This window comes from Cedecea sp., from assembly GCF_036500665.1.
In the GTDB taxonomy this organism is placed as follows: Bacteria; Pseudomonadota; Gammaproteobacteria; order Enterobacterales; family Enterobacteriaceae; genus Cedecea.
In genome coordinates this window covers 1-81663 of sequence record NZ_DASYBS010000165.1, presented here as the reverse complement: position 1 = coordinate 81663, position 81663 = coordinate 1, and the positions used below count along the sequence as shown (strand labels likewise).

The following is an 81663-nucleotide window of genomic DNA, read 5'->3' as shown; positions in this document are numbered from 1 at the left end:
CGTATCACGGAAGAAATTCTGACATACTTGGCGAGCAGGCATAGAGGTGATCCCATTGAATTGGTTGCACAAATCAGTAGATCACAAAACTCTATGCCTGTCTTTTTTTACCCGCTCATTACTGGGGATTCCTCAGCACTCAGGTGGCCTTTTCATTTGGCGCATACATGGCGTCTGTATGTCTTGCGCTAAAACTTCGCTCATGTGTGTGACCTCATGAGTCATATGGCGCAAAAAATTAGCGCAAAAAACTCAAAACCACGAATGGCGTCGACTTATCTTGCTTTAATGCTCTGTTTTGATGGTGTTTTACTAGAGGGTGGCAGGGGCACTATGGGGGCATTTATATGCTTGGGGGCATGATTGGGGACACAAAAAAGGCTCTATTTGTCCTTGTTTGTCTTAAAGAGGATTTTTCTAACTTATTGTTCTGCTTCTAAGTACCTGTTTTTAGCCTTTTCGAGCTGCCAATCACATAAATAGTTATTTTCGATACATCTTTTCCCTTGCCGGCTTCAGGCGCTTTTCTTCTTTGATATTTCCTTTTACGCCAGTGGCTTAAACAGCTCTTTTCGCCATCTGCAAGAGTTTACTGAAGGTCTATCCTTAGTGAAGACGCCCAAAAAAACAGCATTTCGCGAATACCCCTGTTTTCATAACGTTGTATTGATAATTGTTATCATTAACATAAGGGTATCGGCCTTCGGGCGCAGAGAATAATGAGGTGAAGAATGGATGTGCAAACCGGTTCCTTTGATCCCAATGATTTTGCCTGGCAGGGACTGACCCTGACTCCGGCCGCCAGCGCGCATATTCGCGACCTGGCTGCAAAACAACCCGAGCTACAGGGAATACGCCTGAGCATCAAACAGACGGGGTGCGCAGGTTTTGGCTACGTACTGGACACGGTCACCGAGCCAAAGCCGGACGACCTGGTTTATGAGTTCGACGGCGCGCGCCTGTGGGTGCCGCTCTCCGCCATGCCTTTTATTGACGGCACCGAAGTGGATTACGTGCGCGAAGGCCTGAATCAGATCTTTAAATTTAATAACCCGAAAGCGCAGCACGAGTGCGGCTGCGGCGAAAGCTTTGGGGTATAGGCGGTACTATGTCTCGTAATACTGAAGCAACTGACGATGTCAAAACCTGGACCGGAAACCTCAATTATAAAGAGGGCTTTTTCACCCAGCTGCAAACCGAGCAGCTGGCGAAGGGCATAAACGAAGAGGTGGTTCGGGCAATTTCTGCCCGTCGTAACGAGCCGGACTGGATGCTGGAGTTTCGCCTGAACGCGTTCCATGCGTGGCTGAAAATGGAAGAGCCGCACTGGCTGAAGGCCAATTACGACAAGCTGAACTATCAGGATTACAGCTACTACTCCGCGCCGTCCTGCGGCAGCTGTGACGATACCTGTGCCTCGCAGCCTGGCGCGGTTCAGCAGCCGCCTAATGCCTTCCTGACTAACGAAGTGGAAGAGGCGTTTAAACAACTGGGCGTCCCGGTGCGGGAAGGCAGTGAAGTGGCGGTCGACGCCATTTTTGACTCCGTTTCCGTGGCGACGACCTACCGCGAAAAACTCTCCGGGCAGGGGATTATCTTCTGCTCCTTCGGCGAGGCCATTCACGATTACCCGGAGCTGGTGAAAAAATACCTGGGTACCGTGGTGCCGTCAAACGACAACTTCTTCGCCGCGCTTAACGCCGCAGTCGCTTCCGACGGCACCTTTATCTACATCCCGAAAGGCGTGCGCTGCCCGATGGAACTGTCCACCTACTTCCGCATTAACGCGGAAAAAACCGGCCAGTTCGAACGCACGATTTTAGTGGCAGATGAAGGCAGCTACGTGAGCTACATCGAAGGCTGTTCCGCGCCGGTTCGTGACAGCTATCAGCTGCACGCCGCGGTGGTGGAAGTCATTATTCACCGCGATGCCGAAGTGAAGTACTCCACGGTGCAAAACTGGTTCCCGGGCGATAACAACACCGGCGGCATCCTGAACTTCGTCACCAAGCGCGCCCTGTGCGAAGGTGAGAACAGCAAGATGTCCTGGACGCAGTCGGAAACCGGCTCCGCCATCACCTGGAAATACCCGAGCGTGATCCTGCGTGGCGACAACTCCATCGGCGAGTTCTTCTCCGTGGCGCTGACCTCCGGCCATCAGCAGGCGGATACCGGCACCAAAATGATCCACATCGGCAAGAACACCAAATCGACGATCATTTCGAAAGGGATCTCCGCCGGTCGTAGCCAGAACAGCTACCGTGGCCTGGTGAAAATTATGCCAACGGCCACCAACGCCCGTAACTTCACCCAGTGCGACTCAATGTTGATCGGGCCAGACAGCGGGGCGCATACCTTCCCGTACGTGGAGTGCCGCAACAACACGGCACAGCTGGAGCACGAAGCCACCACGTCGCGTATTGGTGAAGACCAGCTGTTCTACTGCCTGCAGCGTGGGATCAGTGAAGATGACGCCATCTCCATGATAGTCAATGGGTTCTGCAAAGACGTGTTCTCAGAGTTACCGCTCGAATTCGCGGTGGAAGCACAAAAATTATTAGCCATCAGCCTCGAACACAGCGTCGGTTAAGGATTAAGGGAAAACTATGTTAAGCATTAAAGATTTACAGGTCAGCGTTGAGGACAAAGAGATCCTGCGCGGTTTAAACCTCGAAGTGAAGCCGGGCGAAGTCCACGCCATCATGGGGCCGAACGGCTCCGGCAAAAGTACCCTGTCCGCCACGCTTGCCGGGCGTGAAGACTACGAGGTGACCGGCGGCTCGGTTCAGTTCAAGGGCAAAGATTTGCTGGAGCTGTCGCCGGAAGACCGTTCCGGTGAAGGCATCTTTATGGCCTTCCAGTATCCGGTGGAAATTCCCGGCGTCAGCAACCAGTTCTTCCTGCAAACCGCTCTGAATGCGGTGCGTGAATACCGTGGCCTGGAGTCGCTGGACCGCTTCGACTTCCAGGATTTGATGGAAGAGAAAATCAAGCTGCTGCAAATGCCGGAAGACTTGCTGACGCGTTCTGTGAACGTCGGCTTCTCCGGCGGCGAGAAAAAGCGCAACGACATTCTGCAAATGGCGGTGCTGGAGCCGGAGCTGTGCATCCTTGATGAAACGGACTCCGGGCTGGATATCGATGCCCTGAAGATTGTGGCCGAGGGCGTTAACTCGCTGCGCGACGGCAAACGCTCATTCATCGTGGTCACCCACTACCAGCGCATTCTGGACTACATCAAGCCTGACTTTGTTCACGTGCTGTATCAGGGGCGCATCGTTAAATCTGGCGATTTCAGCCTGGTGAAACAACTGGAGGAGCAGGGTTATGGCTGGCTTACCGAACAGCAGTAACGGCAACGCCCTCCAGCAGTGGCATCATCTGTTTGAGGCACAGGGGACCGGGCGCTCGCAGGTAGCCCAGCAGCATATGCAGCAGCTGCTGCGTCTGGGGCTGCCGACGCGCAAGCATGAAAACTGGAAATACACGCCGCTCGACGGCCTGCTGAACAACCAGTTTGTGCTCGCGCCACAGTCGCCATTGAGCGCGCAGCAGCGTGATGACCTGGCTTTGCCTGTAGATGCGCTGCGGCTGGTGTTTGTTGACGGGCATTTCAGCGCTGAGCTTAGCGATAACGCGGCAGACAGCGGCTTTGCGATTAGCATCGACGATGACAGGCAAACGCTGCCGGCGCCGGTACAGGGTGAAGTTTTCCTGCATCTTACGGAAAGCCTGGCGGAGACGGTGACGCATATCCGCGTGGCGCGTAACACCCAACCTGCTAAAACGCTGCTGCTGATGCACGTTACTCGCGGTAGCGCAGGGCAGGAGATGGCGACGGCGCATTATCGTCACCATCTGGTGCTTGAGCAGGGGGCTCAAGCCACGGTGATAGAGCACTTTGTCAGCCTTGACGATGCGGCACATTTTACCGGCTCGCGATTTACCGTCGAAGTGGCCGCCAACGCGCAGCTCAACCACTATAAGCTGGCGTTTGAAAATGCGGCCAGCTACCACTTTGCCCACAACGATCTGCTGATTGAGCAGGACTCGACGGTTCACAGTAACAGCTTCTTGTTGGGGGCGGCGGTACTGCGCCACAACACCAGCACGCAGCTTAACGGCGAGAACAACCAGCTGCACATCAACAGCCTTGCGCTGCCGGTGAATAACGAAGTGTGCGATACCCGAACCTGGCTTGAGCACAACAAGGGCTACTGCAACAGCCGTCAGCTGCATAAAACTATCGTGCGTGACAAAGGGCGCGCGGTGTTTAACGGTATGATCAAAGTGGCGCAGCACGCGATTAAAACCGACGGGCAGATGACCAACAACAACCTGCTGCTTGGCCGTCTTGCGGAAGTGGACACCAAGCCGCAGCTGGAGATCTACGCCGATGACGTGAAATGCAGCCACGGCGCAACTATCGGGCGTATCGACGACGAGCAGATGTTCTACCTGCGTTCGCGCGGCATCAGTGAGCAGGCTGCGCAGCAGATGATTATCTTCGCCTTTGCCGCAGAGCTTACCGAAAGTATTCGCGACGAGGCCTTAAAACAGCAGGTGCTGGCGCGTATCGCGCAGCGCTTTGCAGGGGGCGAGGCATGAGTTTTTCTATTGAACAGGTCAGGGCAGATTTTCCGATCCTGAGCCGCGAGGTCAACGGGCAGCCGTTGGCCTACCTCGACAGCGCCGCCAGCGCGCAGAAACCGCAGGCGGTGATTGACGCCGAGCTTGAGTTCTACCGTAACGGTTACGCGGCGGTGCATCGCGGCATTCACACGCTGAGTGCAGAAGCCACCACGCTGATGGAAAACGTGCGTAGCCAGGCGGCACGCTTTATCAACGCGCTCAAGCCTGAAGAGATTGTTTTCGTTCGTGGCACCACCGAAGGGATAAATCTCGTTGCCAATAGCTGGGGCAACGCCAATGTGGTTGCTGGCGATAACATTATCATCAGCGCTATGGAGCATCACGCTAACATCGTGCCGTGGCAGATGCTGTGTGAGCGGACCGGCGCGAAGCTGCGCGTTATCCCTCTCAATCAGGACGGCACGCTGCAGCTTGATGTCTTCCCAACGCTTATCGACGAGCGCACAAAGTTGCTGGCCATTACGCACGTTTCTAACGTGCTCGGCACCGAAAACCCGGTGAAGGAGATGATCGCCACGGCTCATCAGGCCGGCGTCAAAGTGCTGGTGGACGGCGCGCAGGCCGTGATGCATCACACGACCGACGTGGCTGCGCTGGACTGTGATTTCTATCTCTTCTCAGGGCACAAGATCTACGGGCCAACGGGGATTGGCGTGCTGTATGTGAGGGAAAGCATCCTGCAGGATATGCCGCCGTGGGAAGGGGGTGGGTCGATGATTGCTAACGTCAGCCTGACGGAAGGGACCACGTATGCCGCAGCCCCCTGGCGCTTTGAGGCGGGTACGCCGAACACGGCAGGTATCATTGGTCTTGGTGCCGCGCTGAGCTACGTTGAAGGGCTCGGTATGGACGCGATTGGCGAGTATGAGCGCTCATTGATGCGCTACGCTCAACACGCGCTCAAGGCCGTTCCTGACCTGGTCATTTATGGCCCTGACGAACGCCGTGGCGTGCTCGCGTTTAATCTCGGTAAACACCATGCCTATGACGTCGGCAGCTTCCTCGATAACTACGGCATTGCGGTACGCACCGGGCACCACTGCGCGATGCCGCTGATGGCGTTTTACAGCGTGCCTGCCATGTGCCGTGCTGCTTTTGCCATGTACAATACCGAGCAAGAAGTGGATCGCCTGGTCGCTGGCCTGCAGCGTATCCACAAGCTGTTAGGATAACGGAGACGCTCATGGCAATGCTGCCGGATAAAGACAAACTGCTGAAAAATTTCAGCCGCTGCGCAAACTGGGAAGAGAAGTATCTTTACATTATTGAACTGGGCAGTCGCCTGCCGGCACTGGCGGCGGAACAGCACAAGCCTGAGAATATTATTCAGGGCTGCCAGAGCCAGGTGTGGATAGTGATGCACCAGCAGCCCGACGGCGTGATTACGCTTGAGGGCGATAGCGATGCCGCGATCGTTAAAGGGCTGATCGCCATCGTGTTTATTCTCTACCAACAGATGATGCCGCAGGATATTGTGGCGTTTGACGTGCGCCCCTGGTTTGAAAAAATGGCGCTCGCTCAGCACCTTACGCCGTCCCGCTCCCAGGGGCTGGAAGCGATGATCCGCGCTATTCGCAACAAAGCCACCAACCTCAGCTAAGTTAGCTAAACTTATTTATACCTATGGTCCTGTTTTGCGAGGCGGTTTTCTGCCTCGCTTGTCTTTCAGCCTGCTGGCGCTCGCCAGCGCGACTACAGGAATAAAAAGTATGAAATACGCGTCTTTACTCACACTGGCTATTATCGGCGCCCTCGGCGCTATTCATCCTGCTTTCGCTTTGGATTACCCGCTGCCGCCAGCAGGCAGTCGTTTGATTGGTCAAAACCAGACTTACACGGTGCAGGAAAGCGATCGTAATCTCCAGGCTATCGCCCGGCGTTTCGACACCGGGGCAATGCTGCTGCTTGAGGCCAATAACACCATTGCTCCGGTACCAAAACCAGGCACGGTGCTGACCATCCCCAGCCAGCTTCTGCTGCCTGATGTCCCGCGTGAAGGCATCGTGGTGAATCTGGCCGAACTGCGGCTCTATTACTTCCCGCCGGGCCAAAACATTGTGCAGGCCTACCCGATTGGCATTGGTTTACAGGGGCTGGAAACGCCGCTGATGACGACGAAGATCGGGCAAAAGATCCCTAATCCAAGCTGGACGCCAACGGCAGGTATTCGTCAGCGTTCGCTTGAAAAAGGGGTCAAGTTACCTCCGGTTGTTCCCGCAGGACCAAATAACCCGCTCGGGCGCTTTGCTATGCGCCTGGCGTACGGCAATGGGGAATACCTGATTCATGGGACGAGTGCGCCAGATAGCGTTGGGTTACGGGTAAGTTCAGGCTGTATCAGAATGAACGCGCCGGACATCAAGGCTTTGTTCGAGCAAACAAGAACCGGTACGCCGGTACGGGTGATTAACGATCCGGTTAAATTTTCCGTGGAGCCAAACGGTGTGCGTTACGTCGAGGTGCATCGGCCGCTCTCTCAGGACGAACAGCAAAATACCCAAACCATGCCTTATGTGCTGCCGGTCGGATTTACCGAGTTTCGTAACGGCGATGGGGTAGACAAAGCGGTGATTGAGAAAACGCTGTATCGACGTGCGGGCTATCCGGTCGTTGTGTCTGCGGGGCAAACGCCAGCGACGACACATGCCGTACAATCGGCACAGAATGGCGTGGTGAATGCAGAAGAGGCGACGAGCGTCATGCAATAGCGGGAAGGGCTAAACGACAGGCAAAAAAAATGGCGCACGGTGTGCGCCATTTTATACCAGTGACTCTTACTTACGGTAAGAGTGAGCCTGGTTGTCCAGACGCTGGTTAGCGCGAGCGGCGTCGTCTTTAGCAGCCTGAACGTCAGAACGCACTGCGTTCACGTCGTTGCTCAGCTGATCAACTTTAGCGTTCAGAGTCTGAACGTCAGAAGACAGTTGATCGATTTTAGCGTTAGAAGAACAACCTGCCAGCATAGTAGAAGCCAGGATTACCGCGCCCAGTACCAGTTTAGTACGATTCATTATTAATACCCTCTAGATTGAGTTAATCTCCATGTAGCGTTACAAGTATTACACAAACTTTTTTGTGATGAGAATAAATTTTTGTTGGGAATACCCTTAAATTTGATCGTTCGCTCAAAGAAGCACCGAACCGAGCCGGAAAGTTAAAAAAAACAGAGAAAACAGGGGAGTTTCATCGGATTCATCTTAATAAAAAGAAAGCTTAAATAGTAAAATTCGATTTGCTTTTTTATTAAGATCTGTTTGCTACGGATATAAAAAAAGCGCCCGAAGGCGCTTTTTGGCAATTAAACTTGTTAACAAGTCAATTACAGAACATGTACCGAGGCGGTGTTGGTGGTGCCGCTTGGGACCAGTGCGCCAGAAACCATCACCACGATGTCGCCTTTGCGGGCCAGGCCGCTTTCCAGCGCCACTTCTTTACCCAGGCGGTAGAAGTCGTCGGTAGAGGCAATTTCTTTCACCATCTGCGTCACAACGCCTTTGCTCAGCACCAGCTGACGCGCGGTCACTTCGTTGGTGGTCAGCGCCAGGATGGTCGCGTTAGGGAAGTATTTACGCACGGCCTTCGCGGATTTACCGCCCTGGGTGGCAACCACGATCAGCGGCGCTTCCAGCTTCTCTGCGGTTTCAACAGCGCCACGGCAAACGGCTTCGGTGATGCGCAGTTTACGGCTGTCGTTGTTGTTGTCCAGACGGCTGGTCATCACGCGGTCGGTACGTTCGCAGATGGTCGCCATGATGGTCACAGCTTCCAGCGGGTATTTACCTTTTGCAGACTCACCGGACAGCATAACTGCGTCGGTGCCGTCGATGATGGCATTAGCAACGTCACCGGCTTCCGCACGGGTAGGGCGTGGGTTTTTGATCATAGAGTCGAGCATCTGGGTCGCGGTGATAACCACTTTACGTGCACGAACACATTTCTCGATCATCATCTTCTGCGCGAAGATAACTTCTTCAACCGGGATTTCAACGCCCAGGTCGCCACGAGCAACCATGATGCCGTCAGACGCTTCGAGGATTTCGTCGAAGTTGTTAAGGCCTTCCTGGTTTTCAATTTTGGAGATGATCTGGATCTTCTCGCCGCCGTGCGCCTTCAGGTGCTCACGAATTTCTACCACGTCAGAACGCTTACGGATGAAGGAAGCGGCAACGAAGTCAACGCCCTGTTCGCAGCCGAAGATCAGATCTTGTTTGTCTTTCTCAGCCAGCGCTGGCAGCGCGATGGACACGCCCGGCAGGTTAACGCCTTTGTTTTCGCCCAGGTCGCCGTTGTTCAGCACTTTACAGATTACTTTGTTACCAACGATTGCGGTAACTTCCATGCCAATCAGGCCATCATCGACCAGTACGGTGTTGCCAACGGACAGATCGTTGGTGAAACCTTCGTAGGTTACCGCAACGATTTCACTGTTACCGACTACGGATTTGTCGGTGGTGAAGGTAAAGGTTTGACCGGCTTTCAGCGCAACGTCGTTACCGCCTTCCAGCTTGATGGTACGGATTTCTGGGCCTTTGGTGTCCAGCAGGATAGCGGCTTTTTTACCGGTTTTAGCGACTACATTGCGCAGGTTTTTGATGCGCTGACCGTGTTCTTCATAGTCACCGTGGGAGAAGTTCAGACGCATTACGTTCATGCCCGCGTCGAGCATTTTGGTCAGCATCTCTTCAGATTCGGTTTTTGGACCGATGGTGCAAACGATTTTAGTCTTTTTCATGACAGTCTTATCTATAAGTTGAGGAGGATTGTTAAAACTCGGTTCCGGAAGACAGAGCTGCCGGAGCTTAAAAGAATACTGTGGTGTTGAACGTGGCACCTGGTAAGGATAGGTGACAGAAATAAAGCGTGCAGAGGAAAGTGTGCTTGTGGTTCAGTCGGGGAAAGCGTCAGACAATGTTGTTGTATAAAAAAGGAGTCCAATGAGCTGAAACCATTCAAGTTAAGAACGCGCGTAGTATAGAGAAATCTGACCGGAAAAGGAACCAAAACCGCTGATTCAGCGATGGAGTGCACAGTTTTACAGCGAGTTGTTATCGGGGTGTTGCCAGGGATTTATAGACTATTGGAAGTAATGAAACAATATTAGGGAAGGAATGGTGCGTTCAATTGGACTCGAACCAACGACCCCCACCATGTCAAGGTGGTGCTCTAACCAACTGAGCTATGAACGCACAAGGTATTGCTGATAAAACAATAACTAACAAACTGAATTTGTTAATGTTTTAGCTTCCACGGCGGGAAGTGACGTTATTATGACTGGCGATTCGGGCGTTGACAAGCCCTGTTTTCGCTGTCTGATGAATGTTTGAGCTTTTTACTTATTGTTCTGGCTGGCTTTTTAATGGCGTGGCGGCTAAAAATGCGCATCGGGTAACTTTTGAGTACAAACGCTGTTTCGGAATGGCGCAGCGCTCGAGTAATCAGCAGTATCTGGCTTTCGCTCAATCTAACGAATGCTCCACTTACCGGCGCACGCCCAAGCGTGCCGTTTAATTATTGGGAGAGATGTACGTGTCTGACAGAGAAATTATTATGCCTGCTTCCATGCAGGCGTTGGCAGAGCGAGCGGGTTACGCCCCGGCCGTGGTGGTTGGCAATACGGTTTACTGCGCAGGGCAGGTAGGGAGAACGCCCGATTTACAGGTAATTACCGATCCGGAAGCGCAGTTCATCGCCTGTTGGGAAAACGTGCGTATTGTGCTGGCCGAAGCTGGCTGCAATTTTGAAGATGTGGTGGAAATGACGACTTACCATGTTGAGATGAAGCAGCATATGGACGTGTTTCGACGCGTGAAGGACGCGGTTTTCCCCCGCGGGCATTGCGCATGGACATGTATTGGCGTGAGTGAGTTGGCAAGGCCGGGGCTGCTGGTTGAAGTGAAGTGTATTGCAGTGAGAAGATCTGCCTGAACGGTTCGGGCATAAAAAAACCGGCTGAATAAGCCGGTTTCAACAATCAGATTTTGCAGGCGTCGCCGCAATCATCATCGGCAACAACGGCCTGAGCTTTTTTATCAGCATCTTCCTGACGCTCGGCGTTGCGCGCTTCGGCTTCATCTAATCCGGAAAAAACCAGATTCTCAAGATCGATTTCCATAGGTCACCTGTTGCAATTTAGTTTTTGGCTTTCTGAATGATATTCAACATTTCGCCGTCCTGCATCCCGCAATTCCCCGGAACGCTCAAAACGCTAAAAATGGTGCTTTCTTGCGCCACGCTCAGAAGCAGGCGTTTTGATTAATACGTTTGCCTACCGCATAAACTTTGTTGGTTTTAGGATCGATATTAAACACCACGTACCTGCGCTGCGGGCAGAACAGCTCCAGTGATTTCTTGCCGCACTGCAATACCGTGGAACGGCGTATCACATTTCCGATTTGCACCCGGACATCGGTATCAACGTAGTCATCGCACTCAAACCCGTCATGCTCGGCCTTAACTCGTGCTTCATCCATTGTCAGGCCAACGGCGTTTAATTCACGCACGTCTTCGGCATGACTTGCATCCGAAACACGGGTTAACGCGCAGCCGCTAAACATCATAGATGCTATCAGAAGCAGGGGAAGACGAAGCATGTTTGTCCTTCGGATAAGCCCGTTGATGAGGCGCGCAAAAACTTAACGGAGAATTTAAGCATGTTAAATCATAGCCTGGCAGAAGGGTAAATGGCTTGGTTTAATCAATCGAATGAAAGGTGAATGGATAAGGAAGGAACGGCGTTAACAAATATGGTGCGTCCGAGTGGACTCGAACCACCGACCCCCACCATGTCAAGGTGGTGCTCTAACCAACTGAGCTACGGACGCACTGAATATCTGAAAATGGTGCGTTCAATTGGACTCGAACCAACGACCCCCACCATGTCAAGGTGGTGCTCTAACCAACTGAGCTATGAACGCATTGTTGTCTTGGCGACAGCGGGGACGAATATTAGCGGCACACTTCGGGGCTTGCAAGGGGAATAACGCAATTTTATTCCAGATTTCACGCGATTGCCGAGCATCTGCACAGAGTGTTGATAAAGTAGCCGCCAGAGGGGCGGCTACTGGCTAATTAACGCGCAGCGCGTTGCAGGATAGTGACGGAAGGCTGACGTTGTAGCCAGCGCATGCGCAGCATCATCAGGATGGCGGCGGAGGTCAGGCCGATGATAAAGCCAATCCAGAACCCTGCCGGCCCCATCGGTTCAACTACCCAGTCGGTCAGCCCAAGGACATAGCCGCTCGGCAGACCCAGCACCCAATAAGCGATAAAGGTAATGAAGAATATCGACCGCGTATCTTTATAACCACGCAGCACGCCGCTGCCGATAACCTGAATGGAGTCGGAGATTTGGTAAATCGCCGCCAGCAGCATCAGGTGCGCGGCCAGCGCCACAACCGCCGGATTGTCGTTATACAGCAGCGCGATGTGTTCCCGGAAGGTCACGGTGAATAGCGCGGTGCACATCGCCAGACAAATCGCCACGCCAACGCCGGTGCGGGCGGCGACCTGCGCATCGAGGGTTGATCCCTGGCCAAGTCGGAAACCAACCCGAATGGTCACAGCGGCGCCTAACGAAAGCGGCAACACAAACATCAGTGAACTGAAGTTCAGCGCAATCTGGTGCCCGGCAACGTCAGTAATCCCCAGGGGAGAAACCAGCAGGGCGACCACGGCAAACAGCGTCACTTCGAAAAACAGCGCCAGTGCAATCGGTAGCCCGAGCTGGCTCAGACGTTTAACCACCGCCCAGTCAGGTTTGTTGAAGCCTTCAGGGTTTTTGATGTCGCGCATCGAACGAGCTTTCTTGATGTAAGAAAGCATGCTGAAGAACATCACCCAGTACACCGCTGCCGTCGCGACACCACAGCCCACGCCGCCTAGCTCCGGCATGCCGAAGTGGCCGTAAATAAAGACATAGTTAACCGGAATGTTTACCAGCAGGCCGATAAAGCCCATCACCATACCCGGCTTGGTTTTTGCCAGGCCTTCGCACTGGTTACGTCCTACCTGGAAGAACAGATAACCCGGCGCGCCCCACAGCAGCGCACGCAGATAACGCACGGCTTTATCCGCCAGTTCAGGATCGATGTTGTGCATAGCATGAATGATATGACCCGCGTTCCACAGCACCACCATTACGAGCACCGAGACCATGCCAGCCAGCCAGAATCCCTGGCGCACCTGGTGGGCAATGCGGTCGCGACGCGCGGAGCCGTTCAACTGGGCGACGGTTGGCGTTAAAGCTAATAGTAACCCGTGGCCGAACAGAATGGCGGGCAACCAGATAGACGTGCCAATGGCGACTGCCGCCATGTCGGTGGCGCTGTAGCCGCCGGCCATGACGGTGTCGACGAATCCCATTGCAGTTTGTGCTACCTGCGCGATGATGACAGGTATCGCCAGGGCAAGGAGCTGGCGAGCTTCGGTGAGGTACTTCTGCATGTTTACACCTGATTATTTTTATATGTATGAGAGACTAAAAAAGCCGCCAAAATAGGCAGCAAGAAGATGAACAGGGGAAATAGCCAGTCTATTGTAGCGAGAGATTATTTATACGCCAGTCAAAAATATAGCGTCTGTGTGAGGATAGCTGGCAAGCTTATTTTCCAACTGCTAAAGTGCGGAAATGTCCGTTAACGGCGGTAGTGTTACCGCTGGTGAATTGCCAGGAGTTTTGAGATGTTTACAGGTATTGTGCAGGGCACTGCGACCCTGGTTTCCATCGATGAGAAACCAAACTTCCGTACCCACATTATTGATATGCCAACTGAAATGCTGTCAGACCTTGAAACAGGTGCCTCGGTAGCGCACAACGGCTGTTGCCTGACGGTGACCGAAATCGACGGTAATCGCGTCAGTTTTGATCTGATGAAAGAGACGCTGCGTATTACCAATCTCGGTGAACTAAGCGTTGGCGATAGCGTGAACGTTGAGCGTGCAGCAAAATTTAACGATGAAATCGGCGGCCATTTAATGTCAGGTCATATTATGACCACGGCTGAAATTTCTAAAATTCTGACCTCGGAAAATAACCGCCAGATCTGGTTTAAAATTCAGGACAAGGCGTTGATGAAATATATCCTCTATAAGGGGTATGTTGGCATCGACGGTATTAGCCTGACGGTAGGGGAGGTGACGGCCACACGTTTTTGCGTGCACCTGATCCCCGAGACGCTTGAGCGTACTACCCTTGGGGCGAAAAAGTTAGGGCAGCGTGTGAACATTGAAATTGACCCGCAGACGCAGGCCATTGTTGATACCGTCGAGCGCGTACTGGCAAGCCGTGAAGCTGCGCTGGTGGCGGCCATTCCTGCCGGCGAATAAGCGTTATCAGTAATAAAAAATGGGGCCATTGGCCCCATTTTTGTTTGCTAGTCTTGCTCGTTAAAACCGTTTTCTGCGGCGGTTTTCATAAACCACTCGCCGCTTTTCTTGATGGTACGCTGCTGGGTATTGAGATCCAGTGACACAAAGCCATAGCGGTTTTTGTAGGCATTACACCATGACCAGTTATCAATAAAGGTCCACATATGGTAGCCAAGGCAGTTACTGCCTTCACTGATGCCTTTATGCAGCCACTTCAGGTGGTCGCGGACGAAGTCGATGCGGTAATCATCGTTGATCTGTCCGTTGCTGATAAAGCGCTGCTCATTCTCAACGCCCATGCCGTTTTCCGAAATGTAGCAGGCCGGGTTGCCGTAGTTTTCACGCAGGTTGGTAAGGATATCGTAGATCCCACGTTCATAAATCTCCCAGCCGCGGTAAGGGTTCATTTTGCGTCCCGGCATTTCGTAAGACTCAAAGAACCACTCCGGCATAAACGGACTTTCCGGGTTTACCAACGTATCGCGGCATTTGATACGGCGCGGCTGGTAGTAGTTAATGCCGAGCAGATCCACTACGCCTGCTGCCAGCAGGGCTTTATCTTCAGGCTGGCAGGCCGGCAGTTTATCGTGTTCTTTCAGGAACGCGACCAGCTCTTCAGGATATTCGCCGCGCAGCGCCGGGTCGAGGAAGCTGCGGTTAAACATCAGGTCGGCCAGATTCGCGGCCTTCACGTCCGCCGGGTTTTGCGAGCGTGGATAAGACGGCGTTAAATTAAGGATGATGCCAATCTGCCCGTCATCGTTGCGGGCATGGTAAGCCTTGACCGCTTTAGCATGGGCAAGCATGGTGTGGTAAGCGACGGTCACCGCACGGTTGAAATCCACCACGTTAGGATAGTGGTAGTCATAGAGATAACCACACTCAACCGGCACAACCGGTTCGTTAAAGGTAAACCAGTGCTTCACACGGTCGCCAAACAGTTCAAAACAGGTATTCGCGTAGCTGGCATAAGCTTCAACGACTTCACGACTTTCCCAGCCGCCTTTTTCCTGCATCACCATGGGCATATCAAAGTGGTACAGGTTAATAAACGGCTTAATGCCCTGGGCCAAAAGCTCGTCAATCACCTGGTTGTAGAATTCCACCGCCAGCGGGTTTATCTCACCGGTGCCGTCCGGGATCAGGCGTGCCCACGAAATTGATGTGCGGAAAGTATTGTGGTTGAGTTTTTTAAGCAGAGCGATGTCCTGCTTCCAGCGCTGGTAAAAGGTTGAGGTATTTTGCGGACCTACGCCGTGGTGGAAACGGTTAGGCTGCTCGGCAAACCATCGGTCCCAGATGGTTTCAGACTTACCAAAGTTCAGCGCTTCACCTTCAGTTTGTGGGCCGGAAGCGGCGCTGCCCCACCAGAAATGCTCAGGAAATGCGTATTTCATCGTTATCCTCACGGTCTGACCTGCCATCTCCGACAGGCAATCATTTAAACAGTCAATGCCCCGATTGTCTGTGATTGATGAAACCGGTTTCTATGACGGGAAACGATATCTGTTAAGCAGATCAAGCCGCCACGCGCAGGCAGGTTTAAACCTGTGAGGTAAATCACATTGGTGCGCAAGGAGAGACAATTGGAAATGAAAAAACCCGGCGGATGCCGGGTTATTTTTAACGAGAAACGCGCAGACCGTGCTCAATACCGCGGCTGAAGACCACCTGCCAGAGTTGAATATCGCGTGCCCGGAAAGCACCAGCACAGGCGTTAAGGTAGTAGCTAAACATCCTTTTAAAGCGCTCCGGGTAGTTATCCGCGATTTCAGACCAGCAGGCAAGGAAACGCTCGTGCCACGCCATCAGCGTTTTATCATAATCAGCACCGAAGTTGTGCCAGTCTTCCATTACAAAATGCGGTTCGCTGGCGTCAGCAATCTGGCGCACTGACGGCAGGCAGCCGTTAGGGAAGATGTACTTGTTGATCCACGGATCGACGTTGTTATCGGTCTTTTTTGAACCGATGGTGTGCAGCAGGAAAATACCGTCCGGTTTGAGATTACGGTCGGCAACCTCGAAGTAGGTGGCATAATTTTTCGGACCAACGTGTTCAAACATGCCTACGGAGACAATACGGTCAAACTGTTCGTTCAGGTCGCGGTAGTCCTGCAAAAGAATAGTGACATCCAGTCCTTTGCAGCGCTCCTGCGCCATTTTTTGTTGTTCCGCAGAGATGGTGACGCCGAAGACTGAAGCGCCGTAGTTGCGTGCTGCATACTCGGCAAGACCGCCCCAGCCACAACCGATATCCAGCAGCTTCATACCGGGTGCCAGCTGCAGTTTTTCGCAGATCATTTTGAGCTTGGCATCCTGGGCTTCACTGAGATTGGTGGCTTCTTTCCAGTAACCGCAGGAATACTGCATGTGCTTGTCGAGCATCCGGCTGAACAGATCGTTTCCTAGATCGTAGTGTTCTTTGCCGACTATCCAGGCACGTTTCTTCGATTGCAGGTTAACCAGTTTTGCCGCGGCGATGCGCAGGGTGTCCTTAAAGTGGTGGGGAAGCTGATTTTCCAGCCCGGCGCGCAGTACTTTAGTAAAAAAGATATCCAGCCGTTCGCATTCCCACCAGCCGTCCATATAGCTTTCGCCGAGGCCAAGGGAACCTTCCTGAAGAACGCGTTTAAAAAAGTCCGGGTTTTTAACCTGAATATCAAAAGGGTTGGGACCGTTGAGTGTAATACCTGCCCGACCCAGCATTTCATTTGCGATACGATACCATTCGTTATCTCGTACGCTCACTTCTTCTATACACGATGAACTCATAGCTTCTCCATCACCTTGTTGTGATCAGAACCTTAAAACAGCGTAGACGCTATTCACGGCTTGTGAGAACTCTCACGGAAAAATCCGCGTGCCTGATATCCGACGTAGAACAGAGAAAGGGTGACTCTCCCTTACTGAAAGGCCGTCCATGGAAAAACGGAAGCGCTCCGACTCCCGTAAAAATTGATGAGGCTTATAATAGAACCGCAATAACTATAAGCCTGTTTTATTGATGGTTCAATGGAATATTGTTAGCAAGCTAATCACATAATATTCACATTATCATTCATGTTACTGTGCGCGAGAAAACTCGCTGCGGCTGTTACTTTTAATCTCACGCCTGGCGGAGTGCTGTAGGGCATAACCCAGAACGGCAAGCAGGATAGTGGACAACATCACGCTGGTGGTGGTGATAAGCGGGGTGGTGACCAGCCAGGAGACCATCAGGCTTGCCAGGAAGCAAAGCCCAAGCTGCAGGGTGTTTTGCAGCGCGGCGGCTTTCCCGGTGGCCTGCGGGAACGGCAGCAGGGCCGAGGCGACAACGACAGGATAGATTGCGCCGTTTGCCGCAGCCATGACGCAGAACGGGATCAACAACAACGTTAGGTCAGCATAGCCGCTCATCGCCACGCCCCAGGTTGCCACAACGCTCAGGGCATAAAGTGCCAACAGCCAGAGCAGCAGCTGTTTACCCTGCCATTTTTGCAGCGCGCTGCGACAGCCGTAGCCACCAATCAGGAAGGCAATGGTCTGCGGCATATAGCTCAGGCCAATAGCCGCCGGGCTGTAGCCCATTTCGTTCAGGATAAACGGCGAGCCGGTGAGCCAGGCGAAGAAGCTGGCGGAGCAGGCGGCGTAAATCAGCACGTTGCCGCCGTAAACGCGGGAGCGTAATAAAGAGAAGAAGCTGACTTTATTGTCTTCGGTTTGCTGGTGGTGTTGGGTGCGAGGCTTGAGACGTAGGGTAGGGATCATCAGCAGCAAAGCGATAGCGAACAGTACGGCAAAAATGGCTTGCCATTCAAAATGGTTCAGCAGCCAGCTTCCCAGCAGCGGGGCCAGCGCCGGGGACAGCCCAACCAGCGGCATGATGGTGGCGAAGATGCGGCCAGCACGATTAGCAGGATAATAGTCGGTCACCAGCGCCTGCCAGCTGACCGCTGCAGAGCAAACGCCGACGGCCTGAATGAAACGCAGTACCAGAAGGGTTGTGGCGTCTTTTACCCAAAGCATGCCTATGCAGCCTGCGGCAAACATGGCAAGACCAATCAGCAGAACGGGTTTACGCCCGAAGCGATCGGAAAGCGGCCCCCACATTAGCTGGGCAAAAGCGAAGCCTGCCAGAAACAGGCTCAGGCTGGCGCTAACCGCTGACGCATTTGTCCCCAGGTCTTGCTGAATGGCGGCAAAGGCAGGCAGGTACATGTCGGTGGCGAGGAAGCCCAACACGCTCAGCCCCGCAAGCCAGATAAGAAATCCCTTTGATGGTTGCATATTTCACTCTTGATTTTTGATAGCAGGTTAACGGGGCAGGAGTCTACGGAGTGCAAAACCGCTTGTGAAACGCTAATATTTGCACATTGCATTCAAATTTTTTGCAGGCAAAAACATGTGGTCTGAATATTCTCTGGAAGTTGTGGATGCCGTGGCCCGCAATGGAAGCTTCAGCGGTGCCGCCCAGGAGCTACACCGCGTGCCTTCTGCCATAAGCTATACGGTACGCCAGCTCGAAGAGTGGTTAGCTGTGCCGCTCTTCGAACGGCGGCACCGTGATGTTGAACTCACCGCAGCCGGGGCTTTTTTTTTGAAGGAGGGTCGCTCTGTTATCAAAAAAATGATGGCTACCCGACAGCAATGCCAGCAGATAGCAAACGGCTGGCGCGGGCACCTGTCCATTGCGGTAGACAATATTGTGAAGCCAGAGCGTACCCGCCAGCTGGTGCTGGATTTTTATCGCCACTTTCCGGATATCGAGCTACGGGTATTTCAGGAGGTCTTCAACGGCGTGTGGGACGCACTGGCTGACGGACGAGTAGAGGCGGCGATAGGGGCGACGCAGGCTATCCCCGTGGGAGGACGTTATGCGTTTCGGGATATGGGGGCGCTTAGCTGGCGCTGTGTCGTTTCGACCGATCATCCGCTCGCGCAACATGAGGGTGTTATTCCGGACGATATGCTCAGGGCCTGGCCATCTTTGGTTCTGGAGGATACATCGCGTTCGCTGCCCAAGCGTATCACCTGGCTTCTTGATAACCAGCGCCGCGTGGTGGTGCCGGACTGGGCTTCAGGGGCGGACTGCCTTAGCGCAGGCCTGTGCATTGGCATGGTGCCTACGCACATCGCTAAGCCGTGGCTGGACGGCGGAGAGTGGCAGGAGCTGACGCTGGAAAATCCGTTCCCGGATGCAGCTTGCTGCCTGACGTGGAGGCAGGATGACGCATCGCCTGCGTTAAGCTGGCTGCTGGAATACCTGGGGGACAGTGAGACGATGAATCAGGAGTGGCTTCAGGAGCCAGGCAACACATTCCCGGCTCCTGACAAGACTTAGCGGCGGTAATCGCGGAACGGGCCGTCGGCTACCGAGCGGCGTTCGATGAGGCGCGGATGGACTTCAATCGTCTGCGACTCTTCACGTTTGTTGATTATACGGTCGAGCAGCATATTAAAGGCCGTTTCGCCCAGACGTTCTTTTGGCTGGTGGATAGTGGTCAACGCCGGAGAGAAATAGCGGGCGTTGCGCACATTATCATAGCCGATGATAGAGATATCCTGCGGCACGCGCAGCCCCATCTCATCCGCTGCGCAGATCGCGCCCATCGCCATGATATCGCCACCGCAGAATACCGCTGTAGGGCGATGTGGCTGGTTGAGTAATTGCTGCATGGCCCGGTAGCCGGACTCTGGCTCGAAGTCGCCCTGAACTACCCAATTATCCGGTACTTTAATATTGGCTTCATCAAGCGCCTTCAGGAAGCCTGCATGGCGACCGCCGCCGGTATTACGTTCCAGCTGACCCGGGATCGCACCGATGTCGCGATGGCCGCGTTCAATCAGGTAACGGCCTGCGAGATAACCGCCGTGAAAAGCATTGTCGACAACGGAGTCGGTAAAGTCGGCGCGGGCTTCGCCCCAGTCCATCACCACCATGGGAATATGACGGTACTCTTCCAGCGTAGAGAGCAGGCTTTCCGGGTACTCGGAGCACATCACCAGCAAGCCATCAACGCGCTTTTGCGCCATCATCGACAGGTAGGCGCGCTGTTTCTCAAAGTTGTTGTGCGCATTGCCAAGGATCAAGGTGTAGCCTTTCGCGAAACAGCTGTTCTCGACCGATTCGATAATTTCAGCAAAATAGGGGGCTTCGCTTGAGGTAGCAAGCAGACCGATGGATTTGGTGTGGTTGACCTTCAGGCTGCGTGCAACGGCACTCGGTGAGTAGTGCAGCTCTTTAATTGCTGCCCAGACGGCGTTGCGCGTCTCTTCCGCCACAAAACGGGTCTTGTTAATGACATGTGACACAGTGGTAGTGGAAACGTTTGCGCGCTTCGCTACGTCCTTAATTGTTGCCATTAGATGTCACTCCAGACCATATCGTAAACTCCTGATAACTCATATGTTAAACGTTTGCCTTCGCTAACTCCTGGGGCAACACGTTGGTTGCAGGCCTGTCGGGAATGCGACATACAGCGGGAGGAGGGCGTTGCCGGGCGATACGCGGTAAATTAGCGAAGGATTTTGGCTTATCCCGGGGCAAAGTGGAAGAGGGAAAACCGAGATCTGTGCAAAACCAGCAGGATTTTTCTCGCCAATTGTGGGAAAATCATCCTGCTTACACTTTGTAGGGAAATAAAAGGAGCTTACGATGAGTACCGATCTGAAGTTTTCCATGGTGACCACGGTTATCGTACTGGGCCTGATTGTTGCCGGTGCGCTGACCGCCGTACTGCACTGATTTAATAAGGGCCGCTAATAGCGGCCCTTAGGCCGTAGACAAAGAGGGAAAAGTATGGCTTTTCCCTCTTTGTGGTTATCAGTCGAAAATCAATGAATTGATTTTCCCCGTTTATTTCCAAAAAACCTCAGGTAATCCTTCCATTCTCTGATGAAAAGCGGCTGCAAATCAGCCCGCCAGGTTTTGCGCAACAAATGTCCAGTTAACCAGCGCCCAGAAGTGGTCCAGATATGTCGGGCGCGCATTACGGTAATCAATATAGTAAGCGTGTTCCCAGACATCTACGGTCAGCAGCGGTTTTGCATCGGTAGTGAGCGGGGTTCCGGCGTTTGAGGTGGAAACTATTGCCAGGCTGCCGTCGCTGTTTTTGACAAGCCAGGTCCAGCCGGAACCGAAGTTTTTGATGGCGGCTTCGGTGAACTGTTTTTTAAATGCTTCTACGCTGCCAAAGGCGTTAGTAATGGCTGCCAGCACTTCCCCGGCTGGCTCTCCTCCTGCGTTTGGCGCCAGGCAGTGCCAGTAGAACGTATGGTTCCAGACCTGTGCGGCGTTATTGAAAATCCCACCGTCAGCGTGCTTAACGATCTCCTCCAGCGTCTTCCCTTCAAACGGACTGCCTTTTACAAGGTTATTCAGGTTAGTGACGTAGGTTTGATGGTGTTTACCGTAGTGGTATTCGAGGGTTTCGGCTGAGATGTGCGGTGCCAAAGCGTCTTTTGCATAGGGCAGGGCGGGTAGTTCGAACGACATTGCTTCACTCCTTGTTATTTTGATTCACAATATAACTACATTTTGTGTGGTTATAAGGTTAGCAAATTACGGGAGTGCAAAAAAGCGAAATGAAACAGCCCGTTGTCGGGCTGTTCAGACGGCAGACAAACTACCTGCAATGAATAGATACCAGATGGCGTTTTAAAATAAACAAGGAAAATCAATTTATTGATTTTCGACTGATAACCACAAAGAGGGAAAAACCACGCTTTTTCCCTCTTTGTCAGCAACAATTAACAGCCCGTTGCCGGGCCGTTAACATTTTAATCAGAATAAAACCGCCCGATGGGGCGCAGATAAGATTAGCGAATTGTCTTTGGCGTCATGACCCGGCGGGCACCGACGTAGTGGCGCTGCCAGTAATCCTCGCTCAGGGAGGTTATCTGGATATCACGGCCGCTGCGGGGAGACTGAATAAACTTGCCGTTGCCGACGTAAACGCCAACGTGGTCAGCGGTTCCGCGCCCTTGAGTGCGGAAGAAGACCAGGTCGCCGCTTTCCAGTTCGCTGCGATCAACGGAAGAGGCATCACGCAGGTGATACATTTCGTTGGCGGTGCGTGGAATACGGATGTTCACCAGATCTTTATAAGCGTAATAAATCAGCCCGCTGCAGTCGAAACCGGTGCGTGGAGAGGTGCCACCCCAGCGGTACGGTTTACCAATTTGCCCCATCAGCTTGTTCATGGCGGTTTTTTGCGCCTTCTGTACTCGCACTTTGTGCGCCTGAGCAATAGTCAGATTTTTTTCTGACTTCACCTTCACGCACTGTTTTTTATGCCCTTTACGATGGGTGCATTTTTCAGTGTAGGCGAGAGTGGCTGCGGCTGGCTGTACGGCTAACTTCTGGGAGGATTTTTTACTGCTGTTTTTAGCGAGGGTTTTGCTTTTGCCTGAGACGTTGTGTTTTACAACTTTGGCTTTTGCCGGTGAGGTCTCTTTTTTACCGGACTTCTTTGTGGAGGCTGTGCTGGCCTTCTGTTTTGCCTTTGCTTTCTCTTTACCCTGGTTGCTTTTACTGGTGGTTTTTGCCGGATGGTTTTTTTGTGCAACAGGATGGCGGACGTGCTCGGACGCCTGCGTCAAAGGTGTATAGGGCAAAGCAAATAGCAGAGCACAGAGCGTGATAGAAATTTTATTTATCCGCGCCACTCGTCAATCCCCTGATAAATGAAAGCACGATGCTAACCATCATGCCTGCGTATGATTTTTGCGAAACCCGACGATTCTAATGCATAAAAGCCGATGATGTTAATAGGCAATTACTATTTAACGGTCAAAAGTGGAAGCTATAGCTAAAAAATTAACCATTACCGCGAGTTATCCGCTGTTTTATTGATCGCCAATGGGGCAAATTGCTAATTTTCGCGCGCCATAAAAGTGTTATTCTTAAAGCATGTTTGCATGCCCACGGTGGCGCGGGAAAAACCCTGCTAAAAATGGTGTTTTCTGGCCGGGGTGCAACTGGCTACAATGGCAGGCTATTGCCGTATCAAGGTTTGAGGAAGCAAGACAATGAGCACTATTGAAAAAATTCAACGCCAGATCGCTGAGAACCCCATTCTTCTTTATATGAAAGGTTCCCCGAAGCTGCCGAGCTGCGGCTTCTCCGCTCAGGCCGTTCAGGCGCTATCCGCCTGTGGCGAGCGTTTCGCCTATGTTGATATTCTGCAGAACCCGGACATTCGTGCTGAGCTGCCGAAATACGCTAACTGGCCAACGTTCCCACAGCTGTGGGTTGACGGTGAGCTGGTCGGCGGCTGTGACATCATTATTGAAATGTACCAGCGCGGCGAACTGCAATCTCTTATCAAAGAGACCGCAGAGAAGCATAAATCTCAGGAGCAGGGCGCAGAGTAATCTCGCCGGCCATAAAAAAAGCGACCCTCGGGTCGCTTTTTTTATGCTTCGGATTCCGGCTCGTCGGCTAAGGGCAGAGGCCACCCGCCGAGGCGCTTCCAGCGATTGACGATTTCGCAAAATAGCAGGGCGGTCTGCTCTGTGTCATATAAAGCAGAGTGGGCCTGTGAGCTGTCAAACTTCTGCCCGGCCGCGATGCAGGCTTTTGCCAGAACGGTTTGCCCCAGCACCAGGCCACTCAGTGCGGCGGTATCAAATGTGACGAACGGGTGGAACGGGTTACGTTTTAACGACGCCCGCTCAGCGGCAGCCATCATAAAGCTGTGATCGAAAGTCGCATTATGCGCGACCATAATGGCGCGGCTACAGCCGCTATCTTTGATGCCTTTACGCACGGTTTTGAAAATGGCATGCAGGGCATCATATTCGCTGACTGCACCACGCAGTGGGTTATGCGGGTCAATACCGTTGAAAGCCAGGGCCTCAGGCTGAAGGTTTGCACCTTCGAACGGTTCGACATGGAAGTGCAGCGTTTCGTCGGGGGATAACCAGCCGTCTTCATCCATCTTGAGCGTAACGGCGGCGATTTCCAGTAACGCATCAGTTTTAGCGTTAAAACCTGCGGTTTCAACATCGATAACTACCGGATAAAAACCACGAAAACGGTCGCACAGGCCATGCAATTGCGTGTTGTCTGACATCTGATTCTCTTAATACGGGGAAAATGCAGCGCGCATTATGGCAAATTTCGGGGAGTGTTGCAGTAAGGGGGCGCAAAATGCGCTCCCTGTTTGACGCTAATCTACTGAATATCAGTGACCCAGGCCTTTGCCCGCGTGCTTCTCTTCGATCAGTTCGATTTTGTAACCGTCCGGATCTTCAACGAAGGCGATAACGGTCGTACCGCCTTTTACCGGGCCGGCTTCACGCGTCACGTTGCCGCCGTTGTTGCGAATACGCTCGCAGGCTTCTGCCGCATTATCCACGCTGAGGGCAATATGGCCATAAGCGGTGCCCAGGTCGTAGCTGTCTACGCCCCAGTTGTAGGTCAGTTCGATAACCGCCGTGTCGCTTTCATCGCCATAGCCGACAAACGCAAGAGAATATTTGTACTCTGGGTTTTCGCTGGTGCGCAGCAGTTTCATGCCCAGCACTTTGGTGTAGAAGTCGATGGAGCGTTGCAGATCGCCAACGCGAAGCATGGTATGAAGTAGACGCATAAAATCCTCGTCGAATAAGACAGTTATTTCTGGAGTCGTTGAGTATAGCGGCGTTTACGCGCCGCTATCAATGAAAGGGACTGCGGAGTTACAGGCTTGGGTAGTCGGTATAACCTTCCGCGCCGCCGCCGTAGAAGGATTCAGGGCGCTGCGGGTTCAGCTCGGCATTTTTATGCAGACGAGCGACCAGGTCAGGGTTCGCGATGAACGAACGGCCAAAAGCTACCGCGTCAATCAGGCCTTTGCCGATCAGATCTTCCGCTTTCTCCGGGGTATATGCCCCTGCGCCAACGATAACGCCGCTGAAACGCTCGCGAACTTTTTCACGGAATGCTTCGGTGTACGGTTCGCCACCGGCCCAGTCCGGTTCGGACATGTGCAGATAGGCAATGCCGCGTTTACCCAGCTCTTCAATCAGGTAAAGCGCGTCAGACTCTTCGTTCGGGCCGTTGTCCACGTTCTGGAAGGAACCAACGGGAGACACGCGGATCCCGATGCGATCGGCGCCCCATTCTTTGATCCCGGCGTCAACCACTTCCAGCACCAGCCGAGCGCGGTTTTCACGGCTGCCGCCGTATTCGTCGGTACGGTGGTTTGAAGACGGTGACAGGAACTGGTGCAGCAGGTAGCCGTGCGCTGAGTGCAGTTCAACCAGGTCAAAACCGGCGTCGCGAGCGTTACCAATCGCCTGACGGAAGTCATCTACGATGCCTGGAATTTCGCTGAGTTCTAGCGCGCGAGGCATGGAGGTATCTTCACGAACGGCATGACCGTTTTCGTCACGCAGCGAGGTACGCGTTCCGGCGCTCAGCGCGGAAGGCGCGACCGGAGCCTGCTGGTCTGGCTGAAGCGTAAAGTGAGAGATACGTCCGGTGTGCCAAAGCTGAACCGCCATATGGCCTTTTTCTGCGTGCACGCCTGCGGTGATCTTTTTCCACGCGGCAATTTGCTCTTCGCTATGCAGGCCCGGCGCCCCGGCATACCCTTTGGCCTGGGCAGAAATCTGCGTTGCTTCACTGATGATAAGACCGGCGCTTGCACGCTGGCGGTAGTACTCCCCCATCAGTGGCGTCGGGATATCACCCGGCTCGATACTACGCAGGCGCGTCAGCGGAGCCATAAAGATGCGGTTTGGTACGGTAATCGCGCCCACTTTGAGTGGCGTAAACAGTTTATCTGCTGACATGGTTTTTCCTCGAGTAGACCGGTCGTCTAGTACTTCAGTAAATAAAAAACCTGTCAGGCGACAGGTTCTGCCAATAGGGTTCGTACATGTGTTAATGCGCTTTCAAGCGGCAATGCGCTGCGTGAAATCTTTGCCTGCAGGCTGGCACCCAGCCAGAGGGCATAAAGCACCATGGCCTGGTCGAAAGCCTCGCCTTCAAACTGCAGGCTTTTTTCACTGCGTCCCTTTTCTAACGCATCCGCAAGCAGGGAGATAAGTTGTGATCCCCCGTTATTCAGCGCGCCACGCATATCTTCCGAAAGGTCGCAGACTTCCGCCGAAAGCTTCACCACCAGGCAGTTACTCAGGTTGCCGCTCTGGCAGAAGTAGCTCAGCATATCCTGATACCACTTCAGCAGGCGTTGGCGAAAATTGCCTTCACCGTGAGAAAAGTGATCCGCTACCCGCAGATTTGACGCCTGGTAATAGCGCTCAAGCATCGCCACGCCAAACGCCTCTTTAGAGCGAAAGTAGTGGTAGAAAGAGCCTTTTGGCACTTCTGCGGTGCGTAACAATTCGCTTAAGCCCATGCCGGTAAAACCCCGGGCAAGGCACAGCCGCTCGCCGGTGGCGAGAAGGTGTTCGCGAGTGTCGTGTTCAGGATGTCGATTCATGCGGTCAATGTAGTAGACCAGTCGGTCTAATGCAATAGGTGGCGGCCAAATTTTTATGGCCGCCACACGATTAACGCTTACGGCACTCCGCCAGAATATCCATATCTTTTTGATAAGTCTGGCTATTGATATTCATCATGCCCAGCACCGTTGAGAAGAGATTATCCTGGGATACAGGGTCCCTTTCGGCTTTGTGCGCCAGGCAATCTCTGTCCAGGGCAAAGTTTTGCTGGTAATCCTGCGACAGCCAGAACAGCAGCGGAATATGCGTTTGCTGCGAGGGAGCAAGCAGATACGGCGTGCCGTGCAGGTAGATGCCGCTTTCGCCAAGCGACTCACCGTGGTCGGCCAGGTAGATAAGCGCGGTATTAAGCTTGTCATGATGCTGCTTCAGCTTGTCGATTGTGCGGCTCAGCACATTGTCCGTGTGCAGGATGGTGTTGTCATAGGTATTAATCAACGCCTGGCGATCGCAGTCCTGAATCTGGTTGCTGTCGCAGGTTGGCGTGAAGCGCCGGAAACCGTCCGGGTAGCGCTGATAGTAAGCCGGGCCGTGGCTGCCCATCAGGTGCAGCACGATGACCGTATCCTGCTGCAGGCCGTCAATCACGTTATCCAGGCGATGGAGCAGAACATCGTCAAGACAGGCGCCGTCTTTACAGTAAACGTCCAGCTTCCACTGCGTCATGTCCGTATGCGGCATTCGGTCGCAGGCACCTTTGCAGCCGCCGTCGTTATCCCGCCACAGCACGTTAACCCCGCCGTGAGCCAGCACGTCAAGCAGCCCTTCCTGATGATGGGCAAGATCGGCATCGTAGGATTTGCGCGGCATGTTGGAGAACATACAGGGCACAGAAACCGCGGTTTCCGTCCCGCAGGAGGACGCGTTCTGGAAGTAAATCACATCCTGTTTTTTCAGCTGTGGATTCGTTTCACGGGCATACCCCCCCAGCGAGTAGTTCTCGGCTCTTGAGGCTTCGCCAACCACCAGCACCACCAGCGTTTTCTTTGGCTGCTGCTTAATCAATGGGCCTTTTTGCGCGTCCGCACCAATTTTGATCAGCGTCTGGTCCCCGGCAAACCAGCGTTCTTTGCTGTAGCGGCTAAGAGCGCTGATGTAGTTTGCCGGCGTGACCATTTTCACCACGCCTTTGTTGTTGCGGAACAGCGAGGCATAGTCCTTATAAAACACGGCGGCGACGAGGATGATGACCAGCAGCCCGGCCAGTACGCTAACGAGGCGGGTAAGGGCGGTATGCCACCAGCGAGCGGGCTGAACCTTGACCAGCGCAAGTATGAGGGCGGGAATAATGCCTGCCAGCGCAAGCCAGCTAACCAGCTGAGGCGTAACCAGCGCGACGGCCTCCTGAGAATCGGTTTCAAACACGTTGACCATCATGTTTTTATCGATGACAGCGCCGTAGGTAAACATAAAGTAGTTGCTGGCCGCACAGCCGATCACCAGCAGCACCAGCATTGGCTTACGCAGCCAGGGCAGGTTAATCGCGCTAAAAATCGTGAGCCAGGCGCAAAACAGCACCACCGGCACAGAGGCGGCAAACATCCAGCTATGGAAAGAGTCCGGGGCAATCAGCTGCCAGCTGCGGTGAATAAAGAGGGAGTTGATCAGCGTAAAGAAGAAAGCGCAGCACAGATTAAATTGCGCATCGTTACACTGTAACTTTTTTAAGAGGTTCATATAAGCCGTGAATACTAAACAGAATATCCGCTATTCTGGAGAGAGAAGATTAGCTGAACCTTAATTTTCGAAAGCTTTTCGCCGGCAGGCGATTTTTTAGCCGTCCCGCTTGCATCCCGAACGGAGTCAGGCTTCAATTGATGCAAAGTCGTTAATGAGGTGGGCTGGTGTCTGAGCAGTTAGAGTTCTTCCCCATTCAAAGTCCCTGTCGCGGTATCTGCCAGTCGGATGAACGCGGGTTTTGTCGTGGCTGTATGCGCAGCCGCGATGAACGCTTCCAGTGGCAGCAAATGAGCGACGCGCAAAAACAGGACGTGCTGCGCCTCTGCCGTCAACGCTTATTGCGCAAGTTACGAGCAAATAAGCCAAATTCTCCTGAAGAACCCGAGCAGCCCTCACTGTTTTAATCATTCAGGGCCGTTATACTCGAGGCAGTTTCTCTCCTTACTGAGGTTATATTTTTATGGTACAGCGCATTACGATTGCCCCGCAGGGTCCAGAGTTTTCACGCCTGGTGATGGGCTACTGGCGTTTAATGGAATGGAATATGTCCCCGCGCGAACTGGCGAGCTTTATTGAAGAGCATGTCGAACTGGGGATCACCACGGCGGACCACGCGGACATTTATGGGGGTTATGCCTGTGAAGCGGCCTTCGGCGAAGCTATGCGCCTGGTTCCACATCTGCGCAGCAAAATGGAGATCGTCACCAAATGCGGCATCGCGACGACGGCTAAGCCAGAGAACGCCATCGGCCACTATATTACCGATCGCGACTACATTATCAGCAGTGCGGAAAGCTCCCTGAAGAAGCTGGCGACCGATTATATTGACCTGCTGCTGATCCACCGTCCTGATCCGCTAATGGATGCGGATGAAGTTGCAGAAGCGTTCACCGCGCTGCACCACAGCGGTAAAGTTCGCCACTTCGGCGTATCTAACTTTACCCCGGCTCAGTTTGCGCTCCTGCAGTCACGCCTGCCGTTTACCCTGGCGACCAACCAGGTTGAGCTTTCGCCGGTACACCAGCCGCTGCTGCTTGACGGTACGCTGGATCAGCTCCAGCAGCTGCGCATTCGTCCGATGGCATGGTCCTGCCTCGGCGGCGGTCGTCTGTTCAATGACGATGAGTTCCAGCCACTGCGCGCCGAACTGCAGAAGGTTGCGGAAGAAATCGGCGCGCAAACCATTGAACAGGTCGTTTATGCGTGGGTGATGCGCCTGCCGTCTTCGCCGCTGCCTATCATCGGCTCCGGTAAAATTGAGCGCGTACGTTCTGCCATCCACTCGCTGTCTCTGGAAATGAGTCGCCAGCAGTGGTTCCGCATTCGTAAAGCCGCGCTCGGCTACGACGTACCTTAATCGTTACTGACCGCCTGCCAGCGTTCCGGCGGGCGGTGCCTGTTCCAGCTGTGACAGCGAGCAGTAGAGCCGCCAGATAATGCCTGCCAGTTCCCGCGCCGCCGGGTCGTCATGATGCGCAAGCGCGTCGCACATTCTTTGCAACTCTTTCAGTGACTCCGCCAGCGGCCTTTGCAGCACACCGCGCTCACTCATGACGTCACGCAGTGTATGGATGCAAACATCCCTGACCATCGACAGTGGGTCAGAGCGAGTTTCCCAGCCGCGCAGCTGCCAGACTACATGCGAGCAGTTCAGCAGCACCACACCCCAGCGCAATAACCAGCGGCGGGCCGCCTCTTCTTTACTGCTGCTAAGCTGGCTGATGTGATGGTATACCAGCGACTCAAACTGGCTTTCGCTGTGCTGCGGCTTGCGGCTTAGCTGGTCGATAAATCCGCGCCGCAGCGCCCGGATATGCCGACGGCTTCGCCGGGTGTCCGAGCTTGGGCGCAACACTGAAAAGGCCAGCCACGAGATCCCCACGCCGAGCACTTTGGCGAGGTTGTCATTCATAAACCCTGCAAAGTCGTAAACCGGCGGGTTGCTGACCGCCAGAAACGATCCCATAAACACAATTAGCTGCCCCCAAAGCGCGGCGCGTTTCGCCTGCTGGAGTTTAAGCAGTTGCATGGTGGCCAGCAGCGGCAGCAGGAAAAGCAGGAATTGCCACAGCTGGGTAACCTGGATCATCAGGCCAAACTTCACCAGGAAACTGAAGAGCGATAACCACAGTAAGGTGCGCATCAGTAACGTCAGTGAGCCAAGCGGTGAGGCTACCGACGAATAAAGTACGCAGCTAATGGCAGCGAGCGACAGCGCGCCGCTGCCGGACTCCCACTGCGTGCCGATGCACCATGCGCCGGTTAGCGTGATCACCGCAAAAGTACGCAGGGCACTCCATAGCGCTTCGGCGTTATCGGTATGTCGGGCAAGCGGCGGGGCTTGTGGTGGCGTAATCACCGAAACCGGGCTGGCATTTTCCAGCTCGCGCAGCCAGCGGCTGCTATTCAGGTAGAGCCAGCAGAAATAGCGCAGCCGGTGCCAGAATGCCCGGTGGCGGTAATCGTCTTTTGACTTCGGCGCAATTTGCTGCAATAGCCTGGCGACGGTGTATTTATCGGCGTTGGGTTTTGCCAGCTCCCGTAACAAACTTTCGAGCACTGACCAGATATTGGCGGGCGCAGCCGGCCAATTGAGCAGCATTCGTCGCAGGCTGGAGATCACGCTGGTCAGGCGCAACTGCTGATGGAGCAGGTAGTTCAGCAGATTGTTCTGGCGGCGAAAGCGGTAGTGGCTCCAGAAAGCCTGAATGCGCAGCAGGTTCATGGTCAGGATCTGGCCGATAATCCCTTCGTGCGCGGTGCGAATGGCGTCGGTAGTTTCCGGCTGCCAAAGCAGGCTGGCGTGCTCTAGCAGCCGGGCGTGCATGTTTTTCAGCGCGGTCACCAACGCGCTGCCGTCCGATGTACTCGGCAACACCATCATCATGAAACCGCCGCACAAAATCCCGACGACGACCTCGCACACGCGGGCCTGGGCAATATCCCACAGCTCGGTCGACTCCACGGTATTGACCATCGGGAAGGCGATAATCGCGGCGGTATACCCCGCCAGCATAAAGGCGTAGGCAACGTTATTTTGAAAATGGCTGGAGGCCCAGGTACAGAGTGCCAGCCAGCTTGCCATGGCAAAAGTAAACAGCCAGGGATCGTTCAGCGCGTTGCCGGCAATCATTAACGACGCTGCCGCACCGATAAAACTTCCGGCTATCCGCCCCAGACTCTTACTGATCACACCGCCCACGGTAGGGAAGCTGACGACCGCGGCGGAAGTCATCGCCCAGTAGGGTTCATCAAGGTCCAGGGCATAGGCGATAGTGAGCGCCATTCCCATTGCAATGGCGTTGCGCAGAGCATAGCGCCATTGCCCGCCTGTCGCTTTACCCCACGGCGTATTGCGCCATTCGAGAAAACTAAGGTTCATCAGGGCTGAACGCTAACGGTGCAGGTGGTGCCGGACACCAGCGTGATGTCTTTGGGTATGGCATCGAGGCTAATGCGCACCGGTACGCGCTGCGCAAGGCGAACCCACGGTACGTTAGGTTTAATATCCGGGACCAGATCGCTGTCGCTTTCAATGCTTTGATCGTAGATAGCGCGCCCGATGCTTTCCACTTTGCCGCTCAGCTTTTGGTTGCCGTTGTACAGAACAATGTTCACGGCATCACCCGGTTGAATGCGTCGAAGCTTGGTCTCTTCGAAGTAACCAACCACGTAAAATGAGTGGCTGTCGACCAGTGCGAAGACCGGTTTACCCTCGGTGGCATAGTTGCCGGTACGTGACGTAAGGTTGGTTACCCAACCGTCTACCGGCGCGATGACGGTGGTTTGTGATAGCTGCCACTGTGCCTGCTCAAGGGTTGCCTGTGCGACCTTGACCGCCGCTTGCATGGCTTTGACGGTAATGTTTGCCGTGTCCATGTCCTCGGCGGAAATGTAATTCCGCGGCAGGTTATGGCGGCGATTCGCTTCATTGCTGGCTTTGGCCAGATCGGACTGCGCCTTTGCCAGCTGGGCTTCTGCGTTCAGAACCGCAATATGGTAAGGGGTGGCGTCGAGGGTAAAGAGCGGGGTGCCTTTACTGACAAACTGATTATCTTTCACATCCAGGGTGACGATAGTGCCGGAAACCTGCGGCGTAATGCTGACCTGTTCGGCACGGACTTTACCATCTCGTGTCCAGGGAGACTGCATGTAATAGTTCCATAGCAGCCAGCCTGCCAGCAGCGCAGCCGCAAGGACGATGAGGGTGGAAAAGTATTTTATTGTTTTGAGATTCATTATGTTACCACATCACCAAAAGAGCCATGCCGGCGCTGACGGACAGCGCGAAAAGGGATAAATCCATCAGCGTGGGGTGCCAGATTTCACCGGAATAGATCCAGTCCCGCAGCAGGCGATGGACAACCAGCCAGATAAAAAAACCGACAAATACGGCTTTAAACAGCGGGGGAAAGTAGATTGACGCCCCGACCACAAGATCCTGAAGCGGGAAGCCGGACGCGCTAAAAGTGAGACTCACGTGAGAAAATCCTTTAAAAAACGGGGATGACTGCCGTTTCCCCTCACATAGATGTAGAATAAAAGTATAGCTGTTTGCATAACTTCAGCGAAAGTAAGGGATTTGTTTTTAACATTCAATGCCTGCACAATAGTCTAAAATCAGTATAATAAGTTAGCAAGCTAATTATAAGGAGATGAAATTGGAATCGCCATCGCCATTAGGTTCGGATCTGGCCCGCCTGGTACGCATCTGGCGTGCGCTAATTGACCATCGCCTGAAACCTCTGGAATTGACACAGACACACTGGGTAACGCTGCATAATATTCATCAGCTGCCGCCAGATCAGTCACAGATTCAGTTGGCTAAAGCGATCGGCATCGAGCAGCCGTCACTGGTTCGTACACTCGATCAACTCGAAGAAAAGGGGTTAATCTCGCGTAAAACCTGTGCAAACGACCGTCGGGCAAAACGGATTAAATTGACCGAGCAAGCCACGCCTATCATCGAAAAGATGGAAGGTGTGATAAACGAAACGCGGGGAGAGATCCTAACGGGGATTACTCGCGAAGAGCAGGCGCTGTTAAGCAACCTGATTAGCCGGCTCGAGCAAAATATTATTGAACTGCAAAATCGCGATTAATATTGGCGGTTGAGCAAAAGCCTCGCGGGTTATACGGCGGGGCTTTTTTTCATCTGTGCCTGCTTGTTCATCGAGAAGATAGCGCTGCGGTAGCAAATAGTTTAGCCAACGTCTGAGTTTGTTTATCTCTTTTTCAGAAGACTAAATGTAAATTAATTGTTTCTCTCCGGCGTCTCCCGCTTTTAATAATGAAGGCATGTTAATAAAAACGAGCCTGCATTATGTCTTATCGCATCAGTATTCTGGATAAAAGTCCGCTTGCACCACACGACAGTGCAACGGATGCACTCGCGCGTACGCTTCACCTGGCGCAGCAGGCGGAGGCGTGGGGGTATCACCGTTTCTGGCTTGCAGAGCACCACAATACTGCCCAACTTGCCAGCCCGTCTCCGGAGGTACTGATTGCATGGATAGCCGGGCAAACGAGTCGTATTCGCATTGGGTCCGGCGGTGTGATGCTGCAGCACTACAGCCCATATAAAGTTGCCGAAAACTTCAACCTGCTGTCTTCACTGGCGCCGGGTCGCATCGATCTGGGCGTGGGTAAAGCGCCCGGTGGCTTACCGCTTTCGACGCAGGCCCTGCAGCAGGGGTTCTCGCAGGCCGCAAAAGGCACGTTTGATGAGCAACTGACCCAGCTCGACGGCTGGCTGTCACTGAACGATCCGGCAGAGGAAGATGGCATTCGCGCCACGCCGCTGCCGGCCCAGCGCCCGGACGGCTTTTTACTCGGCGCGAGCCTGCAAAGTGCGAGGCTGGCCGCAAGCCTTGACTGGAATTTTGTTTTTGCCGCGCATCTGAACGGCGATAAAGCGTTGTTACATGATGTGCTGAACGACTGGCGAGCGAATAGCCGCCGCGATGTGCTGGTGGCCGTACAGGCCATTGTTGCGCAGGACGCTGACCACGCGGACGAGCTTGCCGGGCAGGTTGAGATTTGGGGCGTGGAGCTGGAAAACGGCCAGCGGGTGAGCGTGGCCAGCGAACAGCAGGCGCACAGCTTTGCCCGCCAGTCAGGCAGTGCGTTACGAAGCCTGACGCGCCGTGAACCTTCGCTGCTGAAAGGCACGGCAGAAACGGTCAGGGAAGGGCTGCAGGCGCTGCACGAAACTTATGGTATTGATGAATTTATTATTGATACGCCGATTGCCGAAGGCACTGAGCGCATTGCTTCACTGCGTTTGCTGGCAGAGGCTCATGCGGTTACGGAGGTTGCTTTATGACCTTTGCTCAGCAGTTAATCGACTGGCGCCGCGAACTGCATCGGTTCCCGGAGCTTTCCCTTGAGGAAGTTGAGACGACTTCCCGCATCCGCGACTGGCTGCAAAGCGCCGATATCCGCCTTCTCCCGTATTCGCTTAAAACCGGCGTTGTGGCAGAGATTGGCGAAGGTGAAAAGGCTATTGCCCTGCGGGCCGATATCGACGCGTTACCGATTGAAGAAACCAGCGGCGTGGCGTTTAGTTCACAAAATTCAGGCGTGATGCACGCCTGCGGGCATGATGTTCACAGTAGCGTGATGCTGGGTGCAGCGCTGCTACTTAAGCAGAACGAAGCGCAGCTAAAAGGGCGGGTGCGTATCCTGTTTCAGCCCGCTGAGGAACGTTTCGGCGGGGCAAGCACGCTGGTGAAGGCTGGCGTGCTGCAAGGCATCTCGGCTATTTTTGGTATGCATAATGAACCCGGCCTGCCGGTTGGGGCATTTGCTACCCGCGGCGGTCCGTTTTATGCCAACGTCGATCGCCTGGTTATTCAGGTGCGCGGCAAAGGGGCGCATGCCGCTCGCCCCCACGAAGGCAAAGACGCAATACTGCTTGCCAGCCAGCTGGTCAACCTGCTGCAAAATATTGCCAGCCGGGAGGTGAATACGCTTGAGTCGGTTGTGCTGAGTATTACACGCATTGCGGGCGGCAATACGTGGAATGTGCTGCCGGAAAGCGTTGAGCTGGAGGGCACGTTGCGCACCCACAGCGCCCGCGTACGGGAAGCGGTAAAAGCGCGGGTTCTTGACATTGCTGCCGGTCTTGCCAGCGCTTTTGGGGCGCAAATCGAGGTCAGCTGGCACGCGGGGCCGGACGCACTCGTTAATGACGAACGCTGGGCGGCGTTTTCCCGCGAGGTTGCGGCGGCGGAAGGTTATGAGACGCATCATGCGGATCTGCACATGGGCGGAGAAGATTTTGCGGTGTATCTCCAGCATATTCCCGGCGCTTTTGTCAGCATCGGCAGCGACAGCCGCTACGGGCTTCACCATCCGGCTTTTGATCCTGATGAAAAACTCATTGAGCCAGCGGCACGCTATTTCGCGCGTTTAGCCCAAACCGCCTTACAACAACTTTAATCATAATCAGCGATAGCGGATTTTAACGATCCGCATAAGGATGAGGCATGTCTGTAAAACGGCAATTACGACTGGGTACGATATTACATGGCGCTTCGGGAAATATGTCAGCCTGGCGCCATCCTGCTGCATTAGCCGATGCCAGTATTAATTTTGATTTTGTAAAACAAACGGCATTGAAGGCAGAAGAAGGGAAGCTGGATTTTTTATTTGTCGCCGACGGGTTATATATTAACGAAAAATCAATCCCGCATTTTTTAAATCGCTTTGAGCCGCTGACGGTATTATCCGCGCTCGCAGCCTTGACCCAACATTTAGGCCTGGTGGGGACCTTATCCACCTCTTACAGCGATCCTTTTACCACGGCACGCCAGTTTGCCAGCCTCGACCATCTCAGCAACGGCCGCGCCGGCTGGAATGTGGTCACTTCGCCGCTTGAAGGGTCGGCAAAAAATTTCTCCAGAGCACAGCACCCCGAACATGCGCTGCGCTACCGCATTGCCGATGAGTACCTGGACGTTGTGAAGGGACTGTGGGATTCGTGGGAAGAAGATGCTTTTGTGCGCAATAAAGAGAGTGGGCAGTTTTTTGCGCCTGAAAAACTGCATGCGCTAAACCATCAGGGGGATTTCTTCCAGGTTGCCGGGCCGCTGAATATTGGCCGTACGCCGCAGGGGCGGCCGATTGTGTTCCAGGCCGGTGCCTCGGAAGACGGCAAAAAGCTGGCGGCGAAGCATGCTGATGCCATTTTTACCCACCATGAAACGCTCACCGAGGCGAAAGCTTTTTATCGTGACGTGAAAAACCAGCTCGAAGGGCAAGGCCGTGAGGCAGACTCCTTGCTCATCTTCCAGGGCGTTAGCGTCATTGTCGGTCAGGATGAGGAGGACGCCGAGCAGCAGTATCAAACTACCGCCGCGCTGGTGTCCATTTCCGATGCACTGAACTACCTCGGGCGCTACTTCGAACACCATGACTTCAGCCAGTACCCGCTGGACGAACCTTTCCCCGACATCGGTGACCTGGGCCAAAACAGCTTCCGCAGTACCACCGACGAAATCAAACGTAATGCCCGCGAGCGTGGGTTGACCCTGCGGCAGGTCGCGCTTGAAGCCGCCAGCCCAAGACCGCGTTTTTCCGGTTCGCCGGAACAGGTGGCGGACGGCCTGCAGCAGTGGTTTGAAGCCCGCGCGGCCGACGGTTTTATCATCCAGGGCGGCACGCCTGATACCTTCCCCCGCTTTGTTGAGCAGGTTGTGCCTGTGCTGCAGGCGCGAGGCCTTTTCCGCACGGATTACCCCGGCACCACGCTGCGCGAGAGCTTTGGTTTAGCGCAGCCCGAAAATCGCTTCGGCAAATAACAGAGAAACGATGATGCAAAAAACATCGCTATTGCTGGCCATTGCGCTGGCATGGGCCCCGCTTGCCCTGGCTAACGACGTCACCATCAACGGAACCGGCGTGAGTATTGAAGCGAACAAAACGCCGGTGAATACCGCTAAAAATCCGCAGGCCATCGCGCAGCTGCCTAAAGATTATCATTTTGCCGTTCCCGGTAAGTTTACCGTGGCAGTGGCGGCGCTCAACTCGCCGCCGCTGACGGTTTTTTCAGATGATAATAAAACCTTGCTCGGCAGCGAGGTAGACATTGCACGTCTGGTGGCCGACAGCCTCGGCCTTGAGCTTAACGTTGTGCCAACATCCTGGGAGGACTGGCCGCTGGGCGTCGCTTCCGGAAAATATGATGCCGCGATCAGCAATATTACCGTCACCAAAGATCGCAAAGAGAAGTTCGATTTCGCCACCTATCGCAAAGACTCACTGGGCTTTTATGTCAAAGCCAATAGCCCGATAAAATCCATCAGCCGCGCGGAAGAGATTGCCGGGCTGCGCATCATCGTCGGTTCCGGCACCAACCAGGAAGCGATTCTGCTTGCCTGGAACGCTGAAAACCAAAAGAAAGGGTTAAAGCCTTTTACCCCGGTCTACACCAAAGATGATGCGGCGCTAACGCTTGCGCTGCAGTCCGGCCGGGCGGATGCCTGGTTTGGGCCAAACGTCACCGGAGCCTGGAAAGCGGCGCTGACCGGGCAGACGAAGCTGGTGGGCAGCGTTGACGGCGGCTGGCCGAAAGCCGCGCACATTGCGGTAACGCTGAAAAAGGGCAGCGGCCTGGTTGAGCCGGTACAAACGGCGCTCAACGGCGCCATTCAGCAGGGTGATTACGACAAAGTGTTGAATCGCTGGGGGGAGGGGGTGGAGCGTATTTCCGCCTCTGAAATTAACCCTGCCGGGTTAGGTGATTAAGGAGACGAAGATGAACGAACATTTTCGCGTGTTGTCACCGGAAGCACCGGAGCTGCAGCCCATTATTAGCGGACTGTTTGGCGAGTACGCGGCGCGCTACGGTGATTTTTTCTCGCGTGATGCAGAGGTTGAACTTACCGAATGGTATCTGCCGCCGCAGGGCATTTTTATTGTACTGGAGCGGGAGGGCGAAATTATTGCTACCGGCGCCTACAAACCCTATGACCCGCAAACCGCTGAGATTAAACGCATCTGGACAAAAAGCACACTGCGTAAGCAAGGACTGGCCGGGCGCGTAGTACGCGAGCTGGAACGTTTTGCTCTGCACGCCGGCTACAGCCGTATCTATTTGACCACCGGGTTTCGCCAGCCGGAGGCGGTCAGGCTTTACCTGAGCGAAGGCTACGAGCCGCAGTTCAGTCTTGAGATCGACCCTGAAACGTACAGTCAGCCGCCCTACGACGGGCGACTGCGGTTCACCAAAATTTTATCGCTGGAAAGCCTGAGTAAAACGGCCTGAGGAGAGACGATGAAAGCTTCTGAAACCATTAAGGTGGTGCCCGCACGTTACCCTTTGCGCACGCTGGGGGCCGTCATTGCCCTGTTCGTGCTGGCGGTGGTGGTGCAATCCGTCGCGTTTAATCCGCGTTGGGAGTGGGCCGTTTTTGCCCGTTGGTTCTTCGACCCGGTTATTCTTGAAGGGCTGGGGCAAACCCTGTTGCTCACGCTGTTGGGGACCGCGCTGAGCGTTGTGCTGGGGGGATTACTGGCGCTGGCCAGACTGTCATCTTCCTGGCTGCTAAGCAGCCTCGCCTGGGGCTATATCTGGCTGTTCCGTTCGCTACCGCTGATTGTCGTGCTGATCGTTCTGTATAACTTCTCGTATCTGTATGACACGCTTTCACTCGGCATTCCTTTCACCAGCATTGTCTGGGGTAGCTACGACACGATTAACGTGCTGGGGCAGTTTTCAACGGCGGTAGTTGGGCTGACCCTGGTGCAAAGCGCCTATACGGCAGAGATCGTGCGCGGCGGTTTTTTGGGCGTGGATCACGGGCAGTATGAGGCTGCGGCAGCATTAGGGTTGCCTGCATGGCGGCGTACCGTGCGAATTATTCTGCCCCAGGCGTTACGCACGATCCTCCCGGCGGGGTTTAATGAAATTATCAGCCTCGCAAAAGGTACGGCGATGGTTTACGTGCTGGCGATGCCGGAGCTGTTTTATACCATTCAGATGATCTACAACCGCACGCAGCAGGTTATTCCGCTACTGATGGTGGCGGCCGTCTGGTACCTGGTTATCACCAGCGTACTGTCGCTTATCCAGCATTTAGTCGAGCGTTCATTAGCGCGCAGCGAGCGGCGCTCGGCCATCAACCACACGCGTATCGCCCGTAGCGCTGCGCCGTCCACAACCGCCGTATCGCAGGAGCCGGTTCATGCCAACCTCTCATAATGGCCACATCTCGATTACCGGCGTCAGCAAATATTTTGGCCGCCATAAGGCGCTGGACGATGTTTCACTGGAGATTCCACCGGGGACGGTAACCGTGATTCTTGGCCCATCGGGTTCAGGGAAGTCTACGCTGCTGCGCACCATCAACCACCTTGAGCGCGTGGATGAAGGCTTTATCCAGATTGACGGCGATTACATTGGCTATCGCCTGAAAGGGGACAAGCTGTATGAGCTTAAAGAGAAAGATATTCTGCGCCAGCGCGCCAACGTGGGTTATGTCTTCCAGAACTTCAACCTGTTTCCCCATATGACGGTGCTGGACAATCTGATTGAAGCGCCGATTGCCCATAAGCAGCTCAGTCGCAAAGAGGCGGTAGAGCGTGCGTATGAACTGCTGGATGTGGTTGGGTTGCGCAACAAAGCCGAGGCGTGGTCACGCCATTTGTCCGGCGGGCAGCAGCAACGTATCGCCATCGCCCGTGCCCTGGCGCTCAGTCCGCGAGTGATGCTGTTTGATGAACCTACTTCTGCGCTGGATCCCGAACTGGTCGGCGAAGTGCTGGATGTGATCAAGACTCTGGCACGCTCAGGTACCACGCTGGTTGTCGTCACCCACGAAATCGGTTTTGCCCGTGAAGTGGCCGACCAGGTGGTGTTTATGGTGGATGGCAAAATTGTCGAGCAGGGGAGCAGCGACGACGTGTTGAATCGCCCACAGCATCCTCGTACCCGGCAGTTTTTATCGAAGGTGCTGTGAAATGAAATGTGGCTTAATTGCGTTATTGATGTATGCCTCTGCGTCTTCAGCGCAGGTTAGCATTGACCTGGCCGCCAATGAAAAACCGCTGGACGTGGCGAAGGATGAGCAGGCCATTGCAAAAATTCCCACCGGCTATAAGTTTATCGAGTCCGGTACGCTAACGGTGGCGATTTCGGCGCTCAACTCCCCACCGCTGGCGTTACTGGCAAGCGACAACCGCACGCGCATAGGCAGTGACCCGGATATTGCCCGCCTGCTGGCGGGAAGCCTGGGCCTGAAGTTAAAGCTGGTGCCCACGGCGTGGGAGGACTGGCCGCTGGGAATAACGTCCGGTCGTTATGACGTGGCGCTGGTGAATATTGCCGTAACCGAGCAGCGTAAAGAGAAGTTTGATTTTGCTACCTACCGCGTGGATTCGCTCTCTTTCGCGGTGAAGGCCAGCAGCCCGATTCAGGCAATCGGCAACGCAGAGGATCTTGCCGGGCGAAAAGTGATTGTGGGAGCCGGGACCAATCAGGAACGAATTCTTTTGGGCTGGAATGCTGAAAACGAACGAGCAGGCCGCAAACCTGCGCTGCCGGTTTATGTCACCGACGATGCTTCTGCGAACCTGTACATTCAGTCTGGCCGGGCCGATGTGTTCTTTGGTCCTCAGTCTATTACAGCCTATAAGGCGGCTTTGACCGGCACCACACGTGTCGTTGGGCTGGGACCGAAAAAGGCGTATGTTGCCACGACGACGAAGAAAGGAAACGGGCTGGTGTATGCGCTGCAGGCGGCGCTTGATGGCGCTATTCAGCGAGGGGAATATCAACGAGTCCTGGCGAGGTGGGGAGAGCAGGGGGAAGCCGTTGCTCAGTCGGAAGTTAATCCTCCGGGAATAACCTACTAAAACAAAAGGCCCGCAATGCGGGCCTTATATTGATGACAAGCCCGCGAAAAACGTGGTTTTCGCGGGCTTGGGGCAAACCAGAGAACATAATTCATTGTTTTTATGAGACCGAAGTTCGGGCCTTTTAAGGTCAATGAACTTTGTCAGCAGCCTCAGGCCAGCAATGCGGGCCTCGTACTCTTTAGCGTTGTTTTAGCGTGGTGCAACAGTAATGTTGTTGCCGCTGCCGGAGATGGCAACGCGCTGGCCAACGGAGTAACGGCTGTCACCCTGTTTTTGCACAGCGATGATGGTCTGGCCGTCATCTTTACGGATTTCCAGCTCAACACCCTTGCTGTTGCCCATTGCTCCGCCTACCGCGTCGCCCGCCAGGCCACCGGCTACCGCGCCGCCAGCGGTGGCAAGGGTACGACCTGTGCCGCCGCCGATGGTGTTACCCAACAGACCGCCAAGTACCGCACCGCCAATCGCCCCGATGGTGCTGTTGCCATCGCCTCCCTTGATGGTAACAGCGCGCACGTGGGTAATGGTACCGTAGGTGACGGTTCTCACCTGCTTCGCTTCGGATGCGTTGTAAACATCACCTGACAACCCTTCGTTGGCACAACCCGCCAGGGTCAGAGCAACCAGTGAAACTGTCAAAATACGTGAAATCATTTGTACCTCTCCTGTTAACCCATCAATGCTCAGTGAGCATCCGTTATGGCTAAATTATATGGCAATTCCGGGCCATAGTTCATGTTTGTTCTACAACAATCCTGTAAAAATAGTAAATCAAATGTCTTTAACCGCAATTAAACCGCTGCGCTGTGCGAATTTTGCTTAAATCACAGGCGGTCTGTTGCGGTTAGTTACACAGATTATTAATAAAAATTATTAATAAATCATGATATTGCGTGCTAATTTAACAGTATCAATTTACCGCCCCGGCGAGAATAAGGAGTGACGGATGAAATCAGGTCGCTATATAGGCGTGATGTCAGGCACCAGCCTGGATGGCATCGATGTGGTGCTGGCCGCTATCGATGAACATCTGGTGGTTCAGCAGGCGAGCTACAGCCACCCGATGCCGCTGGCCATCAAAAACGCTATTCTTGCCGTTTGTCAGGGGCAGCCACTCACGCTGTCCCAGCTGGGCCAATTGGACAACCGGCTCGGTAAATTGTTCGCCGAGGCGGTGCAAATCCTGGTAAAACGCGAAGGGCTCCGGCCAGAAGACGTTACGGCCATTGGCTGTCACGGACAAACCGTCTGGCACGAACCGCACGGCGAAGCTGCCCACACGCTTCAGATAGGCGACAATAATCACATTGCCGCGCTGACGGGTATTACCGTGGTCGGCGATTTTCGCCGTCGCGATATGGCGCTGGGCGGGCAGGGCGCGCCGCTGGTGCCCGCCTTTCATCAGGCGCTGCTGGCTCATCCGGGTGAACGCCGGATGGTGCTGAATATCGGTGGTATCGCTAACCTCTCTTTGCTGATACCCGGTCAGCCCGTCAGGGGCTATGACACCGGGCCTGGCAATATGCTGATGGATGCCTGGATCTGGCGGCAGCGCGGGAAAGGCTACGATAAAGACGCCGAGTGGGCGAGCGGTGGTAAAGTCATTATTCCGTTACTGCAGCAGATGCTCAGCGACCCTTATTTCTCTACCCCCGCGCCTAAAAGCACCGGACGTGAATACTTTAACTATGGCTGGCTTGAGCGCCAGCTTGCCAGGTTCCCCGCGCTTGCCGGGGAAGATGTTCAGGCCACGCTCACTGAATTGACCGCCACAACCATCGCCGAGCAGGTGTTATTGAGCGGCGGCTGTGAGCGCGTAATGGTGTGCGGCGGTGGCAGCCGTAATCCGCTGCTGATGGCCCGTCTTGCCGCGCTGTTGCCGGGAATTGAAGTCACGACAACCGATGAGGCCGGGATCAGCGGGGACGATATGGAAGCTCTGGCCTTTGCCTGGCTGGCGTATCGCACGATGTCCGGCCTGCCGGGGAATCTTCCTTCCGTGACCGGCGCCTCTGAGCCAACGATACTCGGCGCCATTTATCCGGCAAATCCTCGCCATAATCAGAGTTAACTGAAATTATCTTCTTCCCGTAAACGCTAAACTGAAGGCGTAAAGGAGGGCGCAGGCCCTCCAGGGATAAGAAGATATTCAGGATACTCAGATGAAAAAACTGCTTGCTGTCACTCTTCCACTGCTGCTCGCCGGCTGCAGCTACTACAACGCCTTTCTCGAAAAAATGCATACCGATACGCTGGTCTACCAGTGCGACGAAAAGCCGTTGACCGTGAAGCTGAATAACGACAAACAGCAGGTGAGCTTTGTCTACGACAACCAGCTATTGACCCTGACTCAGGGGCTTTCCGCCTCCGGGGCGCGTTATACCGACGGCGTTTACGTTTTCTGGTCCAAGGGCGACGGCGCGACGGTCTATCGTAAAGACAATATCGTGCTGAATAATTGCCAACTGCAAACGGCCAAACGTTGAGATTTCTCAGGGTGGGGAGCACAATAGCTCCACCCGAGGATAGCCTGACGTAACGCCATGTCTGATAACGACTCTTTGCAACAGATTGCGCACTTGCGCCGCGAATACACTAAAGGTGGCCTGCGCCGCCACGATCTCACCGACACGCCGCTGCCGCTGTTTGAGCGCTGGCTGACACAGGCCTGCGAGGCTAAGCTTGCCGACCCAACCGCTATGGTCGTCGCGACGGTTGACGAAAACGGTCAGCCGTATCAGCGCATCGTGCTGCTCAAGCACTTCGACGAAAAAGGCCTGGTGTTTTACACCAATCTGGGCTCGCGCAAGGCGCATCACCTTGAAACGAACCCGCGCATTAGCCTGCATTTCCCATGGCACATGCTGGACAGGCAGGTGATGGTGCTGGGCACCGCCGAGCGTCTTTCCACCATCGAGGTGCTGAAATATTTCCACAGCCGCCCGAAGGACAGCCAGATAGGTGCCTGGGTATCGAAGCAGTCGAGCCGCATTTCCGCGCGCGGTGTGCTTGAAAGCAAATTCCTTGAGCTGAAGCAGAAGTTCCAGCAGGGCGAAGTTCCGCTGCCGAGTTTTTGGGGCGGCTACCGCGTCAGCATCGAACAGATGGAATTCTGGCAGGGAGGCGAACACCGTCTTCACGACCGCTTCCTTTACCAGCGCGATGGAACTGCCTGGAAAATAGACCGCCTCGCGCCGTAAAGCCAGGATTTTCAGCTTAAGGGCTGGTGCTAACTGCGCCAGCCCTTTATTCTATGTGCCCTAAAAATGAATTCTTTCGCCAGTGGGCGAAAAGCCGTGTACCGGCAAAGGTGCAGTCGTATAGAGATGGAGAATTTGATGTCGAACATCAATTTGATAAAACAATTGCAAGAGCGGGGCCTCGTGGCCCAGGTGACGGATGAGGAAGCGTTAGCAGAGCGACTGGCGCAGGGGCCAATTGCACTCTATTGCGGCTTCGATCCAACCGCCGACAGCTTGCATTTGGGCCATCTGGTTCCGCTGCTGTGCCTGAAGCGCTTTCAGGAAGCAGGCCATAAGCCGGTTGCCCTCGTGGGCGGCGCGACCGGTCTTATCGGCGACCCAAGCTTTAAAGCCGTTGAGCGTAAGCTGAACACCGAAGATACCGTGCAGGAGTGGGTGGAAAAAATTCGCCGCCAGGTTGCGCCGTTCCTCGATTTTGACTGCGGTGAGAATTCTGCCGTCGCGGCTAACAACTATGACTGGTTCGGCAGCATGAACGTGCTGACCTTCCTGCGCGATATCGGCAAGCATTTCTCTGTTAACCAGATGATTAACAAAGAGGCCGTCAAACAGCGCCTGAACCGTGATGATGTGGGGATTTCCTTTACCGAGTTCTCCTACAACCTGCTGCAGGGTTACGACTTCGCCTGCCTGAACAAACTGCACGGCGTGGTGCTGCAGATTGGCGGTTCCGACCAGTGGGGCAACATTACCTCCGGTATCGACCTGACTCGCCGTCTGCACCAGCAGCAGGCGTTTGGCCTGACCGTGCCGCTGATCACCAAATCTGACGGCACCAAGTTCGGTAAAACCGAAGGTGGCGCGGTCTGGCTTGATCCGAAGAAAACCAGCCCGTACAAGTTCTACCAGTTCTGGATCAACACCGCAGATGCCGACGTTTATCGCTTCCTGAAGTTCTTCACCTTTATGGACATTGCGGAAATCAATGCTCTGGAAGAAGAAGACAAGAACAGCGGCGCTGCGCCTCGTGCTCAGTACGTGCTGGCAGAGCAGGTAACTCGTCTGGTTCACGGCGAAGAAGGGCTGACGGCGGCTAAGCGTATCACCGCCAGCCTGTTTAACGGCAACCTAAGCTCACTGAACGAAGCAGACTTCGAGCAACTGGCTCAGGACGGCGTCCCGATGGTTGAAATTGAACGCGGTGCCGACCTGCAACAGGCGCTGGTGGACGCCGAGCTGCAGCCATCCCGTGGCCAGGCGCGTAAAACCATCTCTCAGAATGCCATTACCATCAACGGTGAAAAACAGTCTGACCCGGAATACACCTTCACCGAAGGCGATATTCTGTTCAATCGTTACACCTTGCTGCGTCGCGGTAAAAAGAACTACTGCCTCGTTTGCTGGAAATAAGTTATCGGAATAGAAAAGCACGGCTTACGCCGTGCTTTTTTTTAGCAAGCACAACACCTGGCGATACCCGAGTAGAAAAATGAAAAACATTCTTGCTATCCAGTCCCATGTGGTATTTGGTCATGCCGGCAACAGCGCCGCCGAATTCCCGATGCGCCGTCTGGGCGCTAACGTCTGGCCGCTGAACACGGTGCAGTTCTCTAACCACACTCAGTACGGGAAATGGACCGGCAGCGTAATGCCCGCCAGCCACCTGAGCGAGATTGTGCAGGGGATTGCGGATATAGGGCAGCTGCAGCGTTGTGACGCGGTGCTGAGCGGTTATCTGGGCTCGGCGGAGCAGGGCGAACATATTCTCTCTATCGTGCGTCAGGTGAAGGCAGCTAACCCGAACGCCAAATATTTCTGTGACCCGGTGATGGGCCATCCGGAAAAAGGCTGCATCGTGGCGCCTGGCGTGGCGGAATACCATACGCGCTACGCCATGCCAGCAAGCGATATCATCGCGCCGAACCTGATTGAGCTGGAAATTCTGAGTGGCCACAGCGTGAACAACGTGGCCGAGGCCGTAGAGACGGCCCGCGAGCTTATCGCCCAGGGGCCAGAAATCGTGCTGGTGAAACACCTGGCCCGGGCGGGCTATCAGCAGGATCGTTTTGAAATGCTGCTGGTGACGGCTGAAGAGGCGTGGCACATCCATCGCCCGCTGGTGGACTTCCGCGAACGTCAGCCGGTTGGCGTCGGCGATGTGACCAGCGGCCTGCTGCTGGTGAAACTGCTGCAGGGCGCGACGCTGCGTGAAGCGCTGGAGCACGTCACGGCGGCGGTATACGACATCATGGTTGTGACAAAACGCATGGAAGAATACGAGCTACAGCTCGTTGCCGCTCAGGACGGCATTGCCAAACCTGAGCATTACTTCACCGCGGTAAAGCTCTGAAATAAAAACGCCCTCGTTTGAGGGCGTGAGACTGCTGAATTCGGTCGAATAAAAGCAATGAATGATGTTTTCTGGTTTGCCCCAAACAGTCGAAAACCACGTTTTTCGGCTGTTTGTCATCAATTTGACGCCCTCGTTTGAGGGCGTTTTGCTTTTAAGGGATGGCTTAAATCCCTTCGGCGGTCAGTGCCGCAGAAACTGCCGGGCGCCCCTTCATACGTTCAACATACGCTTCGATATTCGTCAGGCCAGCCAGATCCAGCTTCAGGCCGTACGCCCAGCGCAGGACGGTAAACAGATAGGCATCTACCACCGTGAAGCGCGAGCCCATCAGCCACTGTTTGTCCTTCAGCGCTTCGTTCACGTACTGGAATTTCTTCTCCATCTGTTTGCGGACTACGGCCTTGAATTCTTCTGGCGTAGCCGGGTTGAACAGCGGAGAGAAACCTTTATGCAGCTCGGTTGCCACATAGTTCAACCATTCCAGGGTATGGTAGCGGGTCATGCTGCCCGCCGGTGCCAGCAGCTGGCGGTCCGGCACTTTATCGGCCAGGTATTGCACGATGGCGACACCTTCGGTTAGCAGAGAGCCGTCATCCAGCACCAGCGCAGGCACCTGACCCTTCGGGTTGATGGCGAGGAAATCGTCACCGTTTTCGGTACGTTTGGTCGCCAGGTCAACCTTAACCAGCGAGAAGTCCAGGCCTGACTCACGCAGGATGATGTGAGGGGAGAGGGAACAGGCACCGGGCTTGAAATACAGTTTCATGACTAACTCCTTTAGGGCGCTAAGATAACTTATGGTAGTGCGGTCTCAGTGAAAAAAAAAGCCGTCGGCTGTGAGGCCGACGGCTAAATCATCATTTTTCCAGGGAAAGTTACGCCGTAGCGGTTTCGTTAACCTTTTCTGCTTTGTCTTCGCTCAGCGTCATGCGGTTCAACTTAGGCGCCGTCAGCAGCATCAGCACGGCAATCACACCCGTCACGATACCGATCTGCATGAACACACGGCCGTAAACTTCCAGCGACTGCAGTGGGTCGGTGACGTTTTCCGGTACCGCCATCAGACCAGCGACTTTACCGGCGATGATTGCAGCACCTGCGGTCGTCAGGAACCAGCTCCCCATGATGAAGCCCATCAGACGCTGTGGAACCAGCTGTGCCACCATAGCGAGGCCCAGGCCAGAAATCATCAGTTCACCGATACTCTGCAGCGCGTAGCTCAGGATCAGCCAGTTCACGGAAACGATACCCGCTTCATTGGCAAACTTCGTGCCGATCGGCAGGACAAGGAAAGCGAAGGAGCACAGCACCATGCCGATAGCAAACTTGTGCGGCATTGGCAGACGGTCGCCCATTTTGTTGTAGATAGCGGCCAGAATTGGGCTACCAATCATGATCCAGAATGGGTTCAGCGCCTGGAACTGCTCGGCTTCGAAAGTGATGCCCAGGATCTCATGGCCCACGTTACGAATCGCGAAGAAGTTCAGGGACGTCGGCATCTGGCTGTACAGCACAAAGAAGACGATAGCTTCAACCATCAGGATGAAAGCCACGATCATCTTACGGCGAGCGGCGCCTTTCATCGCAAAGGCTTCTTTAGCGAAGATAAAGATAATACCCAGAGCCACAACGCCCAGTACGGCGCGAGCAATGCCCTGGTTGTGCAGCAGCCAGGTGGCAACGGCAATCAGCACCACGACGCCTGCGATGGTCGCCATCAGCTTGCCGAAGTGTACCGGCGCGAAGTCAGGTTTGGACCCGTAGTTTTTCACCCACTTCTTGCAGAAGATGAAGTTCACCAGGGTAATCAGCATACCGACGAAGCTCAGGGAGAACGCGGTGCTCCAGCCGTACTGCGCAGCAAGCCATGGAGTAGCAAGCATAGAGAAGAAAGAGCCGATGTTGATGGACATGTAGTACATGGTGAATGCACCGTCCAGACGCGGGTCGTCTTTCTCATAGCAGGTAGAGAGCAGCGAGGAAGGGTTAGCCTTAAACAGACCGTTACCTACCGCGATGGTTGCCATACCGATGTAAACCACGCTCACGTCGTGGCCTGAGTAGGCAACAAGGGCGTAACCAATAGCCAGTACAATAGTACCGAGCATGATAACGCGTTTTGTACCGAGCACTTTATCGCCCAGCCAACCGCCAATCGCAACCAGGCCATACACCAGGGCGCTAAAGGAGGAGAACAGCGTAATAGAGTCCGCTTCGGACATGCCCAGCATTTTGACCAAATAAACGGCCATGATGCCTTGCAGGCCGTAATAGCCAAAACGCTCCCAGAGTTCGATAGAGAAAATCAGGTAGAACGATTTAGGTTGCTTGAAAGCGTTAAGACTAACGTTTTCTGCTGGTTCTTTGTTTGCAGTCGACACATATACCTCTTTTTTTACATCCCGCTTTAATCAGGGGTTTTCTCATGCCTTACCGCGTCGGTAAGCATTTTTCTTGTTATAAGGAAGGAAAAACGGGAGGTAATGTTCACTATCCCGGGGTTGCAGGCAAGAGGTTTGTAATACTCTGTTACATATATCCATGGCGAGATAATACGCCATCAGGTGAATTGTTATTCAGCGTTAAATTTTACTAATTTTTTCATTAACGATTTTTTGTCTTTTTTCGAAGCGTTTTTTTAATGTTTTGGTTGTATATTCTGCTTTTAAGGGTTTCATGCAGTGTTAACAACTAGTGTATTCAATATATATGGCCTATTGTATTGCCCTGGATCCATTATCGCTAACGATAGCAAGGCGTTAGCTGTGTTTTTATTACCTTTTTGCAACCTCAAGTTATCAAAGTGATATAGATCACAAATTTATAGAAATTTCTTATCGCAAAAAAACGATTAACCTGGTTAACCGGTTAAAGGTCGAACAATATAAAAGTAGCTGCGGATTTAAGTGGAATAAATGAACACCGCGAAGGATTTTTTTAGGCAGGGTAGAGAATAAAAACGCTCGCCGATGATGCGAGCGCCAGTGTCAGACGTCAACCTTCTCTTTGAATTCGCAAAGATCTTCGATAATACACGAGCCGCAGCGCGGTTTACGCGCAATGCAGGTATAGCGGCCGTGAAGGATCAGCCAGTGGTGGCAGTCGACCTTAAATTCTGCAGGCACGACTTTAAGCAGCTTTTCCTCTACCTGTTCTACGTTTTTGCCTGCGGCAAACTGAGTGCGGTTACACACGCGGAAGATATGGGTGTCAACGGCTATGGTCGGCCAACCAAACGCAGTATTCAGCACGACGTTGGCGGTTTTACGGCCCACGCCGGGGAGGGCTTCCAGCGCCGCTCTGTCTTCCGGCACTTCGCCGCCGTGCAGCTCCAGCAGCATGCGGCAAGTTTTAATCACGTTTTCAGCCTTGCTGTTAAACAAGCCGATGGTTTTGATGTACTCCTTCACGCCGTCCACGCCAAGTGCCAGCATAGCGGCCGGCGTATTAGCGACAGGGTAAAGCTTTGCCGTCGCTTTATTGACGCTGACGTCGGTTGCCTGGGCGGACAGCAGGACGGCAATCAGCAGCTCAAAGGGGCTGCTGAAGTTGAGTTCTGTCGTAGGATGAGGGTTGTTGTCCCTCAGGCGGGTAAGGATCTCAACGCGCTTACTGTTATTCATGAAGCCTTCTCTGCATTCCCTTCCACGGCTGCGCTTTCGCGGGCGCGGCGTGCCTTCATTTTTTCGTCGATGAGGTATTTTATCGCCAACAGCATACCAAGGCCAATAAAGGCGCCTGGAGGCAGCATAGCGAGCAGGAAAGGCGTGTCGGTATGGAATACCTCAATGCGCAGTACTTTTGCCCAGTTGCCAAGCAGGCCATCAGCGCCGTCAAACAGCGTTCCATTGCCGATAATTTCACGTATTGAACCTAAAACAAACATCGCGCTGGTGGCGCCCAGACCGGTAGCAAAACCATCCAGCGCGGCATAAGGCACGCTGGCTTTGGCAGCGTAAGCCTCGGCTCTGCCCACAACAATGCAGTTGGTTACGATAAGCGGAATAAAGATGCCTAACGACTGATAGAGCCCAAAGGCGTAGGCGTTGATCAGCATCTGCACGATGCTCACCACCGAGGCGATGATCAGGACGTAAACCGGGATACGAATCTCAGCGGGCACCCAGCGACGCAGGGCAGAGATTGTGCCGTTGGTTAGCGTCAGCACCAGCGTTGTGGCAAGCCCAAGCCCCAGGGCGTTGGTTGCGGTTGATGTCACCGCCAGCAGCGGGCAAAGACCCAGTAGCTGAACCAGGGCTGAGTTGTTCTTCCACAGCCCGTTTATCAGAACGCGTTTTGTTTCGCTCATTGTTGATCTCCACAGGCAGGCAGTTCGTTGAGCTGTGCAGGCAGGGTCTCTGCGAACAGGCCTGCACGCTTAACGGCGTTGACTACCGCGCGGGGGGTGATGGTTGCCCCGGTAAACTGAGTAAACTGGCCGCCGTCTTTTTGCACCGCCCAGCTCGTGTCATTGCTGCCCTGAATGCGCTTGTTAGCAAAATGCGTTATCCAGTCGCTCAGACGCAGTTCAATCTTGTCGCCAAGGCCCGGCGTTTCATGGTGCTCGGTGACGCGTGTGCCGAGTATGGTGCCGTTAAAATCAGCGGCAACCAGAATTTGTATAGCACCAGAATAGCCGTCCGGCGCGGTAGCTTCCATGACCACGGCAACCGGCTTATCGCCTTTGCGCGCCACGTAGATGTGCCGTGTGCCCTTGCCGAGAGGGGAGTCCTTTACCAGCAGGCAGCTGTCCTGAATGCGGTTATCGTAAACGTCATCTGAAATCACCTGATCGAACAACATCTTTTGCTGCAGCGCAGACTGCTGCGCGATGGTGGGTTTGGTGAGTTCGTTGACCAGTGCCGTAAGTCCGGTAAACAGGGCGGCAAACAGCGCCAGGGCGATGCCATGCTTTTGCATTGTTTTAAACATAGCGTCTCCTTAGCGATGGCCGTACGCGCGAGGGCGTGTGTAGTAATCGATCAGCGGTACGGTAATATTGCCCAGCAGTACGGCAAAAGCTACGCCGTCAGGGTAACCACCGTAGGTGCGAATCAGCCAAACCAGCAGGCCAACCAGTGCACCGAAAATCAGGCGGCCACGGTTTGTTGTCGATGCGGTCACCGGGTCGGTCAGGATAAAGAATGCGCCCAGCATAGTCGCGCCAGAGAACAGGTGCACCAGCGGAGATACGCATTTTTCCGGGGAGATAATCCAGCCGAGCGTTGAACATATCACCAGAGCGGCCAGGAAACCTGCCGGAATATGCCAGCGGATGGTGCCACGCCAGAGAAGGAACAGGCCGCCCGCCAGATAAGCCAGGTTAACCCACTGCCAGCCAAGACCGGCCAGAACGCCGCCAAATATGGGCGCATTCAGCAACTGCTCAGCGGAGTGGCCCGCATGCAAACCGGTTTTAAAGGTATCCAGCGGCGTCGCCTGGCTGATGCCGTCTACGCCCATGCGTAGCGTATCCATAGTGCTGCCCGCGGTGGTTGCGCCGTGGAAAATTATCTGCAGGCTGTCTACAAAACCAGGCACGGTGGCGGCGATGGACTGCGGCGGAAGCCAGGATGTCATCTGTACCGGGAAAGCAATAAGCAGGACTACATAACCAATCATTGCCGGGTTAAACGGATTGTTGCCGAGGCCGCCGTAGAGTTGTTTGGCAATGATTATCGCAAACACCATACCGAGTACCACCATCCACCACGGCGCGAGCGGAGGAATACTGATGCCGAGCAACAGGCCGGTCAGCAGCGCAGAGTTATCCCCCAGATAGGTTTGCACCGGTCTTTTACGCAGGCGTAATACCAGCGCCTCTGCGGCCATCGCGCTGACGATCCCCAGCACAATCTGAGCGAGGGTTCCCCAGCCAAACCAGTACCACTGCATCGCAATGCCGGGCAGGGCCGCGAGAGAAACCAGCATCATAATCCGCGCGGTGCTGCGCTGGTTATGGGTGAACGGGGAGCTTGCGATTTTAAAAACCATTTATTCCTCTGGAGACATCTGAGCGGCTTTACGTGCCTGAACGCGGGCAATTGCCGCAGCCACTGCAGCTTTGCGTGGGTCTTGTTCTTCTTGTGGTGCCGGTTGTTCGGTTTCTGCCTTTTGCGCTGCTTTACGAGCTTTAGCGCGAGCGATAGCGGCTTCGACAGCGGCTTTACGCGGATCAACGGCTACAGGCTCGGCGCTTTCAGCATTCTGCGCTGCTTTACGAGCTTTAGCACGGGCAATGGCCGCTTCGACCGCGGCTTTACGCGGGTCGATAGCTTCCTGCTCTGCTGCTACAGGTTCAGCGCTTTCTGCGTTTTGGGCAGCCTTGCGAGCTTTAGCGCGGGCAATAGCCGCTTCAACGGCCGCTTTACGCGGATCCACCTCTGTGCTGACCACGGATTCTGCCTGTTGTGCTTTTTCCGCCTGGCGGGCTCGAGCTTCGGCCTTGCGGGCTTCACGGGCTGCGATCGCTTCACTGTTGTCCGGCACGCTGCCGGCTTTTACGATGATAGGTTCTTCGCAGGCCTGGGCGTTTTTGCTCTTCACGCGGGCAAGCGCGGCCTGAATCGCATTATTGTCCTTCGCCGTCGGCTGAACCGCCGCATTTTTGTGGCGCTCAAGGCGGGCGGCTTTCTCACGCTCAAGCCTTTCCTGACGAGCCTCAAAGCGGGCTTTAGCCTCAATGGTACGCTTAGCTTCCAGCTCAATTTCGCGGATTTCAGCCTTCTCCTGACGGAAGTACTGCACCAGAGGAATATTGCTTGGGCAAACGTAAGCGCAGGCCCCGCATTCGATACAGTCAGCCAGGTTGTGCGCGGCGGCTTTGTCGTGCTGCTGGCCTTTGCTGTACCAGTAAAGCTGCTGCGGCAGCAGGTCCGCCGGGCAGGAATCGGCACAGGCGCTGCAGCGAATGCAGCCTTGCTCTTCTTCCTGCTCGCCCATCTCACTCGGGGATGGCGCAAGCAGGCAGTTGGTGATTTTAACGACCGGCACGTCCAGCCACGGCAGGGTGAAGCCCATCAGCGGGCCGCCCATAATGACTTTCTGCTCCTGGCTCGGGCGGAAACCGGCAAAATTAAGCAGGTGGCTGACCGGCGTACCCAGACGTGCCCAGACGTTTCCCGGCTGGGTAATCGATTCGCCGGTTAAGGTGACTACGCGCTCGGTCAGCGGTTCACCGTCGATTACCGCGCGCTTGATGGCATACGCGGTGCCGACGTTTTGCATCAATATGCCGATGTCGGACGAGCGGCCACCGTGAGGAACCTGCTTACCGGTCAGAATTTGCGTGAGCTGTTTGGCGCCGCCGGACGGGTATTTCGTCGGGATCACCCGCAGCTGCATATCGTGGCTGTCTGCCAGCACCGCACGCATCATTGAGATGGCCTGAGGCTTGTTGTCCTCGATGCCGATAAGAATGCGCTGCGGCTTAAGAATATGGGTCAGGATGCGAACGCCTTCGACGATTTGGGCGGCGCAATCCTGCATCAGGCGATCGTCGGCGGTGATGTACGGCTCGCACTCTGCGGCGTTAATAATGAGCGTGTCAATTTTGTCGCCGCCGCCCTGCAGTTTACTGCCGGTAGGGAAGCCTGCGCCGCCCAGCCCGGCCACGCCGAACTGGTGAATACGAGCGATAAGCGCTTCGCGGGTCTGGCAGCGGTAATCACTCCAGCCGTCGCGCTCAATCCAGCGGTCTTCGCCGTCGGCATCCAGCACAACGCTGAGTTCCGCAAGGGCGGAAGGGTGCGCGGTGGAGTGGGGGGCTATCTCTTTAACGGTGCCGGAAGTCGGAGCATGCACCGGCAGCATTCTTCCGCGCCCGCGGGTCAGCGGCTGGCCGCGCAGCACATAATCGCCGGGCTTCACGCACAGCTCGCCTTCTGCACCAATGTGCTGTTTAAGCGGGATAACCAGCCGGGATGGCAGTGGAACCTGGCGCAGCGGCGTACCGTTAGACTGGGTTTTCATCTCGGGAGGATGGATGCCGCCGTCAAAGTCCCAAATTCTGTCTTTTTTAAAGCGATTAAAGATATTAAGCATGATTGTCCGCCGGGATCATACGCACCGGGATGGTCTGCAAATCCCATTTCCAGCTTTCGGTCGTGGGGCTGACGGGAATCAGTTCGATGCAGCGGGTCGGGCAAGGATCGACACAAAGGTTACAGCCTGTGCACTGGTCGCTAATCACGGTATGCATGGCACGGGTCGCGCCGACGATGGCGTCAACGGGGCAGGCCTGAATGCATTTTGTGCAGCCGATGCAGTTCGCTTCGTCAATCACGGCCAGCATTCGCACCGGCTCTGCGGCGGTGGCGTCGCCGTCAATCGGTTGAGGCTCAACGTTCAGGGCAGAGGCAATTTTCAGCATCACGGCTTCGCCGCCGGGCGCGCACAGGTTGATTTTTGCACCCTGATTACCTACGGCTTCCGCATAAGGGCGGCAGCCAGGATAGCCGCACTGGCCGCACTGGCTTTGCGGCAGCAGCTCGTCGATGCGATCGACAATGGGATCTTCTTCAACCTGGAAGCGGCGCGAGGCATAGCCAAGGATCAGACCAAACAGCAGCCCCATCAGCGTGACCGAAATAATTGCCATCCACAACGTTGTCATCAGAACTTCACCAGCCCGCTAAAGCCCATAAAAGCGAGGGCCATCAGGCCTGCGGTGACCAGCGCGATAGCGTTACCGCGAAACGGCGCGGGGATATCGGCCACGACCATACGCTCGCGAATAGCGGCAAACAGCACCATCACCAGCGAGAAGCCCAGCGCGGCGGAAAAGCCATACACCGCAGACTGCAGGAAGTTATGGCCGAGGTTAATATTCAGCAGCGCCACGCCGAGCACGGCGCAGTTGGTGGTAATCAGCGGCAGGAAGATACCCAGCAGGCGATAAAGCGCCGGGCTGGTCTTGCGTACCACCATCTCGGTGAACTGAACGACGACCGCGATAACCAGAATAAAGGCCAGCGTGCGCAGGTAAATCAAGTCCAGCGGCACGAGGATCAGTTCGTCAATTATCCAGGCAAAAATCGAGGCGAGCGTCATCACGAAGGTGGTAGCAAGCCCCATGCCGATGGCGCTTTCTAGCTTTTTGGAAACCCCCATAAACGGACACAGGCCAAGGAACTTCACCAACACGAAGTTATTGACCAGAACGGTACCAACGAAGAGCAGCAAGTAATCTGACATGATTCGACCTGAAACAAAAAAAGCCGCCTATTATCGACTAATCGGCGGGCGGCGACAACGGGCTATCTATAGGGTTATTACGGGTTAATGAAGGTCTGCTTCACGCGTTGAGAACGCTTCAGGTAAGGGACCAGTAACGCCGCGGCAAGCAGGGAAGGAAGCAGCAGCTGCACCGCTACCTTGTCACTCACCGGTGAGAATGCAAAAGATTTAATCGCCAGCAGCACGGTGAGCAAGAGCCACAAAATATAATGGCGCACCACATTCTTGCGTCGTTTAAAGAAGGCGATGGTCAACCATAGCGTGTAGCCCCACATAGCCAGCGCACTGCAGACAGAAAGGGTAAACAGCATCGTTGTTTTGGCGTCCGCATTACCCAGAGCCTGACGGGCTTCGGGAGAAAGAATCATCATCAGGAAACTTAACAGTGCCACGGAGCTGCTGAGTAACGACATCAGTAGCCAGGCCAGTGGCGCGAGCAGCCAGCCAGCGATACGCGGGGGTTGGGGCGTCGTCATGTTTCCTCCCGATTTAACAATATGGTGAATAAAGCGGGGGGATTATAAGGGATTTTACCGCTAATGCTACCGGCAGGTGGCTACAGAACGTAACGCCAGACCGTTTTAGGCACGCAGCCCAGGTCGAAAAGGCGCCCGCCGGAGGCCAGTTCAGCCCTGCGGTGGTCAGCTGCCCGGTACATATTAATGATTTCCCGGCTGTCCGTTAATGTGTAGTTGAGGTGATCAAAGAGTTTTTCCAGATTTTCCTGAGAACTGATTTTGCGGAATTTCATCAGGTAATCCAGCGTACTTAAGGGGGAGGCATTTTCCATAGGGTATAAGAATAAATAATTATCGGCTGACGGAAGCAAACGATAATAATCGCAAATCAGGCACCGGCTTAGCGCTATTATTAACCTACGGGATAATTAGGAGTTTTCTTTGCACCGGCCAGGAATCGCGGGACATAAAATCTCCTTACTTTTAATTTATTAGCATCGGCAAGGGGCCAATAGCACTCCACAAAAGTCACAGTAAATGTCAGGTTAATTAGCAATAATGGCTGTCTGATACCCGGTAGGTGCACAATCCAGAAACTTACGGTTGTCGGCCGCCGGGGGATAAGGTGAAATGCCGGTGTCCATTGAAGAGAGGAAGACAAATGAGTGATACCATCCGCGTCGGGCTTATCGGTTACGGTTATGCCAGCAAGACTTTTCACGCGCCGCTGATTTCCGGTACGCCAGGAATGCTCCTCGCAGCAGTATCCAGCAGCGATGCTGAAAAGGTGCACGCTGACTGGCCGGGGATGACGGTAGTGTCAGATCCTCAGCGCTTGTTTAATGACCCTACTATTGACCTCATTGTGGTTCCCACCCCAAATGATACCCATTTCCCGCTCGCCAAAGCGGCGCTCGAGGCCGGGAAACATGTCGTCGTCGATAAGCCCTTTACCGTAACGCTGTCGCAGGCGCGCGAGCTGGATGCGCTGGCTAAAAAGCTCGGCCTGCTGCTCTCTGTATTCCACAACCGCCGCTGGGATAGCGACTTCTTGACGGTGAAAAACCTGCTGGCGGAGGGGAGCCTGGGGGAAGTGGCTTATTTTGAATCCCACTTTGACCGTTACCGCCCGCAGGTGCGTAACCGCTGGCGTGAGCAGGCGGGCGTTGGCAGCGGTATCTGGTTCGATCTTGGGCCGCATCTGCTTGACCAGGCCATTAACCTGTTTGGTCTGCCGGTCAGCCTGACGGTCGACCTCGCTCAGCTTCGCGCAGGCGCGCAGGCGACCGACTATTTCCACGCGGTGCTGGCTTATCCTCAACGCCGTGTGGTGCTGCACGGCACGTTGCTGGCGGCGGCGGAAACCGCACGCTATATCGTTCACGGAACGCGTGGTAGCTATATTAAATACGGTCTGGATCCGCAGGAAGACCGCCTGAAAGCAGGAGAGCGCCTGCCTCAGGAAGACTGGGGCTACGATATGCGTGACGGTGTGCTGACGCAGGCCCAGGGGGAGCTCATGGACGAACAGACAGTGTTGACCGTACCGGGTAACTACCCTGCCTACTATGCGGCGATCCGAAATGCGCTGACCGGCAAAGGGGAAAACCCGGTACCGGCAGCCCAGGCGATTCAGGTAATGGAACTGATTGAACTGGGTATGGAGTCGGCGAAGAAGCGCGCCACGCTAAACCTCTCCTGATGATAACCCTCACCGCAGGCGGTGAGGGTTTCTTTTTTTAGTGCAGATTATTAAAGTTATAGGTGAACGTCAGGCTAAAACGGACGTCGCGTCGACTGCTGTCGCTGGGCAAATCGGCCAGCGGTCTTGCGGCCTCAACGGAAACAGAATAGTGGCGACTGTCGCCCACCATCACCCCGGTTGCGATTGATGCCAGGCGCTGGTGACGGAAGCCTTGCTGGTTGAACCAGGTCTGGGCGGTATCGGCAACAACATAGGGCTGTACCGTGTTGATCCAGACGCTTTTATCCAGATTGTGGAGATAGCGCAGCTCAACCTGCCCCCCGTAGCCGTAGTCGCCGCTTGCTTCACCGTCCGGGTAGCCTCGTCCGTAGCGCTGGGCACCAAAACTCACGCGTTCAGCTTCCGGCAGATTATTGCTCGACCAGTCCCCCTCCAGCGACGTGCTTAACTTCCAGCGTTCGGCCAGCATCCAGGCCGCATCACCATTGGCCTTCCAGCGCGTGAAGTTGAGGTTGGTGTTCGAGCCCGGCGTTACGCTTGCTCCAAACGCATCAATGCCTTTACGTAATGTCAGGCGTGCGCTCCAGTTGGCTTTCTCATATTCCCGGTAGCCCCATGCAGAGAACTCCGCTGCTGGATAGCGCGCCCGCTGGCTAACGGAAGGCAAATCAATGGTGTTGCCGAAGCCGCTGGCACGCAGCGCATAATCGTCACGTTTATCAACATAATCCAGCCCGCCGCTTACCGAGAACTGTTTCTTCCGTTCAAGCAGCAGCGGGTAGCTAAACGCGATGCCGCCGGTGTACTGCGTTGTTTTCTCTTTTGCCTCAATGGCAATGTTCTGCGGCAGGTAGCGCAGCGGCGTATAGTCGCGCGGATCTTCACGATAAAAGCTGCCTTTCAGCTGCATCAGCAGGCCATTGTCGGTGAGGTATTGCTGATAGTTGGCGCCAAAATAGGTTTTTTTAGTGCCGTTATCCAACGGGACTAAGGTCGCCAGACCCAGCTGATCGCCATGGCTGGTAAGGTTACTCAGGGTGCCGTTAACCAGCGCCAGGTTTGAGCCTTTGCGCGTATCTATCGTTGAGGAGAGATCCCAGATATGAGGCTGAGTGGCGTCAACTTTCATGTCGGCCGCACCGTAAATATTATTGGGCAATGCGGCGTTAGCCTCAACTTTGGTGGCCGGTGTACGCTGCATCAGCAGGCTATAGCGATCGAACGTGGCCTGGCTGAGCGGCTTTTCATTCATCATTAACGCCGACAGGCGACTTAAGCGCTCGCTGGTGCTGGCGTTGTCGCTGTTAATATTGCTGTGGGCGATATATCCTTCAACCAGCACGATGCGAACCGTGCCATCATGGAAATTGTCGCTCGGTAAATAGGCATACGAGAGTGGCAGCCCGTCATGCTGATAACGTTGGGTAATGCCATTGGTTAAGGCTACCAGCTGTGCCAGCGGTACGGTTTTGCCCACCAGCGGCATAAACGGCTGAACCAGCGAGTCGAGTTTGTAACGCGTCCCGCCGATAAACTGCAGATGTTTCACCGTAATCGGCGTCTGCGGGGTGAGTTGTGGCACCGGCAGGGCGGTTTTCACCTCGGGCTGCTTTTGTTGAGCAACCGGGAGGGCAAGCGAGCGAGCGGCCTTAGCGGGATTATTAGGGTCGATAAGCGTGGGGGACATATCAGCGTAGCTGATACTCAGAGTTGCTCCGTACAGCAGCAGTATACCCAGACGGTTGTCCATAGTGAGCTCCCTTAACTGCGCAGCGAAGACGTTGCTGTGAAAAAAGTGCTCCCGCCGATACCACGGGAGCACGTGTGCCATGACGAGCACTATTTCGTTTTCAGAAGACCGTTGACCGCGCCGCTAAGCCCGGTTTGCTGGCCTGAACTTTGTGTCCCAGTGCTGGTGGCGCTGGCGCTGACATTCGTTGTTAACGAAGAGGTCAGGCCGCTAACGGTCGTGCCAAGATTGGTGACCAGGCCATTGCTTCCTACGCCGACTGAGCCGGAGGCGCCTGCGGAAACGGAGCCTGAGCTGCCGGTACTGCCGCTGGTTTGCACCGGTTTCACCAGCGCGCCGCTATCCGTGACGGCCTGTCCGGTATTTTGAACCACCTGACCAAGACCGCCGAGGGAAGGGTTACTGCCGCTAATATTGGTGCCAAGCCCGCTGACCGTTCCGCCGGCGGAAGTCAGAAGATTACTTACCGGCGTACCCAGACCACTTGCTCCGCCAACGGCCTGGGTGGCTTTCTGGGTGTCTGCGAGCGTGGTGTTAACTACGCCCGTTGCGCCGGTCGTCAGGTTGGAGACGCCAGGGCTTTGCACCGTTTGAGTAAGTGCATTGCCTGCGCCGGTTACAACTTGCCCCGCCGTATTAACAAGATCGCCTGCTGCACCGGTTAACCCGCCGGCTGGCGTATTAGCCGTTGAGCCAGCAAGGTGAGTCCCGATTGCTGATACAGTCGTACCGAGTCCTGAGACCGCATTGGTTGAACCAGTCAGGGTTGTGCCCAACCCGTTAGGGTTATTGGCATTGCCAAGCCCATTCGCAACACCATTCCCGACGGTGGAAATGGCACTGCCCGTGCCACCAACGGCAACCGCAACCGTTGAGGTCACCGGATTATTGACCGGTAGCTGAGAGGCGACGCCGCCGAGCGTGCTGCCTACGCCGCCCACGGCTCCACCCGCGTCTTTGATGACATTATTCCCGGCGCTGTTAGCAACGGTAGTGCCGCCACCGGTGCCCGTTCCGCCACCGGTGCCCGTTCCGCCACCGGTGCCCGTTCCACCACCGGTGCCCGTTCCGCCACCGGTGCCCGTTCCACCACCGGTGCCCGTTCCACCACCGGTGCCCGTTCCACCACCGGTGCCCGTTCCACCACCGTCACTACCCGTGCCAGAGCCGCCACCGCCGTTATTTGCGGTATCAGTTCCGGTAGTGCCGGCAGATCCGGCCGTTTTCGCCGTATTGTGTGAACTTCCTCCTCCGCCGCTACAGGCGGATAGGGAGAATGCAAGAAGTACCGCCATCGCAATAGCGCTGAGGCGGCCAATGTTATTTGAGCGCATAGCAATACTCCACTATTAGCACGCCGGACGGCGTATTAATAAGTGTATGGCTTATTTTAATAGCCGCCACATCACGAGCTATTTAATATGAATTTAAATTTTCAAATGAGAGTCCTGTCGTCTTTTTATACTGCACCAATGCGCGGATATATGATTATGTTTTTTATAATCATGGCGTTGAAGTTTACCATTAGGTAAAAATATATTTTATTAAAACAACTTGATTTACGCGAGAAAGTCTTCTTTAAATACTTTTTAATTAAGCTTAGCTGTATTCATATTTTAGTTTTAGTTACGCTAAATTGCTTACGCTTCGCTTTGGAATAAATAGAAAGTGCGGTGCCGCTCATTTTTAGATGTTTTACAAAATTGTTAACTCGCCAGCACGGCAAAATTGTTGCAAAGTAAAGCCCGAACATTTTTGGGCAGGTAGAGGGATAGGATGGGTTGGCTTCAAAAACTAAAAATTGATAACTTTTTACTGATCATGATTGGTGTCGTGGTCGTCGCATCGCTGTTCCCTTGCGAAGGGATCGTGAAGACCGGATTTGAGTATCTGACGACTTTTGCGATAGCGCTTCTCTTCTTTATGCATGGGGCAAAGCTTTCCCGCGATGCCATCATGGCGGGAATGGGGCACTGGAAACTCCATTTAGTGGTGTTCCTCAGTACCTTTGCGCTGTTCCCGCTGCTGGGGCTGGCGATGGGCTTTCTCTCTCCGGCTATCCTTAGCCAGCCGCTTTATATGGGCTTCCTGTATCTTTGTGCGCTGCCAGCAACAGTGCAGTCGGCTATTGCTTTTACCTCCGTTGCTGGCGGTAATGTGGCTGCTGCGGTCTGTAGCGCGTCGGCGTCCAGCATCCTGGGGATCTTCCTCTCTCCAGTCCTGGTGGGGGCCCTCATGCAGACGCAGGAAGGCTCTACCGATACGCTGCACGCGATTGGCAAAATCATTATGCAGCTGATGGTGCCGTTTGTTATCGGCCATCTCTCCCGACCGCTGATCGGCAAATGGGTTGATCGCCATAAAAAGCTGATTGGCCTGACCGATCGCTCGTCCATTCTGCTCGTGGTTTACGTGGCGTTCAGCGAAGCGGTAGTCGAGGGAATTTGGCATCAGGTGAACGGTTTCTCGCTGCTGATGGTGCTGGTGTGTTCGCTGGTTCTGCTGACCATTGTGCTGGTGGTGAATACTCTGGCCGCGAGGCTGCTCGGCTTTAATACCGCCGATGAGATAACGATCGTTTTTTGTGGGTCGAAGAAAAGCCTGGCAAACGGCGTGCCGATGGCCAACGTGCTCTTTCCGGCAAGCGCGGTGGGGATGATGGTGCTGCCGCTGATGATTTTCCACCAGATCCAGCTGATGGTCTGTGCGGTACTGGCTCAGCGCTATGCCCGCAAAACGGCGGAAGAAAAACGGCAGCTGGAATCAGCGTCCTGACGCTAACTGCCGGTGTTTGTTACGCGGCCTTAACTTTAGCGATAAGCGCCTGTTTTTCGGCTTCGCTCAGGAAGGCTATCTTCAGGCCATTCTCTTGCGCGGTACGAATATGCGCCGCGCTGAGACCGGCCTGAGGCGCGGCAACGGTGTACTCGTGAATAATATCGATGCCCTGTACCGCTGGATCATCGGTATTTATGGTGGCCAGTACGCCATGATCGAGGAAGGTCATCAGCGGGTGCTTGTCCAGCGCGGCAACGGTGCTGGTCTGGATGTTTGACGTCAGGCAGGATTCGATGCCGATTTTATGCTCGGCCAGGAAGTCCATCAGCGCCGGATCTTCTACCGCTTTCACGCCGTGTCCAATGCGTTCCGCTCCCAACTCACGAATTGCCTGCCAGATGCTTTCTGGCCCGGCGGCTTCGCCCGCGTGGACGGTAATGCGCCAGCCCGCATCACGCGCGCGATTAAAGTGATTCAGGAACAGACTTCCCGGGAAGCCGAGTTCGTCGCCGGCTAAGTCCAGCGCGGTGATGCTGTCGCGGTGGGCGAGTAGGGCGTTCAGCTCGGCTTCACAGGCGGCTTCACCGAAGGTACGGCTCATGATGCCAATCAGGCGCGCTTCAACGCCGAAATCACGGCAACCCTGGCGCACGCCTTCGATAACTGCTTCGACTACGCCCGCCACCGGCAGGTTATGGCTCATCGCCATATAGCCCGGAGAGAAGCGCAGTTCGACATAGTGCAGGCCGTTGCGGGCGGCATCTTCAATGTTTTCCCAGGCTACGCGGCGGCAGGCATCGAGGTCACCCAGCACTTTCACGCCCCAGTCAAGCTTCTGCAGGAAGCTCACCAGATCGGGTGCGGTTTCAACCACCTGAACGTGTGGACGCAGCGTGTCGAGGGTGTTTGCAGGCAAAGATAAATTAAACTGGCGGCCGAGATCGAGGATGGTTTGCGCACGAATATTGCCATCAAGGTGGCGGTGCAAATCGGTTAACGGCAGGGTGGTATCAATCATGGTCGCACTCTTTTTTTGATTAAAGTGCGGCGTATTATAAAAAGAAACCGGGGGCAAATGCTACGGCTGCGATAACTTTGTTGCGCAAACGTCCCTGTCGCGACTCAGCGGATGAAAAATTACTTCAGCGTTAGCTTGTAACCGATGTGGGTTGCTTCAAAACCTAACTGGTCATAAAAGCGGTGCGCATCGGTTCGTGTTTTATCGGTCGTCAACTGCACGAGGTGGCAGCTCCGTTCTTTGCATTGCTCGATAGCCCACGCAAACATTTGTTTGCCAAACCCCGTTCCTCTCTGCGAACGCGCAATACGCACCGCTTCAATCTGGCCGCGCCATGCGCCTTTACGCGCCAGGCCCTGAATAAAAGTTAGCTGTAACGTCCCGATGACCTCACTTCCACAAACGGCCACGGCCAGCAGCTGATTCGGGTCGGAGTCAATGGCATGAAAAGCATCAACATAACGCCGATCAATGGGGGGGCCGGGGTCTTCTCTCAGACGGCCCAGTACGTCGTCGGCTAACAGGGTGATGATGGCGGGAACATCGGCAAGCTGTGCTTTACGAAAGAGTATCCTGGTCATTAATTGGCTTCCGTGATGATATCTATAATGTATATCAATTTCTATGTAATGTGGAATGGAAGCTTATTTGGACGATGCAGGGTGCGGGTTTTCCCGCGCCCGAATACTTAAGCCTGCGCGGCGCGTTTCTCATCAATCAGGCGGCGCAGCAGCGGGATCAGCAGCAGCAGAATAGCACCTGTTACCAACGAGCCCCAGCCCAGCTGATTGAAGACCGCGCTGTAACCCGGATCGGTCAATGCCGGGGTGGTGCCACTGTTTTGTGGCATACGGCCAGATACATAGCCTGCCAGGACGGAAGCGACCCCCGTCACCATCATCCAGCAGCCCATCATCAGCCCCTGGAGGTTGGCCGGTGCCAGCTTACCGATCATCGAGTAGCCAACCGGGGAAATCAGCAGCTCGCCGATGCTTTGCAGAATGTAGCTGATAACAATCCATTTCAGGGCAACCATACCGTCCGCTCCAGCCATGGAGATGCCCAACGGCAGCACCAGCATGCCAACCCCCATACAGAACAAGGAGGAGGCGAATTGCGCCGGGACATCGATGCGCACGCCGCGATCGCGCAGGCGTTTAAACAGCCATGCCATCAGCGGGCCGCCGATCACAATCACGATGGTGTTGATGTTTTGCAGCCACTGCGGGGAAACCTGCCAACCGAAGGCGCTCAGGGTCACGTTATGTTCGGCAAACAGCGTCAGGCCCATCGGCGCGAGCTGGTATAGCGACCAGAAGACCAGCGAACCCGCCGCCAGTAACAGATAGGCCACCATGCGGCGGCGCTCTTGTTTACGGGAGTGACGGGCCGTCATTACGCACAGCATCAGGAACACCAGCGCGCCCAGCACCAGCACGAAGCTGCTGCTGAATTCGGGATGTCCCAGCAGCAGGCGCAGCACCGGTACCAGCAGGACGAGGATCAGCAGACCGAACGCCATGCGCAGGTAAAAACCTCTCCCCTTAACGTGCTGTAGCGGGGTGCTGATGTCGGCCAGAACCGGCCAGCGGAGCAGGGTTATTACCACGGCGGCAACGTTGCCGAGGGTAGCGAACAGGAAAAGTGCCCGGTAGCTTTCGGTCAGCTGGTAGTAGCCCGCCACGGTAAAGCCGATAAAGAAACCCAGGTTCATCCCCGCGTAGTTCCACAGGAAGGCGGCCTCGCGGCGATCGTCATCCGGCGCAAAACGCTGAGTCAGCATCATGTTCAGGCAGGTGACGTTCAGCCCGCTGCCGCTCAGGAACATTGCCAGCCCCCACCACAGGCCGGTCAGGCCCGCATCCGCGATCAGGTAACAGCCAACCACCTGTAGCAGCATGCCGAGAACAAACAGGTTGCGGTTGCTCAGATAACGCCCGCCAAGGCAGCCGCCAAACAGGTGCAGGCCGTAGTTGAACGCGCCGAAGATGCCCATCATGGCATCGGCCTGGCCATCGCTGAACCCGAGGCGTTTAGTCACGTACAGGACGAGGGTGGAATACAAAACCGCGAAGCCGAGCGTGGCGAACATCTGGATGAAGAATAATGCACCGGAGCCGGGAGGGATCGCCTGCTGCGAGGCATGGCCGGAAGATAAACTCATACTGGTATCTCTCTGAACAACAAAAAGACCCGGGAGGCAGAGGCGTCACCGGGTCTTATTTCTATGACTATGATGAGTGAGTATTTTCGTCGCTTTTGCTCTTTTTATGCAAAAAAGATTGCCTAAATATTCACATTAAATAATTTCAAAATTTTACAAACGGCGATGGGGACAGCAACAACGTGCCGTTTTTCTCGTCGCTGACGGAGGAAAACTACACCTCTTCCGCGCCACGAGGGAAGGCCAGGTGCGCGGTGACATCTCCCCAGGTTGTGCCCACCGGTGCGGTGAAAAGGGGATGCTCCGCACAATAAATCGGGTTGATCATCCCCTCCAGCGTGCCGTCGCTGCGGCGAATGTCCCAGCGAATCCAGGCATGCTGCGCCATGTCGCAGTGAATATCCTGCGGAAAGATGCTTAGCGGGTATTCTGCCAGTATGCCTTTCTCTGACACCAGCTGGAGCTGGTAGCTTTGTTCTTCGTCGCGGACGGCCACGGTCAGGATTGCTGTTTTACCGTCGGCGGCCTGGCCCGGTAGCAGTTTGCCATCGTTCAGGCTGAAGCTTAAACCACAGCGGCGTTCAAAGTAGCAGTGGCCTCTCTTGATGGCCGCAAGAATGGCTTCTCCGCTGAGCGCCTCAGCATAAACCCAGGTGCTCGGGTCGCCGTAAATTGAGGGCTCCGTGGCCTGCGGGTAGCGTTCGTGGGGCTGCATATGGCAGTCGCTTCCTCCAACGGCATAAATCCGGTGTCCGGCGTTCCACAGCGTGTTGAATATCTCAACGACCTGCTCGTTGGCTGTAGTCGCATTTTTCCAGGTCGGATCGTTGAGTACTTCCAGCACGTCAATGTCTGCCAGCGGAATCTCGTCATACAGCCAGCTCCAGGGGTGCAGCATGGCGTGGTTCACGCTCAGCACGCTTTCCGGACGTTTGAGCGCAATACCCTGAGTAATCAGGCCGCGGCTGCTGTAGTCGGCGTTGTGCATATTCAGCGTGGTGGCCGGACCGTGAATATTAAGATGGCCTTTGTCGGAGGTGACCTCAATGCTCGGCAGCATCAGCACGCTGTCATGGCGCGGCAGGCAGGCGTGCGAAAGATTGTGTTCGGTCAGGAAGAAGAAATCCAGTCCCTGTTCCGCCATGATGTCCAGCGCCTGCAGCAGCGTATTGTTGCCGTCGGACAAAGTGGTGTGGCCGTGCAGGTCGCCACGGTACCAGCCCGGGCGGTCGCTCAGTGTGCGCTGGTAGTCAAAAATAACCTGATGATCGGTGCGCAGCACGTCCAGCTTCTCAAACTCAACCGGGGCAGCCAGCGCGTCAAAGCTGATGTCCAGTCGGTAGCTCATTGGCTGCGGCGAGCGACTTTCACCGATGACGTTATAGACATGCAGCTGCCACTCTCCCGGTGGGAGTTCCCCTGGCAGCGCGCCTACTGACGCCCAGTCAGGGCACACCGTCAGCACTTTGTCAGGCTTTTGTAGCATCACGGAGGCCCGCAGCTGCTGGCGGCTGTCGTACAGATAACAATAAAGATGCCCGGTACGCAGCGTGGTGCCCGCCAGGCTAATCGCTGGAGTATTTGGGGCAACATGGAAAGTATGGACCGCATGACCAAAGGGAATTTCACCGGAAAAAACGTGCATGATTTGCTCCTGTTTTTAATGGACACGAGCTTAAGGGGAGCGGGTGAAGATAGTGTGTCGGTTGGGTGTCGGAAAGATGACGAAAGGATGAACGAGCAGGGAGAAGAAGGGGAGCAGGCTCCCCTTAAGGGTTATAGCAGGGACTGGATCCCGGCGATAAGCCGCTCGACGCCGGCCTCAAGCTTGACGCGCGGGCACCCGGCGTTCAGTCGTATAAAGCCGTTACCTTCAACGCCGTAGGTGTAGCCCGGCATGATGGCGACTTTTTGCTGCTCAATAAGCGCTTTCTGCAGGGCGCGATCGTCCAGCCCCAGCGGGCGTAAATCGACCCAGGCCAGATAGGTGGACTGCGGCAGTTGCCAGTTAAGCGCCGGGAATGCCTGGTTCAACCTGTCGGCCACGAACTGCAAATTATCCTGCAGATAGTCTCGCAGCGCATCAAGCCAGGATTCGCCTTCGCGGTAGGCGGCAATATGGGCGACGATTGCCAGTACGGCCGGAGAAGAGAGGCCATCCTGTCCTTTAAGCACGCTCAGATACTGCTGGCGATCTTCTGCATCATTTATCAGCCCGTAGGCGCCGGTAAGCGCCGGGATGTTGAAGCTTTTTGAGCCCGAAGTGAACAGCGCCCAGCCGCCGCGGCCAATGTCGCACCATGGAATATGCTGATTTTCGCCCCACACCATATCCATATGGATTTCGTCGCTGATAACGCGCACGCCGTGGCGTTCGCAGAGTTCAGCCATCAGCTCCAGTTCTGCGTGAGTCCAGACCTTGCCGGTTGGGTTGTGCGGGCTGCACAGCAGCATGATTTTACATTCCGGGCGGGCGAGCAACGTTTCCAGCTCCGCCATATCACACCGCCAGCCGTCCGCCGTTTTTTGTAGCGAAGCGCTCAATACCTGACGCTTGTTGCCTTCAATCGCCTTGTAGAACGCATCGTAGGCCGGGGTGTGAATAAGCACACCGTCGCCCGGCTGTGACCACTGGCGAATCAGCTGCGAAACCATATAAATCACCGAAGGGCCGTAGACTACGCTTTCCGGATCGATGGTGCTGCCGAAGCGTTGCTGATACCAGTGGGCGATAGCGGAGAGAAAATCGTCGTTCTTCCAGCGGCTGTAGCCGAGCACGCCGTGAGCCAAGCGTTTTTGCAGGGCTTCAAGGATGCAGGGCGCGGTGGGGAAGTCCATATCGGAGATAGTAAAGGGTAGCAGGTCGGCGGCGCCGAAGCGATCGGCCACGTAATCCCACTGGGTGCACCAGGTCCCGTGGCGGTCTACCGGAACAGAAAAATCAAACATAAAACCTCACGGCAAAAAGGGCGCCGCAGCGCCCGTTTGTGAATTAAGCCTCGACGGTGCGCATCAGGCCGACCATCTCATCTTTGACCGACTGAACCTGTGGCCCGATGACCACCTGCAGGTTGTGCTCGTTAAGCTTGACGACGCCGATGGCGCGGTTGGCCTTCAGGGCTGCGGTATCCACCAGAGACATATCTTTGACCGACAGGCGCAGACGGGTGATGCAGTTATCCAGCGTCGAAATGTTGTCGCTGCCGCCCAGCGCCGCCAGAATAGCCGGCACGTTATAGCCGGATTTGCCCGTGTGGCCGCCAACGGGTTTTTCTGCGGTGGTGGTTTCAATATCACGACCAGGGGTTTTGATATTGAAGCGGGTGATGGCGAAGCGGAAGATAGCATAGTAGCCAGCAAACCAGACTGCTGCCACAACCGGCACCATGTACCACTTGGTGGACAGGCCATGCAGCACGCCGAAGACGAAGAAGTCGATAATGTTGCCGTCGGTGTTGCCGATAGTGACGCCCAGCACCGACATCATAGTGAAGCCGATACCCGTCAGCACGGCGTGAATAAGGTACAGTACCGGCGCGACAAACAGGAACAGGAACTCGATCGGCTCTGTGGTACCGCCCACGACGCAGGCAATCACGCCGGAGATCAGCAGCCCTTTAATTTTATGACGGTTTTCTGGACGGGCGCAGTGGTACATCGCCAACGCAGCGCCAGGCAGGCCGCCGAGGAACGCCGGCATTTTACCCTGTGACAGGAACTGGGTGGCGCTTTCCGAGAAGCCGTGGGTCGTTGGGCAGCTTAACTGCGCCTGGAAGATAGTCAGCGCGCCGCTTACGGTATGACCACAAACGTCCATGGTTCCGCCCGCTTCGGTGAAGCGAATCAGGGCCACCAGAATGTGCTGCAGGCCAAACGGCAGCAGTAAACGCTCCCCGGTACCGAAAATCATCGGCCCGAATACGCCAGCGCTATGGATCATATAGCCCAGAGCGTTGATCCCGGCGGCAAATACCGGCCAAATCAGTGGAATAACCAGGCCAACAAGGCCCATTACCACCGTGGTGATGATGGGCACAAAGCGGGTACCGCCGAAGAACGCCAGCGCATCCGGCAGGCGGATGTTATGAAAACGCTCGTGCAGCAGGTAAACGATGATCCCGGCAATCACCGCGCCGAGAATACCGGTATCAATCGACTGAACGCCAAGCACGCTCTGAATGTTATTGGCTTTCAGAATGGCGGCGTCGGTAGAGGGCAGAATACCTTTGGCGGTCAGCCAGAAGTTAACCGCCAGGTTCATCACCATATAACCGACGAAGCCCGCGAAAGCGGCAACGCCTTTGTTTTCACGCGCCAGACCAAGCGGGATGGCAATACAGAACATCACCGGCAGGAAGCTGAAGGCGAATGAGCCCATTTTGCTCATCCAGGTGAAGATAAGCTGTAATACCGGGTTGCCCAGCGCCGGGATCTCGGTGATGACGTCATGGCTGCTTAACGAACTGCCGATGCCAAGCATAATGCCGCAGAAAGAGAGCAGCGCCACCGGCAACATAAAGGTTTTGCCGAGGTTCTGGAAAAACTCCCAAAGCGATTTTTTTTGTGGTGTATTAGCCGCCATCACGACTCCTTAACCCGGTTGAAATGAGATGTTGAGTAACTAAAGTCCGGTGATGATAAAACGTTTTACCCAATTTTATCGTGAGGACGATCTCAGAATTACCGCGCATAATGAAGTTGAATATGCCAGCATAAGTAAAACGTTTTATCTTTATATTTATCGATTCACGGAGGATCTGACTTAACGATGTCGACGCTGACCAAAAGAATCACTATCAACGAGGTTGCCGAGGCCGCAGGCGTATCGGTGACCACGGTATCGCTGGTGCTCAGCGGCAAGGGAAGGATCTCTACCGCCACCGGCCAGCGGGTCAATGAGGCTATCGAAAAGTTAGGTTTTGTGCGTAACCGCCAGGCCGTGTCGCTGCGCGGTGGACAGAGCGGTGTTATTGGTCTTATCGTGCGCGACCTTTGCAATCCTTTTTACGCAGAACTCACTGCCGGACTGACGGAAGCGCTGGAGCAGCAGGGGCAGCTGCTGTTTCTGACACAAAGCGGAAGCAAAGGGCAGCATATGCAGCGCTGCTTCGACACCTTAGTGTCGCAGGGTGTGGACGGGATTATTATCGCCGGGGCGGCAGGACAGGGGGCCGATCTGCGGGAAATGGCGGCGCAGAATAAACTGCCGCTGGTTTTTGCCTCCCGCGCCAGTTATCTGGATGAAGTGGATATTATCCGGCCGGATAATATGCAGGCGGCACAGATGGTGACCGAGCACCTGATTAAGCGCGGGCACCAGCGTATCGCGTGGCTGGGCGGGCGAAGTTCATCCCTGACGCGAGCCGAACGGCTGGGGGGCTTCTGCGCCACGCTGATGCAGCACGGGCTGCCGTTCCACAGCGACTGGATCCTTGAATGCGAACCGAGCCAAAAGCAGGCGGCAGATGTGATTACCGAGCTATTGCATAATTTCCCGACTATCAGCGCGGTGGTCTGCCACAACAGCACCGTGGCGATGGGCGCGTGGTTCGGCCTGACCCGAGCGGGCTGGCAGATGGGCGGCGGCAGCGTCGACAGCTATTACGACAGGCATATTGCGCTGGCCGCCTTTGCAGAAGTTACCGAAGAAGAGCTGGACGATGTGCCGATGACCTGGGTGACAACCCCCGCAAGGGAGATCGGTCGCAGCGCGGCACAGCGTATTCTCCAGCGAGCACAGGAAAGCGACATTGTTTTCAGCAATCAAATTATGCCCGCGCGTCTGATAACTATTAAAAACTAACTTTTTCAGGATATATCTTTCGCTCCGCAGTTATTCCGTTCACCGGCCACTCAGTTTCCCCTACACGTTCCCAGTACGGTGAACGTGTCAGGTGGCATTACGCCATGCCCCCTGACGCCCCCCGGCGCCCGGCAAGCTCATCGCCGCTAAAGCGGTAAACCCACCGGCCATCACCCAAACATTCGGGGTCGTTCGCGATTCGTTCCCGACGATCGCTCTCTTTCGCTGCTCCCGGCAGCTCAACTCCGCCTGAGTTGGGTCATAACCGGGGGCGATGAGAGCCGGGGACAAATCTTCCCCTCACCCTCTCCCTTCCAGGGAGAGGGTGAGGGTAAAAATAAGAAGCGAGGCTCGGTTCCGGCTTAAATCGCCTCCGTTTTCTCTCCGACTGGCCAGGGTCCGGGCGTCGGGAACGGCCGGCGGCTGAGAGCGTCGGGAACGCATCTCAGCCGAGCCAGGACTGGGAGATAAAACGGAGGTCTGCCGCTTTAGCGGTCGATTTATTTGGCCGGGAGTCCGGGGGCTCGGGGGAATGACGGTGATTCTCCCGAGACGTTCACCGGAGCGGTGGCAACATATGAAACAGGCCTGAAGTGAACGGAATCTTAGCCGACCTTTCATAGAGCGTATTTGTGACTAAAAGACAGATTTGCCATTGGCCGCCAGAAACTAAAAACCCCGCCTGCTGGCGGGGTTTTTGTAAGAGTTACTGCTGAGGAGCCGGTTCGGCGTCCGGAGAAGCATCATCCCCAGGCGCGTCGTCCTGCGGCTGAGGGATGGCATCACTGTCGTTATCCTGCAGCGCCGGGCCACCCATGCCTGTAGGCAGAGCGAACATGCTGAATAGTTCGCCCAACGACATCTGCTCACCGTTCAGGGCCGCTTTTCCATTACCGTACTGCAGGCTGGTGGTGATGTTGTCGCCGTCGACTTTGGTGACGCGGAACATCTGGCCCATGGCGGCAAGGCCTTTGATCTGCTGGCCGGCGAGTTTCCCCGCTTCATCCTGGTTGTAACCTTCCAGTTGGGCAACCTGGGTCATCATCTCGGTTGCCATCGGCATCGGGATAACCAGCTTCGCGTCGAGAGATTTCACGTAGCGATCCAACTGCTCTTCCGGCGTCCTGGCTGCGCCGGTTATGCCCTGAGGGTCTTTGAGGAACAGCGACAGGTTAAAGTTTGACTCGCCCTTATCATTTTTCCAGCTTAAGGGTGCGACGGTGATAGTCGGGTTACCCTTCAGCAGCAGAGGTAGGTTAGCACCGATCAATTCAATAGATTTCTGCTGGTAGAGCTCAGGGTTTTGCTGCAATGCCGTATCGGCCATCAGCTGCTGTACGCCCGCGTTATATTTTTGCGTAAACTCACGCAGCGCGGCGGCATCAATATTGCCAAGCTTAAGGGTCAGCTTGCCGCTGCCCATGTTCTGGCTCTGAACTTTCAGCGTATCCAGGCTGTAGTCGAACTGCCCGGTAAAGTGCTTTTTATCGTCCTGCACGTCGGTTTTTGCATTCAGATTGAAGCCTTCTACCACGGCTATCTCTTTACCGTCGACGACCATTGAGAGCTTATCGATGGTCGCTTTTTGCGAACCAACGCGCTGGTCAAACAGGCTGCGTTTGCTATCGCCGTCGGTTTTAATCCCGTTGAATGACAGCTGTACGCGCTGGCCGTATTCGTTAACGGTATTGAGCAGTCCACTGTCTGCGGTGCCGGAAATAGCGATTTCATTGCCTGAACCGTCGACGTCGGCCGTCAACTTACCGCCGCTGAAACTGATTTTGTTTTCACCTTCGGTGGCATCAATGGCCGCCAACTCGATGTCAGAGGAGGTCGCTCCGCTGTATCCTACGCGGGTTTCCACGCTGACAGGTTGCTTATCTTTGGTCAGCGTAAAGAGATGTTTGGTCGTGTCGTTATTTACAAGTTCAGTATGGATCGATGCCATGCTCGGGATCGGATTGAATTTCTTCAGCTGAGCGAACGGGAAAGGACCATGATCGATGGTTTCGTTAAATAAAACGCTTTGCTCCGGCGTAAGAATGGCGTTTTTAGTGCCGGCAGCCTGCTTAATAACCAGCTGGACTGTGCTGTGGAAAACCCCGCGTTTATAGTCCTGATAGCTGAGTACCAATCCTGATTCCGGCGCCGAGTTTTTGATCTCCGCATTGGCGTTATCAATCATTTCGGCCATACGACCTTCGAACTGCTTACCCGTGAACCAGGCACCGCCGGTCCACACCACGCCCAGCGCCACAATTACCCCAACCGCAACCAGAGATTTTTTCATCGTATCATTTCCATGTTAAGTAGCCGGTAGCCGTCCCCCACCGGGCGAATGAAAAACGCCTGATAACAGGCGTTCCAGGTCATAAACAAAAGATTCCATGAGTAAAAGTACGCATTCGGTACGATTAAAAGGAAAGAATTTTGTCTTCTGATTTACCCCAAACGGTTCAAAACCGCGTTTTGGGCCGTTTGCCACCCATCAAAAACGCCTGATAACAGGCGTTTTCGTAAACGTGCTTACTAGCTTAGCAATACGCGCTAAAAAGATCAGTAAGTTAAAGTTTGTTAAAGACGCGAGCCACTCGCCCTACGCCGCTAACGGCAATTGGCGATTCTGCGGCGCTAATGAACGCTGACTCGCCCGGCTTAAGCGCCAGACGCTGTTCGCCTTTGGTTAGCACGGCTTCACCTTCTACGCAGAACACAATGGCCGCGCTTTGCTGAGCGAGCGTGGCTTCCTGCGTGCTCAGGTCATGCAGCGAGAAGGCAAAGTCATCAACAGGAATAGGGAAGTCCAGCTCGCTGCCGTTTTTCTGCGGCTGTGTCAGCAGTTGGTTGGCTGGTTTCGGCTCAAACTTAACGTTGGCGACCAGTTCCGGGATATCGATGTACTTCGGCGTTAACCCGGCACGCAGGACATTGTCAGAGTTGGCCATGACCTCCAGCGCCACGCCATTAAGATAAGCATGTGGCGTTTCAGCGAACAGGAACATGGCTTCGCCTGGCTGCAGTTTGACGACGTTGAGCAGCAGCGGGGAGAAGAGGCCGCTGTCGTCCGGGTAGAACTCGGAAATCACGCGAATGGTTTCCCACGGCTCGCCCTGCTGGTTATTCAGGGCCGCTTTCAGCACGCCAAGCGCCAGGGATTTTTCCTCGCCCTGCATGTTAAGCAAACCGGCAAACAGCTGCGCCAGGCTTTCTGCCCCAGGCTTCTGCAGGAAATGAGCAATCAGCGGGTGCGCGCCGGAAACCGGCTGCAGCAACGACACAATGTCAGAGAACTCGCGGAAGGCATTCATCGCCAGGAAAGGCGTAAGGGCAAACACCAGCTCGGGCTTGTGGTTGGGATCTTTGTAGTTGCGCTCCGCGGCATCTAACGGAATACCGGCCGCGTTTTCTTTAGCAAAGCCGATTTCAGACGCTTTTTTATTAGGGTGAACCTGAATCGAGAGCGGCTGGGCGGCGCAAAGCACTTTGAACAGGAAAGGCAGCTCGCCAAAACGCTCGGCAACCGCTTTCCCCAGCAGCGCAGGCTGGTCTGCGTCAATCACATCACGCAATGCGTGCTGTTGCCCGTTAGCATCGAGCACTTTTGAGCTACTCTTTGGGTGAGCGCCCATCCACAGTTCAGCCATGGGCTTATGCTGCGGGTTGGCGATGCCGTACAGTTCCGTTAACGCCGTTTCACTTCCCCAGGCATAATTTTGTACCGCATTGATCAATTTTTGCATCTCAGGTCCCTGTCATCATTGAGTCGAAGTTTCAGTTATTAAACCAATTATCCGCCGGGAAGTAACCAGGGCAACAAAAAGTCGTATTAGTCTCAGTTTCTGTTAAAAAATTGTGTAGCATGTTATGACTTGTTTTTGGAACGCAGCGTAAGATCCTGCGCTGAAATATAAAAATTAACGTTACTGTTGTCGCAAGTGAGAGAAATATGTCGAATAAACCCTTCCATTACCAGGAGCCTTTCCCGCTCCAGAAAGACCCGACCGAATATTACCTCCTGAGCTCCGACTATGTTTCCGTCGCCGAGTTTGACGGCCAGCAAATCCTCAAGGTTGATCCTCAGGCCCTGACGCTGCTGGCCCAGCATGCCTTCCACGACGCTTCGTTTATGCTGCGCCCGGCGCACCAGCAGCAGGTGGCGGACATTCTGAGCGACCCGGAAGCCAGCGAGAACGACAAATACGTTGCGCTGCAGTTCCTGCGTAACTCCGATATTGCTGCGAAAGGCATTCTGCCAACCTGCCAGGACACCGGCACTGCCATCATCATGGGTAAAAAAGGCCAGCGTGTCTGGACCGGCGGCGGGGACGAAGAAGCGCTGTCTCGCGGCGTCTATAACACCTTTATTGAGGATAACCTGCGCTATTCCCAGAACGCCGCGCTGGATATGTACAAAGAGGTGAACACCGGCACCAACCTGCCCGCGCAGATTGACCTCTACAGCGTGGACGGGGATGAATATAAGTTCCTGTGCATCGCCAAAGGCGGCGGCTCGGCCAACAAAACCTATCTCTACCAGGAAACCAAAGCGCTGATAACGCCGGCGAAGCTGAAAGACTACCTGGTTGAGAAAATGCGTACCCTGGGCACCGCGGCCTGCCCGCCGTACCACGTGGCGTTTGTTATCGGCGGTACGTCTGCCGAAGCCACCCTGAAAACCGTGAAGCTGGCGTCAACCAAGTACTACGACGGCCTGCCGACCGAAGGTAACGAATATGGCCAGGCGTTCCGCGACGTGCAGCTTGAAGAAGAGCTGTTGAAAGAAGCCCAGAACCTTGGTCTGGGGGCGCAGTTCGGCGGCAAATACTTCGCCCACGATATCCGCGTTGTTCGCCTGCCGCGCCACGGCGCGTCCTGCCCGGTTGGCATGGGCGTGTCATGCTCTGCAGACCGTAATATCAAGGCAAAAATCAACAAAGACGGCATCTGGCTTGAGAAGCTGGAGCACAACCCGGGCAAATACATTCCGGAAGAACTGCGCCAGGCGGGTGAGGGGGAAGCCGTGAAGGTTAACCTGAATCGCCCGATGAAAGAGATCCTCGCCCAGCTGTCCGACTTCCCGGTGTCTACCCGTCTGTCGTTAACCGGCACCATTATTGTGGCGCGTGACATCGCTCACGCTAAACTGAAAGAACGTCTCGATAACGGCGAAGATCTGCCGCAGTACGTGAAAGATCACCCAATTTATTACGCAGGTCCGGCCAAAACGCCGGACGGCTACGCATCCGGCTCATTAGGGCCGACAACCGCGGGCCGTATGGACTCCTACGTGGATCAGCTGCAGGCCAACGGCGGCAGCATGATCATGCTGGCAAAGGGCAACCGCAGCCAGCAGGTAACGGACGCCTGTCACAAACACGGTGGTTTCTACCTGGGCAGTATTGGGGGGCCGGCGGCGGTGCTGGCGCAAAACAGCATCAAGAGCCTGGAGTGTGTGGAGTACCCGGAACTGGGTATGGAAGCCATCTGGAAAATTGAAGTGGAAGATTTCCCGGCGTTCATCCTGGTGGATGACAAAGGCAACGATTTCTTCCAGAAAATTCAGGTCTCACAGTGCTCTCGATGCGTTAAGTAATACTCAAGCCGCCGCTCAATAAACGGCGGCTTTTTTTATCGCAAAGGAGAAAGGCATGACATCCAGTCGCAGTGAAAAAGACTCAATGGGCCCGATCGACGTACCGGCAGATAAACTGTGGGGTGCGCAGACTCAGCGTTCACTTGAGCACTTCCGCATCTCTACCGAGAAAATGCCGAGCGAGCTGATTCGGGCGCTGGCGCTCACCAAGCGCGCGGCGGCGAAGGTCAACGTAGACCTCGGCCTGCTGCCCGCAGATCGCGGCACGGCTATTATCGCCGCCGCCGATGAAGTGCTGGCGGGAAAGCATCCCGGTGAATTCCCGCTCGCTATCTGGCAGACAGGCTCCGGCACCCAAAGCAACATGAACATGAATGAGGTGCTGGCGAACCGGGCCAGCGAAATTCTGGGTGGCGTGCGCGGCATGGAGCGACTGGTGCACCCGAACGACGACGTTAACAAAAGTCAGAGTTCGAACGATGTTTTCCCGACCGCCATGCACGTGGCGGCGATTATCGCGGTACGCGAGCATCTGCTGCCGCAGTTAAACGTGCTCAGGCAAACGCTGGCGAAAAAGGCGGATGCCTTTAAAGATATCGTCAAAATTGGCCGTACCCACCTGCAGGACGCCACGCCGTTAACGCTTGGCCAGGAAATCTCCGGCTGGGTAGCGATGCTTGAGCATAACCTGAAGCATATCGACCACAGCCTGCCGCATCTGGCGGAGCTGGCGCTGGGCGGCACGGCGGTCGGTACCGGGCTGAACACGCACCCTGAATATGCCGTTCGTGTGGCAAAGGCGCTTGCTGACTTCACGAAACAGCCGTTCGTCACGGCACCAAACAAGTTTGAAGCCCTGGCCACCTGTGATGCGCTGGTGCATGCTCACGGTGCGCTAAAAGGGCTGGCCTCTTCGCTGATGAAGATTGCTAACGATGTTCGCTGGCTGGCTTCCGGCCCGCGCTGTGGCATTGGCGAGCTGTCTATCCCGGAAAACGAGCCGGGCAGTTCAATTATGCCGGGGAAAGTGAACCCGACCCAGTGCGAAGCGATGACGATGCTGTGCTGCCAGGTGCTGGGTAACGACGTCGCGGTGAATATTGGCGGCGCGTCCGGTAACTTCGAATTGAACGTTTATCGCCCGATGGTTATCCATAACTTCCTGCAGTCCGTTCGCCTGCTGGCCGACGGGATGGAAAGCTTCAACGAACACTGTGCGGTGGGCATTGAACCTAACCGGGACCGCATCAGCCAGCTGCTTAACGAGTCGCTGATGCTGGTAACCGCGCTCAACACCCATATCGGCTACGATAAAGCGGCGGAAATTGCCAAAAAAGCCCATAAAGAGGGACTGACCCTCAAGGCATCGGCGCTGAAGCTCGGTTACCTGACCGAAGAAGAGTTCGACGCCTGGGTACGCCCTGAAGATATGGTTGGCAGCATGAAGTCGTAAGTTTTACCTTTCACAGTAAAGATGCAGCCGCGGGATAATCAGTCTCAGCGGCTGCGCTTCCGGCTTGTAGCGATGGCGAATATTATCCACATCATAATTCAGCAGTTCCCCTAACTCAGGCGGGGTTTCACCGATTTCCTGTCGACATAAAACAATCAACGGAGAAGGGCAGGCATACTGCACCTGCTTTTGCTGCGCCTGATACCAGACGCGGGCCACAGGCTGGACCTTGACCGGGCGTTTGATTTTCAGACGCGCGCTTTCCGGCAGGCTTTGCACATCATTGATCTCCTGCTCCACGCGTCCGGCCCACTGTTCCTTCGTCCACGGCGGCACGGCGCGGCCGGCGTTAAGGCTTTTCTCAAGCATGTCCAGCACCTGCTGGCGGCTAAGGTTTTTGACTATTTGCTTATTGGCCCAGCCGAAGCGCACGGTATCCGGCGTTTCAGGCTGCGTGATGGCGCGGTAGGCGTTCAGAGTAAGCAGGCCGGGAATGTGGCGGTGCACCCATTCAAAGCGCTGGGCAGAGGGCAGCTCAGACTCCACGCTGATGATGTGCTCCAGCGTGAGCTTCAGTTGATTGATGCGTTCCAGAAGCGTGCTGGTTTGCTGGTATTGATATTCGGTAACCGAATAACAGAGCGCGCCAGGTAAACGTATGGCGGCCTTAGTGCTGGTTTTTTCTGACTGCTGCTGAATAAACAGCCGCGTAAAGTGGGCGACGGCAGCCTGATGCGCTTCATGGCCCACGCGCTGCACCACTTCGATAGAAGAGAGCGGATCGTGCTCTTTGCTTTTTTCAATCGTGGGCAGGGTAAAGACCCGCCCGCTCAAAAGCCGCAGTTGCCCGAGCTGCTCTCGTAAAACAATCAGCTGCTGTTCCAGCTCGCGGCAGGTAGACGTTAATCGTTCAATAAGATCGTAGCGTGGCATAGGTACTCTATTTAGTTACAACATACGAATAAATTGTAGCAACAGAAACAAACTTCAGCAATCGCGCCGCCTTTGTTTAGCAGGGGAAAAATGGCCCGGTAGAACATGCCGGGCCGCACGATTTCAGGAAAGGTACGTGGTGTTGACCGGCCATGAAAAACGGAAGCTGGCACCGCCCAGAGGGCTGCTGTCAATGGTAACGTGTCCGCCCATAGCAACGGCGATGGAGTGCACTATCGCCAGGCCAAGACCGCAGCCACCGGTTGCACGGTCGCGGCTAGGGTCGAGGCGAACAAAAGGTTCGAAAACGCGGGCACGTTCGTCTTCCGGGATACCGGGGCCGTCATCCTCAACCTGTAGATTTGCAATATCACCTTCACGCCACAGGCTGATGCGCAGCTGTTGTTGGCTGTAGCGCAGGGCGTTGTTGATCAGGTTGTCGGTGACTCGCTCCATCAGGCGAAGATCCAACGCACCATAGTCGATGGCGGTAGCGGTGTCGGTATCGAGGGCAATCTGACGCTGGCGATGAATAAGCTGCACGTCGGCGATATGGGTTTCCATCCAGGTGGCAAATTTCACGTGTGCAAGATGAAGTTCGGTCTGCGGACGGTCAAGACGTGCGTAGGTCAGCAGCTCGTCAATCAGTGCCTCCAGCTGGCCGATGTCGCGATTCAGCGCCTGAGACTCTTCCGCACTCAGATTATCACTCATTTCGAGGCGATAGCGCAGGCGAACGAGTGGGGTTCTCAGCTCATGCGCAATACCGTCTATTAGCTGCTTCTTGCTGGCTATTAACGCATTGATGTTATCGGCCATTTGGTTAAAGGCGATACCTAACCGCTCAAAGCTTGAGGCATTATCAAAGTGGATATGTTCATCAAGATGGCCTTTACCAAACCTCTGGGCGGCGTTTTCCAGCTTGAGCATATCCTGCCAGTGCGGGCGCATCCAGATAAACACGGGGAAGGCGAGTGAGATGGCAATAAAAGCAATCAGACCAATATCCAGCAGCCGCATTTGGTGCAGATAAAACAGATAAGGAATAGGGCCAACCGCCAACACATAGTGGCTACGTGGGATACGCTGGATAAACGTGTATTCCTCATCCAGCGCCACAATTTCCCCCTCGCGCAGGTGGCGGGCGGCAATATCATCAAGTTTAAACTTGCTCATCGGCTCGATATTGAGCTTAAACGAGAGGTTCAGGTCGAGATCGTTGATGGTTTTATTCCAGTCGCGCGGGGGAATTTCGCGCAGCTCGCTACGCATCAGGTAAAGCGAACTTTTCATTAAGTCATCAAGTGACTGCCGTCCAGCACGTTCTGCGGTGAATTTATACACCAGGCCAACCAGCATGGTCATCACCAGGAAGCAGACGAACAGCAGGAGATAAAACTGTACAAACAGCTTTTTCATTAAGCTTTACCGTAAAATCAATGGGTTGATTATATTACCTTCACCCTTAGGGGCGCTATGGGGGCATTATATCTACCGATGTGCTGATACAGGAATGTAATTCCATCCGGCGTGTGTCGAAGTTGGCCAAATATCTCCATGTTATATAAATAACCCCATGATATTAATGATGTATTATGAGTTTTACATAGCAATAAATTTTCCCAAAAACAAAATTCTGGTAGTTTTAAAGTGAGATAAATCTGATAAATTGTCCACGCGTTAAATCACTATGGACTTAGAAATGAAAAGTAAATGGATATTGGGGGCCGTTGCACTCACCGCTTCGGTAGCTGCTATTTTGGTTATCCAACTCAGTTTTTTCTCGACTCCGCCTTTTGTTTCTGGCGCACAGGAAAGGCTTGAGTCCTACCTTTCATATAGTTATGGGCCACAGCACTGCTCCAGCGTGGAAGATACAGACGAGGGGTGGAAAATCAGTTGCGACGCCAATGATGGCAAACAGAGCTTTGTGTACATTGTGCATGATGCAAAAGAAGCGCCTTATGGCTTCTTCCTCACGGCTATTAATGATGCTGCCAGAGCGACCTACGACGTGGATTTGCTCTCATTCCTGGATATTAGAATAAACAGTTAACTTACCGCGCCTAAACCCGCTTCTGCGCTGAGGAATCCCCAGTAATGAGCGGGTAAAAAAAGACAGGCATAGAGTTTTGTGATCTACTGATTTGTGCAACCAATTCAATGGGATCACCTCTATGCCTGCTCGCCAAGTATGTCAGAATTTCTTCCGTGATACGT

At 54.7% G+C, this 81663-nt stretch carries 76 protein-coding genes, 3 tRNA genes and 1 pseudogene; 33 read left to right on the top strand and 47 right to left on the bottom strand.

The genetic code is table 11. The features are described 5' to 3' along the window. Nucleotides 1–731 precede the first annotated feature (731 nt). From sufA to ldtE, 7 genes are all read left to right on the top strand, one after another. Nucleotides 732–1100, top strand: coding sequence for a Fe-S cluster assembly scaffold SufA (sufA, locus tag VGM55_RS26015; protein ID WP_038473265.1), 369 nt, complete (start codon nucleotides 732–734; stop codon nucleotides 1098–1100). A gap of 8 nt (nucleotides 1101–1108) precedes the next feature. Next, nucleotides 1109–2590 carry a Fe-S cluster assembly protein SufB gene (sufB, locus tag VGM55_RS26010; protein ID WP_154186131.1) on the top strand — a complete coding sequence of 494 codons (1482 nt, stop codon included), beginning with the start codon at nucleotides 1109–1111 and terminating at the stop codon, nucleotides 2588–2590. Nucleotides 2591–2606: 16 nt separating this feature from the next. Next, on the top strand, nucleotides 2607–3353 hold the full coding sequence (sufC, locus tag VGM55_RS26005) for a Fe-S cluster assembly ATPase SufC (RefSeq protein WP_038473260.1): 747 nt from the start codon (nucleotides 2607–2609) through the stop codon (nucleotides 3351–3353). Continuing rightward, nucleotides 3328–4608, top strand: a complete 1281-nt coding sequence (gene sufD / locus VGM55_RS26000) for a Fe-S cluster assembly protein SufD (protein WP_331637163.1) — start codon at nucleotides 3328–3330, stop codon at nucleotides 4606–4608. Before sufC ends, sufD begins: the two co-directional genes overlap by 26 nt. Beyond that, nucleotides 4605–5825 (top strand): cysteine desulfurase SufS, encoded by a 1221-nt coding sequence (gene sufS / locus VGM55_RS25995; protein ID WP_154186127.1) that lies wholly within the window; start codon nucleotides 4605–4607, stop codon nucleotides 5823–5825. Before sufD ends, sufS begins: the two co-directional genes overlap by 4 nt. 11 nt (nucleotides 5826–5836) lie before the next feature. Beyond that, complete coding sequence (gene sufE, locus VGM55_RS25990; RefSeq protein ID WP_154186125.1) at nucleotides 5837–6253, top strand: cysteine desulfuration protein SufE; 417 nt, start codon at nucleotides 5837–5839, stop codon at nucleotides 6251–6253. A gap of 109 nt (nucleotides 6254–6362) precedes the next feature. After that, nucleotides 6363–7361, top strand: a complete 999-nt coding sequence (gene ldtE / locus VGM55_RS25985; protein ID WP_331637162.1) for a L,D-transpeptidase LdtE — start codon at nucleotides 6363–6365, stop codon at nucleotides 7359–7361. Between the two features lie 66 nt (nucleotides 7362–7427). On the opposite strand, the gene VGM55_RS25980 is transcribed toward ldtE, so the two are convergent. The 3 genes from VGM55_RS25980 to VGM55_RS25970 all read right to left on the bottom strand — a co-directional run bounded on the left by VGM55_RS25980 (nucleotide 7428) and on the right by VGM55_RS25970 (nucleotide 9839). Continuing rightward, nucleotides 7428–7664: a major outer membrane lipoprotein gene (locus VGM55_RS25980; protein ID WP_008456504.1), complete on the bottom strand. Its 237-nt coding sequence runs from the start codon at nucleotides 7662–7664 to the stop codon at nucleotides 7428–7430. Between the two features lie 308 nt (nucleotides 7665–7972). Beyond that, nucleotides 7973–9385 (bottom strand): pyruvate kinase PykF, encoded by a 1413-nt coding sequence (gene pykF, locus VGM55_RS25975; RefSeq protein ID WP_154186121.1) that lies wholly within the window; start codon nucleotides 9383–9385, stop codon nucleotides 7973–7975. Between the two features lie 377 nt (nucleotides 9386–9762). Continuing rightward, nucleotides 9763–9839 (bottom strand) — tRNA-Val (locus VGM55_RS25970). A 340-nt stretch (nucleotides 9840–10179) separates the two neighbouring features. Here VGM55_RS25970 and VGM55_RS25965 point away from each other — a divergent pair. Continuing rightward, nucleotides 10180–10578 (top strand): RidA family protein, encoded by a 399-nt coding sequence (locus VGM55_RS25965; protein WP_331637161.1) that lies wholly within the window; start codon nucleotides 10180–10182, stop codon nucleotides 10576–10578. A gap of 46 nt (nucleotides 10579–10624) precedes the next feature. Here the strand turns inward: VGM55_RS25965 and VGM55_RS25960 are convergent, their stop codons facing one another. From VGM55_RS25960 to mdtK, 5 genes are all read right to left on the bottom strand, one after another. Then, nucleotides 10625–10765 carry a hypothetical protein gene (locus VGM55_RS25960; RefSeq protein WP_154186119.1) on the bottom strand — a complete coding sequence of 47 codons (141 nt, stop codon included), beginning with the start codon at nucleotides 10763–10765 and terminating at the stop codon, nucleotides 10625–10627. 121 nt (nucleotides 10766–10886) lie between these two features. Next, the gene (locus VGM55_RS25955) at nucleotides 10887–11243 is read right to left on the bottom strand and encodes a hypothetical protein (protein WP_154186117.1); all 357 of its coding nucleotides are present in this window, start codon (nucleotides 11241–11243) and stop codon (nucleotides 10887–10889) included. Between the two features lie 154 nt (nucleotides 11244–11397). After that, a tRNA-Val gene (locus VGM55_RS25950) sits at nucleotides 11398–11474 on the bottom strand. A gap of 16 nt (nucleotides 11475–11490) precedes the next feature. Continuing rightward, nucleotides 11491–11567: transfer RNA gene (locus VGM55_RS25945), tRNA-Val, on the bottom strand. A 154-nt stretch (nucleotides 11568–11721) separates the two neighbouring features. Beyond that, entirely contained in the window at nucleotides 11722–13095 is a 1374-nt protein-coding gene (mdtK, locus tag VGM55_RS25940; protein ID WP_154186115.1) for an MdtK family multidrug efflux MATE transporter, read from the bottom strand. Between the two features lie 237 nt (nucleotides 13096–13332). Here mdtK and VGM55_RS25935 point away from each other — a divergent pair, with 237 nt between their 5' ends. After that, entirely contained in the window at nucleotides 13333–13977 is a 645-nt protein-coding gene (locus tag VGM55_RS25935) for a riboflavin synthase subunit alpha (RefSeq protein ID WP_154186113.1), read from the top strand. Between the two features lie 47 nt (nucleotides 13978–14024). Here VGM55_RS25935 and VGM55_RS25930 read toward each other — a convergent pair whose 3' ends face one another. From VGM55_RS25930 to punC, 3 genes are all read right to left on the bottom strand, one after another. Beyond that, nucleotides 14025–15416, bottom strand: coding sequence for a glycoside hydrolase family 1 protein (locus VGM55_RS25930; protein WP_331637160.1), 1392 nt, complete (start codon nucleotides 15414–15416; stop codon nucleotides 14025–14027). 226 nt (nucleotides 15417–15642) lie between these two features. Continuing rightward, complete coding sequence (cfa, locus tag VGM55_RS25925) at nucleotides 15643–16791, bottom strand: cyclopropane fatty acyl phospholipid synthase (RefSeq protein WP_331637159.1); 1149 nt, start codon at nucleotides 16789–16791, stop codon at nucleotides 15643–15645. Nucleotides 16792–17082: 291 nt separating this feature from the next. Beyond that, nucleotides 17083–18285 carry a purine nucleoside transporter PunC gene (gene punC, locus VGM55_RS25920; protein WP_331637158.1) on the bottom strand — a complete coding sequence of 401 codons (1203 nt, stop codon included), beginning with the start codon at nucleotides 18283–18285 and terminating at the stop codon, nucleotides 17083–17085. A gap of 115 nt (nucleotides 18286–18400) precedes the next feature. Between punC and punR the strand changes: the two genes are divergently transcribed. Beyond that, nucleotides 18401–19339 (top strand): DNA-binding transcriptional activator PunR, encoded by a 939-nt coding sequence (punR, locus tag VGM55_RS25915; protein ID WP_154186105.1) that lies wholly within the window; start codon nucleotides 18401–18403, stop codon nucleotides 19337–19339. Here the strand turns inward: punR and purR are convergent. Further along, nucleotides 19336–20361 (bottom strand): HTH-type transcriptional repressor PurR, encoded by a 1026-nt coding sequence (gene purR, locus VGM55_RS25910; RefSeq protein ID WP_154186103.1) that lies wholly within the window; start codon nucleotides 20359–20361, stop codon nucleotides 19336–19338. The genes punR and purR overlap by 4 nt on opposite strands. A 292-nt stretch (nucleotides 20362–20653) precedes the next feature. Here purR and VGM55_RS25905 point away from each other — a divergent pair, with 292 nt between their 5' ends. Continuing rightward, nucleotides 20654–20743 carry a YnhF family membrane protein gene (locus VGM55_RS25905; protein WP_154186101.1) on the top strand — a complete coding sequence of 30 codons (90 nt, stop codon included), beginning with the start codon at nucleotides 20654–20656 and terminating at the stop codon, nucleotides 20741–20743. A 168-nt stretch (nucleotides 20744–20911) separates the two neighbouring features. Here VGM55_RS25905 and sodB read toward each other — a convergent pair whose 3' ends face one another. Next, nucleotides 20912–21493, bottom strand: coding sequence for a superoxide dismutase [Fe] (gene sodB, locus VGM55_RS25900; RefSeq protein ID WP_154186099.1), 582 nt, complete (start codon nucleotides 21491–21493; stop codon nucleotides 20912–20914). Nucleotides 21494–21816: 323 nt separating this feature from the next. Further along, entirely contained in the window at nucleotides 21817–22665 is an 849-nt protein-coding gene (locus tag VGM55_RS25895; RefSeq protein WP_331637157.1) for a C40 family peptidase, read from the bottom strand. A 363-nt stretch (nucleotides 22666–23028) separates the two neighbouring features. On the opposite strand from VGM55_RS25895, the gene VGM55_RS25890 reads away from it, so the two are divergent. Further along, nucleotides 23029–23373: a Grx4 family monothiol glutaredoxin gene (locus VGM55_RS25890; protein WP_154186097.1), complete on the top strand. Its 345-nt coding sequence runs from the start codon at nucleotides 23029–23031 to the stop codon at nucleotides 23371–23373. 41 nt (nucleotides 23374–23414) lie between these two features. On the opposite strand, the gene rnt is transcribed toward VGM55_RS25890, so the two are convergent. The 5 genes from rnt to eptA form a co-directional block, all read right to left on the bottom strand. Further along, nucleotides 23415–24074, bottom strand: coding sequence for a ribonuclease T (rnt, locus tag VGM55_RS25885; RefSeq protein WP_154186095.1), 660 nt, complete (start codon nucleotides 24072–24074; stop codon nucleotides 23415–23417). 111 nt (nucleotides 24075–24185) lie between these two features. Then, entirely contained in the window at nucleotides 24186–24593 is a 408-nt protein-coding gene (gloA, locus tag VGM55_RS25880; RefSeq protein WP_154186093.1) for a lactoylglutathione lyase, read from the bottom strand. Nucleotides 24594–24681: 88 nt separating this feature from the next. Next, nucleotides 24682–25779, bottom strand: a complete 1098-nt coding sequence (locus VGM55_RS25875; protein WP_154186091.1) for an alkene reductase — start codon at nucleotides 25777–25779, stop codon at nucleotides 24682–24684. 53 nt (nucleotides 25780–25832) lie between these two features. Next, nucleotides 25833–26432 (bottom strand): TetR/AcrR family transcriptional regulator, encoded by a 600-nt coding sequence (locus VGM55_RS25870; protein ID WP_154186325.1) that lies wholly within the window; start codon nucleotides 26430–26432, stop codon nucleotides 25833–25835. Between the two features lie 70 nt (nucleotides 26433–26502). Then, on the bottom strand, nucleotides 26503–28131 hold the full coding sequence (eptA, locus tag VGM55_RS25865; protein WP_331637156.1) for a phosphoethanolamine transferase EptA: 1629 nt from the start codon (nucleotides 28129–28131) through the stop codon (nucleotides 26503–26505). A gap of 167 nt (nucleotides 28132–28298) precedes the next feature. On the opposite strand from eptA, the gene VGM55_RS25860 reads away from it, so the two are divergent. Together VGM55_RS25860 and VGM55_RS25855 are read left to right on the top strand one after the other, a co-directional pair. After that, complete coding sequence (locus VGM55_RS25860; RefSeq protein WP_008456463.1) at nucleotides 28299–28538, top strand: DUF1289 domain-containing protein; 240 nt, start codon at nucleotides 28299–28301, stop codon at nucleotides 28536–28538. Between the two features lie 56 nt (nucleotides 28539–28594). Further along, nucleotides 28595–29491 (top strand): aldo/keto reductase, encoded by an 897-nt coding sequence (locus VGM55_RS25855; protein ID WP_154186085.1) that lies wholly within the window; start codon nucleotides 28595–28597, stop codon nucleotides 29489–29491. A 3-nt stretch (nucleotides 29492–29494) separates the two neighbouring features. Here the strand turns inward: VGM55_RS25855 and VGM55_RS25850 are convergent, their stop codons facing one another. The 3 genes from VGM55_RS25850 to VGM55_RS25840 are packed head-to-tail and all read right to left on the bottom strand — an operon-like array spanning nucleotide 29495 to nucleotide 32614. Further along, nucleotides 29495–31516: an FUSC family protein gene (locus VGM55_RS25850; protein ID WP_331637155.1), complete on the bottom strand. Its 2022-nt coding sequence runs from the start codon at nucleotides 31514–31516 to the stop codon at nucleotides 29495–29497. Further along, nucleotides 31516–32373: an HlyD family secretion protein gene (locus VGM55_RS25845; RefSeq protein WP_331637154.1), complete on the bottom strand. Its 858-nt coding sequence runs from the start codon at nucleotides 32371–32373 to the stop codon at nucleotides 31516–31518. Before VGM55_RS25845 ends, VGM55_RS25850 begins: the two co-directional genes overlap by 1 nt. Before the next feature lie 4 nt (nucleotides 32374–32377). Then, entirely contained in the window at nucleotides 32378–32614 is a 237-nt protein-coding gene (locus VGM55_RS25840) for a DUF1656 domain-containing protein (RefSeq protein ID WP_331637153.1), read from the bottom strand. 175 nt (nucleotides 32615–32789) lie between these two features. On the opposite strand from VGM55_RS25840, the gene slyA reads away from it, so the two are divergent. The 8 genes and pseudogenes from slyA (at nucleotide 32790) to VGM55_RS25800 (ending at nucleotide 40992) form a co-directional block, all read left to right on the top strand. Continuing rightward, complete coding sequence (gene slyA / locus VGM55_RS25835) at nucleotides 32790–33236, top strand: transcriptional regulator SlyA (RefSeq protein ID WP_038473191.1); 447 nt, start codon at nucleotides 32790–32792, stop codon at nucleotides 33234–33236. A 221-nt stretch (nucleotides 33237–33457) separates the two neighbouring features. Continuing rightward, nucleotides 33458–34459 (top strand): LLM class flavin-dependent oxidoreductase, encoded by a 1002-nt coding sequence (locus tag VGM55_RS25830; RefSeq protein ID WP_331637152.1) that lies wholly within the window; start codon nucleotides 33458–33460, stop codon nucleotides 34457–34459. Beyond that, entirely contained in the window at nucleotides 34456–35577 is a 1122-nt protein-coding gene (locus VGM55_RS25825; protein WP_154186076.1) for an amidohydrolase, read from the top strand. Before VGM55_RS25830 ends, VGM55_RS25825 begins: the two co-directional genes overlap by 4 nt. Nucleotides 35578–35624: 47 nt before the next feature. Beyond that, a pseudogene (locus VGM55_RS25820) lies at nucleotides 35625–37884 on the top strand (NtaA/DmoA family FMN-dependent monooxygenase). Nucleotides 37885–37894: 10 nt separating this feature from the next. Continuing rightward, on the top strand, nucleotides 37895–38404 hold the full coding sequence (locus VGM55_RS25815; RefSeq protein ID WP_154186072.1) for a GNAT family N-acetyltransferase: 510 nt from the start codon (nucleotides 37895–37897) through the stop codon (nucleotides 38402–38404). 9 nt (nucleotides 38405–38413) lie between these two features. Further along, nucleotides 38414–39340 (top strand): amino acid ABC transporter permease, encoded by a 927-nt coding sequence (locus VGM55_RS25810; protein ID WP_154186070.1) that lies wholly within the window; start codon nucleotides 38414–38416, stop codon nucleotides 39338–39340. Continuing rightward, entirely contained in the window at nucleotides 39324–40097 is a 774-nt protein-coding gene (locus VGM55_RS25805; RefSeq protein WP_331637151.1) for an amino acid ABC transporter ATP-binding protein, read from the top strand. The genes VGM55_RS25810 and VGM55_RS25805 overlap by 17 nt, the downstream gene beginning before the upstream one ends. A 1-nt stretch (nucleotide 40098) precedes the next feature. Further along, entirely contained in the window at nucleotides 40099–40992 is an 894-nt protein-coding gene (locus VGM55_RS25800; protein WP_154186067.1) for a transporter substrate-binding domain-containing protein, read from the top strand. Between the two features lie 192 nt (nucleotides 40993–41184). On the opposite strand, the gene VGM55_RS25795 is transcribed toward VGM55_RS25800, so the two are convergent. Then, the gene (locus VGM55_RS25795; protein WP_154186065.1) at nucleotides 41185–41649 is read right to left on the bottom strand and encodes a glycine zipper 2TM domain-containing protein; all 465 of its coding nucleotides are present in this window, start codon (nucleotides 41647–41649) and stop codon (nucleotides 41185–41187) included. Between the two features lie 292 nt (nucleotides 41650–41941). Here VGM55_RS25795 and anmK point away from each other — a divergent pair, with 292 nt between their 5' ends. The 5 genes from anmK to pdxY all read left to right on the top strand — a co-directional run bounded on the left by anmK (nucleotide 41942) and on the right by pdxY (nucleotide 46548). Next, nucleotides 41942–43066 (top strand): anhydro-N-acetylmuramic acid kinase, encoded by a 1125-nt coding sequence (anmK, locus tag VGM55_RS25790; protein WP_154186063.1) that lies wholly within the window; start codon nucleotides 41942–41944, stop codon nucleotides 43064–43066. Nucleotides 43067–43157: 91 nt separating this feature from the next. Beyond that, nucleotides 43158–43481, top strand: a complete 324-nt coding sequence (mliC, locus tag VGM55_RS25785; protein WP_154186061.1) for a C-type lysozyme inhibitor — start codon at nucleotides 43158–43160, stop codon at nucleotides 43479–43481. Between the two features lie 57 nt (nucleotides 43482–43538). Then, nucleotides 43539–44195, top strand: a complete 657-nt coding sequence (pdxH, locus tag VGM55_RS25780) for a pyridoxamine 5'-phosphate oxidase (protein WP_331637150.1) — start codon at nucleotides 43539–43541, stop codon at nucleotides 44193–44195. Nucleotides 44196–44333: 138 nt separating this feature from the next. Next, nucleotides 44334–45608, top strand: coding sequence for a tyrosine--tRNA ligase (gene tyrS / locus VGM55_RS25775; protein WP_331637149.1), 1275 nt, complete (start codon nucleotides 44334–44336; stop codon nucleotides 45606–45608). A 79-nt stretch (nucleotides 45609–45687) separates the two neighbouring features. Beyond that, nucleotides 45688–46548, top strand: coding sequence for a pyridoxal kinase PdxY (gene pdxY, locus VGM55_RS25770; protein ID WP_331637148.1), 861 nt, complete (start codon nucleotides 45688–45690; stop codon nucleotides 46546–46548). A 166-nt stretch (nucleotides 46549–46714) separates the two neighbouring features. Here pdxY and gstA read toward each other — a convergent pair whose 3' ends face one another. The 11 genes from gstA to ydgT all read right to left on the bottom strand — a co-directional run bounded on the left by gstA (nucleotide 46715) and on the right by ydgT (nucleotide 56578). Continuing rightward, complete coding sequence (gstA, locus tag VGM55_RS25765) at nucleotides 46715–47317, bottom strand: glutathione transferase GstA (RefSeq protein ID WP_154186053.1); 603 nt, start codon at nucleotides 47315–47317, stop codon at nucleotides 46715–46717. A gap of 109 nt (nucleotides 47318–47426) precedes the next feature. Beyond that, a complete protein-coding gene (gene dtpA / locus VGM55_RS25760; protein WP_331637147.1) occupies nucleotides 47427–48932 on the bottom strand; it encodes a dipeptide/tripeptide permease DtpA in 1506 nt (501 codons plus the stop codon). 606 nt (nucleotides 48933–49538) lie between these two features. After that, nucleotides 49539–50174 carry an endonuclease III gene (gene nth / locus VGM55_RS25755; protein WP_038473152.1) on the bottom strand — a complete coding sequence of 212 codons (636 nt, stop codon included), beginning with the start codon at nucleotides 50172–50174 and terminating at the stop codon, nucleotides 49539–49541. Next, entirely contained in the window at nucleotides 50171–50860 is a 690-nt protein-coding gene (locus tag VGM55_RS25750) for an electron transport complex subunit E (RefSeq protein WP_154186049.1), read from the bottom strand. The genes nth and VGM55_RS25750 overlap by 4 nt, the downstream gene beginning before the upstream one ends. After that, complete coding sequence (gene rsxG / locus VGM55_RS25745) at nucleotides 50857–51483, bottom strand: electron transport complex subunit RsxG (protein ID WP_154186047.1); 627 nt, start codon at nucleotides 51481–51483, stop codon at nucleotides 50857–50859. The genes VGM55_RS25750 and rsxG overlap by 4 nt, the downstream gene beginning before the upstream one ends. Nucleotides 51484–51492: 9 nt before the next feature. Next, nucleotides 51493–52545: an electron transport complex subunit RsxD gene (rsxD, locus tag VGM55_RS25740; RefSeq protein ID WP_154186045.1), complete on the bottom strand. Its 1053-nt coding sequence runs from the start codon at nucleotides 52543–52545 to the stop codon at nucleotides 51493–51495. Next, nucleotides 52546–54594: an electron transport complex subunit RsxC gene (gene rsxC, locus VGM55_RS25735; RefSeq protein ID WP_331637146.1), complete on the bottom strand. Its 2049-nt coding sequence runs from the start codon at nucleotides 54592–54594 to the stop codon at nucleotides 52546–52548. After that, nucleotides 54587–55165 (bottom strand): electron transport complex subunit RsxB, encoded by a 579-nt coding sequence (gene rsxB, locus VGM55_RS25730; RefSeq protein WP_154186041.1) that lies wholly within the window; start codon nucleotides 55163–55165, stop codon nucleotides 54587–54589. The genes rsxC and rsxB overlap by 8 nt, the downstream gene beginning before the upstream one ends. Further along, nucleotides 55165–55746 (bottom strand): electron transport complex subunit RsxA, encoded by a 582-nt coding sequence (gene rsxA, locus VGM55_RS25725; protein ID WP_008456422.1) that lies wholly within the window; start codon nucleotides 55744–55746, stop codon nucleotides 55165–55167. Before rsxA ends, rsxB begins: the two co-directional genes overlap by 1 nt. A 77-nt stretch (nucleotides 55747–55823) precedes the next feature. After that, nucleotides 55824–56264 (bottom strand): DUF2569 family protein, encoded by a 441-nt coding sequence (locus tag VGM55_RS25720; protein ID WP_154186039.1) that lies wholly within the window; start codon nucleotides 56262–56264, stop codon nucleotides 55824–55826. Between the two features lie 80 nt (nucleotides 56265–56344). Then, on the bottom strand, nucleotides 56345–56578 hold the full coding sequence (gene ydgT / locus VGM55_RS25715; RefSeq protein ID WP_154186037.1) for a transcription modulator YdgT: 234 nt from the start codon (nucleotides 56576–56578) through the stop codon (nucleotides 56345–56347). A 329-nt stretch (nucleotides 56579–56907) separates the two neighbouring features. Between ydgT and VGM55_RS25710 the strand changes: the two genes are divergently transcribed. Beyond that, nucleotides 56908–57948 carry an oxidoreductase gene (locus tag VGM55_RS25710; RefSeq protein WP_331637145.1) on the top strand — a complete coding sequence of 347 codons (1041 nt, stop codon included), beginning with the start codon at nucleotides 56908–56910 and terminating at the stop codon, nucleotides 57946–57948. A gap of 37 nt (nucleotides 57949–57985) precedes the next feature. Here the strand turns inward: VGM55_RS25710 and VGM55_RS25705 are convergent, their stop codons facing one another. After that, on the bottom strand, nucleotides 57986–59701 hold the full coding sequence (locus VGM55_RS25705) for a ShlB/FhaC/HecB family hemolysin secretion/activation protein (protein ID WP_331637144.1): 1716 nt from the start codon (nucleotides 59699–59701) through the stop codon (nucleotides 57986–57988). Nucleotides 59702–59790: 89 nt separating this feature from the next. Next, complete coding sequence (locus VGM55_RS25700) at nucleotides 59791–61035, bottom strand: collagen-like triple helix repeat-containing protein (RefSeq protein ID WP_331637143.1); 1245 nt, start codon at nucleotides 61033–61035, stop codon at nucleotides 59791–59793. 442 nt (nucleotides 61036–61477) lie between these two features. Here VGM55_RS25700 and VGM55_RS25695 point away from each other — a divergent pair, with 442 nt between their 5' ends. Continuing rightward, complete coding sequence (locus VGM55_RS25695) at nucleotides 61478–62476, top strand: bile acid:sodium symporter family protein (protein ID WP_331637142.1); 999 nt, start codon at nucleotides 61478–61480, stop codon at nucleotides 62474–62476. Between the two features lie 19 nt (nucleotides 62477–62495). Here VGM55_RS25695 and add read toward each other — a convergent pair whose 3' ends face one another. From add to malX, 6 genes are all read right to left on the bottom strand, one after another. Then, nucleotides 62496–63497, bottom strand: a complete 1002-nt coding sequence (gene add, locus VGM55_RS25690) for an adenosine deaminase (protein WP_331637141.1) — start codon at nucleotides 63495–63497, stop codon at nucleotides 62496–62498. Nucleotides 63498–63616: 119 nt separating this feature from the next. After that, the gene (locus VGM55_RS25685; RefSeq protein ID WP_154186009.1) at nucleotides 63617–64078 is read right to left on the bottom strand and encodes a GNAT family N-acetyltransferase; all 462 of its coding nucleotides are present in this window, start codon (nucleotides 64076–64078) and stop codon (nucleotides 63617–63619) included. A gap of 107 nt (nucleotides 64079–64185) precedes the next feature. Further along, nucleotides 64186–65661 carry an oligopeptide:H+ symporter gene (locus VGM55_RS25680; protein ID WP_331637140.1) on the bottom strand — a complete coding sequence of 492 codons (1476 nt, stop codon included), beginning with the start codon at nucleotides 65659–65661 and terminating at the stop codon, nucleotides 64186–64188. A 214-nt stretch (nucleotides 65662–65875) separates the two neighbouring features. Continuing rightward, nucleotides 65876–67306 carry a CehA/McbA family metallohydrolase gene (locus VGM55_RS25675; RefSeq protein ID WP_331637139.1) on the bottom strand — a complete coding sequence of 477 codons (1431 nt, stop codon included), beginning with the start codon at nucleotides 67304–67306 and terminating at the stop codon, nucleotides 65876–65878. A 131-nt stretch (nucleotides 67307–67437) separates the two neighbouring features. After that, the gene (locus tag VGM55_RS25670) at nucleotides 67438–68610 is read right to left on the bottom strand and encodes a MalY/PatB family protein (RefSeq protein ID WP_331637138.1); all 1173 of its coding nucleotides are present in this window, start codon (nucleotides 68608–68610) and stop codon (nucleotides 67438–67440) included. A 43-nt stretch (nucleotides 68611–68653) separates the two neighbouring features. Then, nucleotides 68654–70243, bottom strand: a complete 1590-nt coding sequence (malX, locus tag VGM55_RS25665; RefSeq protein WP_331637137.1) for a maltose/glucose-specific PTS transporter subunit IIBC — start codon at nucleotides 70241–70243, stop codon at nucleotides 68654–68656. Nucleotides 70244–70429: 186 nt separating this feature from the next. On the opposite strand from malX, the gene VGM55_RS25660 reads away from it, so the two are divergent. Further along, nucleotides 70430–71464 carry a Mal regulon transcriptional regulator MalI gene (locus VGM55_RS25660; RefSeq protein ID WP_154185999.1) on the top strand — a complete coding sequence of 345 codons (1035 nt, stop codon included), beginning with the start codon at nucleotides 70430–70432 and terminating at the stop codon, nucleotides 71462–71464. A gap of 87 nt (nucleotides 71465–71551) precedes the next feature. Here the strand turns inward: VGM55_RS25660 and VGM55_RS25655 are convergent, their stop codons facing one another. The 3 genes from VGM55_RS25655 to manA form a co-directional block, all read right to left on the bottom strand. Continuing rightward, the gene (locus VGM55_RS25655; RefSeq protein ID WP_154185997.1) at nucleotides 71552–71755 is read right to left on the bottom strand and encodes a hypothetical protein; all 204 of its coding nucleotides are present in this window, start codon (nucleotides 71753–71755) and stop codon (nucleotides 71552–71554) included. A gap of 415 nt (nucleotides 71756–72170) precedes the next feature. Then, the gene (locus VGM55_RS25650; protein WP_331637136.1) at nucleotides 72171–73754 is read right to left on the bottom strand and encodes a YdgA family protein; all 1584 of its coding nucleotides are present in this window, start codon (nucleotides 73752–73754) and stop codon (nucleotides 72171–72173) included. A 274-nt stretch (nucleotides 73755–74028) separates the two neighbouring features. Next, complete coding sequence (manA, locus tag VGM55_RS25645; protein ID WP_154185993.1) at nucleotides 74029–75204, bottom strand: mannose-6-phosphate isomerase; 1176 nt, start codon at nucleotides 75202–75204, stop codon at nucleotides 74029–74031. Between the two features lie 206 nt (nucleotides 75205–75410). Between manA and fumA the strand changes: the two genes are divergently transcribed. Together fumA and fumC are read left to right on the top strand one after the other, a co-directional pair. Continuing rightward, nucleotides 75411–77057 carry a class I fumarate hydratase FumA gene (fumA, locus tag VGM55_RS25640; protein ID WP_154185991.1) on the top strand — a complete coding sequence of 549 codons (1647 nt, stop codon included), beginning with the start codon at nucleotides 75411–75413 and terminating at the stop codon, nucleotides 77055–77057. A 55-nt stretch (nucleotides 77058–77112) separates the two neighbouring features. Then, nucleotides 77113–78510: a class II fumarate hydratase gene (gene fumC / locus VGM55_RS25635; protein WP_154185989.1), complete on the top strand. Its 1398-nt coding sequence runs from the start codon at nucleotides 77113–77115 to the stop codon at nucleotides 78508–78510. A 3-nt stretch (nucleotides 78511–78513) separates the two neighbouring features. Here fumC and tus read toward each other — a convergent pair whose 3' ends face one another. Next, on the bottom strand, nucleotides 78514–79443 hold the full coding sequence (tus, locus tag VGM55_RS25630; protein ID WP_331637135.1) for a DNA replication terminus site-binding protein: 930 nt from the start codon (nucleotides 79441–79443) through the stop codon (nucleotides 78514–78516). Nucleotides 79444–79566: 123 nt separating this feature from the next. After that, nucleotides 79567–80862: a two-component system sensor histidine kinase RstB gene (gene rstB / locus VGM55_RS25625; RefSeq protein ID WP_154185985.1), complete on the bottom strand. Its 1296-nt coding sequence runs from the start codon at nucleotides 80860–80862 to the stop codon at nucleotides 79567–79569. 283 nt (nucleotides 80863–81145) lie between these two features. On the opposite strand from rstB, the gene VGM55_RS25620 reads away from it, so the two are divergent. After that, nucleotides 81146–81499 (top strand): hypothetical protein, encoded by a 354-nt coding sequence (locus VGM55_RS25620; RefSeq protein ID WP_154185983.1) that lies wholly within the window; start codon nucleotides 81146–81148, stop codon nucleotides 81497–81499. Nucleotides 81500–81663 lie beyond the last annotated feature (164 nt).

What these genes read in the sequence shown, in the direction of transcription:
- VGM55_RS25810 (WP_154186070.1), top strand. Translation starts at nt 38,414, where the DNA reads ATGAAAGCTTCTGAAACCATTAAGGTGGTGCCCGCACGTTACCCTTTG.
- sufE (WP_154186125.1), top strand. Translation starts at nt 5,837, where the DNA reads ATGGCAATGCTGCCGGATAAAGACAAACTGCTGAAAAATTTCAGCCGC.
- VGM55_RS25815 (WP_154186072.1), top strand. Translation starts at nt 37,895, where the DNA reads ATGAACGAACATTTTCGCGTGTTGTCACCGGAAGCACCGGAGCTGCAG.
- mdtK (WP_154186115.1), bottom strand. Translation starts at nt 13,095, where the DNA reads ATGCAGAAGTACCTCACCGAAGCTCGCCAGCTCCTTGCCCTGGCGATA.
- VGM55_RS25905 (WP_154186101.1), top strand. Translation starts at nt 20,654, where the DNA reads ATGAGTACCGATCTGAAGTTTTCCATGGTGACCACGGTTATCGTACTG.
- fumC (WP_154185989.1), top strand. Translation starts at nt 77,113, where the DNA reads ATGACATCCAGTCGCAGTGAAAAAGACTCAATGGGCCCGATCGACGTA.
- VGM55_RS25750 (WP_154186049.1), bottom strand. Translation starts at nt 50,860, where the DNA reads ATGAGCGAAACAAAACGCGTTCTGATAAACGGGCTGTGGAAGAACAAC.
- sufD (WP_331637163.1), top strand. Translation starts at nt 3,328, where the DNA reads ATGGCTGGCTTACCGAACAGCAGTAACGGCAACGCCCTCCAGCAGTGG.
- VGM55_RS25870 (WP_154186325.1), bottom strand. Translation starts at nt 26,432, where the DNA reads ATGAATCGACATCCTGAACACGACACTCGCGAACACCTTCTCGCCACC.
- tyrS (WP_331637149.1), top strand. Translation starts at nt 44,334, where the DNA reads ATGTCGAACATCAATTTGATAAAACAATTGCAAGAGCGGGGCCTCGTG.
- rsxG (WP_154186047.1), bottom strand. Translation starts at nt 51,483, where the DNA reads ATGTTTAAAACAATGCAAAAGCATGGCATCGCCCTGGCGCTGTTTGCC.
- eptA (WP_331637156.1), bottom strand. Translation starts at nt 28,131, where the DNA reads ATGAACCTCTTAAAAAAGTTACAGTGTAACGATGCGCAATTTAATCTG.
- rstB (WP_154185985.1), bottom strand. Translation starts at nt 80,862, where the DNA reads ATGAAAAAGCTGTTTGTACAGTTTTATCTCCTGCTGTTCGTCTGCTTC.
- punC (WP_331637158.1), bottom strand. Translation starts at nt 18,285, where the DNA reads ATGCAACCATCAAAGGGATTTCTTATCTGGCTTGCGGGGCTGAGCGTG.
- VGM55_RS25710 (WP_331637145.1), top strand. Translation starts at nt 56,908, where the DNA reads ATGAGTGATACCATCCGCGTCGGGCTTATCGGTTACGGTTATGCCAGC.
- mliC (WP_154186061.1), top strand. Translation starts at nt 43,158, where the DNA reads ATGAAAAAACTGCTTGCTGTCACTCTTCCACTGCTGCTCGCCGGCTGC.
- VGM55_RS25805 (WP_331637151.1), top strand. Translation starts at nt 39,324, where the DNA reads ATGCCAACCTCTCATAATGGCCACATCTCGATTACCGGCGTCAGCAAA.
- VGM55_RS25800 (WP_154186067.1), top strand. Translation starts at nt 40,099, where the DNA reads ATGAAATGTGGCTTAATTGCGTTATTGATGTATGCCTCTGCGTCTTCA.
- VGM55_RS25825 (WP_154186076.1), top strand. Translation starts at nt 34,456, where the DNA reads ATGACCTTTGCTCAGCAGTTAATCGACTGGCGCCGCGAACTGCATCGG.
- VGM55_RS25850 (WP_331637155.1), bottom strand. Translation starts at nt 31,516, where the DNA reads ATGAACCTTAGTTTTCTCGAATGGCGCAATACGCCGTGGGGTAAAGCG.
- punR (WP_154186105.1), top strand. Translation starts at nt 18,401, where the DNA reads ATGTGGTCTGAATATTCTCTGGAAGTTGTGGATGCCGTGGCCCGCAAT.
- purR (WP_154186103.1), bottom strand. Translation starts at nt 20,361, where the DNA reads ATGGCAACAATTAAGGACGTAGCGAAGCGCGCAAACGTTTCCACTACC.
- VGM55_RS25670 (WP_331637138.1), bottom strand. Translation starts at nt 68,610, where the DNA reads ATGTTTGATTTTTCTGTTCCGGTAGACCGCCACGGGACCTGGTGCACC.
- VGM55_RS25795 (WP_154186065.1), bottom strand. Translation starts at nt 41,649, where the DNA reads ATGATTTCACGTATTTTGACAGTTTCACTGGTTGCTCTGACCCTGGCG.
- VGM55_RS25720 (WP_154186039.1), bottom strand. Translation starts at nt 56,264, where the DNA reads ATGACGACGCCCCAACCCCCGCGTATCGCTGGCTGGCTGCTCGCGCCA.
- pdxY (WP_331637148.1), top strand. Translation starts at nt 45,688, where the DNA reads ATGAAAAACATTCTTGCTATCCAGTCCCATGTGGTATTTGGTCATGCC.
- VGM55_RS25700 (WP_331637143.1), bottom strand. Translation starts at nt 61,035, where the DNA reads ATGCGCTCAAATAACATTGGCCGCCTCAGCGCTATTGCGATGGCGGTA.
- VGM55_RS25855 (WP_154186085.1), top strand. Translation starts at nt 28,595, where the DNA reads ATGGTACAGCGCATTACGATTGCCCCGCAGGGTCCAGAGTTTTCACGC.
- VGM55_RS25960 (WP_154186119.1), bottom strand. Translation starts at nt 10,765, where the DNA reads ATGGAAATCGATCTTGAGAATCTGGTTTTTTCCGGATTAGATGAAGCC.
- manA (WP_154185993.1), bottom strand. Translation starts at nt 75,204, where the DNA reads ATGCAAAAATTGATCAATGCGGTACAAAATTATGCCTGGGGAAGTGAA.
- rsxB (WP_154186041.1), bottom strand. Translation starts at nt 55,165, where the DNA reads ATGACAACGTTGTGGATGGCAATTATTTCGGTCACGCTGATGGGGCTG.
- VGM55_RS25705 (WP_331637144.1), bottom strand. Translation starts at nt 59,701, where the DNA reads ATGGACAACCGTCTGGGTATACTGCTGCTGTACGGAGCAACTCTGAGT.
- VGM55_RS25650 (WP_331637136.1), bottom strand. Translation starts at nt 73,754, where the DNA reads ATGAAAAAATCTCTGGTTGCGGTTGGGGTAATTGTGGCGCTGGGCGTG.
- rnt (WP_154186095.1), bottom strand. Translation starts at nt 24,074, where the DNA reads ATGTCAGACAACACGCAATTGCATGGCCTGTGCGACCGTTTTCGTGGT.
- sufA (WP_038473265.1), top strand. Translation starts at nt 732, where the DNA reads ATGGATGTGCAAACCGGTTCCTTTGATCCCAATGATTTTGCCTGGCAG.
- VGM55_RS25890 (WP_154186097.1), top strand. Translation starts at nt 23,029, where the DNA reads ATGAGCACTATTGAAAAAATTCAACGCCAGATCGCTGAGAACCCCATT.
- VGM55_RS25875 (WP_154186091.1), bottom strand. Translation starts at nt 25,779, where the DNA reads ATGTCAGCAGATAAACTGTTTACGCCACTCAAAGTGGGCGCGATTACC.
- VGM55_RS25930 (WP_331637160.1), bottom strand. Translation starts at nt 15,416, where the DNA reads ATGAAATACGCATTTCCTGAGCATTTCTGGTGGGGCAGCGCCGCTTCC.
- VGM55_RS25685 (WP_154186009.1), bottom strand. Translation starts at nt 64,078, where the DNA reads ATGACCAGGATACTCTTTCGTAAAGCACAGCTTGCCGATGTTCCCGCC.
- VGM55_RS25935 (WP_154186113.1), top strand. Translation starts at nt 13,333, where the DNA reads ATGTTTACAGGTATTGTGCAGGGCACTGCGACCCTGGTTTCCATCGAT.
- VGM55_RS25675 (WP_331637139.1), bottom strand. Translation starts at nt 67,306, where the DNA reads ATGCACGTTTTTTCCGGTGAAATTCCCTTTGGTCATGCGGTCCATACT.
- ydgT (WP_154186037.1), bottom strand. Translation starts at nt 56,578, where the DNA reads ATGGAAAATGCCTCCCCCTTAAGTACGCTGGATTACCTGATGAAATTC.
- gstA (WP_154186053.1), bottom strand. Translation starts at nt 47,317, where the DNA reads ATGAAACTGTATTTCAAGCCCGGTGCCTGTTCCCTCTCCCCTCACATC.
- fumA (WP_154185991.1), top strand. Translation starts at nt 75,411, where the DNA reads ATGTCGAATAAACCCTTCCATTACCAGGAGCCTTTCCCGCTCCAGAAA.
- VGM55_RS25980 (WP_008456504.1), bottom strand. Translation starts at nt 7,664, where the DNA reads ATGAATCGTACTAAACTGGTACTGGGCGCGGTAATCCTGGCTTCTACT.
- cfa (WP_331637159.1), bottom strand. Translation starts at nt 16,791, where the DNA reads ATGAGTTCATCGTGTATAGAAGAAGTGAGCGTACGAGATAACGAATGG.
- VGM55_RS25660 (WP_154185999.1), top strand. Translation starts at nt 70,430, where the DNA reads ATGTCGACGCTGACCAAAAGAATCACTATCAACGAGGTTGCCGAGGCC.
- ldtE (WP_331637162.1), top strand. Translation starts at nt 6,363, where the DNA reads ATGAAATACGCGTCTTTACTCACACTGGCTATTATCGGCGCCCTCGGC.
- tus (WP_331637135.1), bottom strand. Translation starts at nt 79,443, where the DNA reads ATGCCACGCTACGATCTTATTGAACGATTAACGTCTACCTGCCGCGAG.
- nth (WP_038473152.1), bottom strand. Translation starts at nt 50,174, where the DNA reads ATGAATAACAGTAAGCGCGTTGAGATCCTTACCCGCCTGAGGGACAAC.
- anmK (WP_154186063.1), top strand. Translation starts at nt 41,942, where the DNA reads ATGAAATCAGGTCGCTATATAGGCGTGATGTCAGGCACCAGCCTGGAT.
- add (WP_331637141.1), bottom strand. Translation starts at nt 63,497, where the DNA reads ATGATTGATACCACCCTGCCGTTAACCGATTTGCACCGCCACCTTGAT.
- VGM55_RS25680 (WP_331637140.1), bottom strand. Translation starts at nt 65,661, where the DNA reads ATGAGTTTATCTTCCGGCCATGCCTCGCAGCAGGCGATCCCTCCCGGC.
- sodB (WP_154186099.1), bottom strand. Translation starts at nt 21,493, where the DNA reads ATGTCGTTCGAACTACCCGCCCTGCCCTATGCAAAAGACGCTTTGGCA.
- rsxA (WP_008456422.1), bottom strand. Translation starts at nt 55,746, where the DNA reads ATGTCAGATTACTTGCTGCTCTTCGTTGGTACCGTTCTGGTCAATAAC.
- slyA (WP_038473191.1), top strand. Translation starts at nt 32,790, where the DNA reads ATGAAATTGGAATCGCCATCGCCATTAGGTTCGGATCTGGCCCGCCTG.
- pdxH (WP_331637150.1), top strand. Translation starts at nt 43,539, where the DNA reads ATGTCTGATAACGACTCTTTGCAACAGATTGCGCACTTGCGCCGCGAA.
- sufS (WP_154186127.1), top strand. Translation starts at nt 4,605, where the DNA reads ATGAGTTTTTCTATTGAACAGGTCAGGGCAGATTTTCCGATCCTGAGC.
- gloA (WP_154186093.1), bottom strand. Translation starts at nt 24,593, where the DNA reads ATGCGTCTACTTCATACCATGCTTCGCGTTGGCGATCTGCAACGCTCC.
- rsxD (WP_154186045.1), bottom strand. Translation starts at nt 52,545, where the DNA reads ATGGTTTTTAAAATCGCAAGCTCCCCGTTCACCCATAACCAGCGCAGC.
- pykF (WP_154186121.1), bottom strand. Translation starts at nt 9,385, where the DNA reads ATGAAAAAGACTAAAATCGTTTGCACCATCGGTCCAAAAACCGAATCT.
- VGM55_RS25830 (WP_331637152.1), top strand. Translation starts at nt 33,458, where the DNA reads ATGTCTTATCGCATCAGTATTCTGGATAAAAGTCCGCTTGCACCACAC.
- malX (WP_331637137.1), bottom strand. Translation starts at nt 70,243, where the DNA reads ATGGCGGCTAATACACCACAAAAAAAATCGCTTTGGGAGTTTTTCCAG.
- VGM55_RS25620 (WP_154185983.1), top strand. Translation starts at nt 81,146, where the DNA reads ATGAAAAGTAAATGGATATTGGGGGCCGTTGCACTCACCGCTTCGGTA.
- VGM55_RS25845 (WP_331637154.1), bottom strand. Translation starts at nt 32,373, where the DNA reads ATGAATCTCAAAACAATAAAATACTTTTCCACCCTCATCGTCCTTGCG.
- sufC (WP_038473260.1), top strand. Translation starts at nt 2,607, where the DNA reads ATGTTAAGCATTAAAGATTTACAGGTCAGCGTTGAGGACAAAGAGATC.
- sufB (WP_154186131.1), top strand. Translation starts at nt 1,109, where the DNA reads ATGTCTCGTAATACTGAAGCAACTGACGATGTCAAAACCTGGACCGGA.
- VGM55_RS25695 (WP_331637142.1), top strand. Translation starts at nt 61,478, where the DNA reads ATGGGTTGGCTTCAAAAACTAAAAATTGATAACTTTTTACTGATCATG.
- VGM55_RS25955 (WP_154186117.1), bottom strand. Translation starts at nt 11,243, where the DNA reads ATGCTTCGTCTTCCCCTGCTTCTGATAGCATCTATGATGTTTAGCGGC.
- rsxC (WP_331637146.1), bottom strand. Translation starts at nt 54,594, where the DNA reads ATGCTTAATATCTTTAATCGCTTTAAAAAAGACAGAATTTGGGACTTT.